The 115,343-nt window shown below is 45.0% G+C and carries 96 protein-coding genes, 5 tRNA genes and 1 riboswitch (1 of these 102 running past the window's edge); of the genes, 55 read left to right on the forward strand and 46 right to left on the reverse strand.

The window, feature by feature from the left end; all coding sequences use genetic code 11:
* Positions 1 to 65 precede the first annotated feature (65 nt).
* The 6 genes from WKT12_RS07175 to tilS form a co-directional block, all read right to left on the reverse strand.
* A complete protein-coding gene (locus tag WKT12_RS07175) occupies positions 66 to 680 on the reverse strand; it encodes a LutC/YkgG family protein (RefSeq protein WP_021970601.1) in 615 nt (204 codons plus the stop codon).
* Positions 681 to 682: 2 nt separating this feature from the next.
* The gene (locus tag WKT12_RS07180) at positions 683 to 2,050 is read right to left on the reverse strand and encodes a lactate utilization protein B (RefSeq protein ID WP_340319259.1); all 1,368 of its coding nucleotides are present in this window, start codon (positions 2,048 to 2,050) and stop codon (positions 683 to 685) included.
* Positions 2,047 to 2,787, reverse strand: coding sequence for a (Fe-S)-binding protein (locus WKT12_RS07185; protein WP_021970603.1), 741 nt, complete (start codon positions 2,785 to 2,787; stop codon positions 2,047 to 2,049). Before WKT12_RS07185 ends, WKT12_RS07180 begins: the two co-directional genes overlap by 4 nt.
* Before the next feature lie 331 nt (positions 2,788 to 3,118).
* A complete protein-coding gene (locus tag WKT12_RS07190) occupies positions 3,119 to 3,727 on the reverse strand; it encodes a response regulator transcription factor (RefSeq protein WP_340319260.1) in 609 nt (202 codons plus the stop codon).
* Positions 3,724 to 4,419: a hemerythrin domain-containing protein gene (locus WKT12_RS07195; RefSeq protein ID WP_418585819.1), complete on the reverse strand. Its 696-nt coding sequence runs from the start codon at positions 4,417 to 4,419 to the stop codon at positions 3,724 to 3,726. Before WKT12_RS07195 ends, WKT12_RS07190 begins: the two co-directional genes overlap by 4 nt.
* A gap of 104 nt (positions 4,420 to 4,523) precedes the next feature.
* The gene (gene tilS / locus WKT12_RS07200; RefSeq protein ID WP_340319261.1) at positions 4,524 to 5,804 is read right to left on the reverse strand and encodes a tRNA lysidine(34) synthetase TilS; all 1,281 of its coding nucleotides are present in this window, start codon (positions 5,802 to 5,804) and stop codon (positions 4,524 to 4,526) included.
* Positions 5,805 to 6,225: 421 nt separating this feature from the next.
* Here tilS and gltB point away from each other — a divergent pair, with 421 nt between their 5' ends.
* From gltB to WKT12_RS07240, 8 genes are all read left to right on the forward strand, one after another.
* Entirely contained in the window at positions 6,226 to 10,767 is a 4,542-nt protein-coding gene (gltB, locus tag WKT12_RS07205; RefSeq protein WP_340319262.1) for a glutamate synthase large subunit, read from the forward strand.
* 29 nt (positions 10,768 to 10,796) lie between these two features.
* A complete protein-coding gene (locus WKT12_RS07210) occupies positions 10,797 to 12,149 on the forward strand; it encodes a glutamate synthase subunit beta (RefSeq protein ID WP_340319263.1) in 1,353 nt (450 codons plus the stop codon).
* A gap of 22 nt (positions 12,150 to 12,171) precedes the next feature.
* Positions 12,172 to 13,866, forward strand: a complete 1,695-nt coding sequence (asnB, locus tag WKT12_RS07215; protein WP_340319264.1) for an asparagine synthase B — start codon at positions 12,172 to 12,174, stop codon at positions 13,864 to 13,866.
* A gap of 20 nt (positions 13,867 to 13,886) precedes the next feature.
* Positions 13,887 to 14,687 carry a diaminopimelate epimerase gene (dapF, locus tag WKT12_RS07220; protein ID WP_021970610.1) on the forward strand — a complete coding sequence of 267 codons (801 nt, stop codon included), beginning with the start codon at positions 13,887 to 13,889 and terminating at the stop codon, positions 14,685 to 14,687.
* 16 nt (positions 14,688 to 14,703) lie between these two features.
* Entirely contained in the window at positions 14,704 to 15,933 is a 1,230-nt protein-coding gene (locus WKT12_RS07225; RefSeq protein ID WP_021970611.1) for an LL-diaminopimelate aminotransferase, read from the forward strand.
* A gap of 778 nt (positions 15,934 to 16,711) precedes the next feature.
* Positions 16,712 to 17,068 (forward strand): P-II family nitrogen regulator, encoded by a 357-nt coding sequence (locus WKT12_RS07230; RefSeq protein ID WP_021970612.1) that lies wholly within the window; start codon positions 16,712 to 16,714, stop codon positions 17,066 to 17,068.
* 31 nt (positions 17,069 to 17,099) lie between these two features.
* Positions 17,100 to 18,362, forward strand: coding sequence for an ammonium transporter (locus WKT12_RS07235; RefSeq protein ID WP_340319265.1), 1,263 nt, complete (start codon positions 17,100 to 17,102; stop codon positions 18,360 to 18,362).
* Positions 18,363 to 18,411: 49 nt separating this feature from the next.
* Complete coding sequence (locus WKT12_RS07240; protein ID WP_021970614.1) at positions 18,412 to 20,601, forward strand: glutamine synthetase III family protein; 2,190 nt, start codon at positions 18,412 to 18,414, stop codon at positions 20,599 to 20,601.
* Positions 20,602 to 20,944: 343 nt separating this feature from the next.
* Here the strand turns inward: WKT12_RS07240 and WKT12_RS07245 are convergent, their stop codons facing one another.
* From WKT12_RS07245 to WKT12_RS07265, 5 genes are all read right to left on the reverse strand, one after another.
* Positions 20,945 to 22,501 (reverse strand): sulfatase, encoded by a 1,557-nt coding sequence (locus WKT12_RS07245; protein ID WP_340319266.1) that lies wholly within the window; start codon positions 22,499 to 22,501, stop codon positions 20,945 to 20,947.
* 222 nt (positions 22,502 to 22,723) lie between these two features.
* Entirely contained in the window at positions 22,724 to 23,563 is an 840-nt protein-coding gene (gene coaW, locus WKT12_RS07250; protein WP_021970616.1) for a type II pantothenate kinase, read from the reverse strand.
* A gap of 384 nt (positions 23,564 to 23,947) precedes the next feature.
* On the reverse strand, positions 23,948 to 24,823 hold the full coding sequence (locus tag WKT12_RS07255; protein ID WP_340319267.1) for a radical SAM mobile pair protein B: 876 nt from the start codon (positions 24,821 to 24,823) through the stop codon (positions 23,948 to 23,950).
* On the reverse strand, positions 24,808 to 25,485 hold the full coding sequence (locus tag WKT12_RS07260) for a radical SAM mobile pair protein A (RefSeq protein ID WP_340319268.1): 678 nt from the start codon (positions 25,483 to 25,485) through the stop codon (positions 24,808 to 24,810). Before WKT12_RS07260 ends, WKT12_RS07255 begins: the two co-directional genes overlap by 16 nt.
* Entirely contained in the window at positions 25,482 to 26,258 is a 777-nt protein-coding gene (locus tag WKT12_RS07265; protein ID WP_340319269.1) for an MBL fold metallo-hydrolase, read from the reverse strand. The genes WKT12_RS07260 and WKT12_RS07265 overlap by 4 nt, the downstream gene beginning before the upstream one ends.
* Before the next feature lie 126 nt (positions 26,259 to 26,384).
* Here WKT12_RS07265 and WKT12_RS07270 point away from each other — a divergent pair, with 126 nt between their 5' ends.
* Positions 26,385 to 27,284, forward strand: a complete 900-nt coding sequence (locus WKT12_RS07270; RefSeq protein ID WP_340319270.1) for a helix-turn-helix domain-containing protein — start codon at positions 26,385 to 26,387, stop codon at positions 27,282 to 27,284.
* A 129-nt stretch (positions 27,285 to 27,413) separates the two neighbouring features.
* On the opposite strand, the gene WKT12_RS07275 is transcribed toward WKT12_RS07270, so the two are convergent.
* The 10 genes from WKT12_RS07275 to WKT12_RS07320 form a co-directional block, all read right to left on the reverse strand.
* The gene (locus WKT12_RS07275; protein ID WP_340319271.1) at positions 27,414 to 27,806 is read right to left on the reverse strand and encodes a hypothetical protein; all 393 of its coding nucleotides are present in this window, start codon (positions 27,804 to 27,806) and stop codon (positions 27,414 to 27,416) included.
* A gap of 91 nt (positions 27,807 to 27,897) precedes the next feature.
* Positions 27,898 to 28,134 carry an ATP-binding protein gene (locus tag WKT12_RS07280; RefSeq protein ID WP_021970624.1) on the reverse strand — a complete coding sequence of 79 codons (237 nt, stop codon included), beginning with the start codon at positions 28,132 to 28,134 and terminating at the stop codon, positions 27,898 to 27,900.
* A gap of 98 nt (positions 28,135 to 28,232) precedes the next feature.
* Positions 28,233 to 28,688 carry an arsenate reductase ArsC gene (locus WKT12_RS07285; protein WP_340319272.1) on the reverse strand — a complete coding sequence of 152 codons (456 nt, stop codon included), beginning with the start codon at positions 28,686 to 28,688 and terminating at the stop codon, positions 28,233 to 28,235.
* 33 nt (positions 28,689 to 28,721) lie between these two features.
* On the reverse strand, positions 28,722 to 29,180 hold the full coding sequence (locus WKT12_RS07290; protein WP_340319273.1) for a TlpA family protein disulfide reductase: 459 nt from the start codon (positions 29,178 to 29,180) through the stop codon (positions 28,722 to 28,724).
* A gap of 16 nt (positions 29,181 to 29,196) precedes the next feature.
* Positions 29,197 to 30,207 carry a hypothetical protein gene (locus WKT12_RS07295; protein ID WP_340319274.1) on the reverse strand — a complete coding sequence of 337 codons (1,011 nt, stop codon included), beginning with the start codon at positions 30,205 to 30,207 and terminating at the stop codon, positions 29,197 to 29,199.
* A gap of 10 nt (positions 30,208 to 30,217) precedes the next feature.
* Entirely contained in the window at positions 30,218 to 31,186 is a 969-nt protein-coding gene (locus WKT12_RS07300) for a permease (RefSeq protein WP_340319275.1), read from the reverse strand.
* A gap of 108 nt (positions 31,187 to 31,294) precedes the next feature.
* On the reverse strand, positions 31,295 to 31,528 hold the full coding sequence (locus WKT12_RS07305; RefSeq protein ID WP_021970629.1) for a thioredoxin family protein: 234 nt from the start codon (positions 31,526 to 31,528) through the stop codon (positions 31,295 to 31,297).
* A gap of 34 nt (positions 31,529 to 31,562) precedes the next feature.
* Complete coding sequence (locus WKT12_RS07310; protein WP_340319276.1) at positions 31,563 to 32,270, reverse strand: aromatic aminobenezylarsenical efflux permease ArsG family transporter; 708 nt, start codon at positions 32,268 to 32,270, stop codon at positions 31,563 to 31,565.
* An 11-nt stretch (positions 32,271 to 32,281) separates the two neighbouring features.
* Positions 32,282 to 32,722 carry a nitrophenyl compound nitroreductase subunit ArsF family protein gene (locus WKT12_RS07315; RefSeq protein WP_021970631.1) on the reverse strand — a complete coding sequence of 147 codons (441 nt, stop codon included), beginning with the start codon at positions 32,720 to 32,722 and terminating at the stop codon, positions 32,282 to 32,284.
* Positions 32,723 to 32,786: 64 nt separating this feature from the next.
* Positions 32,787 to 33,113 carry an ArsR/SmtB family transcription factor gene (locus tag WKT12_RS07320; RefSeq protein WP_340319277.1) on the reverse strand — a complete coding sequence of 109 codons (327 nt, stop codon included), beginning with the start codon at positions 33,111 to 33,113 and terminating at the stop codon, positions 32,787 to 32,789.
* Positions 33,114 to 33,237: 124 nt separating this feature from the next.
* Here WKT12_RS07320 and WKT12_RS16525 point away from each other — a divergent pair, with 124 nt between their 5' ends.
* Positions 33,238 to 33,327 (forward strand): hypothetical protein, encoded by a 90-nt coding sequence (locus WKT12_RS16525; RefSeq protein WP_445323126.1) that lies wholly within the window; start codon positions 33,238 to 33,240, stop codon positions 33,325 to 33,327.
* A 476-nt stretch (positions 33,328 to 33,803) separates the two neighbouring features.
* On the opposite strand, the gene WKT12_RS07330 is transcribed toward WKT12_RS16525, so the two are convergent.
* The 5 genes from WKT12_RS07330 to feoB form a co-directional block, all read right to left on the reverse strand.
* Positions 33,804 to 33,876 (reverse strand) — tRNA-Lys (locus tag WKT12_RS07330).
* A gap of 6 nt (positions 33,877 to 33,882) precedes the next feature.
* Positions 33,883 to 33,954: transfer RNA gene (locus WKT12_RS07335), tRNA-Cys, on the reverse strand.
* Positions 33,955 to 34,257: 303 nt separating this feature from the next.
* Complete coding sequence (locus tag WKT12_RS07340; protein ID WP_340319278.1) at positions 34,258 to 35,508, reverse strand: glycoside hydrolase family 88/105 protein; 1,251 nt, start codon at positions 35,506 to 35,508, stop codon at positions 34,258 to 34,260.
* A 78-nt stretch (positions 35,509 to 35,586) separates the two neighbouring features.
* A tRNA-Cys gene (locus tag WKT12_RS07345) sits at positions 35,587 to 35,658 on the reverse strand.
* A gap of 271 nt (positions 35,659 to 35,929) precedes the next feature.
* Positions 35,930 to 38,410, reverse strand: coding sequence for a ferrous iron transport protein B (gene feoB, locus WKT12_RS07350; protein ID WP_021970636.1), 2,481 nt, complete (start codon positions 38,408 to 38,410; stop codon positions 35,930 to 35,932).
* A 315-nt stretch (positions 38,411 to 38,725) separates the two neighbouring features.
* On the opposite strand from feoB, the gene WKT12_RS07355 reads away from it, so the two are divergent.
* From WKT12_RS07355 to WKT12_RS07395, 9 genes are all read left to right on the forward strand, one after another.
* Positions 38,726 to 40,225, forward strand: coding sequence for a 4Fe-4S binding protein (locus WKT12_RS07355; RefSeq protein ID WP_340319279.1), 1,500 nt, complete (start codon positions 38,726 to 38,728; stop codon positions 40,223 to 40,225).
* 41 nt (positions 40,226 to 40,266) lie between these two features.
* Positions 40,267 to 41,640, forward strand: a complete 1,374-nt coding sequence (locus WKT12_RS07360) for an aldo/keto reductase (RefSeq protein ID WP_340319280.1) — start codon at positions 40,267 to 40,269, stop codon at positions 41,638 to 41,640.
* 4 nt (positions 41,641 to 41,644) lie between these two features.
* Positions 41,645 to 42,070 (forward strand): DUF1893 domain-containing protein, encoded by a 426-nt coding sequence (locus WKT12_RS07365; protein WP_340319281.1) that lies wholly within the window; start codon positions 41,645 to 41,647, stop codon positions 42,068 to 42,070.
* Between the two features lie 14 nt (positions 42,071 to 42,084).
* A complete protein-coding gene (locus tag WKT12_RS07370) occupies positions 42,085 to 42,594 on the forward strand; it encodes an ECF transporter S component (RefSeq protein WP_340319282.1) in 510 nt (169 codons plus the stop codon).
* Between the two features lie 224 nt (positions 42,595 to 42,818).
* Positions 42,819 to 44,108, forward strand: coding sequence for a histidine-type phosphatase (locus tag WKT12_RS07375; RefSeq protein WP_340319283.1), 1,290 nt, complete (start codon positions 42,819 to 42,821; stop codon positions 44,106 to 44,108).
* 288 nt (positions 44,109 to 44,396) lie between these two features.
* Positions 44,397 to 47,051 (forward strand): TonB-dependent receptor domain-containing protein, encoded by a 2,655-nt coding sequence (locus WKT12_RS07380; protein ID WP_021970049.1) that lies wholly within the window; start codon positions 44,397 to 44,399, stop codon positions 47,049 to 47,051.
* A gap of 43 nt (positions 47,052 to 47,094) precedes the next feature.
* Complete coding sequence (locus WKT12_RS07385; RefSeq protein WP_340319284.1) at positions 47,095 to 48,489, forward strand: right-handed parallel beta-helix repeat-containing protein; 1,395 nt, start codon at positions 47,095 to 47,097, stop codon at positions 48,487 to 48,489.
* Positions 48,490 to 48,655: 166 nt separating this feature from the next.
* On the forward strand, positions 48,656 to 49,600 hold the full coding sequence (locus tag WKT12_RS07390; RefSeq protein ID WP_340319285.1) for a metallophosphoesterase: 945 nt from the start codon (positions 48,656 to 48,658) through the stop codon (positions 49,598 to 49,600).
* Positions 49,601 to 49,832: 232 nt separating this feature from the next.
* Positions 49,833 to 51,413 (forward strand): fimbrillin family protein, encoded by a 1,581-nt coding sequence (locus WKT12_RS07395; protein WP_340319286.1) that lies wholly within the window; start codon positions 49,833 to 49,835, stop codon positions 51,411 to 51,413.
* Between the two features lie 94 nt (positions 51,414 to 51,507).
* Here WKT12_RS07395 and WKT12_RS07400 read toward each other — a convergent pair whose 3' ends face one another.
* On the reverse strand, positions 51,508 to 53,265 hold the full coding sequence (locus tag WKT12_RS07400) for a 1-deoxy-D-xylulose-5-phosphate synthase (protein WP_340319287.1): 1,758 nt from the start codon (positions 53,263 to 53,265) through the stop codon (positions 51,508 to 51,510).
* Between the two features lie 180 nt (positions 53,266 to 53,445).
* A riboswitch (TPP riboswitch) is annotated at positions 53,446 to 53,542 on the forward strand.
* Between the two features lie 59 nt (positions 53,543 to 53,601).
* Here WKT12_RS07400 and thiS point away from each other — a divergent pair.
* The 12 genes from thiS to WKT12_RS07460 all read left to right on the forward strand — a co-directional run bounded on the left by thiS (position 53,602) and on the right by WKT12_RS07460 (position 65,050).
* The gene (gene thiS / locus WKT12_RS07405) at positions 53,602 to 53,802 is read left to right on the forward strand and encodes a sulfur carrier protein ThiS (protein WP_021970053.1); all 201 of its coding nucleotides are present in this window, start codon (positions 53,602 to 53,604) and stop codon (positions 53,800 to 53,802) included.
* Between the two features lie 4 nt (positions 53,803 to 53,806).
* Positions 53,807 to 54,448, forward strand: a complete 642-nt coding sequence (locus WKT12_RS07410) for a thiamine phosphate synthase (RefSeq protein WP_340319288.1) — start codon at positions 53,807 to 53,809, stop codon at positions 54,446 to 54,448.
* A gap of 36 nt (positions 54,449 to 54,484) precedes the next feature.
* On the forward strand, positions 54,485 to 55,261 hold the full coding sequence (locus WKT12_RS07415) for a thiazole synthase (RefSeq protein WP_021970055.1): 777 nt from the start codon (positions 54,485 to 54,487) through the stop codon (positions 55,259 to 55,261).
* 12 nt (positions 55,262 to 55,273) lie between these two features.
* The gene (gene thiC / locus WKT12_RS07420; protein ID WP_340319289.1) at positions 55,274 to 56,968 is read left to right on the forward strand and encodes a phosphomethylpyrimidine synthase ThiC; all 1,695 of its coding nucleotides are present in this window, start codon (positions 55,274 to 55,276) and stop codon (positions 56,966 to 56,968) included.
* Positions 56,969 to 57,048: 80 nt separating this feature from the next.
* The gene (gene thiH / locus WKT12_RS07425; RefSeq protein WP_021970057.1) at positions 57,049 to 58,200 is read left to right on the forward strand and encodes a 2-iminoacetate synthase ThiH; all 1,152 of its coding nucleotides are present in this window, start codon (positions 57,049 to 57,051) and stop codon (positions 58,198 to 58,200) included.
* 89 nt (positions 58,201 to 58,289) lie between these two features.
* On the forward strand, positions 58,290 to 59,003 hold the full coding sequence (locus tag WKT12_RS07430; protein ID WP_340319338.1) for a HesA/MoeB/ThiF family protein: 714 nt from the start codon (positions 58,290 to 58,292) through the stop codon (positions 59,001 to 59,003).
* 56 nt (positions 59,004 to 59,059) lie between these two features.
* Complete coding sequence (locus tag WKT12_RS07435) at positions 59,060 to 59,668, forward strand: thiamine phosphate synthase (protein ID WP_021970059.1); 609 nt, start codon at positions 59,060 to 59,062, stop codon at positions 59,666 to 59,668.
* 82 nt (positions 59,669 to 59,750) lie between these two features.
* Positions 59,751 to 60,689 (forward strand): ribose-phosphate pyrophosphokinase, encoded by a 939-nt coding sequence (locus WKT12_RS07440; RefSeq protein ID WP_021970060.1) that lies wholly within the window; start codon positions 59,751 to 59,753, stop codon positions 60,687 to 60,689.
* Positions 60,690 to 60,785: 96 nt separating this feature from the next.
* On the forward strand, positions 60,786 to 62,432 hold the full coding sequence (locus WKT12_RS07445; RefSeq protein ID WP_340319290.1) for a B12-binding domain-containing radical SAM protein: 1,647 nt from the start codon (positions 60,786 to 60,788) through the stop codon (positions 62,430 to 62,432).
* A 49-nt stretch (positions 62,433 to 62,481) separates the two neighbouring features.
* Positions 62,482 to 63,432, forward strand: coding sequence for an NAD(P)H-dependent flavin oxidoreductase (locus tag WKT12_RS07450; protein WP_340319291.1), 951 nt, complete (start codon positions 62,482 to 62,484; stop codon positions 63,430 to 63,432).
* A gap of 25 nt (positions 63,433 to 63,457) precedes the next feature.
* The gene (locus WKT12_RS07455; protein ID WP_021970594.1) at positions 63,458 to 63,592 is read left to right on the forward strand and encodes a hypothetical protein; all 135 of its coding nucleotides are present in this window, start codon (positions 63,458 to 63,460) and stop codon (positions 63,590 to 63,592) included.
* A 96-nt stretch (positions 63,593 to 63,688) separates the two neighbouring features.
* The gene (locus tag WKT12_RS07460) at positions 63,689 to 65,050 is read left to right on the forward strand and encodes an MATE family efflux transporter (protein WP_340319292.1); all 1,362 of its coding nucleotides are present in this window, start codon (positions 63,689 to 63,691) and stop codon (positions 65,048 to 65,050) included.
* Between the two features lie 8 nt (positions 65,051 to 65,058).
* On the opposite strand, the gene WKT12_RS07465 is transcribed toward WKT12_RS07460, so the two are convergent.
* The gene (locus WKT12_RS07465; protein WP_340319293.1) at positions 65,059 to 68,037 is read right to left on the reverse strand and encodes an AsmA-like C-terminal region-containing protein; all 2,979 of its coding nucleotides are present in this window, start codon (positions 68,035 to 68,037) and stop codon (positions 65,059 to 65,061) included.
* Positions 68,038 to 68,335: 298 nt separating this feature from the next.
* On the opposite strand from WKT12_RS07465, the gene WKT12_RS07470 reads away from it, so the two are divergent.
* From WKT12_RS07470 to WKT12_RS07505, 8 genes are all read left to right on the forward strand, one after another.
* Positions 68,336 to 68,548: a hypothetical protein gene (locus WKT12_RS07470; RefSeq protein ID WP_340319294.1), complete on the forward strand. Its 213-nt coding sequence runs from the start codon at positions 68,336 to 68,338 to the stop codon at positions 68,546 to 68,548.
* 19 nt (positions 68,549 to 68,567) lie between these two features.
* On the forward strand, positions 68,568 to 68,795 hold the full coding sequence (locus tag WKT12_RS07475; protein WP_340319296.1) for a hypothetical protein: 228 nt from the start codon (positions 68,568 to 68,570) through the stop codon (positions 68,793 to 68,795).
* A 216-nt stretch (positions 68,796 to 69,011) separates the two neighbouring features.
* Positions 69,012 to 70,244: a hypothetical protein gene (locus tag WKT12_RS07480; protein ID WP_340319297.1), complete on the forward strand. Its 1,233-nt coding sequence runs from the start codon at positions 69,012 to 69,014 to the stop codon at positions 70,242 to 70,244.
* An 85-nt stretch (positions 70,245 to 70,329) separates the two neighbouring features.
* On the forward strand, positions 70,330 to 70,914 hold the full coding sequence (locus WKT12_RS07485; protein ID WP_021970411.1) for a condensin complex protein MksE: 585 nt from the start codon (positions 70,330 to 70,332) through the stop codon (positions 70,912 to 70,914).
* Positions 70,898 to 74,557 (forward strand): ATP-binding protein, encoded by a 3,660-nt coding sequence (locus tag WKT12_RS07490; protein ID WP_340319298.1) that lies wholly within the window; start codon positions 70,898 to 70,900, stop codon positions 74,555 to 74,557. Before WKT12_RS07485 ends, WKT12_RS07490 begins: the two co-directional genes overlap by 17 nt.
* A gap of 49 nt (positions 74,558 to 74,606) precedes the next feature.
* Positions 74,607 to 75,008, forward strand: coding sequence for a hypothetical protein (locus WKT12_RS07495; protein ID WP_021970413.1), 402 nt, complete (start codon positions 74,607 to 74,609; stop codon positions 75,006 to 75,008).
* Positions 75,005 to 76,306, forward strand: coding sequence for a DUF3440 domain-containing protein (locus tag WKT12_RS07500; protein WP_340319299.1), 1,302 nt, complete (start codon positions 75,005 to 75,007; stop codon positions 76,304 to 76,306). Before WKT12_RS07495 ends, WKT12_RS07500 begins: the two co-directional genes overlap by 4 nt.
* Positions 76,303 to 76,869 carry an IbrB-like domain-containing protein gene (locus tag WKT12_RS07505; RefSeq protein WP_021970415.1) on the forward strand — a complete coding sequence of 189 codons (567 nt, stop codon included), beginning with the start codon at positions 76,303 to 76,305 and terminating at the stop codon, positions 76,867 to 76,869. The genes WKT12_RS07500 and WKT12_RS07505 overlap by 4 nt, the downstream gene beginning before the upstream one ends.
* 239 nt (positions 76,870 to 77,108) lie before the next feature.
* Here WKT12_RS07505 and WKT12_RS07510 read toward each other — a convergent pair whose 3' ends face one another.
* Together WKT12_RS07510 and tamL are read right to left on the reverse strand one after the other, a co-directional pair.
* Positions 77,109 to 77,336 (reverse strand): DUF6965 family protein, encoded by a 228-nt coding sequence (locus tag WKT12_RS07510; RefSeq protein ID WP_021970416.1) that lies wholly within the window; start codon positions 77,334 to 77,336, stop codon positions 77,109 to 77,111.
* Between the two features lie 10 nt (positions 77,337 to 77,346).
* Entirely contained in the window at positions 77,347 to 79,659 is a 2,313-nt protein-coding gene (gene tamL / locus WKT12_RS07515) for a translocation and assembly module lipoprotein TamL (RefSeq protein WP_340319300.1), read from the reverse strand.
* Between the two features lie 107 nt (positions 79,660 to 79,766).
* Between tamL and WKT12_RS07520 the strand changes: the two genes are divergently transcribed.
* Positions 79,767 to 80,540 carry a TrmH family RNA methyltransferase gene (locus WKT12_RS07520; RefSeq protein ID WP_340319301.1) on the forward strand — a complete coding sequence of 258 codons (774 nt, stop codon included), beginning with the start codon at positions 79,767 to 79,769 and terminating at the stop codon, positions 80,538 to 80,540.
* Here the strand turns inward: WKT12_RS07520 and WKT12_RS07525 are convergent.
* The 5 genes from WKT12_RS07525 to ileS form a co-directional block, all read right to left on the reverse strand.
* The gene (locus WKT12_RS07525; RefSeq protein ID WP_340319302.1) at positions 80,532 to 80,858 is read right to left on the reverse strand and encodes a hypothetical protein; all 327 of its coding nucleotides are present in this window, start codon (positions 80,856 to 80,858) and stop codon (positions 80,532 to 80,534) included. The genes WKT12_RS07520 and WKT12_RS07525 overlap by 9 nt on opposite strands.
* Complete coding sequence (locus tag WKT12_RS07530) at positions 80,855 to 81,766, reverse strand: DUF4296 domain-containing protein (RefSeq protein WP_340319303.1); 912 nt, start codon at positions 81,764 to 81,766, stop codon at positions 80,855 to 80,857. Before WKT12_RS07530 ends, WKT12_RS07525 begins: the two co-directional genes overlap by 4 nt.
* Positions 81,766 to 82,410 (reverse strand): lipoprotein signal peptidase, encoded by a 645-nt coding sequence (locus tag WKT12_RS07535; protein ID WP_021970421.1) that lies wholly within the window; start codon positions 82,408 to 82,410, stop codon positions 81,766 to 81,768. The genes WKT12_RS07530 and WKT12_RS07535 overlap by 1 nt, the downstream gene beginning before the upstream one ends.
* Positions 82,411 to 82,509: 99 nt before the next feature.
* A complete protein-coding gene (locus tag WKT12_RS07540; protein WP_021970422.1) occupies positions 82,510 to 82,890 on the reverse strand; it encodes a TraR/DksA family transcriptional regulator in 381 nt (126 codons plus the stop codon).
* Between the two features lie 122 nt (positions 82,891 to 83,012).
* Positions 83,013 to 86,501 (reverse strand): isoleucine--tRNA ligase, encoded by a 3,489-nt coding sequence (ileS, locus tag WKT12_RS07545; protein WP_340319304.1) that lies wholly within the window; start codon positions 86,499 to 86,501, stop codon positions 83,013 to 83,015.
* A 260-nt stretch (positions 86,502 to 86,761) separates the two neighbouring features.
* Here ileS and WKT12_RS07550 point away from each other — a divergent pair, with 260 nt between their 5' ends.
* Positions 86,762 to 87,670, forward strand: coding sequence for an AEC family transporter (locus WKT12_RS07550; protein ID WP_021970424.1), 909 nt, complete (start codon positions 86,762 to 86,764; stop codon positions 87,668 to 87,670).
* A gap of 307 nt (positions 87,671 to 87,977) precedes the next feature.
* Here WKT12_RS07550 and WKT12_RS07555 read toward each other — a convergent pair whose 3' ends face one another.
* Together WKT12_RS07555 and WKT12_RS07560 are read right to left on the reverse strand one after the other, a co-directional pair.
* On the reverse strand, positions 87,978 to 88,646 hold the full coding sequence (locus WKT12_RS07555) for a bifunctional 4-hydroxy-2-oxoglutarate aldolase/2-dehydro-3-deoxy-phosphogluconate aldolase (protein ID WP_340319305.1): 669 nt from the start codon (positions 88,644 to 88,646) through the stop codon (positions 87,978 to 87,980).
* A gap of 39 nt (positions 88,647 to 88,685) precedes the next feature.
* Positions 88,686 to 89,708 carry a sugar kinase gene (locus WKT12_RS07560; RefSeq protein ID WP_021970426.1) on the reverse strand — a complete coding sequence of 341 codons (1,023 nt, stop codon included), beginning with the start codon at positions 89,706 to 89,708 and terminating at the stop codon, positions 88,686 to 88,688.
* 224 nt (positions 89,709 to 89,932) lie between these two features.
* On the opposite strand from WKT12_RS07560, the gene WKT12_RS07565 reads away from it, so the two are divergent.
* The 6 genes from WKT12_RS07565 (at position 89,933) to WKT12_RS07590 (ending at position 94,962) form a co-directional block, all read left to right on the forward strand.
* Positions 89,933 to 91,012, forward strand: coding sequence for a LacI family DNA-binding transcriptional regulator (locus tag WKT12_RS07565; RefSeq protein ID WP_340319306.1), 1,080 nt, complete (start codon positions 89,933 to 89,935; stop codon positions 91,010 to 91,012).
* A 10-nt stretch (positions 91,013 to 91,022) separates the two neighbouring features.
* The gene (locus WKT12_RS07570) at positions 91,023 to 92,513 is read left to right on the forward strand and encodes a UxaA family hydrolase (protein WP_340319307.1); all 1,491 of its coding nucleotides are present in this window, start codon (positions 91,023 to 91,025) and stop codon (positions 92,511 to 92,513) included.
* A 139-nt stretch (positions 92,514 to 92,652) separates the two neighbouring features.
* Positions 92,653 to 93,957: a Na+/H+ antiporter NhaC family protein gene (locus WKT12_RS07575; RefSeq protein WP_021971508.1), complete on the forward strand. Its 1,305-nt coding sequence runs from the start codon at positions 92,653 to 92,655 to the stop codon at positions 93,955 to 93,957.
* Between the two features lie 121 nt (positions 93,958 to 94,078).
* Positions 94,079 to 94,152 (forward strand) — tRNA-Asp (locus WKT12_RS07580).
* Between the two features lie 14 nt (positions 94,153 to 94,166).
* Positions 94,167 to 94,240: transfer RNA gene (locus tag WKT12_RS07585), tRNA-Arg, on the forward strand.
* A 131-nt stretch (positions 94,241 to 94,371) separates the two neighbouring features.
* Entirely contained in the window at positions 94,372 to 94,962 is a 591-nt protein-coding gene (locus WKT12_RS07590) for a YqgE/AlgH family protein (protein ID WP_021971507.1), read from the forward strand.
* On the opposite strand, the gene WKT12_RS07595 is transcribed toward WKT12_RS07590, so the two are convergent.
* The 3 genes from WKT12_RS07595 to recR are packed head-to-tail and all read right to left on the reverse strand — an operon-like array spanning position 94,951 to position 96,578.
* Complete coding sequence (locus tag WKT12_RS07595) at positions 94,951 to 95,490, reverse strand: GNAT family N-acetyltransferase (RefSeq protein WP_445323125.1); 540 nt, start codon at positions 95,488 to 95,490, stop codon at positions 94,951 to 94,953. The genes WKT12_RS07590 and WKT12_RS07595 overlap by 12 nt on opposite strands.
* Entirely contained in the window at positions 95,487 to 95,948 is a 462-nt protein-coding gene (locus WKT12_RS07600; RefSeq protein ID WP_021971505.1) for a hypothetical protein, read from the reverse strand. Before WKT12_RS07600 ends, WKT12_RS07595 begins: the two co-directional genes overlap by 4 nt.
* Positions 95,949 to 95,960: 12 nt before the next feature.
* The gene (gene recR, locus WKT12_RS07605; RefSeq protein WP_021971504.1) at positions 95,961 to 96,578 is read right to left on the reverse strand and encodes a recombination mediator RecR; all 618 of its coding nucleotides are present in this window, start codon (positions 96,576 to 96,578) and stop codon (positions 95,961 to 95,963) included.
* A 320-nt stretch (positions 96,579 to 96,898) separates the two neighbouring features.
* Here recR and WKT12_RS07610 point away from each other — a divergent pair, with 320 nt between their 5' ends.
* From WKT12_RS07610 to WKT12_RS07620, 3 genes are all read left to right on the forward strand, one after another.
* Complete coding sequence (locus WKT12_RS07610) at positions 96,899 to 97,501, forward strand: tetratricopeptide repeat protein (RefSeq protein ID WP_340319308.1); 603 nt, start codon at positions 96,899 to 96,901, stop codon at positions 97,499 to 97,501.
* 348 nt (positions 97,502 to 97,849) lie between these two features.
* Entirely contained in the window at positions 97,850 to 99,394 is a 1,545-nt protein-coding gene (locus WKT12_RS07615; protein WP_340319309.1) for a peptide MFS transporter, read from the forward strand.
* 426 nt (positions 99,395 to 99,820) lie between these two features.
* Positions 99,821 to 100,141, forward strand: coding sequence for an HNH endonuclease family protein (locus tag WKT12_RS07620; protein WP_340319310.1), 321 nt, complete (start codon positions 99,821 to 99,823; stop codon positions 100,139 to 100,141).
* A gap of 259 nt (positions 100,142 to 100,400) precedes the next feature.
* Here the strand turns inward: WKT12_RS07620 and WKT12_RS07625 are convergent, their stop codons facing one another.
* The 3 genes from WKT12_RS07625 to uvrA all read right to left on the reverse strand — a co-directional run bounded on the left by WKT12_RS07625 (position 100,401) and on the right by uvrA (position 105,477).
* Positions 100,401 to 101,957 carry a peptide MFS transporter gene (locus WKT12_RS07625; protein WP_340319311.1) on the reverse strand — a complete coding sequence of 519 codons (1,557 nt, stop codon included), beginning with the start codon at positions 101,955 to 101,957 and terminating at the stop codon, positions 100,401 to 100,403.
* A 174-nt stretch (positions 101,958 to 102,131) separates the two neighbouring features.
* Entirely contained in the window at positions 102,132 to 102,620 is a 489-nt protein-coding gene (gene ybaK / locus WKT12_RS07630) for a Cys-tRNA(Pro) deacylase (protein ID WP_021971604.1), read from the reverse strand.
* A 25-nt stretch (positions 102,621 to 102,645) separates the two neighbouring features.
* Complete coding sequence (gene uvrA, locus WKT12_RS07635; RefSeq protein WP_340319340.1) at positions 102,646 to 105,477, reverse strand: excinuclease ABC subunit UvrA; 2,832 nt, start codon at positions 105,475 to 105,477, stop codon at positions 102,646 to 102,648.
* Positions 105,478 to 105,554: 77 nt separating this feature from the next.
* On the opposite strand from uvrA, the gene WKT12_RS07640 reads away from it, so the two are divergent.
* From WKT12_RS07640 to WKT12_RS07660, 5 genes are all read left to right on the forward strand, one after another.
* Positions 105,555 to 107,333 carry an amino acid ABC transporter substrate-binding protein gene (locus tag WKT12_RS07640; RefSeq protein WP_340319312.1) on the forward strand — a complete coding sequence of 593 codons (1,779 nt, stop codon included), beginning with the start codon at positions 105,555 to 105,557 and terminating at the stop codon, positions 107,331 to 107,333.
* Between the two features lie 7 nt (positions 107,334 to 107,340).
* The gene (locus WKT12_RS07645) at positions 107,341 to 108,042 is read left to right on the forward strand and encodes a porin family protein (RefSeq protein WP_021970398.1); all 702 of its coding nucleotides are present in this window, start codon (positions 107,341 to 107,343) and stop codon (positions 108,040 to 108,042) included.
* Between the two features lie 62 nt (positions 108,043 to 108,104).
* Positions 108,105 to 108,863 carry an exodeoxyribonuclease III gene (locus WKT12_RS07650; RefSeq protein ID WP_340319341.1) on the forward strand — a complete coding sequence of 253 codons (759 nt, stop codon included), beginning with the start codon at positions 108,105 to 108,107 and terminating at the stop codon, positions 108,861 to 108,863.
* A 12-nt stretch (positions 108,864 to 108,875) separates the two neighbouring features.
* Positions 108,876 to 109,253 carry a diacylglycerol kinase gene (locus WKT12_RS07655; RefSeq protein WP_021970396.1) on the forward strand — a complete coding sequence of 126 codons (378 nt, stop codon included), beginning with the start codon at positions 108,876 to 108,878 and terminating at the stop codon, positions 109,251 to 109,253.
* Complete coding sequence (locus tag WKT12_RS07660) at positions 109,250 to 109,807, forward strand: phosphatase PAP2 family protein (protein ID WP_021970395.1); 558 nt, start codon at positions 109,250 to 109,252, stop codon at positions 109,805 to 109,807. The genes WKT12_RS07655 and WKT12_RS07660 overlap by 4 nt, the downstream gene beginning before the upstream one ends.
* 77 nt (positions 109,808 to 109,884) lie before the next feature.
* Here the strand turns inward: WKT12_RS07660 and WKT12_RS07665 are convergent, their stop codons facing one another.
* The 3 genes from WKT12_RS07665 to WKT12_RS07675 all read right to left on the reverse strand — a co-directional run.
* A complete protein-coding gene (locus WKT12_RS07665) occupies positions 109,885 to 110,778 on the reverse strand; it encodes an AraC family transcriptional regulator (RefSeq protein WP_340319313.1) in 894 nt (297 codons plus the stop codon).
* A 230-nt stretch (positions 110,779 to 111,008) separates the two neighbouring features.
* Positions 111,009 to 114,827, reverse strand: a complete 3,819-nt coding sequence (locus tag WKT12_RS07670) for an AAA family ATPase (RefSeq protein WP_340319314.1) — start codon at positions 114,825 to 114,827, stop codon at positions 111,009 to 111,011.
* A protein-coding gene (locus WKT12_RS07675) for an exonuclease SbcCD subunit D (protein ID WP_340319315.1) crosses the window boundary here: on the reverse strand, positions 114,824 to 115,343 show its end. Its footprint extends 737 nt past the window's final position; only the last 520 of its 1,257 coding nucleotides appear in the window; its start codon lies off the right edge, out of view; it ends in the stop codon at positions 114,824 to 114,826. Before WKT12_RS07675 ends, WKT12_RS07670 begins: the two co-directional genes overlap by 4 nt.

Here is a 115,343-nt window from a genome sequence, read left to right on the forward strand (position 1 = left end):
TGAAAAAAGCTTGCCCTATGTGAATAGAGCAAGCTTTTATTCTTTTATCGCTTACCGGATACCTGTCAGAGCAGAATAACCGTTACACTGCGTGCACCGTGTGCACCCATAACAAGTGCCTGTTCGATATCGGCCGTCTTCGACGGACCTGAAATGAATACGCCATATCCATATTCACCGGTATCGATGCGCTTGTAAGCCTCGTGCATGTTGTTTACCAGATTCTTCCGGTCGAGCAGGATAACCAGTGCTTCCGAAATGAAATATACGGCACGCTGTTCAACATCTTGCTGCAACCACACGGCACCATTCTCACAAACACCTATGCGTCCGTCGACAATGGCAAGATCTGTTCCGTCGAGATCTCCCGATTTCTCCACATCGTCGGGATGAAAGGTTCCGCAGGTAACGGACTGTATGCCGTCTTCCGTCTTCACTTCACGTACAACCGAAGCTATACGGCGGGCATCGGGATAAGCTTTCTTTATTGCTTCGTTTACATCTTCTCCTTTCTGCAATACAACAGCCTGCCCTCCAACTACTTTCATGATGTTGCAGAACTGTGCGACTTTATCTTCATAAGTCAGTGCTTCATGCTCCAAATCAGACAAGTCCGGCTTCTCATAGCGCATTCTTGTATTGCGGCGTATGCTTTGTAATATATCTTCTCTGCTACTCATACTCATTTCACTTTATTCTTTTTCCACATTTCGTTGAAGCTCTCCTTGGCAAACTTCGGTATTTCACGTTCTTTTCCCCAGTCGTCCAAGTCATTGTATACCACACCGCGAGGCAAAGAATTGACAATCGGCGCATTCTTCAACGCAAAATTAAACAGAGCCGGACGCGACATGAGGAATTTCATGCCACCCGACATGAGCTTCTTCGACGAACTGGCTACGCCCAATGTATGCAATCTCTGACGCCAGTCATAAATCTGGTCTGCCAGATCGACTTTTGCCGGACATACATTCTGGCACGAATGACACAACGAGCATGCCGAAACATTATCATAGTAATGCAACGGTGCTTTCAGCATTCCCAGATTGATGCCGATAGGTCCCGGAATAAAATAAGTGTATGAGTAACCTCCCGAACGACGATAAACGGGACAAGTGTTCATGCAGGCTCCGCAACGCAAGCAGTTCAGCGTCTTGACATGATGCTGATCGGCCAGAATACGGCTGCGTCCGTTATCTACGATAATGATATGCAATTCTCCGCCTTTGCGCGGTTTGCGATAATGTGAGGTATAAGTGGTGATAGGTTGTCCGGTTCCCGAACGGGCAAGCAGACGGGTAAATACTCCCAAGGCATCGCGGTCGGGCACAATCTTTTCCATTCCGAACGCTGTTATCTGAAGTTTTGGCTGGGAAGTTCCCATATCAGCGTTACCTTCGTTGGTACATACCACACATTCTCCTGTAGAAGCTACGGCAAAGTTGGCTCCCGTCATGGCGGCTTCGGCTTCGATAAACTTCCGGCGCAAGTTCTTGCGGGCTGCATGAGTCAGATACGTCTGGTCATTATTGCCGGGCTCTGTTCCCATTTCACGAACGAACAATTCTCCGATTTCTTCTTTCTTTACATGGATGGCAGGCAGGACAATGTGGCTCGGACGCTTGTGCATCAGTTGCAGAATACGCTCTCCCAAGTCGCTTTCCACCACTTCGATACCTTTCTTTTCCAGAAATTCATTCAGTCCGCACTCTTCTGCCAGCATCGACTTACTCTTGATGAAATGCTTTACCTGATGCCCCTGTAAGATATTGTATACAATGGAACAATATTCATCGGCATCTTTTGCCCAATAGACACAGGCACCGTTTGCCAAAGCATTCTTTTCAAATTCCTGAAGCAACTGGTCCAGATGACTGTTGCTGTACATCTTTATGGCACACGCCATATCACGCAAGTGTTCCCATTCGGGCACCTGTTTGCTCATTTTATCACGTTTGGCACGAACCATCCACAATGTTTCATCGTGCCATGCTGCCAGTTCCTGATTCTCCAGAAATTTTCCGGCAGCCTTTGCATGTTTCGTACTCATAATCCAGCAGCTAATATTTGAACGATATGAATGGTCTTGATAGGAAGCTTTTCACGCTCTATGATTCCTCGCTGGTGCATCAGGCATGAACTGTCGGCTCCTACGATATATTCGGCTCCGGTCGCCATATGACGCTTAACCTTGTCACGCCCCATCTGGCCGGAAACATCGTGCTCTTCTACCGCAAACATTCCTCCGAAGCCACAGCATTCGTCCGGACGCTCAGGCTCTACGATTTCTATACCCTTTACCAGCGACAGCAGATCGCGCAGCTTATTATAATAAGGAATATTCAACTCACTGGGAGAAGAAAGTTTCATCAGACGCACTCCGTGACAACTGTTCTGAATACTGACCTTGTGAGGGAATGAAGCCTGAAGGGAGGTTGGCTTTACTACATCGTGAATAAACTCACAGATGTCATATATCTTACCTTCACTGGCACAACGATGTTTCTCCTCCGCCAGCAGATTGCCGTAATGGTCGCGCACAAATACCACGCAACTGGCCGAAGGACCAACTATATAATCATAACTCTCGAATAATTTGTCGAATCGCTTTGCTAATTCTTTCGATTCATTTTCGAACCCTGCATTCGCCATAGGCTGTCCGCAACAGGTCTGGTCTAACGGATAGTCTACATCTACACCCAAACTTTTCAGAAGCTTATAAGAGGCAACTCCTACTTCGGGATAGACAGCATTGATATAGCAGGGAATAAATAATCCTACTTTCATCATTTTACCTATTTTGTTTCTGCACAAACAAAGGTATGGCTTATTGATGAATTAACAAAAAAAGAAAAATGAAAAAAAAGTCAGAAATTTATACTTACCGGCAAAATCGAACAAATAATGCAGGTATTACTGGCATTTGTTTACAAAATAGACACCACAAAGCGCGAGCCCCCCGCGAATCACTTCGCAGGGGGCACCCAACTAATAACTAACTTTTTACTTGTGGTTTACGTAATTTCATATGACTAACACTGCAAAGATACGGGTGTCTGCCCGTCCCTGCAATACCTAAATGTAGGTATTTTAGAAACATTCCAGATAAGGAAGCATGTTACAGTTTCATTTTTACCTCGCTCAGTTCGACCAATTTATTTACGATGGCATAAATGGTAAGTCCGGCTGCCGAATGAATCTGCAGCTTGCGGGTAATGTTGCGCCGGTGGGTAATGACGGTATGTACCGAAATAAACAGTTTTTCTGCAATCTCCTTATTGGTCATGCCTCGTACCACGCAGCCAATAATTTCTTTTTCTCGCTGGCTCAGAGTATCCAGATCAGCATCTTCCTCTTCGGAAAGATTCATAAGTACGGAAATCTTCTTTCCGAGCGATTCCGTATCGTCGAAAAGATTTATGCTGTCATCGTAACCTTTCAGTTGGTTGGCATCGACAAACGTACAAAGCAAAGACACGATTTTGGTTTCCGGATGCTGATAATGTTTCTTAAAGGCATCGACATCGAACCAGCCCTCAAACTGAGGATTAACGATCAATATATTAGGAATATGTGCCTCCATACAATGCTGAAGCCCTCCCTTCGAGGTGACCTCTATGGTCTGTATGTTCATGTCGGGCAAACGCTTGAGAACGGCAACCAACCCGCTTCGCACAATAACCGAAGTTTCGGCCACAGCTACTAAAATCAATTCCTGCGATTTCATTTCTCCCCCTTTTCCAGTTCCATAATGGCAGGGACAAACAAGTAATCTTCTACCCGGTTATGCGATGCCAGATCTTCTTCACAACTAAAAATATCGAATAATGTTGCATTCAGCAACTGATTATCGCCATTGGCCGGATAGTACTTGATGATAATATTTTTCAATTCGGTCAGTTTGGCATTTACTTGATCGTGGTGACGTGCAAATACACCTATATTATATTGTGTAGAGCGCTCACCGTTCAACAAGCCACGTACATAAGTGAAAACCTTTTCGTTCTCATACTCCATGTGCTTTCTTACCTCGCCCACATAATCGTCGAAAAACTGAAGTATCAGAAAGGATACCTCGTTATGGGAAGAAAAGTCGATGGCTTTTATCAGTTTCCTGCGAATAGTAGGCAACTGGAAATCCAGGAAATAGGAATGAGCACGTTGCAGATAATCCATCAAAGCCGGCACAGAAAGCCCGGTTATATGGTCTTGCATGCGGTTACTCTCTTCGGTAAGAAAGTTCACTACGGCAAGGAAGGTAGTACAATCGACTCCGTTCATGCTGCATACTTCCTGTACTGACTTGTCACCGAAGCCCAATGGTACGCCAAAACGGCTCAAGACCTGCAGCAAAGCGTAGTTCTCACAAATCAGATCACTCATTTTATCGGTCGGTTTATATATTTTGGTTCCACCCATAGCAAAAATAGAATTCATATTATTTTCGTTTACAAAGTAAGATAATTCATACAGGGTATACAATCCCTATTTTTAGGTATTTAGGCAAACAGTTATTCGTCCTGTCATTCTACCCAAAGCAACATTACGCGACGTGTATTTTCCGTTACCCGAAAGCGATTGTCAGTCCGTTCATTAACCAACCATACAATATCGTTTCCCGAACATACCACACATTGGTTGTCTTTTTCGAATAAGGTGAATTTACGGTCACGCAGGTAATCACGTACTTTTTTGAAGCCGTTCATGCCAAAGGGAATAAACTTATCTCCCGACTGCCATCGGCGTAATGTCAAAGGTTCTACCAATTTATCAGCATCCAGGCAGGCAATCTTCGGGTCACGGGAAACTTTAAATCCGGTTTCTATCTCACGAACTTCGTGATGCAATATCTTATGCGAAACATCTGGCAACGACTCACGTTTTTTTAAAAGCAGACAGTCACGGTCGCGCAACAGCACATAGTTCTCAGAATAAAAAAGGCGTCCTGACTCAGCCTCCAGACTTCTGTATATATCCTTCAACTGAGCTGCATTGAATCCATACGGGTGAAAAAGCTCAAACAGTACAGCAAGAGGAGATACTTCCTTTACAATCCGGGGAATACTGAACCGCCCCTCCTCCTCTGTAACCCGGGCACAAGCAACCTTCATCGCTTCACGATATACGGCTTCCACATCAGATAATCGGCGTGCTGTCTCGGCTATCGACTCACAAACTGACGGATTGATTTCCCTCAACATAGGAATTACATTTAACCGGAGCTTGTTTCGTGTATATTCATCTTGCAGGTTCGTACTATCGGTCACGTAATCCTGATGAAGATTCTTCAGGAACTCCAGTATTTCCTCACGGCTGACATCCAGTAACGGACGGACGATTACCCCATTAATAGCGGTAATACCCTTCAAACCATTAATTCCCGTTCCTCTGACCAGATTCAACAGAAATGTTTCTACACTGTCATCACGATGATGAGCTACTGCTATCACCTTTGCTCCAACCTCGGTACGTACTTGCTCAAACCATGCATATCTCAACTCACGAGCTGCCATTTCTATAGATATTCCTTTCTGTGAGGCATATCCGGTTGTATCAAAATGTACGACCTGCAACGGAACATGCAGATTGCTGCATAATGTCCGTACAAAATTCTCATCACGGTCCGACTCTTCACCCCGAAGATGAAAATTACAATGTGCTGCAACACATGTATACCCTTCCAGCAGTAATACACGCAATAAAGCGACGGAATCTGCTCCACCACTCAAGGCAACCAATATCTTATCATCAGGAGCAAACAAACGTTTCTCGCTGATACTCTGATTAATTTTCTGTCTAAACATATCACAAAGGTAAAAAATGTTCTGCAAATGTGCCGGACAATCCTTAGAAAGATACAAAATTCATCTGTAAAATATCAAAATGTTTATCAAAGGCCAATTTCTTTATCCTTCCCAAAAAGGAGATTTTACCAAAGAATTCTTCTCCAGCCTTATTACATTCCCGCTAAAAAAGGCAGATCAGAGATTTCGTCAATTTCTTTTTTTCTCCGCAATTATCACAGATTATAACCTATAAAAACTAAATTGATTACAATTCGTAATAATAAAAACTCATAATCAAACAAATTATAAGCAAAGTCGTTTAAGAACATATTTTTTGTTTACTCTCATCACGCTTTACTTTGTTTTTCGAAAGCATATTTGTATTTTTGCAATCACACCGAAACAACTAAACAAGCATATCAATAAAAATTGAAAGCAAATGAGAGAAAAAGGTTACATTTTATCAGATGAAAACAAAGATTTACCGCAATATCGGCATGGTCTTTACAGCCCGGATAACGAGCACGATGCCTGCGGTGTAGGTATGATAGTCAACCTACATGGCACAAAATCACACGATTTAATTGACTCCGCCCTCAGAGTGCTGGAAAACATGAAGCACCGTGGAGCAGAAGGCGCCGACAGCAAAACCGGCGACGGTGCAGGTATTATGATACAAATACCCCATGAGTTCATTCTTCTGCAAGGAATCCCTGTTCCCGAAAAAGGGAAATATGGTACCGGACTGGTATTTATGCCCAAAGACAAAGAAGCGCAGCATGCCATAATGAGCATTATGATAGAAGAAATAGAGCGAGAAGGCATGACGCTAATGCATGTAAGAAGTGTTCCTGTGAACTCGAATGTGCTTGGAAAAGACGCACTGGCTACAGAACCAGATGTGAAACAGATATTTATTACAGCTGAAGCTGACGAACAGAATCTCGAAAAGAAACTATATATAATAAGGAAAAAGATAGAGAACAGAGTCGAGCATAAAGACTTTTATATAGTTTCTCTCTCAAGTCGGAATATGGTGTACAAAGGTATGCTTACATCTACCCAGTTGAGAGAGTATTATGCCGACCTTACACAACCTTACTTTACCAGCGCACTTGCTTTGGTACACTCACGTTTCAGTACCAATACGTTCCCGACGTGGAGCCTTGCACAGCCGTTCCGAATGATGGCTCACAATGGTGAAATCAACACCATACGAGGTAACCGCGCATGGATGGAGGCAAGAGAAAGCGTATTGTCATCAAAAGAGCTGGGTGATATTTCTCAGATACGCCCGATCATACAACCAGGAATGAGTGATAGTGCATCAATGGACAATGTCCTGGAATTTTTTGTCATGTCGGGCTTGAGCCTGCCGCATGCACTGGCCATGATGGTTCCTGAATCTACCAATGAAAAGAACCCGATCAGTCCGGCACTGAAGGCTTTCTATGAATACCATTCTATCCTGATGGAACCATGGGACGGACCGGCGGCCTTGTTATTCAGCGACGGACGTTACGCAGGAGGTATGCTCGACCGTAACGGATTGCGCCCGGCACGCTGGCTGGTTACAAAGAGCGGTACCATGGTTGTTGCAAGTGAAACTGGTACAATCAGCTTCAATCCGGATGAAATAGAAGCTAAAGGCAGATTACAACCCGGTAAGATTTTGCTGGTTGACACGCAGGAAGGCAAGATATATTACGATAACGAAGTAAAGGAAAACTTGGCTTCGGCACTTCCCTACACAGAATGGCTTTCTGCCAACCGCATTGAACTCGACACACTTCGCAGTGGTCGTAAGGTTGAAAATGCAGTAAAAAATGCAGGACGCCGCCTGCGTATATTCGGATTTACCCGTGAAGATGTGGAACGGACCCTGACTCCGATGTGTAAGACCGGAGCAGAACCGACTGCCTCAATGGGTAACGATACCCCGCTTGCCGTCTTGTCGGAAAAGCCTCAACTGCTATTCAACTATTTCAGACAGCAGTTTGCTCAGGTTACTAACCCGGCCATCGACCCGATTCGTGAGGAACTGGTAATGTCACTTACCGAATATATCGGTGCTGTGGGGAAAAATATTCTGACCCCAGACCCTATGCATTGCAAAATGGTACGCTTGCCACATCCTATACTGACCAACACGCAACTCGACATTCTGTGCAATATCAGATATAAGGGATTCAGTACTGTCAAACTGAAAATGATATTCGATATCAAAGAAGGTGAAGAAGGCTTGCGTTCTGCCATCGAAGACTTATGCAAGAAAGCAGAAGAAGCTGTCGATGCGGGAGCTAATTACATTGTACTTTCCGACCGTGACATCGATGCGACCCATGCACCTGTTCCTTCCCTGCTTGCCGTAAGTGCTGTACACCATCACCTGATTTCGGTACAAAAACGTGTACAAACGGCATTGATAGTAGAGAGCGGTGAAGCACGTGAAGTAATGCATGCTGCATTGTTGTTAGGATATGGTGCCAGTGCCATCTGCCCGTACATGGCATTTGCCGTAATAGACGAATTGGTAAAGAAAGGCGATGTCCAACTGGACTACAACACAGCCGAAAAAAACTATATCAAAGCATTGTGCAAAGGCCTCTATAAAGTAATGAGCAAAATGGGTATCAGTACCATCCGTTCATATCGCGGAGCCAAACTTTTTGAAGCTGTAGGACTGAACGCCGAAACGATGAAACGGTATTTCGGTACCGAAATTTCTACCATCGGCGGTGCCGGACTGAAAGACATAGCCAACGACTATCTGAAATTTCATCAGTCGGGAGCCTGCATCAGCGATGATGAAGCAGCTTCCATGCTCGATCATATCGGATTGTTCTCCTTCCGCAAAGATGGAGAAAAGCATGCGTGGAATCCGGAAACCATCAGTTTACTGCAACTGGCCACACGTACAGGAAGCTATAAGAAGTTCAAGGAATTCACACAAAAGGCAAACGAAAAAGCATCACCCATGTTCTTGCGCGACTTTTTCCGCTTCCGCAATAATCCCATAGACATCAACACCGTAGAACCTGTGGAAAGCATCGTCAAGCACTTTGTAACCGGTGCCATGTCATTCGGCGCCATCAGCAAAGAAGCTCACGAAGCCATGGCACTTGCCATGAACAAACTCGGTGCACGCAGCAACACGGGTGAAGGAGGTGAAGACAGTGAACGATTCAAAGCTGTTTATCATTCCGACAGCGACAACGAAGATATCAGCCTTTGCAGTAAGACCAAACAGATTGCTTCGGGACGTTTCGGCGTAACAACCGAGTACCTGGTCAATGCTGAAGAAATACAGATTAAAGTGGCACAAGGAGCAAAACCGGGTGAAGGTGGTCAGTTGCCGGGCTTTAAGGTAGACGAAGTCATCGCACGTACCCGCCACTCTATTCCGGGCATTTCGCTGATTTCTCCTCCACCTCATCACGATATCTACAGTATCGAAGACTTGGCTCAGCTTATCTTCGACCTGAAGAATGTCAATCCGCGAGCAGCCATCAGCGTAAAGCTGGTAGCAGAAAGCGGTGTAGGAACAATCGCTGCCGGCGTAGCAAAAGCCAAGGCTGATCTGATTGTAATATCAGGAGCCGAAGGAGGAACCGGAGCATCACCGGCATCTTCGATGAGATACGCAGGTATTCCGCCTGAAATCGGCTTGAGCGAAACCCAACAGACACTGGTACTCAACGGACTGCGCGGACAGGTTCGCCTGCAAACAGACGGTCAGTTGAAGACAGGTCGTGACATCATCAGCATGGCATTGCTGGGAGCAGATGAATATGCTTTCGGAACAGCCGCACTGATTGTTTTAGGATGTGTAATGATGCGTAAATGCCATACCAACTTATGTCCGGTAGGTGTTGCTACACAAGATGAAAGATTGCGCGAACATTTCCGCGGACATTACAAATACCTGATCAATTACTTTGAATTCCTGGCTCAGGAAGTACGAGAATATCTGGCTGCCATGGGATTCACCCGCCTGCAAGACATTATCGGCAGAACCGACCTTATTGAGATAGCTCCACATGATAATACAGGAAAAATAGGTGGATTGGACTTCAGCCGTATTCTACATCAGGTAGACAATGGAGCAGACATCCACTACACAATGAATCGTCCGCTCGACCTTTCGGAAGTAAAGGATAAATCAATCATCGCTGCAGCACATGAAGCGTTGGACAACAAGCGCCCGGTGGAACTGGAATATACCATCTCGAACACAGACCGTTCTGTAGGAGCTATGCTTGCGGGAGAAGTGGCAACCCGATACGGACACGAAGGATTGCCCGACGGAACTATCAGCGTCAAGTTCAAAGGCTCGGCAGGTCAGAGCTTCGGTGCCTTCCTTACTCCGGGAATCAGCTTCCGTCTGGAGGGCGAAGCAAACGATTATGTCGCAAAAGGACTGAGTGGCGGACGAATAGCTGTTCTCCCCCCGATGGGTTCCTGCTTCGATGCTTCCAAGAATACAATCGCCGGAAATACACTGATGTATGGTGCAACCAGCGGTGAAGTCTACATCAACGGATGTGTGGGTGAACGTTTTGCCGTAAGAAATTCGGGAGCAATCGCTGTAGTAGAAGGTGTAGGCGACCATTGTTGCGAATACATGACAGGAGGACGAGTTGTTGTTTTAGGACATACCGGACGTAACTTTGCTGCCGGAATGAGCGGCGGTATCGCTTACGTATGGGATCGTGAACGTACATTCGATTATTTCTGTAACATGGAAATGGTAGAACTTAGTCTGCTGGAAGACTCTGCCGCACGCAAAGAACTGCGTGAACTGATAGAACGGCACTGGAAATATACCGGTTCAAAGCTGGCACGTACGCTGCTCGACAACTGGCAGCAACACGTAGACGAGTTCATTCAAGTTACTCCAATCGAATATAAACGTGTACTGGCAGAAGAACAGATGAAGAAACTCCAGCAGAAAATAGCTGAAGTGCAGAGAGATTACTAAAACATCGAACAACTAATAAAATTATTGTTATGGGAGATCCTAAAGCATTTCTAAATATACCCCGGCAAGAGGCTGGCTATCGTCCTATCCACGAACGCATAGCCGATTTTGGAGAAGTGGAACAAACACTGAATACCAGCGAACGTAAACTGCAAGCATCCCGATGTATGGATTGCGGCGTGCCCTTCTGTCACTGGGCATGCCCGCTGGGCAACCGTCCTCCTGAATTTCAGGATGCACTAAGTAAAGGTAAATGGCAGGAAGCCTACGAGATATTAACACGGACAAATGACTTCCCCGAATTTACGGGAAGAGTATGTCCGGCACTCTGCGAGAAGTCGTGTGTACTGAAACTAAGCATCGACTCTCCGGTCACAATCCGAGAAGATGAAGCTGCCATCATCGAGACAGCCTTCCGCGAAGGTTATGTCACGACCAAACATTACGCGAGAAATGGACATAAAGTTGCCGTCATCGGTTCAGGACCTGCCGGGCTGGCTGCTGCCAATCAGCTAAACCGGAGAGGATACGAAGTTACGGTTTTCGAGAAATCCGAATACATAGGTGGACTGTTACGCTTCGGTATTCCTAACTTCAAACTACACAAGCCGATTATCGACCGCCGCTTGAAAATCATGGAAGACGAAGGTATCTGCTTCAAGACTAATGCAGAAATCGATCTGGCGCCCTTGCCCGAAGGATTCGATGCTTACGCCATCTGTACCGGAACACCGGAAGCCCGCAACCTGAACATACCGGGACGCGAACTGAAAGGCATACATTTCGCTATGGAAATGCTGGCACAGCAGAACAGAGTACTGGCCGGACAGACATTCAGCGACGAAGAACGCATCACTGCAAAAGGCAAGAAAGTACTTGTCATCGGCGGTGGAGATACGGGAAGCGACTGTATCGGAACAGCCAATCGTCAGGGAGCCGTCAGCGTATGCCAGATAGAAATCATGCCCAAGCCGCCTGTTGGTCATAATCCGGCAACACCGTGGCCGCAGTGGCCTATCGTCCTGAAGACCAGCTCGAGCCACGAAGAAGGATGTACACGCCGATGGAGTCTGACTTCGAACCGCTTCTTAGGAACCGAAGACGGACGTGTATGCGGTGTGGAAGTAGAGGAAGTAGAATGGATTCCGGCAGCCGACGGCGGACGCCCTCAAATGCGTCCTACCGGAAAGAAGGAAATCATTGAAGCCGACCTCGTCTTGCTTGCCATGGGATTCTTGAAACCCCAACTGCCAGAGCTTCCGGAAAACGCCGTCGTTGCAGGCGACGCTGCTACCGGACCAAGTCTTGTAGTAAAATGTATTGCGGCAGGACGCCGGGCGGCAGCCGACATTGATGCCATGCTGCAGAAGAGTCATCGTTGAATTTATAAAAAACAAAAATACTATGTGTGGAATAGCCTGCATTTTCAATATCAAAAAACAAACGCCGGAGCTAAGGCAGAAAGCCTTGGCAATGGCAAAAAAGATACGTCATCGCGGCCCGGACTGGAGTGGCATTTACTGCGGTGGAAGTGCCATACTGGCACACGAACGTCTTTCCATTGTAGATCCTCAGTCGGGAGGCCAGCCTCTTTACTCCAGCGACGGGAAAAAAGTGCTTGCCGTAAATGGTGAAATTTACAATCATCGTGACATCCGTGCACAGTATGCCGGCCGGTACGACTTCAAGACAGGCAGCGACTGCGAAGTAATTCTGGCACTTTATCAGGAGAAAGGCATTCACTTTCTGGAAGACCTGAGCGGTATTTTCGCTTTCGCTCTTTACGACGAAGAACGCGACGAGTTCCTGATAGCCCGCGACCCGATAGGCGTTATACCTTTATATATAGGTCGTGATGCAGACGGAACTGTATATTGCGCCAGTGAACTGAAGGCCCTGGAAGGATTCTGTGAGGAATACGAACCTTTCCTGCCCGGACACTACTACTGGAGCCGTGAAGGAAAAATGAAACGCTGGTACAAACGCGACTGGATGGAATACGATGCCGTAAAAGACCGTTACACGTCATTGCCCGAAGCCGAAGCATATACTGCTCAGGTAAACGACGTGCGTACAGCCCTCGAAGCTGCCGTACGCCGCCAGTTGATGAGTGATGTGCCTTACGGTGTCCTGTTGTCCGGAGGTCTGGACTCTTCGGTTATCTCTGCCATTGCAAAGATTTATGCCGACAAGCGTATCGAAGCCGACGGAAAAGCACCTGCATGGTGGCCTCAGTTGCACTCGTTCGCTGTAGGACTGAAGGGAGCGCCCGATCTGGAAAAGGCCCGTATCGTTGCCGAACATATCGGAACCGTGCATCACGAAATCAACTATACCATCCAGGAAGGTCTGGATGCCATACGCGACGTAATCTATTACATCGAGACCTACGACGTAACAACAGTCCGTGCCTCTACCCCGATGTACCTGCTGGCACGCGTCATCAAGTCGATGGGTATCAAGATGGTGCTCAGCGGAGAAGGTGCCGACGAAGTATTCGGAGGTTATCTTTACTTCCACAAAGCTCCTACACCGGAGGCTTTCCACGAAGAAACTGTCCGCAAGCTTTCCAAACTCTATTTGTACGACTGCCTGCGCGCCAACAAGTCGCTTGCCGCATGGGGCGTAGAAGGACGTGTTCCGTTCCTCGACAAAGAGTTTCTGGATGTAGCCATGCGCCTGAACCCGGCAGTAAAGATGTGCCCGGGACACACCATCGAAAAACGTGTCGTACGCGACGCCTTTGCATCTCTCCTGCCGGAAAGCATAGCATGGCGCCAGAAAGAACAGTTCTCCGATGGAGTTGGCTACTCATGGATAGACACCCTGAAGGAAATTACAGCCGCAGCCGTCAGCGACGAGGAAATGAAGCACGCAGCAGAACGATTCCCGATCAACCCGCCCCAGAACAAGGAAGAATATTACTACCGCAGCATTTTCGAAGAACATTTCCCCAGCGACTCGGCTGCCCGTAGCGTACCAAGTGTACCAAGTGTGGCATGTTCTACGGCAGAAGCACTGGCATGGGATGCAAGTTTCAAGAACTTAAACGACCCAAGCGGCCGTGCCGTAGCCGGAATACACGAGGCTGCATACTAGACTTTTTAAATAAAAACAAAATGAAAATTAAATTTACAAAGATGCACGGCGCAGGCAATGACTACATTTACGTCAATACACTGCGTTATCCAATAGACGAACCGGAAAAGTTGTCCATCGAATGGAGCCGTCCCCATACAGGTATCGGCTCCGACGGACTGGTACTTATCTGCCCTTCCACTCAAGCCGACTTTAAGATGCGCATATTCAATGCCGACGGCTCGGAAGCACGCATGTGCGGCAATGCCAGCCGTTGCATCGGAAAATACTTATACGAAGAAGGGATGACCGACAAGACGGATATACGGCTCGAAACATTATCGGGCATCAAGATCTTGCATCTGCACGTCGGCGACAAGAATACGGTAGAAACAGTCACCGTAGACATGGGCATACCTTCAGACATCCATGAAGTAACCTTGGGAGAAGGTTATGCATTCGAAAAGGGTATTGCCGTATCAATGGGCAACCCTCATCTGGTTATTTTTGTCGATGACATCAATCAAATCAAACTCGAAGAAGTGGGACCTGTACTGGAACGTCATCCGTTGTTCCCCGACCGCGTGAATGTGGAATTTGCCCAGATTCTGTCGGATAACAAAGTCCGCATGAGAGTATGGGAACGCGGTTCGGGCATTACCATGGCTTGTGGCACGGGTGCCTGCGCCACGGCTGTTGCTTCGGCATTTACCAACCGGTGCGGAAGAAAGAGCTCCATCGTAATGGACGGAGGAACTCTCGACATCGAATGGGCTGCCGACAACCATATCTACATGACCGGTCCGGCAACCAAGGTTTTCGACGGTGAAATTAACATATAATCATAAGACATAATATATGGCATTAGTAAACGAACATTTTCTCAAATTACCGGGAAGTTACTTATTCTCGGACATAGCAAAAAAAGTAAACGCATTTAAAATTACACACCCCGGAAAGAAACTGATCCGACTGGGCATAGGCGATGTAACCCGCCCTCTTCCTGCCGTAAGCATCGAAGCCATGCATCGTGCGGTAGACGAAATGGCAGATGCCAAGACATTCCACGGATATGGTCCCGAACAAGGTTACGATTTTCTGATAGAGGCAATCATCAAGCATGATTTTGCACCACGAGGTATCAGCCTCAGCCCTTCCGAAGTATTCATCAGCGACGGAGCCAAGAGTGATACCGGAAACATCGGCGAACTGCTCCGCTGGGACAACAGTATGGGAATCACCGATCCGGTTTATCCTGTGTATGTAGACAGCAACATCATGTGCGGACGCTCGGGTACACTGGACGAGAATGGAAAATGGAGCAACGTGACTTATTTCCCATGCACCGAAGAAAACAACTTCATCCCCGAACTACCCAAGCACAGAGTCGACCTGATCTATCTGTGTTATCCTAATAACCCGACAGGTACTACCCTTACGCACGACCAACTGAAGAAGTGGGTAGACTATGCGCTTGCCAATGATACACTGATTATCTTCGACGCCGCATACGAGGCTTTCATCCAAGAACCCGACGTCCCCCACTCTATCTACGAGATCCGAGGCGCCAAGAAAGTAGCTATCGAAATCCGCAGTTTCTCGAAAACGGCCGGATTTACCGGCGTTCGTTGCGGATACACTGTCATCCCGAAAGAAGTGACAGCAGCCAGCCTCGACGGACAACGTATTCCACTGAATCCGTTATGGAACCGCCGCCAATGTACCAAATTCAACGGAACAAGCTATATCACCCAGCGCGGTGCGGAAGCAATCTATACGCCCGACGGACAGAAACAAATAAAAGAAACCATCAATTATTACATGGAAAATGCCCGCATCATGCGCGAAAGCCTGAAGAAAGTCGGCCTCAGCGTATATGGAGGTGTAAATGCTCCGTACATCTGGCTGAAAGTGCCGGAAGGTACAACCTCATGGAAGTTCTTCGACCAGTTGTTATACGAAGTCAACATCGTAAGTACTCCGGGAGTGGGCTTCGGTCCCAGCGGTGAAGGCTATCTGCGACTCACGGCATTCGGCGAACGCGAAGACTGTCTGGAAGCCATGCAGCGCATCCAAAACTGGATTTAAAAGAACACAAGCAATATACAATATCTGAAAGAAGCCGTTGTTACTTCCTGCTGCATGCAGGGTAACAACGGCTTTCGTTTTTTATCCGTGGAAACGTTTCGGCAAAGACATGCCGGCATCTTCCGGAAAACGTCGAGACGTTTCAAAATCTTTTGTACAAATTTTCTAAGTTTTTGTACAAAAAATAAAAGGACTTTCGGCAGGTCTTTCTTTTCTCTTCACGACAACAAATAATATTGTCTGCATACAAATTTCAATTCAATAAGTCACCTAAAATCATTTTTGACCGACATTACGGTCAGACTTCCGGCGTTTTTTCAATACAAAAAGATTCATTATTTATGCACGCGGTAACAATTTGAAATACAAATAAAGTAATATGATTACAATCAAGAAGAAATTAACCACATAAACTTATAATATGAAACAAATATAAATTAGTGAGAAACAATTAACCGCTTAGGCTTTACTATAAAATCAAAAAGACATAATTTTGCAATACAGAAAAACAAAAAGAAACTAAATAAGAGATTTAAATAAATCAATAGTATTTATATGAAGAAAATACTTTCATATAGGCACATATAAAAACTATTTTAAGACGAAAAGCAATGAAAAGGGAAATACAACTAAAGAGAACGCAGACCTGTATCAAAGCTACATGGTAACAGCAAACTTATTTCAGGAATGTTTTAAAGAAAGTCAACGGGTATAGTTTTCTTAAGGACAAAAAGACAGGATAACATTTATAACACTACAAAATACAAATACAAGAATTATGAAAAAAATTGAAGCCATTATCCGCAGAACACGGTTCGAAGATGTCAAAGAAGCCCTGCTGGCAGCCGACATCGAGTGGTTTTCTTACTACGACGTAAGAGGAGTAGGAAAAACTCGTGAAGGCCGTATCTATCGAGGAATCGTATACGATACCAGTTCGATAGAAAGAATACTTATATCAATCGTTGTGCGCGACAAGAATGTGGAGAAAACAATTCAGGCTGTCATGAAAGCAGCCCGAACAGGTGAGATTGGAGATGGCCGCATTTTCGTCATTCCGGTGGAAGATTCCATCCGTATCCGTACAGGAGAAAGAGGCGACATCTCACTTTACAACGCAGAACAGGAAAAATAACAATACAATATACAACTAAACAAGAAGAACTATGGATACAAACATGATACTCGACACAGGAAACACAGCGTGGATGATTGTAGCCACGCTACTTGTACTGCTAATGACAATTCCAGGTATCGCCCTGTTTTACGGAGGACTGGTACGGCAGAAAAACGTACTGAGCATCATCATGCAGTGTATGCTTATTGTTTGTGCGGTGACCGTTATCTGGATTGCTTTCGGCTACAGTTTCGTTTTCGGAACCAGCCTGATGGACAGCGGTAGCACGTGGTCGTTCCTGATAGGCGGATTCGACAAAGTCCTGCTGAGGGGAATTACAACTTCCAGCCTTTCTGCCGGCAACATTCCGGAACTGATTTTCGTCTTATTCCAGTGTATGTTTGCCATCATTACTCCAGCTTTGATTCTGGGAGCGTTTGCCGAACGACTAAAATTCTCCGGCTTCCTGATATTTACCGTATTGTGGAGCATATTGGTTTATATTCCTATGGCACACTGGGTATGGGGAGGAGGATTCCTCCAGCAGATGGGTGCGATAGACTTTGCAGGAGGAACCGTAGTACACATCAATGCAGGTATTTCGGCTCTCGTAATGGCTATTATGGCAGGAAAGAGAAGTGATTATAAAATCGGTCATCCTATTACTCCACACAACATCACATTTGTATTTCTGGGTACAGCTTTCTTGTGGCTGGGATGGTTCGGATTCAATGCCGGAAGCGGCTTGCAGGCCGACGGAATAGCAGCCAATGCTTTTCTGGTGACTCATCTGGCTACCTGCGTAGCAGCACTGACATGGATGGCAATCGACTGGATCCATAACAAGAAACCTACGACTGTAGGTGCATGTACAGGCGCTGTTTCAGGTCTGGTAGCCATAACTCCGGCTGCAGGAACGGTAGATATTTTCGGAGCCTTCTGCATCGGACTGATTACTCCGATCATCTGCTTCTACATGGTAGCCGTCATCAAGCCGAAATTCAAATACGACGATACGCTGGATGCATTCGGAGTTCATGGCATAGGCGGCATCGTAGGTTCTATCCTGACAGGTGTATTCGCTACACAGTTCATCTCCGGCGAAGGTGGTGTAAAGGGAGCTTTATATGGCGACTGGCATCAGTTGGGTGTACAGATTCTGGCAACCGTCATATCCATCGTATTCAGTGCCGTGATGACTTACATCCTATTCAAGATAACAGACAGGCTGGTCGGCATCCGTGTTGACAAGCGAGTAGAAGAAGAAGGTCTGGATATCTACGAACATGGAGAATCAGCATACAATCATTAAAAAAACATATCAAACATCTTATTAAATAATCAATCAAAATCAAGGTATTATGTCAAAGTTAAGATTTAGAGTGGTAGAAAAAGCTTTTCAGACAAAACCCTTAGAAGTGCCTGTTCCGGCAGAGCGCCCGAGCGAATATTTCGCCAAGTACGTATTCAACCGTGAAAAAATGTTCAAGTATCTTCCTACACCAGTGTACAGCAAACTGGTAGATGCTATGGACAATGGAGTTGCACTCGACCGTGAAATAGCCGATAAAGTAGCAGAAGGCATGAAACGATGGGCTATGGAATTAGGAGCAACACATTATACTCACTGGTTCCAGCCGCTGACAGAAGGAACAGCCGAAAAGCACGATGCTTTTGTTGAGCACGATGGCAAGGGCGGTATGATGGAAGAGTTTTCAGGAAAACTGCTCGTACAGCAGGAACCGGATGCATCTTCATTCCCTAACGGAGGTATCCGAAATACTTTCGAAGCCCGTGGTTACAGTGCATGGGACCCGTCTTCTCCAGTATTTGTTGTAGACGACACATTGTGCATCCCGACCATATTCATCGCTTACACCGGAGAATCGCTCGACTACAAGACTCCATTACTGAAGGCTTTGCGTGCCGTCAACAAAGCAGCCGTCGACGTTTGTCATTACTTTAATCCGGATGTCAAGAAAGTTGTTGCTTATCTGGGATGGGAACAGGAATATTTTCTGGTAGACGAAGGCCTTTATGCAGCACGCCCCGACCTGCTTCTTACCGGACGTACCCTGATGGGACACGAAGCATCGAAGAACCAGCAGTTGGAAGATCATTACTTTGGTGCCATTCCTACTCGTGTAGCAGCCTTCATGAAGGATTTGGAAATTCAGGCTCTGGAGCTTGGCATTCCGGTAAAGACAAGACATAATGAAGTAGCTCCTAACCAGTTTGAGCTTGCTCCTATCTTCGAAGAATGTAATCTGGCAGTAGACCACAATATGCTCATCATGTCGCTGATGAGAAAAGTTGCACGTACTCATGGTTTCCGTGTCCTGCTTCATGAAAAACCTTTCAAGGGAGTCAACGGCTCGGGCAAGCACAACAACTGGTCACTGGGTACAGATACCGGCATCTTGCTGATGGCTCCGGGAAAAACAGCAGAAGAAAACCTGCGCTTCATTACCTTCGTGGTAAATACCTTGATGGCAGTATATCGTCATAACGGACTGCTTAAAGCGTCTATCATGAGCGCAACCAATGCACACCGTCTGGGTGCCAACGAAGCACCTCCCGCAATTATCTCTTCTTTCCTGGGAAGACAGTTGAGCAAGGTACTCGACCACATGGAAGACAGTTCTACAGACGAACTGATTTCATTGGGCGGCAAACATGGTATGAAACTCGACATTCCGCAGATTCCGGAACTGCTGATCGATAATACAGACCGTAACCGTACCTCTCCTTTCGCCTTCACCGGAAACAGATTTGAGTTCCGTGCCGTTGGTTCGGAAGCCAACTGTGCCAGCGCCATGATCGCACTGAATACCGCAGTTGCCGAACAGCTTGTCGAATTCAAGAAAGACGTAGACGAACTGATGGAGAAAGGCGAGCCGAAAGTATCTGCTATTATTCAGGTAATCCGCAAATACATCAAGTTGTCTAAACCTATCCGCTTCGACGGAAACGGTTATAGCGATGAATGGAAGGAAGAAGCTGCCCGCCGCGGACTGGATTGCGAAACCAGTTGCCCGCTTATCTTCGACCGTTATCTTACTCCGGAAAGCATCAAGATGTTTGAATCGACCGGAGTCATGACTCAGAAAGAACTAGAAGCGCGTAACGAGGTAAAATGGGAAACTTACACCAAAAAGATTCAGATAGAGGCACGTGTCTTGGGAGATTTGGTCATGAACCATATTGTACCTATCGCTACCGACTATCAGACAAAACTGCTGGATAATGTATATAAGATGAAAGGACTTTTCCCTGCCGAAGAAGCCGATCACCTGTCATCAGAAAATCTGGCTATCATCCGGAAGATTTCAGAACATACTATCTACATCAAAGAACATGTAGATGCAATGGTTGAAGCCCGCAAGGTTGCCAACAAGATTACGGACGAACGTGAAAAAGCAATTGCTTATCACGACAATATTTCTCCGATGCTGGAACAGATTCGTTACCACATCGACAAGCTGGAGTTGATTGTTGACGACCAGATGTGGACACTTCCTAAATATAGAGAGCTGTTATTCATAAGATAAAAATAACCAAAAGACAAACTCTAATTTTTTTTATTGGATGTTTGATGGGAGTCGGGCTGTTGGGAAAACAGCTCGGCTTTATCATTTTTTTAAAGCGTCGCAAAAAGACATCTGCGACTGATCATGGTTATCTCCATAAAACTGAAGCAAATCAGCTTTGGGAACTACAAGTTTTGTTCCTCTATCCTTACCTTCTCCCCGATGAAGAAAGCAAAAATAGAGGAATTTCTGATGAGAACTTATTACAAATAATAAAGTTACATTTTCCACAGTGCAAGAACTCTGAGAGCAGTCGAATCAATAATCCTCTTCCTGTTTCAACAAACTTTAGCAATTTCTGCCATTATTTTCCGTCAGGGAATGGAATAACTTCGCCGGTAGCTTTCAACGACGGTCTTTGTGCATCCCTTTCTCTTAAATAATCAGACAGTTCGGCAGCCAGCTCTTTCACCTTGTCCGGCATAGCCTGTGCCAGGTCATGCTGTTCGCCTATATCCTCCTTTACATTATAAAGCCGGAGCTGACGTGTTTCCCATGTATAAATAAGATGATAATCTCCTTTCATTATAGCCGAATAGGCACCGTATCCTTCTTCCAAATTCTGCGATTCCCCCCACAAGTTTGGGAAATGCCATACCAGTACACGGTCTTTTCTCTTCTCCGGATTCATAAGCACATCGGTAAAGCTGACGCCGTCTACCACCTGATGAGTTTTATATTTCTTCACTCCTGCCATCTCGAGTATCGTAGGATAAAAGTCTTCAATAATAACCCGCTGGTCACATTCCGTATCGGGCTTGGTCACTCCCGGCCAGTAAACCATCATCGGCTCCCGAACTCCTCCCATAAATGCAGAACCTTTTCCTCCACGGGCCGGATAGTTCTGGTCGCGATTGGCAACTCCCTGACGCACGTTACTTAAACCTTGTCCTCCATTATCCGACATGAAAAGCAGAATCGTATTTTTGGCAACCTCCGGATTTCTCTGCAGATAATCGAGAATATCTCCCAAACTTTTATCCATTCCTTCTACCAAAGCGGCATACTTGGCTTCATTCTCATTCAATCCGGTCTTCAGTTGTTCATCGTATTTTCCCCGATACTTGTCGCTGAAGCGTTTGTCATCATCGTAAGGTGTATGAACGGCATAGTGCGACATATACAAATAAAAAGGCTTGTTCATCTTTACAGCCTTTTCCATTTCTGTCAATGCCTCCCGCGTCAACGCTTCTGTTATAAAGATGTCCTGTCCGTAATACTTTTCCAGTCCCTGTACGGCAAAGCGGGAACCTTCGCCAAAGTTCTTTGTTCCCAGATAACTTCCCGGAGCACCGTTTGCCCCGCCTGCTATATTTACATCGAATCCCATGTTTATCGGATTTGCTCCCGGCGTAGTTCTTGCACCAAAATGAGCCTTTCCACAATGAATGGTCCAATAACCATTTTCCCTAAGAATTTGCGGAAGTGAAGTAATAGCCGTAGAATTGTTTATCTTGCCTTCTGTAGAATCGGGCTGAATGCCATTATAATTCCATTCAGGAAGAGTTATCATGTCACTGGGTTCGTCGGTCTTTTCATTTAATTCCAGTGTCCAGTTCGTCACTCTGTGCCTTGAAGCATTCATACCAGACATCAGACTGCACCGCGTAGGAGAAGAAACAGCACAAGCATATGCTTCGGTAAAGCGAACTCCCATCTGCGCCATCCGCTCCATGTTAGGCGTAACAAATCGTTTGTTAAGCGGTGTCAGTTCATCATTATAAAAAGGAACAGACGTATCTTGCCAGCCCATATCATCGACCAGAAACATAATAATATTAGGATGAGCTGTCGTTTGTGACCACACAGATACAGAAGCTATAGCACTGCATGCGACTAATGAGGCAATGTGTTTTTGCATAAGGATAACATTTTATAATTAATTCTTTTAAAGACAAAAGTAAGTATTATAAAATAAAAAGCATACAGACCATCAGTTTTTTAAATATTCTTATAAACTTAATCTTCACTTATCAATACAAACTCTTTACCACCACCATCGGATTGCAGCTACATCCGCAAAGATATTGCTGATACAAAGTCAGGTTCGGAAGCAAACGGACATAAAATAATCCGATAAGGTTTATCCCCTTACCGGATTTGTTTCTATCTTTTTAATATAAGCCAGAGCTGCTCCTATAGCTGTCTGATATTCTGCATTATCAGGAATGATAAAACGGACATCGTACATTTGTCCAATCGTATCGAAAACCGGACGGCACTGAGGCAATTGAGTTAGATTTCCGATCAGAACAAAATTACGAATTTCTGTTTCCAGAGCAGACAAAACGGCCGCCTGACCAATAGATTGCAATACCATGTGTATTAAGCCTAATGCCAAATCTTCGGGTGAGGCATTGTTATCCAGCTTCCCTAACAAGGATGCTGTTGCATCCAACGGAAGTCCGGGCAGTGACGTGCGACAAATATCCTGTATCTGCAAATCCACATTTTTCAGTTCACCTCTTCCTGCCAGCTCTGATACCCATAATATATCTTGTGTATGGAGCAGCAAACGAGACAAGCCTATCAGCGTTCCTCCTCCGATGCCAATTCCCCCCACGTGGCGGATTGTTTCATTCTCAACCCGGACAAACGAAGTTCCGGTTCCCATACTTACAACCATCAACTTATCCAATCCGGTAGCATATTGTGCACTGAGTCCATTCGCAATAAATTCATCTGTGCGGGCTGTAGGCAAACCATACAAAGGTTGTTGTATATATGAGCTGCCAACTCCCGTTAACATGACCTGCTCCACATCCGAAAGCTGAATAGAATGATCGTATATATATTTTCCAAAAGCGCCAAACAGCGAAGTAACAGGATCTGCTGCGGTTACAAACATCGGATGACAAATACATCCTTTCTCCATTCCTACAATTTTAGTGGTACTTCCACCTACATCTATTCCTATAATCATACCATCAAATTCATGTTATCTAAATATGGGTGCAAGTCTACAAACTTTTTTTCGTGAAAGAAAATATCCCAGACTTATTTTTACTAAAGATTCAATTGAATTTATACAGAATAAGCCTTCTATTTACATGACTTTTTCATTATTCCTTCTTATGCTGGCACTACAGAATCGTTAAAGACATTATTTGGAACAATGGACACCACAAGAATCTAAAACATTCCGAAACAATGTATGCAGACTGATATATCATCTAAAAAAAGTGATGGCTATCTCACAAACTAAATGTCCCCCATACCCTGATAAAGGGCCGTACGGCTACGACCAGATCCCGTAGCTGTACGACTTAGCATTACCGTAATTTTTCTCCAGCCAAGTCAGATGAATTTATTTTTTCAGCCTGATTTTTTCATGATAGAAATAGTTAACTATAACAGGTTTCCCCTTTAAAGAACGTCCGTATGGCAAATCATTTATGCGATAAGGATAACTCCCCGCTTGAGCAAATGAAGAGATTTCCTGCTCTAAAGCCTGCCAGTAATCTTGCCTTTTCTTGTTATATATTTCATCGTACAAGGTTTCAAGTTCCGGATGTTTTTCCCGTATATAATCCATGATCTCTCTCTTAAATTGTCCACGAAGATTCAGATTTTCCAGCCATATCAAATCTGCGAAATCTTTTACCCGGTTAATGATAGCTTTCACATCCGTAATTTCCGGAAAAATCGGTGAAATAAAACATACGGTACGTATACCAGCATTATAGAACTGCTTCATGGCTTCAAGCCTGCGCTCAATGCTTACGGCACGATCCATATCACATCTAAACTGTTCATCAAGTGTGTTGACCGACCAAGATACCGTCACTTTCGGGAAATCTTTCAGTAAATCAAGATCACGCAAAACCAAATCTGACTTGGTACAGATCACGATTTCAGCATTAGTGTCTCTTAATTCTTCCAGCAGTTTACGGGTTCTGCAAAACTCTTCTTCATACGGATTGTATCCGTCTGTTACAGAACCTATAACAATTCGTTGCCCGTCGAACTTGTGCGGATTGTCAATCGGTTTCCAATGTTTAACATCAAGAAATGTACCCCAAGGCTCTGTATGTCCCGTAAAGCGTTTCATGAATGAAGCATAACAGTACTTGCAGGCATGCGGGCAACCCACGTAAGGATTGACCGAAAAACCACCTACGGGCAATGATGACTTGGTCATGACATTCTGCACATCTATTTCTCTGATTATTTCCTTCTCCATATTTTTTCTATAAATTGTTCTGGTAGTTCCTGAATCATTCGTTCTTCTCCCATGATAGGCAGAAGATCTTCTTTCATAAAAACCGGAATGTGATTTCTTTTCGCCTGTTCCACAATATGAAGTACCCATTCAGGTTTGGCATCCACTCTCCCTTTTCTTTTACCAGTTTCTGTTCCAATAACAATCCATTCGTAACCTTCCAGATCTATTTCACCCACATCCTCGAAGAGAGGTTCAAAAGTGGCATGATAATGTTTGGAGCGAACGTGGTCTTTTAATGCCTTCAACCGTTTCTCCTCGGAAGCTCTGGTCACAGTAACTCCCATCCATACGTTTTCATCGTCTGTTTGAAAGTTAATTCGTTCAGGACGCTTCGTCAGAAAGATATATGCATGCTGTGGATTCATGGCTATACGTTTGAATATTTCTTCTCTCCAAGCTGTTTCCCAATCGGAGAAATCACTCATACCGGTAAGTAGCCAAACGTGTGATTCAGGATTGTCCATCAGATGCAATTTTCGGCTCATATATTGAGGAACAGAGAAGTCGTCAGTCATGTGAAACCGCTTGCAGTTATTTCTTGCATAACAATAGTTGCATCCAATGGTACAACCTATCACAAGATTCATGTTTTTTATAAGGGATTTTATGCAGACACTCATAATACAATTGTTTCTCCATCTTCAGGAATAATCAAGCGGTTCATATCTATTCCGTGATGTATGGCTTCGTTACGCAGAATTGCCCGTGTAGTCTGCCCATGATCGGTAGCTTCCATGTGGACGGCTATTAGTTTGATGTGTGTGGGAAGTTCATCAAGCATTGTCATAACTTCTTGCTCGTCGGGAATAATGGAACCTTCTGTCCGAGAAAATTCAGGGAATATGGCGCCTCCACTATTCACTATGATGTAATCGGGAAAAAATTGTTCAATGGCCTGACGGATACACTCCTCCCACTTGCAATCACTCATTATATAAATAGTAGGGAAACCATGCGCGGTAAGTACATAGCCAGATACCGGGCCCATCATTTCTCCAATCTGTCCGAATCCATGGTGTCCTTGGATACGATGAATGGTTAAAACTCCAATCGTTTTGTCTGTTTCAATACTCTCTACATTTGTAAAACCATCCTGCATAATGTTTCCTTTATCCTGCGGTTGTGTCAGAAACAAGATATCCTGCGGTAAATGCTGTTTCACTGTCGGATCATAATGGTCAATATGGTTATGCGTCAGCAACACCATATCCACACCATTCGTAATCTCATTCATCGGCATCGTAAGGTGTACTCTTGGTGTCTTATACACACCGAGAGCTGACTGCAAGGTACCTTTTTCGGCAAGCATGGGGTCAAGAAGAATCTCTTTCCCAGCATAACGGATTCTCAATGTAGCATTGCGGATCAATCGAATTGTAACTTTTTCTTCCATATAATTTGTTGTATTAATCTCAGTCGCAAAGTTCGGTAAAACAAATCGGATGAATTATGCCTTAAAAACTGGAATATATGCCATTTTGATAAATGGAAATAGTATATTTGCTCAAAAACGAAATCTATGGATAAAATCGTCAATCCTGAACGTTTAGTCAGCGTTCCTTTTAGCAAGACACGTTGTGGTGTGGATTTTTATATCAACTCAGGTCACAGTAACGATATATGTGGTGTCCTGACAGAAAATCGGGTGTTTAAAACAGACTTTTTTAGCTTTTATTTTTTTCGTAAGGCCAATGGGTATCTGCTACTGAATTTCCGAAAATTTGAATTGCATGCCAATATGGTACTACTCCTCTCACCGCATCAGCAGCAGGAATGGCATGTGGATGAAGCAGCACTGGATTACTCTTTTCTCATATTCCGCGAGGATTTTATGCGTACATTCATAGCGGACAAGTTTTTTGTGTATCGCTTGTTGTATTATTATCAGACCGACACTCCTCCCTATCTGTTTGCTTCGCCGGAAAGCATGGCGGAATATATTCGTCTTTTAGGAATCATAAAGCAGGAGCTTCTACATCCTGTTTCCGATACTTATAATCTCATTGTATCTGTACTTTACTATTTATTAGTAATTATCAACCGGGCATATGCTGCCACTTACCGGTTACCGATTGACATTCCTAAAAACAATTATGCATTCCAGTTTAAAGACTTGCTGGAAAAGAATATCCGTACGAAGCAGCGGGTACAGGAATATGCGGATATGCTTCGTGTGAGCCGTATTACGTTAAACAGTTCCGTGATGAGTCAATTCGGCGTATCAGCCAATCATCTGCTCAAGCAACGTCTATTGGAAGAATTGAAAAATGAGTTACTATTTTCTAACCGCAATGTGAATCAGCTGGCCGAAGAATTTCATTTCTCCGATCCTAGTCATCTGATGCGTTTCTTTAAACGTGAAACGGGGAAGACTTTTATGCAATATTTACGCGACTACCAAAATGGAATATACGAATGAAAACTGACAGATTGGAAAGCTTACAGATTGGTCATTCCCATACCAAAGATGGAGATTTTAAAATTAAATGTGAAGTTATAAAGGATAAAATGTAGAAGTTTCATTTTCACATCGTCATCCTTTTCAATCTTACCATAATTGCCCTTGGTGATCTGATAACGCTTCTGAATTATGTAAGATACAGAAGGGGTTAGTCTGTGGTCCCAAATATTGTTCGTAGAAACTCAGAACTAACAGCTTCAGGGTTGAATACAGATTGACGCTGCATTCTCCTTTACATGATTCTGTTACGGTACATGATTTTACCTGCAAAATAACACTGTAACCGTCTAAACAGTCTAAATCACCTGTTCGATTGCGATAGAAGGATATGTACAGAACATAGTCCCAACATTTCTGTTCTGCTTCCGTCAGATCTATGTCGTTTTCTGTATATACTTCCAAATTGTTTCCAAGATTCCGAAGTATGTCCGCAGCTATATCAGCCATATTTTCCCTGTCGGAAATAATAAAAATCTTCATATCATGTGTCTTTAATATTATTAAAGCAACATCCGACAGTCAGCATATACGCCAACGGCCGGATGTCTTTCTTTTTTCCGGTAGTAACGTCTTAGTCACTACAACCGCAACTGCATTTGATGTGTTCCTTATATTCACCCGAATAGATAATTGCACCTTCCGGGCATAAGTTTCCGCAACCATGACACCCGTCAATACATCCTTCACGGTACACAACCACCGGACGGCCGTTCTCAACATCATAAACGCCATGCTCGCATTTGTTGTAGCAGGCAAGGCAGCCGATACATTTATCCTCATCAATAAGAGGGAACCATTCTTTACTCATATAACCCGATTTTTCTAATTATCCGATTAAAACTTTATCTTGTCCGAAGTCACTCAAAAAGAAACTATTCTTTTTTTCTTTCTCCATATTCTTATTTCTTAGCAGTTACCGCTACAAGAGCATTTCGGCAGTTCTTTCTTTCTGATTTCTGTGATGTAGAAACGGGCAAAGGCATTTCTGATTTCGTCACGTACACGACGGAACTCCGAATCGATGAACTCCGGTGTACCTGTAGCATGTGACGGATCGTCAAAGCCGATGTGCATACGTTTACCAACCTTTCCTGTAAAGGCAGGACAGCTTTCATTGGCACCACCGCAAACGGTTATTACATAATCCCATTCCTGATCGAGATAAGTGTTTACGTGTATAGGCACATGAGAACTGATGTCTATTCCTGCTTCCTTCATCACTTCCACAGCCTTGGCATTTACCTGGGCTGCCGGTTCAGTACCCCCTGAATATACTTCTAATTTTTTGTCGAACGACTGTAAGAAGCCGTGAGCCATCTGGCTGCGGCAGCTGTTTCCTGTACAAAGAATCAATACTTTCATTTATTCCGTTTTTTATTGGTTTTACTTAAAATATTACTTGAATACCTTTTTCAATTCGTCAGCCGGTATATATCCGACATGCCTGTATATTTCCTTTCCCTGACTATCGAGAATGACCTGTGTCGGTATAGTTTGTATCTCAAAATAATCCGCCCAGTCTTTGTTCCATTTCTTTGAAAGGTTGATGAAACGTACATTTACCTTTCCTTCGAAATCTTTCCGGATGGTTTCCATTTCTTTTTCCATCTTCTTACAGGGCGCACATCCTATAGCTCCAAACTCCAGGAATGTATAACCGTATTCCGTTCCGTCAGGCAGAGGATAGGTGAAATAAAGCCGTATGCTGTCTGCTATGTTGGCCACAAAATCATTCTTTATTTCCTGACCTGCCCTTGTCATGTCCGTTTCACAGACCTCTTCCCGATTCTTGCCACTATCAGGTTTACATCCGGCAACAAGCAGCATTGCTACGGACATCAACAAATATTTCATAAGCGTTTCCATTTTATCATATCTTACATTCCACACTCAGGAGAAGATAATTCTCGCGTCTTCCGTTCCTGGCTTTCCAGCTCTGATAGTTCGGTGAAATTCTTACCTGTCTGATGGGAGAATATTCAAAACCGCCGATAATCGTGTGTCCTTCACTGACATTATTTGTGTTTTCACCTGCCGCATCCAGAAGGTCAAAACGTCCGAACAGATGCATTTTGCGTGCTATATTTACGGTCGTGTAAACTGAATAACCGTTCACGTCTGTTCCGGATGAGAACTTATAGTTGAATGCCCGGTTATATTCAGCTCCAAGTGAAAACCGGCTATTGCTGTATCCGGCAAAAGCCGCTACCGAATACTGGTCTTTCTGACCGTCTGCATCCGTTTTCAGATACTCCGATGTGTTGTATATGTCACCGTATATCCTGAACATGAACCCTTTTGCCGGTTTCAATGTGATGCCGGCACCGTACTTATACTTGTTGTCCATATTCTTGAACTTTCGTCCTTCACCATTTGTCAATGCCAGATCAGCCGATATAAGCGGCGAGAACTCATAGCCTGCCACAACACCTATATCTTCACAGAAGACTATACCGTATTCTTCCTGAAAGGACTTGAATATATATCTGTGTCCCCAAAAGTTCTCCTGCTCTGAAAATTGCTTTAGGTTTACCAGTCCGGCAGACACGAAAAATCCGTTTCCTTTCCAGTCTATCTGTGCGTTCTTCAGATATCCGTTGAACTTTGTATTCCCGTTTTCATCGGCCACCGTTTCCACATTCATGAGAATCTTTGCGGAAAAACCTTTGGCAAAGAACCCTTCATAACCGACAAACGCACGGTCAAGGTTGAATCCGCTGTTTTCATTCTTGTGTCCAAGCCCGGCCTTGTAGTTGGAGAAAAGCGTAAGCACAGGTTTCCCTGAAAATGCCTTTTCACCATCCTGTGCTACTGCGGGCTGGAGAGAAATGGCAGTCAGCATAACCGCAGGCAACCATTTCTTTAATTGATATCCAATCATCATCAGTCCTTTACAGTATATAATTAAACAGATAGCCGGACAAAATGATGAAGAATGCAACCGTTCCGAAGAATATGCCGATAAGCCTCCATGTCATTACTTTCTTCAGCAGGGTGGCTTCCGGCAAGGAAAGGCCAACGACCGCCATCATGAAGGCTATCGCGGTTCCCATAGGAATACCTTTCGCCACAAACACCTCGATGACAGGCACGATACCTGCGGCATTAGCATACATCGGTACGGCAAGTATGACAGAAAGAGGAACCGCATACCAGTTGTCTTTCGACATGTATTGCTGGAAGAAGCCTTCCGGCACAAAACCATGCATAAAAGCACCGATACCGATACCAATCAGGATGTATATAAGCACACCGCTGACAATCTTCCAGGCATCACGGACAATAGTTGGGAGTCGTTTGATAAAGGTGGTACGGTTCTTTTCCCATTCATCGGCCTGGGCAGACGAATTGGCCTGTATCTGCTTTACCCAGTCACTCAGATAAGGAGCCAGACGCATACGTCCGAGGACGAAACCTCCTATTACTCCCAACAGAATCCCGCTGATGACGTAAATCAGTGTCACTTTCAGACCGAATGAACCGAGAAACATGGCTACAGCTACCTCATTCACCAAAGGCGATGTAATCAGAAAGGCGAAAGTGACACCCAAAGGAATGCCGCCTTTGACAAATCCTATGAACAAAGGTATGGATGAACATGAGCAGAACGGGGTGATGGCTCCGAAAAGTGATGCCAGCAAGTACTGCAAGCCGTACATCCTGTGTGTAACCAGATAGTTTCTCAGACGCTCTATCGGGAAATAAGCGTTGACGATACCCATCAATACACTGATAAAGAACAAAAGTATGAGAATTTTAATTGTATCATAAAAGAAGAAGTTTACGGCAACTCCTACCGGAGTGTCGGCACTCAGTCCGAAAAGACCGTAAACAAACCAGTCAGCAAATTTCTGTATCATAAATGTATATTTTATCTATTCGTCTAAATACGAACATTATTCCTGCTAAAAAAGCGGCAGATTCTATAACGGTTATCTCTGCCGCTTATGATTAAATAATTCTGTTTATCAGATACCCAAAAGTTTCTTTACTTCACTTTCTGTCGGTACCTGCCCTTTCATTTTCACTACTTCGTCAATGACAACAGCAGGTGTAGTCATAATGTTGTAATTCATCATTTCCATGATGTCGTCCACCTTGGTCAGTTTTGCATCGATATTGTTTTCTTTCAATACTTTCTCAATTACATTATAGGTTGATTTACATTTGGCACAACCCGGACCTAATACTTTAATTTCCATTTTCGTAATTATTTTATTTGTTATCAGATTTGTTTTATAAATACATTATCCAGCTATAATAGATACCGATGATGATGAATACCACACCAACAATAAGGTTCATCCATTTCTGCACTTTCTGCATCTTGCCGTAAAAACTTCCTATCTGTTGAACACTGAAAGCAAGAATCCATGCAACGGCAAATACAGGCAGAGCTGTGGCAATGGCGAATACCACCGGTAGCAGATAACCGGCTGTAGCCGTTGCTGACATCGGTATCAGCATACCGAAATAGAACACACCGCTTGTCGGACAGAAAGCCAAAGCAAACAATATTCCAATCAGCAGGGCACCCCATCCGCCTTTTCTGGCGAGACCTTCCGCATTTCCGTTAAACCCAAATTTCGGAAGATTAAGTTTGTCACCAAAGAGCATGAACAGACCTATCACGAGCAGAAGCGGACCCAACACAAGTTCCCCCCATGTTCCGATAGTCTTCTGAATACCAAACATGCTGGAGCCTTCTTTCAGAATCATAATCAGTACCACTCCGAGCAGGGTGTATGAAAGGACACGTCCCAACGTATAAAGCAGACCGTTCCGGAAAATGCGTTTTCTGTTTTCTATGTCTTTTCCGATAAATCCGATGGCCGCTATATTTGTTGCAAGCGGACAAGGTGATAGTGCGGTCAGCAGTCCGAGTAAGAATGCCGTAAGAACGGGAGTAGAGCTGTTATCCAGCAATGTCTGTAACCAATCCATAGCCCTCTATATTATTTCAACATTTCATTTACAGATTTCACTACACCTGCCTTGAATACATCCGGTGACTTACGGGCGTTTCCGAAAGCAAATTCTGTCATATTCTCAGATGTTTCCTGTCCGTTCTTATATTTAACGACAAACAGTGATGACCAGGTTACCTCATACTTTTCAGCTATCTTTTCATTTTCTTTCTTGCTGATGTCTATTACTTTAAAAACCACTTCACCTTTTTTCATTTGTTCAGCAAAACTTTCTTCCATTGCTGCTTTTGTATTGCTTTCGATAGCCATACAGGTTGCGCAACGCTGCTTTCCATGAAAATACAATACTTCTACATGGTCTTTTACTGTTACTTCTTTCTGAGCCTGTACTTCAGTTCCGTTCTTTGCATTCATGTTGCAAGAGATAAAGGCGAAACATACAGCAATTAAGAATAAAATCTTTTTCATGTCTTTCTATTTCTATTGTTAGTTATTCGCAAAATCACGAACTTCCCTTCCTAAAAAAAAGAGCTTACTTGCAGCAGCTCTCTTTCTTACATATAGGTTGACCAAGAAAATCTGCAAACATCTTTTTTGCCGTTTCCCAGTTTTCCTTATTGATACAGTATTTTACTTTCGGTGTTTCTATTTCCCCTTGGATAAGTCCAGCTTCTTTCAACTCTTTCAGATGTTGAGATACCGTAGCTTTTGCTATAGGAAGCTCCTCATGAATATCACCAAAAAAGCAAGATTCCTGAGATGCCAGGAACTGGAGTATAGCTATACGTGCCGGATGCCCCATCGCTTTTGCAAAACGGGCTAACTTCTCCTGCTCTTCTGTATACTTCTTTTTTACCATTTCTATTCCTCTTTCTGTTTGTCGTTCGCAAAAATACGAATAGTCATTTAATTAATCAAATGAATTATCATATTTTAATCTTTAAAACACTTGTTATACCATCCCGACTAAAGTTTACGACCATCTGCTTCCGGCACAGAGAAGAACAAACCTTCAGGATGGTAAGTCCATTTTTGCAACGGACATGAAAAGGTCCCAATGGGAAACAGTTTGATTCATACATAAAAGTCAATGCCAATAGCGGACAGATTCAGCTCTTTCAGGAAAGCCCGGAGATACGCCGCAATACCTCACAGCATGCTTCCCAAACAGACAATACCCAGCGACAGAAGCAAAAGAAAGGGCAAAGCAGGCTGTCTGACCTGAACGGAATTCAAACAAATAAATCATCAACTACTAAAAGAAGAAAAAACATGAATGAGACCAATTATCATATCTACAAGGCAAAACAAATTTCTTTTGTTGCTACAAATCTAATTTATTTACCACAAGATGAATCTATGCAAAACACTGATAAATAATGAAATAGAATCATATTCGTGGGACTTTTTTAGGGGATAAAAAAAGTCCCACGAATAAGTCCTTTCTGTCTTTCCGAAAACTACCTTACTCTGCATAGTAAAAAACAAAAAAAGTTCTGAAAACCAATTGATTTCCAGAACTTTTCTACCTCTTTGCATTAATGTGTTGTACACCCTCAGGGATTCGAACCCTGGACCCACTGATTAAGAGTCAGTTGCTCTACCAACTGAGCTAAGAGTGCATTGAGAGGTTCCTGGCGGATTCGAACCGCCGTACACGGTTTTGCAGACCGCTGACTAAGCCACTCATCCAAGGAACCATTGTTTCTCGCAACCGTTATTCTCAATTGCGATGCAAAGGTACAACATTTTTTGAAACAAACAATACCTTACGACAAAAAAATATAAAAAAAGCCAACCTTTTTTCTTCAAATATTTGCTTTATAAACAACCTCAATGTTCTTTTGATACCCTGATATTACAGATAAGAGTATAAATATCAACCAAATAAACATCCCTCCCTATCACACCATGCGTGCAATAAGGAGGGATGAAAAAAAATAGAGGGGGAATAAAATAATTCTCGATTTTCAAGAAATTATGTAAACAGAATCTTTATGAAACTATTTTTTTCGTTCATATTCCAAGCTGGCCATGATAAAAGGCCCTATTGCCTTTCCTTCATTATTTACAATAGTTACATCACTTCCACATAAATAATAACTTGCAGACCCGTCTCGAGATGGATCCTTTGCCGGTCCCAAGCCTGCAGAACGGCAGCTTTGATTCAGATTAATCGTTCCATCAGAATTTTGAGTCACGAAAGTTTTCAGAAGTCCCTGATATGCCTTTTCCGCAACATCTTTGTAAGTTTCCGGAAGAATTCCTAAACGAATACCTTTCAAATAAGCATAAGTAAACATGCTCGAAGCAGAAGACTCCAGATAATTGGCTATACCACACTCTCCCACATACGAATTATCATATTGAAGAAGCTGATACCATACACCACTGTCTTTATCCTGCCAACGCTTCAATCCCTTTGCCACAGTATTAGTCAAAGCGACCAACTCTTTATAATCAGGATGATTTTTCGGCATAATCTCCAAGACATCTACCAAAGCTGCAAAATACCATCCCATACCACGCCCCCAGAACTCTTTCGAACATCCCTTATAAGGTTCCGATTTATTTGCCCAGAAAGAATTGACATCTTCCGGATTGGCAGACCAGGCATGATAGAAAAGCTGTTTGTCTGCATCGTATGTATGACGGGCAACCGTCTTGAACTGGTGAGCGATATCAGCCCACGCCTGTACATTATCAGGATCAAAATTAGCCTGCCATTCAGCATAAAACGCAGCTCCCATATAAATACCGTCCAGCCACATCTGATCCGGATAGATATCTTTGTGGAAGAAACATCCTTTCGCATCTCCCGACTGAATACGTGAATAATCATTTACCAGATAGTCGTGCAGAAAGTCTGCCGCTTTTTTATAACGGTCGGCATTATGAGTACCATTCTTTTTATCTAAGGTCATTTCATGCTTATATAAAGCAAAAAGCACCTTTCCTGAATTTATATTATCGATATTTCCTTTTTTGAAATTCTTAAAGGTACCGTCCGGATTAATTGCATTGTCGGCATATTCCTTTGCCCACTGATAATAATTGCCGGTCCAGTCGGCATACTGATACTGCTCGCATAAATTAAGAAGAGATTTTGCCACAAGACCATTGACATAATCCCACGATTTTCCATGCGTCCACTGCTTGCCTTGCGACTGTGCCATTTCCTGCGAATAACGTGTTTGTGCTTCTCCCGTTAATGATGCCATAAACAGACATACGGATAAAAATAGTGTTTTCATGTTTTATTGATTTTGGAATAAATAATAGTTTTCCCGTTATGAAAAAAGGTCGGCTGAATAATCAGTCGACCTTTTGCGAGGTTCCTGGCGGATTCGAACCGCCGTACACGGTTTTGCAGACCGCTGACTAAGCCACTCATCCAAGGAACCATTTTCTAAAAGCAATCGTTTTGTCCCGATTGCGATGCAAAGGTATAACTAATTTTCGATTCTGCAATACCCAAAGCTCATTTTTTTGAATTTTCATAACCTCGGCAATACTGCTTCTTTGCAATGGGACAACCCGAACATCCACAGCTGCAACCACTTGACACAGCTTTTCCTCTTCTGAAAAATTTCAGAAAATGTTTCCCTGTATATAACACACAGAGAAACATAATCACATAAATTATTACATCTTGTACATTCATATTACCTTAATTTATATAAACAGACTTCCGACCTGATGCACCAAAAAAGCCACAACCCAAGCCAGCAGAGTTGTATAACATATCGTAAACGCGGCCCATTTCCAACTACCCGATTCATTTTTAATGGCAGCAACTGTAGCTACACAAGGGAAGTAAATCAGGATGAACAGCATATAACCGTATGCTACTAACGGTGTAATCGGAATACGGTCTGAAAGATCTACCGAATTAATATCATCATCATTCGTATAAAGGACTCCGAGCGAACTTACAATAAGCTCTTTGGCACCAATACCGGACAGAAGACCAATCCCCATCTTCCAGTCGAATCCCAAAGGCTCAATAGCCGGCTCAATAGCCTTTCCTATCTGACCGATATAAGAGTTCTCCTGTTGTTCTGCTGTCGTAGAATAGGCATTATGATTCGGATAATATCCCAAGAACCAGATAATAATAGAGGCCACCATAATAACTCCCCCCATCTTCTTTAAGTACTGTGCACCTTTTTCCCACGTATGACGAAGTACAGACTTGAGAGTCGGCATACGATAAGGAGGAAGTTCCATCACAAACGGAGCATCATCACCTTTTACAATAAAACGACTGAAAATACGTGCCATCAGCACTGCCAGCAGAATACCTATTACATAAATAGACAATAATACCAGACTTGCTTTCGATGGGAAGAAAGCTCCGATCATAACCAGATAAATAGGCAATCGGGCACTACATGAGATAAGCGGATTAATCAATATCGTTACCAGGCGAGATTTACGGCTTTCAATAATGCGCGATGCCATGATGGCAGGTACATTACAGCCAAATCCCATAATTAACGGAATGAACGACTTACCGTGCAGTCCCATCTTATGCATGATCTTATCCATGATAAATGCCGCACGTGCCATATATCCTGAGTCTTCCATAAACGAAATGAAGATATACAGCAGCAAGATATTAGGTAGGAACACGATAACGCCCCCTACTCCTCCGATTATACCGTCCACAATCAAGTCCTTAACAGGCCCTGCCGGCATGAAGTTCTCGGCCAATGAAGCAATCTGTGCAACAATCCATTCTATCCATCCCTTCGGATACTCCCCGAAGACAAAGGTGCATTCAAACATCAGATAAAGAAAGACGAAAAAAATAGGGAACCCCCAAATTTTGTGCGTCACTATACTGTCGACGATACGAGTAAACATCTCCGTATCCTGATTCTTTTCCGTAAAAGTTTCTTTCAGCGCTCCGGTGATAAATCCATATTTGGCATCGGCAATGGCCTGCTCACTATCCTCATTCATCGACAGGCGTATCCTTTCTGCCTCCTTATCACGAATTCTCATCACTTCCTTCCCGTTGGGCAAAGTCGATATTACACGCTGTTCGATGTCCTTATCATTTTCCAGCAATTTAATCGCGAGGAAACGAGTAGAATACTTGTAACGTATATTTTCATCCTTACAAATTTCCTCTTTCACCGCATCAATGCTACGTTCCAGTTCCGGACCATGATTAATATGTATATGGCGGATATAACTCTTTCCATCGAATTCCTGCGTTTCCTCATCATGACTTCCATATTTATGGTCGGGAACATATTTGTCATGCCACTCCCGATATTCACGCATTGCTTCGTTTTGTATCTCCTCTTTCTGCCCCATAAAATCGGCACCTTCATACAGCCCGATTATTACATGAAACAAATTGTCGATACCCATACCCGTACGGCTGATGGTAGGAACGATAGGAACACCAAACAACTGACCGAGTTTTTTATAATCAAGCGTATTTCCACTATGCTGAAGCGCATCATACATGTTCAATGCCACAACCATCCGAACGTTCATGTCTATCAACTGAGCAGTCAAATACAGGTTGCGTTCCAAGTTACCCGCATCGACCACATTAATTATCACATCCGGAGTTTCATCGATGATATGCTTACGAACATACAATTCCTCAGGGCTATAAGCCGAAAGCGAATAAGTTCCCGGCAAATCAACCAGACGGAAATGATAACCCTGAAAGTCGAAATGTCCCTCCTTAGCGTCCACCGTCACGCCACTGTAATTACCAACATGCTCGTGTGAGCCGGAAGCAACATTAAAGAGTGATGTTTTTCCACAATTCGGATTGCCGACCAGTGCTACGTTTATCGTACGGCGCTTTCCACTTGCTATTTCTTTCAGTTTTGCTTCAGATACGGGAATATCTTCAGCTATCGGATTATGGAAATGCGTTTCCTGCATAGATTCGCGTGCTTCTTCTTCACTTACCACTTCAATCATAGCAGCCTCTTGCCGGCGAAGTGATATTTCGTACCCCATAATCTTATATTTGATAGGGTCTTTTAAGGGAGCATTTAAAAGGACTTCTACTGTTTTACCTTTAACAAATCCCATCTCGATAATACGACGACGAAAGCCTCCATGTCCCATTACCTTGATGATTACGCCCTTTTCTCCAGTTTGTAGTTCAGATAACCTCATGTTTGTTTTTATTTTCCGCAAAGATATATCATTGAAACATGCTATGCAAGTTATTTAGATTGTTTTTAAATAGAAGACATAAAAGCATGTTTTCGCAGCCCGTCTGCACATCAGTCCAAATGCAGAAGAGCACTTTCTACGCCTTTTCCTTTTATCCGCCACTGCCACAGAGTTATATTTTTACGGTATTTTCAACATTTCCATGAATATATGATATATTTTTTAATTTCTTTGTGACAAATATTCGCCCATACAAGATTTTTCGTACTTTTGCTATCAAACAGTTTTGGCAAGTAAATCTTAAAAATCAAAATCATGCTACGGAAAATCAGAAGGATACTGGCAGCGATTTGTTTCCTGCTCATTACGCTACTCTTCGTAGACTTTACAGGCATCTTGCATCTTTGGTTCGGCTGGCTGGCCAAGATACAGTTTCTACCTGCGGTACTGGCACTCAACGCCGGAGTCATTTTATTCTTGGTTTTGCTTACATTGGTAGGCGGTCGTATTTATTGTTCGGTCATCTGTCCGTTGGGAGTCTTTCAGGACATTGTGGCGCGCATAGGCAAAGGGAAGAAAAAAATGCCCTACACCTATTCCAAGCCCAAGAGCTGGCTGCGGTATGTCATGCTTATTTTGCTGGTAGTCGCTTTCATTGCCGGCATACATGCCTTTGTTGCACTGCTCGACCCGTATGGTATTTACGGACGAATGGCCAATAATGTTTTCCAGCCTGTATGGATCTGGGGCAACAACCTGCTGGCAGCCATTGCGGAACGGATAGACAGTTATACGTTTTACCGCACAGATGTATGGCTCAAAAGCCTGCCTACCTTTATTATAGCCATAGCAATGGCAGTGCTCGTCATTGTTCTGGCATGGAGAAACGGCCGCACTTACTGCAACACCATTTGTCCGGTAGGTACAATCTTGGGATTCCTCTCACGCTTCTCCTTGTTCCGCATCAGTATCGACAAGGAGAAATGCAACAAGTGTACGCTGTGTGCCCGCAACTGCAAGGCATCGTGCATCGATACTGACAATTATCAGGTAGACCACAGCCGGTGTGTGGCTTGTATGAACTGTATCGGAAAATGCAAGAAAGATGCTATCCACTACCGGTTTGCTTACTCTAAAAAGGCCGAAAGTCAACCGGCTGCCCAGCCGAAAGGCGAGAACAGACGAGAGTTTCTTGCCAGCTCCCTGCTTCTGCTGACCTCTTCCATTCAGGCACAAGTTGCCGAAAAAGCTGAAAAGATCAAGATGGACGGCGGACTGGCAGACATCATCGAGAAGAAAGCGCCGAAGCGCCAGACACCGATTACTCCTCCGGGATCACAAAGCGCGCGCAACATGCAGCAGCATTGTACTGCCTGCCAGTTGTGTGTGTCGGCATGTCCCAACGAAGTCTTGCGTCCATCGCAGTCGCTCGATACTTTTATGCAACCTACCATGTCTTACGAACGCGGTTACTGCCGCCCGGAATGTACCAAATGTTCGGAAGTCTGTCCCGCAGGAGCTATTCTTAAAATAGACAAAGCCGAGAAATCATCCATTCAAATCGGACATGCCGTATGGGTAAAAGACTACTGCATTCCACTTACCGACAAGCAGGAATGCGGCAACTGTGCACGCCACTGTCCGGTAAATGCCATCTCCATGATTCCATCGGAAGCCGGAAATCCGGAATCGCTCAAGATTCCCGCCGTCAACACCGAGCGCTGTATCGGTTGCGGAGCCTGCGAAAACCTCTGTCCGGCACGTCCATTCAGCGCCATTTATGTGGAAGGGCACGAACATCATCGTGTGATTTAATTTATTTTTCAGGCTAACTCTTTTCAAAAATTTATAGGAAAATGGACAAACAACACAATATTAACCGCAGGGATTTTCTGAAGATTGTAGGCATCAGTACACTGGGAGCAACTGCCTCGCTTTACGGATGTTCGCCTAAAAAAGACACGGAAAAAGAAGGAAATACTCCGGTACCAATCGGTAAAATGACATACCGCAACTTTCCTCCATATAAAGATAAGGTATCTCTGTTAGGATATGGATGCATGCGCTGGCCGACACTCCCTGCCCCCGACGGCACAGGTAATGTCATCGATCAGGAAGAAGTGAACCGGCTGGTGGATTATGCCATCGAACACGGGGTGAATTATTTCGATACGGCCCCTGTATATGTGCAAGGATGGTCGGAAACATCGACGGGTATTGCCCTGAAACGTCATCCGAGGGAAAAGTTCTTTGTTGCGACGAAGATGTCTAACTTCTCGAACTCTGACTATGACTTTGGAGTAAAGATGTACCATAATTCACTGGAGAAACTACAAGTAGATTACATCGACTACTACTTGCTTCACATGCTGGGTGCACCGGGTAAGAAAGGTCTGGAAGGACGTTTTCTCGACAACGGGCTGCTGGATTTTCTGCTGAAAGAGCGCGAAGCCGGAAGAATCAGACACTTGGGATGGTCGTTTCACGGCGTCAAGGAGGAATTCGACAAGGCACTTGCCTTGCACGACAAGGTACACTGGGATTTTGTACAGATACAGCTCAACTATTCCGACTGGAAACATGCGTCGGGCAACAACATCAATGCCGACTATCTGTACAGCGAAGTCAGCAAACGAAACATTCCGGTAGTCGTTATGAAACCGTTGCTGGGCGGACGACTCTCGAATATTCCGGAACACGTGTTCACACGTTTGAAAGAACGCAATCCTGAAGGCAGTGTAGCTTCGTGGGCTTTCCGTTTTGCCGGCTCACCCGAAAAGGTGCTGACGGTATTGAGCGGTATGACTTACATGGAACATCTGCAAGACAACATACGTACTTATTCGCCGCTTGTACCGCTGACACAGGAAGAAAAAGACTTCCTCGAAGAAACAGTCCAGCTAATGCTACGCTACCCTACCGTTCCGTGCAACGACTGCAAGTATTGTATGCCCTGCCCCTACGGCATCGATATACCTGCCATCCTCGTTCATTATAATAAATGTGTGAACGAAGGGTATATGCCAAAGAGCAAGCTCGACGAGAATTACGCCGAGGCACGGCGCGCCTTCCTGGTAGGTTACGACCGAAGTGTTCCGAAGTTGCGTCAGGCAAGCCACTGCATCGGGTGCAGCCAGTGCGTACCTCACTGCCCGCAGTCCATCGACATACCGAAAGAACTGCACCGCATCGACCAGTATGTAGAACAGCTCAAGCAAGAAACGTTGTAACCCGATGGAAGAACTGATTGAAACATTACATACGGGAGGCTATTCGTGCGTAATAGAAAAGGAAGGAAAAATCCGTACCTTTACCCGTCGCGGAGTAGCCGACCTGTACGATTTGTACGAAAACGAGAAAGCGTTCATGCAAGGTGCCCGCATAGCCGACAAGGTTATCGGGAAAGGGGCTGCCGCCCTCATCGTGCTGGGAAAGATGAAAGAGGTATATGCCGATGTCATCAGCTCTTCAGCTCTTTCCGTATTGCGCGCAGCCGGCATCCCGACAGACTTTAAGGAAGAAACACCCTTCATCGTCAACCGTGACAAAACCGGAAGATGTCCGCTGGAAACAGCCTGCAAGGATCTGAATACTCCCGAAGAAATGTTTCCTGCCATCAAAGCGTTTGTCGCACAACTCAGAAACAAGAATCATATTTAAAACAAAGACATATCATGAAATCGACCGTAAAACTTTATTCATTGGATTACAATGAGATACAGACTTACCTGACTGCGCTGATGTTCGTAGCCGGAAATGTCGTACTGCCTCAGTTGTTCCACCTCTTCCCCGCAGGAGGAACCACGTGGCTGCCCATTTATTTCTTCACGCTCATCGGTGCCTACAAATATGGATGGAAAGCCGGACTGCTGACAGCCATAGCCTCTCCGCTGGTCAACTCCTGGCTGTTCGGAATGCCCGCTCCCGCCGTGCTCCCTGCCATCTTGATGAAATCTGTACTCCTTGCCGCCGGAGCCGGATACATTGCACACCGCAGCAAACAGGTTTCCGTGCTTCTTCTGTTGCTGGTAGTAGCATTCTATCAGGTAACTGGCACGCTGGGAGAATGGCTGTTGAGCGGCAGTCTTCATACAGCACTGCAAGATTTCCGAATCGGACTGCCGGGCATGGCCTTACAGGTGTTCGGAGGTTACCTTTTTATCAAATACCTTATATATAAATAAGGAGTACAATCGATTATCGGTACAAAATCTGTTTACACAAACATCGCCCATATAAAGCCGTTTCAAACAGGGAATTCCTTGTTTGAAACGGCTTCCTTCATTATTACATTCATATTACACCTCTGTTTCATTCATCGCCAAGACAACAATCTCTTCCGGACAAATATATGGTTATGGGAGGAAAGCCCTTATTTTTGCATGCTGAACCAATCGAAAAAAATCAAATGAAACAAACAGTTATTTCTATGTTACTGGCCGGATTCATATCTATTCCGGCAATAGCCCAAAGCGCTTTCGAGGAAATCAATGCCAATCCAGCACTTGCTGCCGGCAAATATTATGCCTATCAGGCACCGGAAACATCGCTCACTCCCGCCCCCGAAGGCTATACACCTTTTTATATTTCCACCTTTGCCCGCCACGGTTCACGCTACCTCACCAAAAAGAAAAAATACGACGTACCCCTGAGTATTCTGAGAGAAGCGGCACAGCGGAATCAACTTACAGCCGACGGCAAGCGTGCCCTGAGCATTATCGAAAAGCTGGCTGCGGAAGCCGAAGGCAGATACGGTGAACTGACTCCCAAAGGTGCACAGCAGCACCGAGAACTGATACAGCGTATGTACGCCAACTACCCGCAAGTATTTTCGAACGGTACGCATGTCGATGCACGGTCTACGTATAAGACACGCGCATTTCTCTCGATGGCTGCCGCATGCGTGGAACTGAAAGGACTGAATCCGCAGCTGACCATTACAACGGATGCCAGCGAACACGACGCTTATTATATAAAATATAAGAATCCGACATACGAAGAAATGCATCTGGCCAACGCCGACAGTGTATACCGTGCTGCCGACAGTGTGTATGTTCATCCGCAACGCCTGATGAAACAACTGTTTGTAGAACCAGACAGCGTAAAGAATCCCGTACAACTGATGCAGGATTTATTCGAACTCGACGGTATCAGCCAGAGCAGCTACCAGCAGAAAGACCTTTCTTTCCTGTTTACTCCTCGTGAACGTTACGACCTGTGGCAACGCAACAACTTTGAGTGGTATTACGAAAAAGGAGCTTCTCCGCTGAGCGGCTCGTGCATGTACAAGCTGGAACGTAACCTGCTGAAGAATTTCATCGAGACAGCCGATACAGTCATCGCCTCGAAGAAAAACTGCGTGACCTTACGCTACGGACACGATACGAACCTTGCCCCGCTGGCTGCCCTGATGGGTATCAACAAGCTGACTTGCGCCACGACCGACTGGCAGAAAATAGCCGATACTTACCGCACCTACCGGATTATTCCGATGTGTGGAAACATCCAGCTTATCTTCTTCCGCAAGCCCGGTAATAACGATATTCTGGTTAAAATCCTGCTCAACGAACGTGAAGTCACACTGCCGGTAGATACAGACATAGCGCCTTACTACCATTGGAAAGATGTATACAACTACTGGATGCAGGTAGAAAAAAACATACAACTGCCCGTAGCCGTATCCAAATCCGACGACTAAGCCGGAACAGCCCTACAGCCTGTTCTGAAGGCGTTTTCAGCTCTAAAAAAAAAGATGCTGACGTTTCACTTATTTTTTGTACAAATTAAAAAAAAACATGCCGAGGTTTTCCCTAAAACGTGCCCACGTTTTTCCGAAAACGTCGGCATGTTTTTTTCGCCCTCTTCAGACATCAATAAAAACGTACAAAACTCCCCAAACTCCATTTTGTATTATTTTTGAAATATCGCCGAAACCACCATGAAAAACACAAGGCATACATTTGCAGCGTCAAAATAAAAAAAACAGATGAAATCAAGTTTGGTATTAGGTTTACTACTTCTTGCGACTACAAACATCCATGCAAGAGACATAAAAGGTAAAGTAACAGACGCACAGACAGGCGAGGAAATTATCGGAGCTTCCATTCTTATTAAAGAAGAGCCCGGTAAAGGTGCAGTATCGGGAATGGACGGAAGCTTTAACCTGTCGGTAGCACGTCCCAAGTATACACTGGTATGTTCCTACGTGGGATATAAGAAATGTGAAATAGAGATTGGAAGTAAGGATACAGAAATCGTCATTCCCCTGAAAAGCGACGACGTCGTACTGGAAGGTGTTACGGTGGTAGCAAGCAATCCCGGACGTACGGAAGCCGGAGCACGCGGTATCGAGCGCTCGGCCATGAACGTGGTAAACGTGATGAGTGCCAAGGCTATCGAACTTTCACCGGATATTACAGTAGCAAACGTAATACAGCGTATGTCGGGTGTAACCATCGAACGTAACAGCAGCGGCGAAGGTCAGTATGCTATTCTTCGCGGTATGGACAAGCGTTACAACTATACACTGATAAACGGAGTAAAGATTCCGAGTCCGGACAACAAGAACCGTTTTGTTCCGCTGGACATTTTCCCGTCGGAAATGCTGGACCGACTGGAAGTAACCAAGTCGCTTACTGCCAACATGGAAGGTGACGGAATCGGCGGTGCCGTGAATCTGATTATGAAGGATGCCCCTTCCGAAAGACAGTTTACAGCAAATGTTTCAACCGGATACAACGCCATGTATTTCGACCGCGACTTCCAGTCGTTCAATCATGGAGCAATCGTCAAGCAGTCACCCTACGAACAGATGGGAAAACCGGAAGACAACCGGGTGACAATGGATAATTTCACAACCGACAATCTGCACATGACATGGAAAAAGCCATTGCCCGACCTGACAGCCGGACTGTCTTACGGCGACCGTTTCTTTCAGGACAAACTGGGTGTAATGCTTGCAGGAAGTTTCCTGAACACCTATCGAGGCAAGGAAAGTCAGTTGTATTACCAGCCGGGAACCACACACAATGGCATCGAATACCGTAACTATTCTTCCCAGCAGACACGAATCGGGGCACATGCCAAACTGGACTATCAAATCAGTGCCAACCATAAACTGACATGGTACAACGGTTACATGGACATGCGCGAGGCCGAAGTTCGTGACAGTCACGACGACGAGGAAGGCTCGGTACGTATGAAATGGAACCACCAGTACATCATCAATTCTACCCTGAAGGGAGAACATGCTTTTCTGGACGACGGAGCTCTCCGCCTGAACTGGTCGGCCGTCATTTCGAAAGCTTACAGCGAAACCCCTGACAATACAGAAATCTTTATGCAAGGAAGCCATGTCCAGACCTCGGGAGCTGCTACCCGTCGGTGGGAACATAATTCCGACAAGGATAAAACGGGCTATGTAGACCTGATGTACAAACTGAAACTGGACAACGGTTCTGTATTCGACTTCTCGGCAGGAGGTATGTACCGCGACAAAAAGCGCAACAGCTTCTTCAATGAATATACGTTCAACTCTGCTACAGGAGCGAAAGATCCACAGTATCAGGGCGAGGACTGGAACAACTACGATGAAATTCTGTTTACTCCACAAAAATACGGAAACATCACCGATCCGCTGAACTATGATGCGACGGAAAAAATCGGTGCAGCCTACGGAATGGCAAAATATACTTACCGCAACTGGGAGTTCATTGCAGGAGTACGTATGGAACACACCAATCAGGGATATGTACTGGAGTTTCCTACCGATAATGCGGATCCGGAAGGCAACCAGAAATATACCGATGTACTGCCAAGTTTTCACGTAAAATACGGAGTACACAAAAATGCCAACCTGCGTTTCTCATACGCACGTTCCATCAACCGCCCGAGTTTCTTCGAAATTGTACCTTACAGCATCATCAACGAAGACTATAAGGAAAAAGGTAATCCCGACCTGAAACATACAGTAGCCGACAACATCGACTTGCGTTATGAATTCTTTCCCAAAACATCCGAACAGTTCATGGTGGGCATGTTCTATAAAAGATTGAAGAACCCGATTGAATATGGTTTGCTGAACGAGGGACAAGATACTTACTACAAACCGATGAACTTTGGTAATGCTACCAACCTGGGCGTGGAAGTAGATATCATGAAATACTTCAACTGGTTCGGAATCAAGGCAAACTATACTTACACACATTCTTCCATCACCACAAACAAGCGTATCATGGAAGGCAATGACGTAAAGAGTATTTCACAGACCCGCCCGCTGTTCGGACAGGCTGCCCACGTAGCCAATCTGTCCCTGCTCTTCAAGAGTACCAAATACGGCTGGGAAGGACAAATCGCCGGAAGCTATACAGGAAAACGCCTGAGCGATATTTCCAACTGGTACAACGATGATATCTGGGAAGACGGTTACATGCAGTTGGATGCTTCCGTTGAAAAGAGTTTCAAGAATGGCATCAGCATCTTTGCCAAAGCGTCCAACTTACTGGATACCCCTTTGCTTCGATTCATCCAAAACAGTCCGCAAACAGAAACTGTAAAGTCAGAACGTAAAGACGGCAACGTAATCGAACGTAAGGAATGGCACGGACAATCAATCATGATAGGAATCAGATACAAATTATAACTAACTAAAGATTAAACACTAATAACAAAATTATTATTACAACATGAAACTGAAGAATTATTTATTGGCTGGAACAGCCTTGGTTGCACTGTCTTTCATGGCAGCTTGTTCGGAAGACGATACCGTTTCGAATGGAAATGACACAGAAACCCCGGAAGGAAACGGCAACGAAAGTAATGACGATGTCATTGTCTGGCCTGCTGATACAGTCGTAACGCTAACCAATCACTATACAGTTCCCGAAGGCAAGAGTCTTATCATCAAAGAAGGAGCACAGATTATCGTAAGCACAGACGGAGTTGGTGCCAACCATGCTCCTGTTGAATTCACAGTAAACGGTAACCTTTATTGCGAAGGAACAGCCGAAAAACCGATTTTATTCTCTGTTCCACAAGATGAACGTACAGAAGCAAATGCCCTGGCCGGATTGTGGGGAGGTATCGTAGCTACTTCAACCTGTGCGGAAATGCTGATAGACCATACCATTATTGAATATACGGGTGGTCAGGTTATCAGTGGCTCTCCTGCTGCCAATGCAAATATCTATACAGCCGGTGACGATGCTTATCCGCAAATTACAACAGACAATATCAACGGTCACTATGTCATTACAAATTCTATTCTGCGTAACGGCTGGTCGGATGGTATCTACCTGATGGGAGGTAACGCCATCATTGCTAACAATATTTTCGCAGCCAACGGATATGATGGTGCCGAAGCAGTAAATGTTAAAGCAGGTTGTGTAGTCGATGTCGCAGGAAACGTAATGTTCAGCCCGAATACCAACGGCTTGAAGCTGTCAAGTTCTGGTCAGAGTGAAGACCGCAATATGGCAAAGATTCAGGCTTATAACAATACAATCATCAATGCCGGATGGCGCCGTGACGGAGGAAAAGGCGGATGTGTCTATGCTGAAAAGAATGCATTGGTCAATGTATTCAACAACTTGATGGTAAACTGTAAGTTCAGAGCCATGACTCCTAACTATGATCAGCCAAACAATCCGGATGAAGGATATTGCAGCCAGTCGGTTATCGACTATAATTACTATGCTTCAGGAACTCAGAAAAGTGATATTGTATTCGAAGACGAATCGGGTGTAGCTTACTCATGGGAAGGATATGCTTACAAGCACAAGAACTATTATGAAGGTGTAGTAGATGCACACAGCATTATTACCAAGAGCGAAGCAGAATGTGCAGTCAATGATCCGAAATTTGTCAACTTCCCTATCAACGATGTAGCGCTGACCGATTATATCTATCAGGATGCATGGGACTTCCATGTACAAGCTGATTCTCCAGTCCTGACAGGTGCTTACGATGGAAACGATGAAGCAATGGCTCCTTATTTCGGAACAGAAGGTTTGAAAGTCAACGGACAGACTTATACTTCTCCTGCTGTTGAAGCTCGTTATGGTGCTTACGGAACGAAATAATCATTTCTAATTTATAAATTAAACTTTGTCAAATAAGAAAGGTTCGGGGCTATTCCAAAGTTTCGGACCTTTTCTTTTCTAAAAAAAATCATCTTTTAGGATGCATAATTCATATTTTTTTCAGAATCTGCATCGAACTTTGCATGGTATAAAAAAACAACTTATTATGACTTCAATTAAGAAAACATTTATCACACTGTGTGTGGCTCTCGCCGCTATAAGCGGATTTGCTCAAAATGCAACAGAATGGAAAAAGCTGGAAAAGCCTGTCAATTTTATCCTGGCCAACGACTTGGGACGAAATGGTTACTATGACCAGAAACCGATAGCCGAACTGATGGGCAAAATGGCAGAAAATGTCGACATCGAATTTGTGGTAGCTGCCGGCGATGTTCACCACTTTGAAGGTGTACGCAGCGTAAACGATCCGTTATGGATGACGAACTACGAGCTTATCTACAGCCATCCGGACCTGATGATTCCCTGGTATCCTGTATTGGGCAACCATGAATATCGTGGTAACACACAAGCTGTCATCGACTACAGCAATGTCAGTGCACGCTGGAGAATGCCCGACCGCTACTATACACGCGTAGAGGAAAATGACGGCGTGACAGTCCGCCTGGTCATGGTAGATACAGCACCCTTACTGGATAAGTACCGCAAAGATACGGAAAAATATCCTGATGCCTGCAAACAGGACATGAACAAAGAACTGGCATGGATAGACTCAGTGCTTACAACGGCCAAGGAAGACTGGGTACTGGTAGTGGGCCATCACCCTATTTATGCAGATACAGACAAAAGTACATCCGAACGTACCGACTTGCAGAAACGTCTGGACACAGTGCTCCGCAAGCATAAAAATGTAGATATGTACTTATGCGGACACATACATAACTTCCAGCATGTCCGCCAGCCGAACAGTTCTATCGACTATGTTGTAAACACTTCCGGTTCACTGGGCCGTGAGGTTAAACCAATCGACGGTACAAAGTTCTGTAGCAGTGAAACCGGATTCTCACTGATAACAGCCGACAAGAAGGTACTGAACCTGCACATGATAAACAAAGACGGTAAAGTACTCTATACAGTCACAAGAAATAAATAGGCAGACGCCAGAAGCAGAAGCGGAAATTCATAATTAATATTAAAACCACAACAAAGAAAAACCCTTTTCAAGCCATCTTTTGTTCCATCTTCATAAAGGCAACATAACTTATACATACCAAGGAACAGTTTTAATGATGAATAGGGTTTTACGCTTAACTGCTTTTCTAAAAATCTGCTTGCTGAGTTTTTGCATTGCTTCGTGTAACAGAAATTTTCCAGAAAACGAAGCAATGCAAACTTCCGGCAGTCAGGTAGAATGGAATATATCGCTACAAGGCTCACGAGCCGTTATACATACTGATGGCAGCGGCCATTTCGAAGAAGGTGACACCATACTGGTATACGCACAAGATATCACCAGCGGACATTCTCAACACTATACACTGCATCTGGAAAACGGGACATGGAAACCCGATATATACTGGAAAGAGTTGGGAGAGCAGGTGGAGTTCACAGCATGGCACGTTGCTTCCATGCATCGGCTTTATGAGGCAAGCCAGATTTCATCCAATTATGTTCATACACTCGAAGCTGACCAGCAGGAAGAAGGTTACCGCCATTCCGATTTACTGGTTGCAAAAACCCGTGCCCAATCGGGAGAAAAAGTACAACTGAATTTTACTCATGCGCTAAACCGGCTGCACATCGTACTGGAAAGTAAGGATGATTCCTATCCAACGGAACAATTACAGCAAGCCGAAATTCAGATACATGCTCCTCGCCTGTTACCATTCGACTTATCAGACGGCACGCTGAATGCCCCGTCCGACTATCAGTGGATTACACCTGCCCAGCAAGCGGACAATGCAAGATGGACGGCATTGCTATGTCCACAGGCGACAAATGAGTTGCGTCCGGAAGGCTGGATACGTATCCGCATAGCAGGAAAAGAAACAATTGTGCCGGTACCCGAAACACTGGAAGGAAAGCCTTTTGAGGCTTTGGAAGCTGGTAAAGAAATAACTTACCGTATCAATGTACAAAAGGGAGGTACAACCGACAACTTTGCCGGAAAGACTCAATGGATATATGGGATAAAAGAGCCTGCTCCCGAACAATGGAACATAGACCATACGCAACTGAAATGGGTAAAAGACTGCGGATGGTTCGACTGCAACAAAATCGATCCATCGGACGTAACAGCCGGAGGCGACGGACTGATGTGCTGGGCTGCCGCAACATCCAACCTGATTCACTGGTGGCTGCAACAGAACCGTGAAACAGAAGCTGTCAAGGCATACAAGGGACCACGGGCTATGCCGGTCGATATGCTGCATAGTGAGATTTTCCAACTATACAAGAATCATTTCCCCAATCAGGGAAATTATCCGCTAAAGGCTATAAACTGGTTCTTCAACGGGGTATTTCACAACCGGATATATGATACTGATCCTACAGATCCGGCAGCAGGATTTTTCCGCGAACAATTGGGAACTCATTCACTGGGCAAAGAATATGTAGGAAACGCCCTGACACGCGAAGGTTTCAACGCAATTATAAAGCAGGCGTTATCATCGCAACAAGGTATCTTGTTCATCATTAATTTAGGGAAAAGATGGTCGACACACGCTGTTACGCTATGGGGAGTCACCTTTGACGATGCAGGATTCGTTGATACATTATATATGGTGGACAATAACGACGGACGTTACGATACACAAGGTACTATCCGGGTTATCAAGGTGCAATACCTGCCCTACTCTGATTCGAACCCGCAACTTTATCCTTATATTCCCAACAGTCTTGGTGATTTCACTATCCGTATAGAATCACTCTGTACACTCAGTCTGGGAAAAGAATGGATAAAATAGGAAAAAACGCTGAAACCTGTTGTTAGATAAAAGACTATGCCGACATCAGACGTGTGGCATAGTCTTTTCTTTATATTGCCTGTCCGGACAGACTTCAGCAAAGTTTACAGATATCTTCTACTATCTGAACGTCAGTCAACCGGTTTTCCTTCAGCAGTTCCTCTGTAATGTAACGGTCGGCAAACTCTTTACGCACACCGTAAGTCAAGACCTTCATGTCCGAATCACCATAGAAACGAGCAATCTTTTCACCAAATCCACCGTCTATCTCGCCGTCTTCCAAGGTTACAACCAACGAATGGGACTGTTTCAGGTCTTCCAGCATTGCAACATCCAGCCCGGTAATATAACGTGGATTTATCAATGTTGCTTCTATTCCAGATTCCTCTTTCAGACGTTTGGCAACAGCTTCTCCCAGCGAATAGAATGCTCCCAATCCTAAAATGGCGACTTTCTCTCCTTTCCGAACCAGCTTATAGTGATTCAAATCGCTGTAATCGGTATCGTATTCCTGATTGCCGGAAACGACAGATGCTCCCGGAACACGAATGGCAACCGGATATTTGTTCTGATAAATAGACCATTTCAGCATAGCGAAATACTCTTCCTTACAAGTCGGCGCCAAGTAAACCATGTTGGGAATATTGCAAATCAACGGAATATCGAAGAAACCCAGATGAGTTTCATCGTTCATTCCTGCTATGGTTCCCATAAAGACAACAATCGTAGCCGGATTATTATTGATGCACAAATCCTGAGAAAGTTGGTCGTAAGTGCGCTGGATAAACGAACTGTATACTCCATAGACGGGCTTTCCGCCACCGGCCGCAATACCGGAAGCCAGCGCAACAGCATGTTCTTCGGCGATACCCACATCGACAAACTGACGTCCTGCCTGCTGTCTGCGTTCAGGAGTAAACCCGATAACAGAAGGAGTACCGGATGTTATAGCTACCACCGACTTGTCTTTCTTCATCTCATCGAGCAAAAACTTCGCAGTCAGGTCGGAATAATCCTCCACTCCTGAAAAATCAAACTTAGGAGCTCCTGTCTTCAAATCGAAAGGCATTCCCCAATGCCATTGTTCCTTGTGGGTTTCAGCCGGTAAATATCCCTTTCCTTTCAAGGTGTGAATGTGAACCACAACCGGACGTGGTGTATCTTTTACTGCCTTAAAGGCTGTAATCAGCGAAGCAATATCATTTCCGTCTTTCACAAACATGTAATCCAATCCCAGTGAGCGGAAGAAATTACATTCCGCTTTACCTTCTGTTTCACGCAACAAACGCAGGTTCTGATACAATCCTCCATGATTTTCGGCAATGGACATCTCGTTATCGTTTACCACAATAATCATGTTTGTCCCGTTCTCTCCCGCATTGCTCAATCCCTCATAAGCCTCTCCTCCGCTCAAAGAGCCGTCACCAATTACGGCAATAATATTTTCGCTATCCCCCTTCAGGTCACGCGCCTTCACCAGTCCGCAAGCCAAGCTGACAGACGTCGAAGTATGTCCGATAGTGAAGAAATCGTGTTCGCTTTCCTGCGGATTCGTATAACCGGACACCTTATCATAATCGGCGGCATTCAGAAAGGCTTCCTTTCTTCCGGTCAATATTTTGTGCGTATAGCTCTGGTGTGACACATCGTATACAATCTTGTCGTATGGAGAATTGAATACATAATGTAAAGCAATGGTTGCTTCTACCATGCCCAGATTAGGGCCGATATGACCTCCATGTTCACTCAGTTTATGCAACAAAGCCTGACGCACCTCAGTGGCCAGCACTTCCATTTGCTCTACAGACAGTACCTTTACATCGGCAGGAGAATTGATTTTTTCAATATACATAATATTCTATTTTTAATGACGATGCAAAAATAAAACTTCTGTTTCAATTGCCTTCTAACCATTTTGCGGGAAATATAACCCGAATTACAGATATACGGATTTCAGCAGTCGCAAAAAAATAAAAGAAAAACAATGTAAAAATGATAAAGATATACATCAAAAAGTGTATCTTTGTCCACAAGTAAAACAAAGGGGTGCCCTTTTTCGACGGGCTGAGATTATACCCTAAGCACCTGATGCGGTTAGTACCGCCGAAGGGATTGTTATTCGTCTATATATCTTCTCCGGCTTCCGGGACAACTCTTTGTTATTACTTTCACTAACACATCAACATTTATGAAAGTACAAGTCAACAACAAAGAGGTGGAACTTACCACAGGAAATACTATTTCAGCTTTGGCCGTGCAATTGGATTTACCGTCGCAGGGCGTTGCCATTGCATTGAACAATCGCATGATACCTCGCAGCCAGTGGGCAGAACAGGTAATACAGGAAGGCGACAGTCTGGTTATCATTAAAGCTGCATGCGGAGGATAAGGCAATGGATTTACAGTTTATCACACATTTTACCGACCGGTATTCTTATTATGATTCAGCACGCATGGCGCTCGAGGGCGGATGCCGCTGGATTCAATTGCGAATGAAAGATGCCACTCCCGAAGAAGTCCGTACGGAAGCTGTCTGTGTACAGGCGTTATGTAAGGAATACGGAGCCACCTTCATTATCGACGATCAGGTGGAACTGGTAAAAGAGCTGCATGCCGACGGGGTTCATCTGGGGAAAAAGGATATGCCCATTGCCGAAGCAAGACAAATTCTGGGCAAAGACTTTATCATCGGAGGAACAGCAAACACTTTCGAAGACGTACAGATGCACTATCAGGCAGGAGCCGATTACATCGGGTGCGGTCCGTTCCGCTTTACAACAACCAAGAAGAATCTCAGCCCAATTCTTGGACTGGAAGGATATGCTTCCATCGTATCACAGATGAAAGCTGCCGGCATCAATCTGCCAATTGTTGCTATCGGAGGTATTACCTACGATGATATTCCTGCTATCATGCAAACCGGAGTTACAGGCATTGCCCTGAGTGGAACAATTCTACGGGCAGACAATCCGGCAGATGAAACGCATCGCATACTCGAAGCTATCCGGCTATCCAAGCAGACGGCTCAACAATAAATGTCTATTTTTTAAAACTCAAACAAAATAAATACAATGGAAAAACTTATTATTGCCGGAAAAGAATTTGAATCCCGCTTGTTTCTGGGAACCGGCAAGTTCAATTCAAATCAACTCATGGAAGATGCCATTCTGGCATCAGGTACTGAAATGGTAACAGTTGCCATGAAACGTATCGAACTCGAAAACAAGGAAGACGACATGCTGCGCCATATTATTCATCCGCATATACAGCTATTGCCTAACACTTCAGGCGTACGTACTGCCGAAGAAGCAGTTTTTGCCGCACAAATGGCACGTGAGGCTTTCGGAACCAACTGGCTGAAACTGGAAATTCATCCGGATCCGCGTTACTTGTTGCCTGATTCTACTGAAACGCTGAAGGCAACAGAACAACTGGTGAAACTGGGATTCGTGGTATTGCCTTACTGTCAGGCTGACCCGACTTTATGTAAACGCCTGGAAGAAGCCGGAGCAGCCACTGTCATGCCGCTTGCCGCTCCTATCGGAACCAACAAAGGATTGCAGACACGCGACTTCTTGCGCATTATCATTGAGCAGAGTAATGTACCGGTTGTTGTCGATGCAGGTATCGGTGCTCCAAGCCATGCTGCAGAAGCAATGGAAATGGGTGCATCAGCATGTCTGGTCAATACAGCTATCGCCGTAGCAGGCAATCCGGTAGAAATGGCAAAAGCTTTCAAGGAAGCAGTCATTGCCGGAAGACGCGCCTACGAAGCAGGATTAGGTATCCAGTCGGAAAACCTCGTAGCTTCTGCTTCTTCTCCACTAACATCATTTTTAAATGAATAAATACATATCTTCATGGATAAAGAAAAAGACAAAAGAGCATATGCACATGCCGAAAAGGCTTACATGCAAGGAACGCTTTTCCCATTCATTAAAGTAGGAATGCAGAAGGTAAACCTCACTCCTACCGTAACAATCGTTAATGGAGAAAAGGTTACCACTCCTAATGCGCCGGTTTATGTTTACGACACAAGTGGTCCGTTCAGTGACCCGAACATTGAAATCGACCTGAAGAAAGGTCTTCCCCGTATGCGTGAAAGCTGGATTCTGGAACGTGGCGATGTAGAGCAATTGCCTTCCATTACTTCAGGATATGGCAAGATGCGCCGCGACGACCATTCGCTCGACCATCTACGTTTCGAGCATATCGCTTTGCCTTACCGTGCAAAAGCCGGAAAATGCTGCACGCAGATGTACTACGCCAAACAGGGTATCATTACTCCGGAAATGGAATATGTAGCTATCCGCGAGAACATGAACTGCAAAGAGCTGGGCATTGATACATATATCACTCCCGAATTTGTACGCGACGAGATAGCAGCCGGACGTGCCGTATTGCCGGCAAACATCAATCATCCGGAGTCGGAACCGATGATTATCGGACGTAACTTCTTGGTAAAAATCAATACCAACATCGGTAATTCGGCAACAACTTCCAGCATCGATGAAGAAGTGGACAAGGCTGTATGGAGCTGTAAATGGGGAGGTGACACACTGATGGATCTTTCTACCGGCGACAACATTCACGAAACTCGTGAATGGATTGTACGCAACTGCCCGGTTCCGGTGGGTACCGTGCCTATCTATCAGGCACTGGAAAAGGTAAATGGCAAAGTAGAAGACCTGACGTGGGAAATCTATCGCGATACACTGATCGAACAGTGCGAACAGGGAGTCGACTATTTCACCATCCATGCCGGTATACGCCGCCACAATGTACATCTTGCCGACAAGCGTCTGTGCGGTATTGTATCACGCGGAGGTAGTATCATGAGCAAATGGTGTCTGGTACACGATCAGGAATCATTCCTTTATGAGCATTTCGACGATATTTGTGATATACTTGCCCAATACGACGTTGCCGTATCATTGGGCGACGGTCTGCGTCCGGGATGCATTGCTGATGCGAATGATGAGGCCCAGTTTGCAGAACTTGATACAATGGGCGAACTGGTTGTACGCGCATGGGCAAAGAATGTACAGGCATTCATCGAAGGTCCGGGACATGTGCCTTTGCACAAAATCAAAGAAAACATGGAACGCCAGATCAGCCATTGCCATAACGCACCGTTCTATACCCTCGGTCCGTTGGTAACTGACATCGCCCCTGGCTACGACCACATCACATCTGCTATCGGAGCCGCTCAGATTGGCTGGCTCGGTACAGCCATGTTGTGCTACGTTACTCCGAAAGAGCATCTGGGATTGCCTAACCGCGAAGACGTACGTACCGGAGTTATCACATACAAGATTGCAGCTCATGCAGCCGATCTGGCCAAAGGTCACCCGGGTGCGCAGATACGCGACAATGCCTTGAGTAAGGCACGCTACGAGTTCCGCTGGCGCGACCAGTTCCACCTGAGTCTTGATCCGGACCGTGCGCTGGAATATTTTAACGAAGGTCGTCACACAGATGGTGAATACTGTACCATGTGTGGGCCTAACTTCTGTGCAATGAAGTTATCGCGCGACTTGTCGAATCTTAAGTAATCATTTAATTAACCAACCATTCCGCTATTTTGAAAAATAGCGGAATGTATACAAGAAATTGAAAACTAGCCATAAATATCATGTTTAGTGACGAATTAGAAAAAATAAGCTGGGAAGAAACCACCAAAGCCATCTACTCAAAAACCGAAGCCGACGTTATACGTGCTTTGGGAAAGTCACACTGCGACGTAGACGACTTTATGGCACTGATTTCACCTGCTGCCGAGAAATTTCTCGAGCCGATGGCACATTTGAGTCGTAAATACACCGAAGAACGTTTCGGAAAGACTATATCTATGTTTATCCCGCTATACATTACCAACTCGTGTACCAACTCGTGTGTGTACTGCGGCTTTCATATTAGTAATCCGATGGCACGTACCATCCTTACGCCGGAAGAAATAGAGAACGAATACCGCGCCATTAAGAAACTCGGTCCTTTTGAAAATCTGTTGATTGTAACAGGAGAAAATCCGGCAAAGGCAGGAGTACCTTACATCGCAAAGGCTCTCGATCTGGCAAAGCCGTATTTTTCAAATCTGAAGATAGAGGTCATGCCGCTTAAGGCCGAAGAATATGCCGAACTGGTAAACCACGGTCTGAACGGGGTTATCTGCTTTCAGGAAACATACAACAAGGCACGCTACAACATCTATCACCCGCGTGGCATGAAATCGAAATTCGAATGGCGTGTAAACGGCTTTGACCGTATGGGACAGGCCGGCGTTCACTCTATCGGCATGGGCGTTCTTATCGGACTGGAAGACTGGCGTACAGATGTAACAATGATGGCTTATCACCTGCGCTATCTGCAAAAGCACTATTGGAAAACAAAATATAGTGTCAACTTTCCACGTATGCGTCCGGCTGAGAATGAAGGATTCCAGCCTAATGTCATCATGAGCGACAAAGAACTGGCTCAGGTAACATTTGCCATGCGTATATTCGATCACGATGTAGATATCTCTTATTCTACCCGTGAACCTGCCAATATCCGTGACCACATGGCAACACTTGGGGTAACGACCATGAGTGCTGAAAGCAAAACCGAGCCGGGAGGTTACTATACTTACCCGCAAGCACTGGAACAGTTCCACGTCAGCGACGAACGTACAGCCGTAGAAGTTGAAAAAGCCCTCAAGGCTATCGGACGTGAACCGGTATGGAAAGACTGGGATGCCTCATTCGACCACATCGCACAATTGCATCGTACGGTTGCCGCCAACCAATAATCAAAAGGAAATGAAATAACAAGATGAAAGGTATCCGGAAAAAGTATCATGAGTCTATCCGGATGCCTTTCTTTTTCTACGAAACAGCTATGCAACTAACTGAGAAAGAAAAAGAAAGATATAATCGTCAGATTTTACTGGAAGAGATAGGAGAAAACGGACAAGTCCTATTAAGTCAAGCCAAAGTACTCATTGTTGGCGTAGGAGGACTGGGGTCCCCCATAGCTACTTACCTCACCGGTGCAGGAGTCGGTACCATCGGACTGATGGATGACGACAACGTGAGCGAAACCAATCTGCAACGGCAGATTTTATACAACGAAACAGAAGTTGGAATGCCTAAGGCTCTTTGTGCCAAGCAACGGCTGGAAAAGCTGAACGGCCATATCACATTCAAGGCCTATCCCACACGCCTGACCAAAGAAAATGCTCAGGAAATCATCAGCCAGTACGATATCGTTGTCGATGGATGCGACAACTTTCAGACACGCTACCTGATAAATGATACCTGTGTCCTATTAAATAAGGTGTATGTCTATGGAGCCATCCGAGCTTTCGACGGACAAGTATCTGTATTCAATTACCAAGGAGGAAAAAACTACCGTGACCTTTTCCCCGACGAAGAAGAAATGTTATCCATGCCATCCCCTCCCAAAGGCGTATTAGGAGTAACTCCCGGCTTGATTGGCTGCGCACAAGCCAACGAAGTTTTAAAGGTTATTACCGGTTACGGCGAGGTTTTAAGCAGCAAATTATGGCATATTGACCTCAAAACAATGGTTACGCACACGATTTTGCTTTAAACCATTAGGAATATTACAAACATGTTACTACCTTTGCGCCACAATTATGTTTTCACATGAAACTGATATTGATAACCAAACCTACATATTTCGTAGAGGAAGATAAGATTATAACTACGCTTTTCGACGAAGGACTCGACTATCTTCACCTGCGCAAGCCCGATACCGCCCCGGTTTATGCAGAACGCCTGCTGACCCTCATTCCGGAAAAGTACCGGAAACGTATCGTAGTACATGGACATTTTTATTTGAAAGAAGAATATAATCTCAAAGGAATTCACCTAAATCATCGTAATCCGGTTGCACCCGACAATTATTCCGGGCAGATAAGTACCTCCTGCCACTCGCTGGAAGAGGTAAAAGAAAAGAAAGCAAATTTCGATTATGTATTTCTCAGTCCTGTGTTCGACAGCATCTCCAAACAAGGATATGCAGCCGAATATACTCCTGAACAGATTCGTCAGGCAGCAAAGGAGGGCATAATCGACAAACGTGTCATTGCGCTGGGAGGCATCGATGAAGACAATATCCTGCAAGTGAAAGATTACGGTTTTGGAGGAGCGGCCATTCTGGGAGGACTTTGGAACAAGTTCGACCTCAACCACGACTATAATTACCAGAACCTTATCGAACATTTCAGGAAGCTGAAACGACTTGCAGATTAAAGTTTTTTTATTTCATTTGCCATGCTTAAAGAAATGGCGTAACTTTGCACTTAAATATTAGGCAATATATCAAAATATTACAATGAGCGAAACATCATCATTCAAAGTGTTCTCGGGTACAAACTCGAGATACCTTGCAGAAAAAATCTGTAACAGTTTAGGATGCCCACTGGGTAACATGAACATTACTCATTTCGCCGACGGCGAATTTGCAGTATCTTACGAAGAATCTATTCGCGGACAGCACGTATTCCTCGTACAGTCTACTTTCCCGAATTCAGACAATTTAATGGAGCTTTTGCTGATGATCGATGCAGCAAAGCGTGCTTCAGCTAAGAGTATCATCGCCGTAGTTCCGTATTTCGGATGGGCACGTCAGGACCGTAAGGACAAGCCGCGTGTTTCTATCGGTGCAAAACTGGTAGCCAACCTGATGAGTGTTGCCGGTATCGACCGTCTGATTACAATGGACTTGCACGCTGACCAGATTCAGGGATTCTTCGATATTCCGGTAGACCACCTCTACGGCTCTACTATTTTTGCTCCTTACATCCAGTCTTTGAACTTGGAGAACCTGGTTATCGCAACCCCGGACGTAGGTGGTTCTAAGCGTGCCAGCACGTATGCCAAATATTTAGATGTGCCTTTGGTTCTGTGCCACAAGACACGTGAAAAAGCAAACGTAGTAGCTTCTATGCAAATTATCGGTGATGTAAAGGGCAAGAATGTCATCCTTATCGACGATATGGTAGATACAGCCGGTACTATTACCAAGGCTGCCGACATTATGAAAGAAGCTGGTGCTACATCTGTACGCGCTATTGCTACACACTGTGTAATGTCTGGTCCTGCTTCTGAACGTGTTCAGAACTCACAGTTGGAAGAACTTGTATTTACCGACAGTATTCCTTACTCAAACCGTTGCGCAAAAGTTAAACAGCTTTCTATCGCTGATATGTTTGCTGAAACAATTCGCCGCGTGATGACTAACGAATCTATCAGCTCACAATACTTGCTGTAATTAAAGTTTTATTATCATAATCAATGTCATCCTGAGCGTTTCTGTGAATATAGAAAACGTTTGGGATGACATTTCTTTTATACTTACGCTTAACTTATGAAGATAGTCTGGCTCGACTTGAACAGTTCTTATGCACATTCTTCCTTAGCTCTCCCTGCCATACACGCACAGCTCTCTGAAGAAACATCCTATGAATGGGATATCGTATCGGCAACAGTCAACGAAAATCCGGGCATGATTGCCGGAGAAATCTATCGGCGCCGACCCGATATTATTGCAGCAACCTGCTGGTTGTTCAATCACGAAATGTTACTTCATGTGCTTTCACGTGCCAAGGCGTTACTGCCTGATTGCTGCATCACTCTGGGAGGGCCTGAATTTCTGGGAGAGAACCAGACCTTCCTAAGGTGTCACCCTTTCGTAGACTGCGTATTCAGGGGAGAAGGAGAAGAAGCCGTCAGCCAGTGGCTGAAGTGCTGGAATACTCCCGACAACTGGACAGACATTACCGGATTATGTTATATTGACAGAACCGACGGAAGTTATCACGACAACGGCATCGCACGTGTACTCGATTTCGACCAACTGGTTCCTCCCGAAACAAGCCGTTTTTTTAACTGGAGCAAGCCTTTCGTGCAACTGGAAACAACACGAGGATGCTTCAATACTTGTGCTTTCTGCGTAAGCGGAGGAGAAAAGCCTGTCCGGACCTTACCAATCGAAACCATTCGCGAACGCATCCACATCATTCATCGTCACGGCATCCGTAATATCCGTGTACTCGACCGGACGTTCAATTACAACAGCCGTAACGCCAAAGCTCTGCTCGATTTGTTTCTGGAATTTCCCGATATTCGCTTTCATCTGGAAATACACCCTGCCCTGCTCTCCGACGAGTTGAAAGCAGAACTGGCACGTATGCCTCAGGGGCTGCTCCATCTGGAAGCCGGAATACAGAGTCTTCGCGAAGAAGTACTTACAACCAGCCGTCGTATGGGCAAGCTGTCCGATGCCTTGGAGGGGCTGAAATACCTCTGCTCGCTGAACAACATGGAAACGCATGCCGACCTGATTGCCGGACTTCCGCTCTACAAGCTGGAAGAGATATTCGAAGATGTCCGTACACTTGCCTCTTACCGAGCCGGAGAGATCCAGCTTGAATCGCTGAAGCTGCTGCCGGGTACAGAGATGCGCCGCCGTGCCGACGAACTGGGCATCAAGTACTCTCCCTTTCCACCCTACGAAGTACTGGAAACAAGAGAGATTACTCCCGATGAACTGCAAACCGCACACCTGTTGTCGCGTCTGCTCGACGGATTCTACAATACCCCAGTCTGGCAAGATATTACGCGCCGCCTGATCGTAGAGCAACCCGATTTCCTGCATCGTTTTTTAGCACATCTTATTGCACTTGGAGTGGCCGACCAGCCCATGAGTCAGGAACGCCGCGGGGTGGTTTTATATGAATTCTGCAAACAGGCGTACCCAGCTTATGAAACAGCCGCAACACTGGCATGGATAGAAGCTGGAATGTCACTCAAGAAACAGCCTGCCGCACGCATACGCACCAAGCATGTTACACCTCCCGACAACTGGAATGTAGTATATGGCAGCTATCACGAACGGTTGAGGCTCTGCCTGCTTCCAGCAACCGAAGACGAAAAAACGAATTACTGGTTCGGTTTCGAAACAGAAAGCCAGCAGACTCGCCCCGTATTCAAGGCAACAAGTTGCGAAATTTAACTTTGCAAAAATCCCGGAAAAGCCTATCTTTGCAAAAAAGCAACAGACTATGAACAGAATATGTCATCTTTTCGGAATAAAATATCCCATTGTACAGGGAGGTATGGTATGGTGTAGTGGCTGGCGACTGGCATCAGCCGTCAGTAATGCAGGCGGACTGGGACTGCTGGGAGCTGGTTCCATGCACCCCGAAACCTTACGCGAGCACATACGCAAGTGCAAGGCAGCCACCGACAAGCCTTTCGGTGTGAACGTACCTCTGATGTATCCGGAAATGGATACGCTGATGCAAATCATTGCCGATGAGGGCGTGAAGATTGTCTTTACCTCTGCGGGAAATCCGAAGACATGGACTGAATGGCTGCACGACAAGGGAATCACCGTAGCACATGTTGTTTCTTCTACACGGTTCGCAGCCAAATGTGAGGAAGCTGGCGTCGACGCCATCGTAGCCGAGGGCTTTGAAGCAGGAGGCCATAACGGCAGGGAAGAAACAACAACCCTATGCCTGATACCTGCCGTAAAGAGAAGCTGTACGCTGCCGCTTATCGCTGCCGGAGGTATTGCCACCGGCGAAGCTATACTGGCCGTAAGGGCACTGGGAGCCGACGGTGTACAAATCGGTACACGCTTCGCACTGACCGAAGAGAGTTCCGCACACTTTACGTTCAAGGACCGCTGTCTGCGCCTGAATGAAGGCGACACCATCCTGACGTTGAAACAGCTTTCTCCTACCCGACTGGTCAAGAATGATTTCTACAAGCACGTGGAAGAAGCCGAACTGCGGGGAGCTTCTGTCGACGAACTGCGGACCCTGCTGGGACACGGACGTGCCAAACTGGGTATCTTCGAAGGAGATTTATTCGAAGGAGAACTGGAAATCGGACAAGCAGCATCGATGATCAAACGTCTGCAAACGGTAGATGAAGTAATGAAAGAACTTATAGAAGACTACAATACTGCGCTTCGCCGGATGCAAGACGAATTAAACTGGAACTGATCTTTTAACCAATAACACATCAATCATGGCAGACAACTATCTGGAACGGCAGCGTGAACAGTACGAGGCACGCAAGGCCGCATGGGAAAAAGCAAAAAAACTGGGCAAAAAGAAAGTGAAACCTACAGTCAAGCCTCAGCAGCCAACGGACAAACCCTGACACATTCCATCATCATAAGCAAACAGCTTTCGGAAGCAAGTGAATCGGTTCTGAAAAAAATCGCTACCTTTGCACGATTTTTTAAAGAAAAGCAAGATGAGAAACGCATACGAAGAAAGACTTGGAACCGACCGCATGCTGCCACTTATATTCAAGATGGCACTTCCCGCTGTCGCCGCACAGTTGGTAAACCTGCTATATAATATCGTCGACCGTATTTATATCGGTCATATTCCCGATATAGGAACAGATGCACTGGCGGGCATTGGAGTGACAAGTGCCGTCATTATCCTGATATCTTCGTTTTCGGCCATCGTAGGAGGCGGAGGAAGTCCGCTCGCAGCCATCGCCCTGGGACAAGGCAACCGTGAACGCGCAGGCAAAATTTTAGGCAACGGATTTATCCTGCTGTTACTTTTCACACTGGTAACCTCGGGTATCACTTACATCTTCATGGAGCCGATACTGCTCTTTACCGGAGCGTCCGAACGTACTATCGGCTACGCAACCGACTATCTTTCCATTTATCTGCTGGGCACCTTGTTCGTAGAATTGTCCGTAGGGCTGAATACGTTTATCAATACGCAGGGACGTCCTGCCATTGCCATGTGCTCGGTACTGATCGGCGCCATCCTGAACATCGGTCTGGACCCTCTGTTCATCTTCACCTTCGGTATGGGAGTAAAGGGAGCCGCACTCGCAACCATTCTGTCGCAGGCATGCAGCGCCATTTGGGTAATATCTTTCCTTATATCGAAAAAAGCCTCGCTCAGGCTGGAATACAAATACATGAAACTGCATAAAGGCATTGTACTCTCCATCTTTGCATTGGGCATCTCACCATTCATCATGTCGAGTACAGAGAGTCTTGTGGGCTTCGTACTGAACAGCAGTCTGGAAAAATTCGGAGATATCTACGTCAGTGCATTGACCATCATGCAGAGCGCCATGCTCATTGTAAGCGTTCCGCTGTCAGGATTTGCTCAAGGTTTTGTCCCCATTGCCAGCTACAACTATGGTCAGCACAACAAAGAACGCCTGAAAGAATGCTTTAAAATAGTACTGACCATTATGTTCTCCTTCAATTTTCTGCTGGTACTGTTCATGATTCTCTTCCCGTCGCTGGTAGCATCTGCCTTTACAAGCGACCAGAAACTGATAGCGACCGTAGAACAAGTCATGCCTGTTTTTCTGGGAGGGATGACCATCTTCGGCTTGCAGCGTGCCTGCCAGAACATGTTCGTCGCACTGGGGCAAGCCAAAGTATCAGTCTTCATAGCCTTGCTACGCAAGGTTCTGCTGCTCATTCCGCTCGCACTTCTCCTGCCCCGCTTCATGGGCATGATTGGTGTTTATGCTGCCGAAGGAATCTCCGATGCAACCGCAGCCATCTGCTGCACGGCTATTTTTGCCATGCAGTTTCCCCGCATTCTACGCAAAATGCAGGATAAAGCCTGAATACATCTTTATTCAGATTCAGGCTTCCGGCTCATTACCCGGTGGAAATCGTTCACAATCTGCTGTCCCATATTGATACGTGTACTGTCCACCTTACGGATTTCTACCGGAGTAACGGCATCCTTATATTTTGCCTTGCCCAGCTTGAATTTCATTTTATCCAGATTTCCCGTAATATTCACGCCCATCTTAAACGGCAGAGGCGATTTCAGGATAGAGATATGGTAACTGAAGTTCATATCCAACCCCTGAGTTCCTCCTACCGCCGCCTTATACCGGTCTATCTGTACAATGAAAGGATAAACCGTTACGTTACCATCTTTCACCGTCATGTTCACGGAAATACTGTCGAACATGTTACGCTTCTTGTTCTTGAACATCAGCATTTTCGAAATCTCGGCAAATGTTTCTCCATCCATCAGCACCAGACTGTCACCCTTGATGTGTACGGCAGAGCGCAACGACGGAATCTTGATATTCAGATTCGAGTCGAGTACCGCTTCGGCAGCCGCATCAAAGTCGACCACTCCCTGAAACGAACGAAGCATCGGGACAATCGTGTCCAGCGACGGAACAAATTCTACCAGCTTGGCAATATTGATTTTATGTAATTTAAAATCGAATCCGGCATATCCGCTCTTCTTTTCACGAGCCCGATAAACCAGTGTAGCATTCATTTGCGCATCCATTCCCCGCATGCTCAAGTCCTTCAGATGAACAGCCTGATTCCGGATGTCGACAGCTCCATGCACATCTTCGAAGACCATATTATCATACTTCACCCGTTTCAGGTTGGTCTGTAACTCGAAATCCAGGTTTTTAGGAATAACGAACAGTTCCAAAGAAGCAGAAGTCGTATCGGCTTCTGCCTGTAACGTATCTTCCGGAAAGTTCAATGAGTTGATAATCTGGTTACAGTCCAGATTACGAGAGGATATTTCCAGTTTCGCACGCAACGGACGATGGCGCTTCATTGTACCATATAAATCGTAGACAACCCCCGTTGCCGTCAAGTCTGAGTGTCCCACCCGGCAGGTAGCATTCTTCAATGTTATCATCCGGTTGCCTACCGTTACCGAAGTTTTCTTCATACGTATAGGCAATGCAAATTCAGGGGTCGACATCTTCATGCGATTAAAACCGATGATACCTTTCGGAATCCAGAGAGAATCACGCAACTTCTCGGCAGTAACTGCAAAGCCAGCCTTATCCATTCCCATCTTTGTCTGTCCTGCACGACAGAACATGGTGTCTGCTTTCAGAGAAAGAGCAACCTGAGGCATCGAAGGATTCTTCTTTCCCGGCTGCAGGCGCACGGTAGCATCCGCTTTCTGGCAGAACAAGGCAAGCGAGTCGCCCATGTTTCCCTTCAGCCGGTTCAGCAAGAATTTACACTCCATATCGGCTATACGGGTAGTATCCTGCGGGTTGGTAGACTTGACCGTCATCGTAAGCTTTTCCACATTCGAATTACCCAGCTTAGAGCGCAAGACAAGCTTATTAATTTCTGCCTGAGCCGCCAGATTATCATTGCCCATAAATTTCAGAGAAGCGTCGCTTGTAAACTCGAAATCCCTGTTCGTATCGCGCAACGAAAGATTTTTCAGTTCCAGTTTTCCCGCCATACGGATACGTCCCAAGTCCTGCTTCTTGATGGAAGACAGCCGGCACTTCAGATGCAGGTCGGCATCCAGATTTCCGCCAATCGTCACTCCATCCTGCAAAGGAAACGTCTTTGCCAGTGCAGTCAGGTCTGCTTTCGATTTCGTATTAAACGTAATATCGGGATCCCCCAGCAGGTCGGTCACCTTGGCATCGGCAAGAATATCTGTATGCGCTCCCTGAAAATGGAAAATCTTCAAGTCGGCATACGAAGGCTGCTGGCGCATCAAATCGACAAACGCATGAAAGTCGGCTGTAAAATCATCTATCCCGTACGGAAGTTTGTCGTACTTGGCCGATGCCTTGTCTATCTTGACTTTCAGTGTCACGGCGGGCATCTGTTCTTTTCCATACCATCCTTTCACGTCACCTTCCATCTTCACGCTCCCCTTTGCCGTCATCTCTTCACGCTTCAACACACTCTCAGGAATCATATTCAATACTGTTTCCAGCGAAGGGGCATGTAAACCATAGGCCATATCTATACAGAGAGCACGCTGAACCGTATCGCGTTTCAGGGTTCCCTTCACATCGAAAGTTATACCATTGATAGAAATATTGGCATCCTTCAGCGTCAGAGTACGTGTACGGCGGTCCAGATCGAGCGAGGTCTTCAGCTCTGTAGCAACCTTGTTGACCAGCAACTGACCGTCCTGCCAGAAAAGTACATTATCGTTGGCAAACCGCAGCCCCAGCGTAGAATGTTCCTTATGCAAGGAAGCTGTCAGGTTCAGCGAAGCATTCGTCAGACGGGCATACACCCTCGTATCGCGGTCATCAAAAATCACATTCGCACGTTTCAGTGCAACCCGACGAATATCAATACCTCCCGACAACATTTGCTTATCTGCCGAGGCTGTATCGGCTTCAACCTCAGCCGTATCGGAAGCCACAATATCCCAGTTGGCTATCCCGTCTTTATTCTTAAAAGCATAGACCGATGCATCTTCCAGTCCCAGATAGTTCAACGTAACCTTCCGCTCCATCAGGTAATCCAAAGGATTAATCACGACCACACACTTTCCAAACGAAAGCAGCGAATCGGTCTTTTGCCATGCCGTATCATTCAGCACTTTCGACACCAGATGTCCGTCTACCAGCTTCAGACCGAAACGGGGAAAAGTAGAAAAGAAAGTCAGTTCTACACTTTTCATGTCGAGTTTGGCGTTCAGCGCCTGATTGGCCGTTTTAAACACCACAGGCGTAAGCCTTGCAGGTGTAAATACAAAATTTGTCACAATCACGATGACTATCAAGACAACCGCAATCAGTGAGCCGAAAGAAATTCCGGCTATTTTCAATATCCCTTTTGTACGTTTCTTCATAATTATCACGCTTTCTAAATTTCAGGCAAAGATACAATCTTTACGATTCCGGTGTATGCTGTTTTTCTTTTAATTAAGAACTTACTTTTTTCTGCCCGTCTTCCGGAAAAAACGTCCTGACGTTTTCTGAAAATTTGTACAAATTTTCTAAGTTTTTGTACAAAAACAAATGCCTTTCCGTACAGATCTCAGGAGGAATGTCGTCAGGTTATAAAAATATTTTCACTTTTATCGAATAATATTCCACTTTCCCAAAAACATTTATTACCTTTAATTGTTTATTATAAAGATAAGCCTTATGAAAAAAATCACATTAGGAGCTTTCATGCTCCTGGCAATCACAACCGCATGCAGGGACGATAGCTATAGCCTCCCCGCAAAATCATCAACCAATCTTGTTACTCCAGCACTACATACCCGTGTGAGCGACTCCCAAAGTCCTCTCACCGGTATCGTAGAGGCTTATCCTTGTGTGTGCAAGGTAGTTCCATCTATTTCGGAAACTATGTGAATAATACGTTATCACCGATATGAAAGTACTAATTGGCGGAATTGCAGAAAAGCTGAACTTGTATACGGCCGAACCTGCCAATATGACGAAAACAGTTAAATTTGACCTGGTACGATCGACCGCCAATACACGCCTGACGGCAAACATCGTTATCGGAGATATTTTTGCAGGGGGGAGTTCCGGAAAATTCACAATTGAAAACTGGAACGAAGCCAGTGAAACAATTGAGTTTCCAGTGGTGGATTGAAGAAAAACTAAGTCCTTTCGGGGCTCCCCTGCCCTAAAAGCTTTAGCTATACAAGAATCCGTCCGACTGAAATACAGCATGATATTCTCTTAAAACAGACAAGCTGCAAACCGATTTCCAACTGAAAATTCGACGGAAAAGGGTTCAAACCCATCTTAAAAATTAGGAAAAATCCTCGCCAAGCTATAACTTTGCGAGGATTTTTTTATACGTATTATGTACATATTCCGTTCGATACACGAAATTATAAATACCGTTTCCGCTGCAAGAGGGCTGCTGACGGAAATGTTCGAGAAAAGAAAAATACTCAGCTTCAGATATTCCGACGCACTGGCTTTGCTGAAAGACGACGAAAACCGCCTGAAACTGCTCATAGAAAAAGAGGTCATTCATCAGAACGGCAATTTTGTGGAACTGGACGCGCGGTTCATGGATTTCTTCGAGCTCCTGCTTGAAGCAAACGAAGAAATCAATACGGCTGTCATAGACGAGAACATCGAGTATCTTCACGAGCTTATGGATTATTACCTGAAGGAACGCATTCCTGCACGTAAGGCCAGCTACGTAAGAAACATCAAGATTACGTTTCAGAAAATAGCGCGTACTACTATCCGTAATATCATGAACCTGCAAACCAGCATCGACAATGCCTTCAAGCATGAACCGACCTATCAGATAAAAATTGCCAAGCTGGAAAACCTCGACAAGAAGCGAATCAACATCCAGCAACTGATTGACACGACGGAAAACTTGATATTACACGAAGAACGACTGTTCTTCCAGCAGGCAACCGACGAGGAACTGAATCGCATTCTCCTGGAACTGCGCCGGGAACTGCAGTTGTCGGCCCATAGTCTTATCCGTGCCCAGCAGGATATTATCAATTACCTGAACCAGATTAAGAGCCAGATTATTCTGGTGGAAAAGATACGTCGGGTAAAATACCTGCAAGATCAGTTTGAGCTGCGTGCCAAGAGTAATCTTGCCGAAGTGCTGGAACGTGAGCATTCGGTACTGCTGGAGGGAACAACACCTACATCGTTCAAACTATCTCTCAACTTCCTGAACTCGGACGAGGCACGCCCCATCATTCTGAAAGTAATAAAGAATCTTCAGTACCGGGAAACGATACGCAGCAACGAAGCTGGCGCCTTCAGCGAAGAAGACCTGACTTCACAGGCCATGTATCAGGAAAGTATCAATCTGGAGGAAACGGTGGGCGATTATATTCAGGCACAAACCGAAGCGATATGGAAAGATCCTACGGCAGAGCCGGAGGATTTGTTCTCGTTCCTGATGCGCTATTCATTCCGCAGGGAGGTAAACGAAGAAGAACGTACTACACTGTTTTGCCAAATTGTGTCACTTTATGAATCGCAGTTTCGCATTACAGACGAGTTCGGTGTATACAAGAATTATGAATATGCTCGCATCTACCCGATGCAATAAACACATATCGTGCTGCCAATAAATAAATTGCAACTATTTATTGAAGTACAAATTAAAGCAAGTCTGAAAAGAATAAAACAAAAACATGGAACTAAATATAAGAATTCCCGACCATACGGCTGCCATCTTCGACTATCTGCAGAAAGGACAGTTCATCAGTTCGAACAGTACAAATGAAGATATACGCAACCTCTATGACATGATAGATGATGACTTTGAGGCATTGTCTGTTTATTTTGCCCAGATAGGATATACACTGGAGCGAGGCAATGAATACTTTTATTTTTCACGCACGGAACCACGCATCACACTGGAACAGAAAATCCTGCGTGCCTATTACTGGATTGACGTACTCGACTTGTTCAAGACTTACGATGAAACATTTGGTCCGGGCTATCGTTTCCAGCCGGAACAGATACTGGTAGAGGCAAACATCAACGTCATGCTGCAGAATAAACTGGACGGAATACGAAAGCACTTCTCCGACAAGGATGTACGTAAGGAGGTACTGGAAAATATGATACGCCAGCTTACGCGTGACTCTTTTCTGGAACTGGAAAACGAAAAGACCAACACTTATAAGGTTATGAGCTCCTGGAACTATCTGGAGCGCCTGATTGAAAGTATAAACATTTACGACGATACCCAAGACAATGAGAAATCTGAATAGAATCATCTTTATAAATAGTGCGAACATTCCTTATGCTGACGATATTTATCTGGACGGAAACGTGCATTTTATCGGGACTCAGGGTGTAGGAAAAAGTACCGTGCTTCGCTCTATCCTCTTCTTTTATAATGCTGACACACAAAAGCTGGGCATTCCGGTAGAGAAACAAAGCTATACGGAATATTATTTCCCTTATGCCAACTCGTACATTGTTTACGAAGTAGCTACCGAAAACGGTGCTTTCTGCATACTCAGCTTCAAGTCGATGAACCGTGTCAGTTACCGTTTTATAGACTCTCCTTACCGGAAAGAGTTCTTTATCGATCCGGAAACACGCACGGCGTATTCCGGAGCCGACCGCATACGTATGCAGCTCGACCAGTTGAATGTGGACTATTCCCGCATTATCTATACGTTCGATGAATACAGGAATATTCTTTATGGCAACGGAGTTTCTCCAGACATGAAAAAATATTCGCTGATGGAAAGCAAGCAGTACCAGAACATTCCGCGTACCATCCAGAATGTGTTGCTGAACTCTAAACTTGATGCAGAGTTTATCAAAAAGACAATCATTTCATCCATCAACGAAGATGAAACGGCTATCGACCTGAATAACTACAAGGAACATCTGAAAAACTTTGAAGTCCGCCTGCACGACATCGAAGAGTTCCAGAAGCGGGAAACGCAAAAGCAGGCAAAAGAGATCACGCTGCTTTCGGCACAGGTATCGAAACAGCAGACGGCTTTGGCACAGGGTTGTCGCGAACTGGTTGCTGCCTTTATTAAAACTCAGGAAGCTCTGCCGCAATGGCAGGAAAAGAAAATATATGCCGAAAACGAACGGGGTAAACTGATAGCCCGCCGTCAGGAGTTACAGGAACAGTCGCGCCAACGATGCGACAAGTTACAGGAAACTCTTGCCGTACTGAACAATGAACTGCAAAAGGCACAAAAGAAGGAAAAAGAATACGCCCGCCAGCAGATAGAGCAGGTAATGGAACGCTCTGCCCGAAAGGAAGAATGGAAAAACCGCCGGGACGGACTGGTGGAAGAGCAGCGCATCCTGACTTCTCAGTATACGGAGATATCGACAAAATACAAATCGCTTATCCAAAGCCTCGACGAGCAGTGGAACAAAATTCACGAAGCAAAGCTCAAGCAACTGGATGAATTGAATAACACATACAATACGCGTATCGAGGAAGGACGCCGACGCCATGAAGCTGCTACGGAAGCTTTGTATCAGGAATACGAACAGCTCTCGCAACAATTGCATCCGGAGAAAAGTGAGAAACAGAGTGCACTGACGGCAATCGACTATCAGATGCAGCTTTGCCGCAAGGAAGTTTTCTTCGAAGCCGAACAGGAAGAACTGAAACATCGCATACAGTCATATACGGGTATGCACATGAGCAAAAAGAACCGTATCGACAATGCTCAGCTCATTATCAAGGAAATAACCTTGAAATGGGAAGGCGAACTGCAAAACGGCATGAAAGAAAAAGACGATGCGCTTGTCCGGTTGCAGGCTGAACAGCAGCAATTGAAACCGCGTGTCGACGAACTGGAAACTTTCTTGCAGAACAGCCGCAACACATTGCAGGGCTGGCTGAAGGACAACAAACCGGGCTGGGAAGAGAACATCGGTAAGCTGTGCGATGAATCGATTCTCTGGCAAACAGGATTATCGCCTCAGTTGCACGACAACGGCGAGTCTTTCTATGGTATTTCCATCAATCTGGCTGGAATAGACCGTCATATCAAGTCTATCAACGATTATCAGAAAGAAAAAGAAGCGGGCATACGCCGACTGGAAGAGATTGCATCCGAGATTGCTCACCTGCAAAAGGAAAAAGAAGAACTGGAAGAGGCCTTGAAAGGCAAATATCAGCCAAAGATAAAAGAGCAGAAGGATGTAATCTCACTGCAAGAGTATGAACTGGAAAAGCTGGAAAGACAATATCAGCAGGACATGCTCGACTTAGAAAACTGGAAGAAAAAGGCTCAAGAAGAGAGGGAACGGAAACTGCACGAACTGGAAGCTCAAAAAGTTCAGGCTCAAAATGAACTGAAACTGACAGAAAACAAGTTGAATAACCTGAACAAAGAAAAAACGGATAAACTGAATGGACTGAAGCAGGAATGGAACAGTCTGCAACAGAACCTGACGAATGAAAAGGCAGAGCAGGCAGAAACCATACGGAAAGAGGAGCAAGAGGAGCAGAAGCGTATCGCATCGGTCAAGGCAGACTACGAAAACGAAATGCAGAAAGAGCTTCATACTCAAGGTGCTGATACAGAACGCCTGCAAGACATTGCCAAACAGTTACAGGACATCGAGCAGGAACTGTTGTTTATCAAAGACCATGCTACTCTACTTATCGAGTACCAAAAGGACAAACGCGACTTGATGGATCATATTCCGGAATGGAAACGTGAATATGACGAACAGAAACGTTTGCTCGACAATGAAAAGGAAGTGCTTCGCAAGGAAGCAGGTGCCTTGCAAACGGAAATTGACAAACTTGGTAAAACGCTGCATGAAGCGGAAGAAAACGTGCGCGTATTCTCCAGCAATCTGGAAGCTTACGAAAAGATTCCGGCCTACGACTGGTATAAACCTCATCAGGATATTTTCCGACCGGGAAGCTGTCCGGATACGGACGTCGCCGTACAGAAAAGCTGTATCGAACTGATTGAGGAACTGGGACGCATGGAAAATCAGTATATGCAATTGCAGAGTCGCCTGCGCAAGGAAGTCAATCTCTTTACAGGGCACTTCGACGAGGACAATACCTTCAAGTTTAAGACGAAGTTCAACGAGGACTGGGAGTACATACGTTTTGCCGATGAATTGCACGACTTCGTGGAAGAGAATAAAATCAGTGAATTTGTCCGTCGTATCAACAATGAACATTCCGACATATTCAAGCGTATCAGCATGGATACGTCGATGCTAACTGCCTCGGAAAGCGACATCCACGACCTGATAAACAAGGTCAACAAGGGATTCCAGACCTGCAATTTTGTCGGGGTTATCCAACGGATTGAAATGAAAGTGGAGGAAAGTAGCAACCGAGTGGTCAATTCCTTGCGAGCTATACAGAAGTATTACAACGAACATGCTTACGACCTTACTCCGGGCACGAACCTGTTTTCGAGTGAAAATGAGCAACTGGTCAAGCAGGAAGCAATTGCTTTGCTGCGCGATTTCATCAAGGAAATGCATGCTTACCGGTACGATAAAATCCGGTTGTATGACTCATTTGAGCTACGTTTCCGCATCGTAGAAAACAACAACGATACCGGATTCGTGGAAAAGTTGTCGAATGTGGGTTCGGAAGGTACGGATATTCTGGTAAAAGCCATGATTAATATCATGCTGCTGAACGTATTCAAGGAAAGTGCTTCGCAGAAATTCAAGGATTTCAAACTGCACTGTATGATGGACGAAATCGGTAAGTTGCATCCTAACAACGTAAACGGAATCCTGAAATTTGCCAACGACCGTAATATCATTCTGATAAACGGTTCGCCTACGGAGCTGAACCGCGATGCATACAAACATGTTTATCTCCTGACAAAGGGAGCACAAAGCAAGACACGTATTGCCCGGCTGATTTCTGATCAGAAATTGTAAGTCTGACCTTTTTTAAGTATCTTTGCTAAGTACGCATAAATAATTAGCAATGATTCAAATACTTAAATTACAAGGAACCGACAAACGACTATATCAACTGGTAGGACCGCTGGTGATGAATCCTAAAGTTCTGCAATACAACAACGGATATCCATTTAAAACAGGAGAACAGTTTGTATGGTATATTGCAGTAGAAAAGCGTAAAGTGGCAGGATTTATTCCACTGGATTTACGCAAGAAGGGACATATCATCAACAACTATTATGCAGGACCTGAAGGTCATAACGAAACAATAGGGACACTGCTTGATGCAATTGTTGCAGACGAGGGAGAAAGTACGCTGCCATTACTGGCTGTTGTACAAACTCCTCATCAGCATTTGTTTGCCCAAAAGGGATTTGAAGTGATAAAGAGTTGGAAACTATACATCAAAATGCAGAAGATACAATGAAAGAAATAGCTCAGAAGCCTAAAAATGTCTACGAACTAACTCAGGAACGCCTGCGCGTAATCTTCAATGAATTCGACAACATTTATGTATCTTTCTCCGGAGGGAAAGACAGCGGCGTGTTGCTGAACCTATGTATCGATTACATACGGCGAAACAATCTGAAGCGTAAGATCGGTGTATTTCACATGGATTACGAAATACAATATAAAATGACAATCGACTTTGTGGACCAGATTCTGGAAAAAAACAAAGACATACTCGATGTTTATCGTATCTGCCTACCATTCCGTGTAGCGACTTCCACCTCCATGTATCAGTCGTACTGGCGGCCGTGGGATGAAGAAATGAAAGATTTATGGGTCCGGAAGATGCCTAAAAATGCCATGACCATTAAAGACTTCCCGGAATTGAAGCCGGAAACATGGGATTATGACTTCCAGCTTTATTTCGCACAGTGGCTTCATAAAAAGAAAAAAGCAACACGTACTTGCTGTCTGGTGGGAATACGTACGCAAGAAAGCTTCAGTCGCTGGCGCTGTATCTTCCAAGTCCCCAAAAATATTTTATACCACAAGTATATATGGACCTCCAAGATTGGAAATGATATCTATAATGCTTATCCAATATACGACTGGCGGACAACAGATATATGGACAGCCAATGGTAAATTTAAATGGGATTATAATCCGCTATACGACCTGTATTACAAGGCAGGAGTCAGTCTGGACCGGCAGCGGGTGGCAAGTCCTTTCATCAGCGAAGCGATAGAAAGTCTGGCACTCTACAAGGCTATCGATCCTGATACGTGGGGAAAAATGGTAGGACGTGTAAACGGTGTTAACTTTTCGGCCATTTATGGTAGTACACATGCTACGGCACGACAAAAAATACGACTGCCCGAAGGATATACATGGAAATCGTTTATGTATTTTTTACTTTCCACACTACCGGAAAAAACGCGAAACGGTTATTTACGACGCCTGGATGTGAGCATCAAATTCTGGCGGACGAAAGGAGGATGCCTCAGCGATGATGTCATCCAGAAACTGATTGACGCAAAAATTCCAATTGAGGTTGTAGACAAAAGTAACTATCATACGCGGAAGCATCCTGTCAAAATGGAGTATCAGGAAGATGTCGACATTCCAGAATTCAGAGAAATTCCAACCTATAAAAGAATGTGTATCTGTATACTTCGCAATGACCATGCCTGCAAATATATGGGTTTCTCTCCTACCAAAGAGGAAATCAGTAAGAAAAATCAAATTATGGAAAATTACAAAAACATTTGGCGATGACAAACAATGATTATAAAAGTCCGGTATATAATGTGAAGGCTATCCCTGTAGAAAAAGTCGTAGCAAACGATTACAATCCTAATGTAGTAGCTCCTCCCGAAATGAAATTGCTGGAATTGTCTATTTGGGAAGATGGATTTACCATGCCTTGTGTATGCTATTACGACAAAACGGAAGATAAATATATCCTGGTCGACGGATTTCACCGGTATACCGTTTTAAAGACATCGAAGCGTATTTATGAACGCGAAAAGGGATTACTTCCTGTGGTAGTGATCGACAAGGACTTATCTAACCGCATCGGATCTACTATTCGCCATAATCGTGCGCGAGGCACACATAACATTGAACTCATGTCGAATATTGTTGCCGAACTGGATAAAGCGGGAATGTCCGACCAATGGATTATGAAAAATATAGGAATGGACCGTGATGAACTGCTTCGCCTGAAGCAGATTTCCGGTCTTGCCGAACTTTTTGCAGATGCCAGCTTCAGTATTCCTCAACCCAAGCCGGCTTATACTCCAACAACCGGCAATGACGAGGAGGTTAAATCTGTATAAGTAGCCGACACCTGCTTGCTTTATGGATCAAATAATACAACCAGCGAGAGAGAATCTGGCAAAAATGTTTCTATTCTTAAAGGAAACAGCAAGATTATGTGTACTCATTTTTACAAATCGCTGTCAAAAGAGATGCATAAGTTCAATAAAAAATGAGGGCTGATTCCGTTTGTGAAATCAGCCCTCTTAAACGATATAATTCTTCTCAAAGCGTTAGTTCAGGAACTTGTTCCCATTATTCAGCTTATGAGCTTAGCCTTAATATTCTCCAGCAATATCAGACAACCTTGCATTTTTGGGTTTTCAAAACACACTTCCGCCTGATTAAACAAACGTTCCACTGTTTCTTTCAGATTGGGAATATAGGTTGCTTTATCTACCTGTAAAGACTGAGGCAGATTCTGACTGGCAAACCAATCACGTAAAGCCTTCAATTCTTCTTTCTTATAAATTTTTCTTTCTTCCATATTATAATTATTAAAACGGATATCCAACAGCAAAATGAAAGGCAAAATCACGTTTAAAGTTGGGTGATATGATAGGAAAATGGTCACGACCCGTGTACATCGGATTAATCGCCTTCATACCTCCATCAAAACGCAGTATCAGGAAATCAAGATCGAAGCGAATTCCTAAGCCATACGATACCGCAAGCTGCTTGTAAAAGCGGTTGAATTTAAACACGCCTTCTGTCTGAATACCCTGATTGCGTATGTTCCATATATTTCCGGCATCGATAAATGCAGCGCCGTTCAGCTTCCAAAATAAGAAAGTACGATATTCCAGATTCAGATCGAGTTTAATATCTCCCGTATGGTTCACGTAATCTATCGTATTTCCGTCTCCACGATAAGAGCCAGGTCCTAATGAACGTACACGCCATCCACGCACACTGTTGGCTCCTCCCGAAAAATATAACTTTTCGAAGGGTAAACTTTTGGAATTTCCATAAGGAACGGCGACTCCCAGTCCGGCATGAAAGACAAGTGAATTCCGTTCATCAATTACAAAATTCTTTGCATAATCGATATCAGCCTTTACGTACTGTGCAAAATCAATATTCGCCAACTTATACGCCTCTCCGTATCGGGGATTTTTATTTATCAGACGAGAAAATGCATACAACAGGTTTCCGGCTTCTTCTATATTGAAACGTATGGAGTAGGAATTCCGGTTTCCCGCAGAAAGACGACCGCCAGCCGCACTGTTATAGGTATATGTATATCCCATGCGCACAATAAACAGGTCTTCGTAACTATGACGTAATAACGGATTGACTTCATCCATTCGGTTCAAATAATCATCGAATGTGGGCGATGTATAAGGCATGTAGATATAGTTTATATCCAATAAGTCAAAGCGATGAGTAGATTTTCCCCGACGTGTCCAGCGATAACTCCATCCTGCCGAAGCCAGCGTACGTTCAAACTCCGGACGAATCTGCCAGTTGTACTTCATGCTGACTTCAGATGTGGCCTTAATACGCTTTTTAAAATCAGACGAAAGGAATGGAAACATGAATTCCGGAAAATTCAAACTGCTTTCCACTGCATATTCCATGTAGTTACTATTGGTATAACCTTCCAAGCCAGTCACTGCCTCGTATGCACCTCTCAGCTTTATCGTAAACGTTTCGGAACCTTTAAACAAGTTACGATGTGTATATGAAACAGATGCTGCAGCTCCAAGGTCCCCGGCCGAGTTAGTTCCTTCCACCTCAAACGAAAGAGATTTATTCTTGTTTCTCGAAAGCAATACATAAGCATCCAGATAAGCCGAGTCGTTATCCAAAACTTCATCGAAGCGAATATTGGAATATTTCAGAATAGAAAGACGACTCAAAGCCGAGTAAGTATTCTGCACGTCCCTGCTTCGGTACAACTTACCGGGAGTAAGAAAGTTATAATCGGATAATACTCTCGGACGCAAGAACAGCTTGTCTTTATAATACAGATTGACATCTCCGGAACGGATAGAATCAAACTCCTGAAGAGCTTCGGCCGAAAGTGCTGAAAAATCAGCATCCAGCATATAATTTACGTTACGGATCTTATACTGACGATGCTCCCCCGGCTGGTCTTCCTTGCGAGAACGAAACGGAGCCAGTTCCAGCGTGAGCCCTACTTTATGCGTATTCAGCATAGTATCTGCCTGAAACGTGATATAATCTTTATTGAAACGATAATATCCTCTATTCTGCAAATACTGAGTAATGCGCTGACGTTCTTCGTCGAGTGTATTGACATCGAAACGCATTCCCTCGTGCAATAATGTTCTGGCCGAATCTGATTCCAGAAAATCACGTATTTTATAATCAGAAATATCGTAAGCAATGTGATCTATAATATAAGGTGAACCGGAATGAATCTGATACGAAACCTTCATACGTTTGCCCTTGGTTTCTTCCTCCAAGTCGACAACGGCTCCCATATATCCCATATTACGTACGGCCTTTTCTATTTCCTCCTGCGTTTCACGGGCCGCATCCCGGCTATAAACAACTGGAGCATCTCCCAGCTTACGCCAGAACTTATTAATCCACTTCGTAGAATCCAGTCCCGAAGCACTGTATATATACATCGGAAAGCGGAACAGACTAAACCATTTGGCATTCGGAGTCTGACGCACATACAGGTTCATCTGAGATGACTTAATCTCCTTATTATCCGATTCAATCTTCACATCGTCCAACAAATAGCTTCCTTCGGGAATAAATTTATTGACAGAACATCCTGCCAGCAGCAAGACAATACCCATAAGACTGATATGTAAAAGAGTCGTTTTCTTCATTTTAAAACAAACCGGAATAAGCAGATTTATCTGCAAAGATAGGCAATAATTAAAAATATCTTCTTAGCTTTGTCAGTGAATATTTGTTATTTTATACACAAAAGCCCATGCTAAGCAAAAACAAGATTAAATATATCCGTTCGCTGGAGTTGAAAAAGAACCGGAAGGAAGAGCAAGTCTTTCTGGCAGAAGGAAACAAGTTGGTCAATGATCTAATCGGTCATTTCTCATGCCGCCTCATATTAGCAACGGAACAATGGCTGCAAAGCCATCCTCGCCTGCTGGCTACCGAAACAATAGAAGTCACTCACGAAGAGCTTTCACGGGCAAGCCTGTTGAAAACACCGCAAGAAGTACTTGCTGTTTTCGATCAGCCTCACTACAAATTCGATGCAGATGTAGCCAATAATTCTCTCTGTCTGGCGCTGGACGATGTACAAGATCCGGGAAATCTGGGAACGATTGTACGTATTGCCGACTGGTTTGGCATCGAACATATATTCTGCTCGAACGGTACTGCCGACATTTACAATCCCAAAACCGTACAGGCAACAATGGGAGCCATCGCCCGCGTCAAGCTGCATTACTGCAATTTATCCGACTTCATCGGAAAGGCTTCTGAAAAAAACATTCCTATTTTCGGTACATTCCTCAACGGAGAGAATATCTATACCCAGCCACTTCCTAAAAATGGAATCATTATCATGGGAAATGAGGGAAACGGTATCAGCGAACAGATTGCGCAAAAGGTCAGTCATCGTCTGCTGATTCCCAATTATCCGCAAGGATGTGAAACAAGCGAATCGCTGAATGTAGCTGTAGCTACCGCCATCGTCTGTGCCGAATTCCGAAGAAGAGTTGCTTTTGAGCCATCACTTTAACAGGACAATGCGGCTGTTTTCTACAAACTCCATAGCCGAAACATTAAACGGATGTATCCAATATGCCCGCACGGCAGAATGAGGAAATAGATTACCCTCCATCCGTTTGATGAAATCGGCAAAGCATTCTCCTGGACATACCGCTACAGGAAACGGAGAAAGAAGAACAAGTCCGGGAAGCCACTCGGTAGCACATATTTCTTCCGTCAACGGATAAAGCTCACTCACCCCCCCCTCTTCATCGAGTTCCAGTACTTGAGAAGATTTTAGCTCTGCCGTGAGCAAGCTGTATACTCTGTGCGTCGCAAACCGTTTCATTTGCGGTTTTCCATTTTTCGCATAGGCTGAACCTGCACCTTTTCATCCATTTTAGCCTTCTGTTCCAATGGCTTAGGCAATTCTTTCGGCTGTTCCACAGGAGGCTCTATATGCGGAATCGTATCCATTTCTGCCTTTTCCTCTTCCAGATTATGGTAGCGAGTAAGACGAATATTGTCAACCAGCACACTGGTTTCCGGATTCTTTTCGTCCATGTAATACACAAAACCGCTGATACTGCGAATCGTAAAAGCCGAATCGGCACGCACATACAAGCGCTGTCTGCCCGAACTGGTTATCATACGAGTAAGCCCCTGTACACTGTCATTGTCAAAATAGAAGTTAAGTGCCATAATCGCCTTACCCGAAGCACGGCCCGTTTTCGGCATAAAATGGAAGTTGGCAGTCAGTTCCATAGCATCGTGAGGCTTGAACGTTGTATCAGCTTTCAAATCGAACACCAGCTTATTGGTCAGATTAGAAGACGAAAGCCAGTACAATGTACGGTCCTGCCATACATCGACCGTATCACCCGACATGGAAACGTCTATCTGATTATCGCGTTTGGCCACCTGTACTTTCATGTGATTCTCCTCACTTTCCAGACGCCTCTGCAAGTTCTGATAGATAGTTGCCAACTGATCGCTGTTACGTGTATACCACACCATTGACGAATCGAACTCTTCTTCAGTGACATGATGCTTCTCGAAGACATACTTATAGTAAGCATCCTTCTTATAATTCTCTGTATACGACAAAGAGTTACTCATGGTAGAAGCCAGATGATAATCGTACAACAGACTTTCCATAGCATCCGGCTGAATAATATCATCCGGAATCTTCTTGCCGCAACCAGCCATTCCAGCCAGAAGCACAACAGTACATAACCAACCAGTCCGCTTTTTCATCATTTTACTTCTTTGACATCTTTCGAATGCATATTCTTACCCAGGTAACTGCTATAAAAGAGAAGCAAGCAGATAATGCCGCAACTGATTGACGCATCGGCAAAATTAAAAATAGGGCTGAAGAAGATAAAGCGTTCACCTCCCCACAGGGGCATCCACTCCGGCCAGTGTGTATCAATAATCGGGAAGTAAAACATATCCACTACCCTACCATGAAGCCAGTCGGCATAGCCCTGACCTACCGGAACCCACGATGCAATCTGATAGTGCGTGCTCTCACTGAATATCTCTCCATAGCACACACAGTCGATAATATTACCTATTGCTCCGGCAAGAATAAACGCCAGACACACGACATATCCGGTTTTCAACTTTTCCTTCTGCGTAGTAATTTTATGCAGATACCAGGTAATCAGCACTACAGCTACGATACGGAACAAAGTCAGAAACAGTTTCGGCAATACTTCCATACCAAAAGCCATTCCGTTATTCTCCGTAAAATAGATGTAAAACCAGTCGGTTATATGGATATTTTCATGCAAATACATATGCGTCTTTATCCATATCTTTATTACCTGATCAATCAGCAATACTGCAACAACAATCAAAGCCGCCAGACGTCCTTGTGTCAAAAATTTCTTCATAAATACCTATATTCATTAACATATTTGTCATTCAGGCAGGCATAAATGGAGCCCTATTTTCCCCACTTCGCCTATCTGAATGACAAATCTATCATCAAATTATTTCTTGCCATGCTGTTTAGCCTCGATACTCAGAGTAGCATGAGGTACGGCACGGAGCCTTTCTGCAGGAATAAGTTTTCCTGTTTCACGGCAAATGCCATAAGTCTTGTTCTCGATACGCACCAATGCTGCACGCAAGTTTTGAATAAACTTCAGTTGTCGAGCTGCCAGACGAGTTGTTTCCTCTTTTGATAACGTATTGGCACCTTCTTCCAAAACCTTGTAAGTAGGTGATGTATCATCAGTGTCATTACCGTCGGCATTCATTATACTGCTCTTCAATTTCTCATAGTCGCGCTCAGCGAGCTGAAGTTTTTCCATGATAATGGCACGGAACTCCTCGAGTTCAGCGTCAGAATATCTTGTTTTTTCAGCCATAAGATTTAGTGTTTAAAAGTTAATAATAGTCTAAGGTCTGAAATCCGCCGCGCAGCTTCTTTTCCGAAAGAGAGCTTTCTTGCAGGAGCAACGCAGCGCATTACATCCTTATGGGTTCAATATCACAATTTGGTAACCTTCACATAAAGCGAGAAGTCATCAAAATTTAATTCTGTTCCGTCAGCAACTTCATCAGCCAATGTCAGTGAGTTTGCCAAAACTTGGTTACAAATATAAGTATTATATTCGTTCACTGCATCATCCGTATTCGGATTTTTCGACAAGACAATATTTATCTTGTCAGTGATTTCGAAGCCACTGCTCTTACGAAGATTCTGGATTCGGTTCACCAGTTCACGGGCGATACCCTCACGCTTCAGCTCTTCCGTAACGGTTACTTCCAAAGCTACAGTCAGCTTACCCTCATTGGCAACCAGCCATCCCGGTATATCTTCGCTGAAGATTTCTACATCGGAAGCTTCTACTACGGCTTCTCCACCGTCGAGCTGGAACGTATATTTGCCATTCTTTTCCAGTTCGGCAATAGCTTCCTGGCTCATGCCTGCTACAGCAGCAGCTACAGCCTTCATCTGCTTGCCGAATTTCGGGCCAAGTTTCTTGAAGTCGCATTTTACCTTCTTCACGAGTACGCCGGAAGCTCCTTCTACAAAACGGACTTCCTTCACGTTTACTTCGGTCATGATAAGGTCTTTTACCGCATCGATATGACGTTTCTGTTCTTCATCCACTACCGGAATCATGATACACTGCAGCGGCTGGCGAACCTTGATGTTTACCTTACGACGCAATGCCAGTACCATGGAAGTTACATCCTGTGCCATCTGCATACGTGCCTCAAGCTCTGTATCGATCAGGCTTTCGTCGGCAACCGGGAAGTTAGCCAGATGAACAGATACCACGCTGTCACGTCCGGTTACGCTTATCAGATCCATATACAGACGATCTGCATAGAACGGAGCAATCGGAGCCATCAGTTTGGCAACCGTTTCCAAGCAAGTATAAAGAGTCTGATAAGCAGAAAGCTTGTCGGTCGACATGTTGCTTCCCCAGAAACGCTTACGGTTCAGACGAACGTACCAGTTACTCAGGTTGTCGTTTACGAAGTCTGTAATCAGACGTCCAGCCTTTGTCGGTTCGTAATCATTGAGGCAAGCATCCACATTCTTGATCAGCGAGTTGAGCAAAGACAATATCCAGCGGTCGATTTCCGGACGTTCTGCTACCGGAACATCAGCTTCTGCATATGTAAATCCGTCGACATTTGCATACAGTGCAAAGAACGAATAAGTATTATACAGTGTACCGAAGAATTTACGGCGTACTTCGTCTACCCCATCGGTATCGAATTTCAGGTTGTCCCACGGCGATGAGTTGGTTATCATATACCAGCGCAACGGGTCGGAACCGAATTTTTCGATAGCACCGAACGGATCGACAGCATTGCCCAAGCGTTTTGACATCTTGTTTCCGTTCTTGTCGAGCACAAGACCGTTGGAAATTACATTCTTGTAAGCCACACTGTCGAACACCATTGTAGCGATAGCATGAAGTGTAAAGAACCATCCACGAGTCTGGTCCACACCTTCAGCGATAAAGTCAGCAGGATAATAAGAACGGTTATCTACGATTTCCTTATTCTCGAACGGATAGTGCAACTGAGCATAAGGCATAGCACCCGAATCGAACCAAACATCTATCAGGTCGCTTTCACGCTTCATCGGCTTGCCACTGGCAGAAACCAATATAATGTCGTCTACATACGGACGATGCAAGTCAATCTTATCGTAGTTTTCTTTAGTATATACACCCGGAACAAAGCCAAGCTTCTTATAAGGATTCTCAGTCATGAATCCGGCTGCAACAGATTTTTCAATTTCGTTGTACAGTTCTTCTACCGAACCTACGCAGATTTCTTCTCCTTCTTCGCTGCGCCAGATAGGAAGCGGAGTACCCCAGTAACGCGAACGGCTCAAGTTCCAGTCGTTCAGGTTTTCCAGCCATTTGCCGAAACGTCCGCTACCCGTAGATTCCGGCTTCCAGTTGATCGTCTTGTTCAATTCAATCATACGGTCCTTACAAGCCGTAGAGCGGATAAACCAACTGTCGAGCGGATAGTAAAGCACCGGCTTGTCTGTACGCCAGCAGTGCGGATAATTATGTACATGCTTCTCCATCTTGAATGCCAGACCTGCCTGTTTCAGCATCATGCAGATGTATACATCGAGCGATTCGGCAGCCTGAGCAGCCTTCTCATCGTATTTTCCATCAATCGTAAACTGAGGATCGTATGCATTCTTTACCCAGCGTCCCTGATATTCTTTATACTTTTCTACGTCAACACATTCTTTTACGAATGTTTCATCCAGTTCATCCAGCAAATAGAATTTACCGGTCAGGTCTACCATCGGACGTGTTTCGCCTTTCTTGTTAATCATAAACAGCGACGGAATGCCTGCTGCACGTGCTACGTTCGCATCGTCCGCACCAAAAGTAGGAGCAATATGTACGATACCTGTACCATCTTCGGTAGTTACATAGTCACCCGGGATGACACGGAACGCCTTAGCCGAAGCCTCTTTCCAGCTTCCGTCTTCAGCTGTTTCAACAGGTTTTACCCATGGGATAAGCTGTTCGTACTCCATGCCTACCAGATCAGTACCCTTATATTCGCCTACAACCTTGAAAGGTATCAGTTTGTCGCCCTGCTTGTAATCTTCCAGAGCCAGACCTTCAGCCTTCTTGTTGAAGTGAGCATACAGCAACGGTTTGGCAAGAACTACAGTCATCTTATCGCCAGTATATCCGTTGTAAGTCTGAACGGCTACATAATCAATCTTCGGACCTACACAAAGAGCAGTATTCGAAGGCAAAGTCCACGGAGTTGTTGTCCACGCAATAAAATAAGGTGTACCCCATTCAGCCATTTCCGGTTTCGGGTTCTTCATCTTAAACTGAGCCACTACCGTAAGATCCTTCACGTCGCGGTAACATCCCGGCTGGTTCAGCTCGTGCGAACTCAGTCCTGTACCGGCAGCCGGCGAATACGGCTGGATAGTATAGCCTTTATAAAGCAGACCTTTGCCGTAAAGCTGCTTGAGCAGCCACCACAAAGTTTCAATATAACGGTTGTCGTATGTAATATAAGGATTTTCCAAGTCTACCCAATACCCCATCTTATGAGTCAGATCGGTCCATTCTTTGGTAAACTTCATGACGTCTGTACGGCAATGTCTGTTGTACTCTGCAACAGAAATAGTCTTACCGATATCCTCTTTCGTAATGCCCAGCGCTTTTTCTACGCCCAGTTCCACCGGCAGTCCGTGTGTGTCCCAGCCTGCCTTACGCTTAACCTGGAAGCCTTTCATCGTCTTGAAGCGGCAGAATGTATCTTTAATTGTACGAGCCATCACGTGGTGAATACCCGGCATGCCGTTTGCCGAAGGAGGACCTTCATAAAATACGAAAGACGGATGTCCCTCACGTTCTGTCATACTGCGGGAGAAAACATCGTTTTCATCCCATTTCTTCAGCACTTCCTTGTTCACCTCAGAAAGGTTGAGCTGCGAATATTCAGTAAATTTTTTACTCATAATTATGTTGTTTTTATCTTACTTCTCTTATCATCCGGGTATAACCGCCCCAAAATTAGGTTGCAAATTTATAAGAAAAATGGATATATGGAAAACTTTTTAAACTAATATTCACACAAACAGGATTCCAGCCTCATTTCGGTTTCCTCTGGATTTAATTTTTTGAAACAAAGGAAACAGGCGGAACAACGAGCTGAAATAATCCTTAACTTTGCCCGGCTTCCCGTGAAACCAGCTAAACACAAAAATCGAACAAGCATATGAACGCAATCGTAACGCAAATGATTATCCTCTTCATACTGGTAGTTGTGGGATACATCATAAGCAAGAAAAAAATGATGGATGCGGATTTCGACCGCAAGTTGTCTGTCTTTGTCATCAACGTAGCATGTCCCAGCCTGATTCTTTCGTCAGTAATGGGCGACACACTGCCCGACAAGCACCTGATACTTCCTCTGCTCATCGTCGGATTTGCCACCTATGTGGTACTGATCGGTGCCGGATTCCTGCTTCCACGCTATCTTCCCGTAAAAGTAACCGACCGGGGCATCTACAGTTTCATGCTGGCTTTCGGCAATGTAGGATTTATCGGATATCCTATCGTGGCTTCTATTTTCGGGGCCAGCGCCGTCTTCTACGCCAGCATACTCAATTTTCCCAGTACCTTACTGATATTTGTCTTCGGTACACTTTTCATCTCGGGCGACCAGGGAAAAATGAAATTCAAATGGGACACGCTGTATTGTCCGGCCATGATAGCTTCTTATCTTTCTATCTTAATAGTGGCAACCGGATGGGTGCCGCCCAAAGTCATCAGCACACCGTTCACTCTGCTGGGCAACATGACCGTTCCTTCTGCCCTGCTCATTATCGGTTCTTCCATTGCACAAATACCTATCCGGCGCATGTTGGGCACTTCCAGCATCTATCTCACGGCAGCCTTGCGTTTGTTTATCATTCCTCTTTTCATTCTGTATCTGTCAAGATTATGTCAGGTCGACCCGACCATTGCCAACATCAATGTAGTGCTGGCTGCCATGCCTGTAGCTTCTTATGGCACATTGTTCTGCATACAGTATGAAAAGGGAGAAACCATTATGGCACAAGGCACGTTCATCACAACGCTGTTGTCGGTAGTAACCATTCCGTTGCTTACCCTGTTTTTGTAATTTGCGGCAACAGACAGCTCTCTTTTCTGTCCTTTTTCCGGAGAAGTCCGGCAAGAATGATATTTCAGATAAGCATATATAAAAAAGACATCAGGGAATCGGCACTATTTTTTGTACAAAAAATAAAATCTTTTGTACAGATTTTCAAAAAATGTCGAGAGAAATTCCGAAAAAGCCGCCGACATCCGAATTCGCTTTGCGGCAACCATGAAAAGAAAAATGAGAAGGCATCGTAAAGTATACGCTTACACTTCACGATGCCTCTCGCTTTATACACCTTTAAACAAAATGAACTTTCCGTTCTCTATTATTTGCGAGCTTCTGCGATATAACCCAGAGCTTCTTTACATTTTTCTGTCACATAAACCCAGTCTTCGGCTGCGACTTTATCTTTCGGGAAGAGTTTAGAGCCCATACCTACGCAGAATACCCCTGCCTTAATCCATGCAGTCAGATTTTCCTGAGTCGGTTCCACTCCACCTGTCACCATCAGTTTAGACCAAGGCATCGGAGCAAGCATTCCTTTTACCAGTTTCGGACCCAGCACATCGCCCGGGAAAATCTTACAAAGATCGCATCCCAGTTCCTGAGCAAAGCCAACTTCCGATACGCTTCCGCAGCCCGGAGTATAAGGAACCAAACGACGGTTGCATACTTTTGCAATCTCGGGATTGAACAACGGACCAACTACAAAGTTAGCTCCCAACTGAATGTACAAAGCAGCAGTGGCAGGATCGACAACAGAACCTACACCCATTGCCATTTCGGGACATTCTTTGGCTGCAAATTTCACAACTTCGGCAAATACTTCGTGAGCGAAATCACCACGGTTTGTAAATTCAAATGCACGCACTCCGCCGTCGTAACAAGCCTTAACTACTTTCTTTGCGATTTCTACATCCTTGTGATAGAATACGGGGACCATACCGGTTGAACCGATTTTGTTCAACACGGCGATTTTATCAAATTTTGCCATCTTTTATTTTATAACCAACTATTATTATTCTATGCTAATTTATCTCTGAACACGTCCGCTTGCATCACCTCCGGCCAGTGCTTCAACTTCTTCTACCGAAACCATATTAAAGTCGCCGTTAATAGTATGCTTCAAAGCAGAAGCCGCTACAGCGAATTCCAGTGCTTCACCTTGGTTCGACTTAGTCAGCAAACCGTGAATAATACCACCTGAGAATGAGTCACCACCACCTACACGGTCGATAATCGGATCAATATCATAATGTTTGGAAGTATAGAATTCCTTTCCATTGTAAATCATTGCTTTCCATCCATTGTGAGTAGCCGAGTATGATTCACGCAAAGTAGAAACGACATATTTGAAGCCAAACTCCTTAGCCATTGCCGTAAAGATACCTTTATAGCCTTCAGCATCTGTCTTACCTCCTTCTACATCAGCCTCGGGTTTGAAGCCCAGACAGAGTTCTGCATCCTCTTCATTGCCGATACAAACGTCTACATACTGCATCAACGGACGCATGATAGACTGAGCTTTTTCCTTAGTCCAAAGTTTCTTACGGAAGTTCAAGTCTACAGAAATTGTTACTCCATGACGTTTTGCAGCTTCACAAGCAAGCTTAGTCAGTTCGGCAGCCTTGTCAGAAATAGCCGGAGTAATGCCCGACCAGTGGAACCAGTCAGCCCCTTCCATAATGGCGTCGAAATCGAAATCAGAAGGATCGGCTTCGGCAATTGCAGAATGAGCGCGGTCGTAAATCACCTTGCTGGGACGCATGGAAGCTCCTGTTTCCAAATAATAAATACCCACGCGATCACCACCACGAGCAATATAGTCTGTCTTAACGCCATACTTACGCAGTGCATTTACAGCCGACTGGCCGATTTCATGCTTCGGCAGCTTTGTTACGAAGTATGCATCGTGACCATAGTTGGCACAGCTCACAGCAACATTTGCTTCGCCGCCACCATATACAACATCAAAGCTATCAGACTGCACGAAACGGGTATTTCCCGGAGTTGACAATCTCAACATGATCTCACCTAAAGTAACAATTTTTCCCATTGTAGATAATTTTTATACTATTTATAATAAGTTTGATAATCTTTCTGCCAAAACGGATACTATTTTCTTGAAATACGAACGATTTAATAGACAACATCCACTTTGTGTACGCACACAAAGGTACGAGTTATTTTTAAAATAACAAAAAAAGTTATATATTTGTATCGAAATATTTTTTTCATAAAAAAGGAAGACCTGTACATATAAATTAAGGTGTAAAGAATATGGACAAACAAACAGAACGTATTCGCATAAAAGATATTGCCCAAATGGCGGAAGTTTCCGTCGGTACGGTAGACAGAGTCCTGCACGGACGGACGGGAGTTTCGGAAGCAAGCCGCAAAAAAGTGGAAAACATTCTGAAGCAACTCGATTATCAGCCCAATATGTATGCCAGCGCACTGGCATCGAACAAAAAGTATGTATTTGCCTGCCTGCTGCCCATGCACGCAGAAGGGGATTATTGGGTAGATGTTGAAAAAGGCATGAAGCAGGCAACAAAAGCTTTTTCCGATTTCAACATATCCTTGCATATCGATTATTATGACCAGTATGAATTCGGCTCGTTTGTGGCTGCAGGAAATCGTTTGCTGGCTATGGAGCCGGACGGCATGGTTCTCTCTCCTACTATTGAAACCGAGACCGAACAAATAGCCCAAAAGCTTCAGCAACGTGATATACCTTATATATTTATAGATTCAAATATTCCACGACTGAATCCGCTGGCATTCTATGGGCAACACGCCAATCAGAGTGGCTACTTCGCAGCCCGAATGATGAAAATGCTGATGCAAAACAATAAGGAACTTATTATTTTCCGGCAGATAAACGAAGGACGATTGGGCTCGAACCAGCAGTTGCACCGGGAAGAAGGTTTCTATGCCTACATGAAGGAACATCATCCCGACCTGAAAATGCGCGAACTGAATCTTTATGCCAAGCAGCCGGGAGAGGACGAATCTATTCTGGATGATTTCTTCCAAAAGAATCCCGATATATCGTACGGCATCACATTTAACTCAAAATCGTATATCATAGGTGAATATATGATGAAGCACCAGCGACATGATTTTCACCTGATAGGATATGACTTGTTAAATAGAAACATTGCATGCATGCGCGCAGGAACTATCGACTTCCTTATTTCGCAACAACCTACACTGCAAGGATATTATAGCATAGAAAGCCTTTGCAACCACCTCATTCTGAAGAAAAAGGTAAAAGAGTGCAACTATATGCCTATCAATCTGCTGACAATAGAAAACATCGACTTCTACTTAAATGCACATAGCAACAATAACTAACATATAATTTATGGAAACAACTTATCTAAAAATCAACCCGGCAGACAACGTTGCTGTTGCCATTACTCCTCTGAAAGCTGGCGAAACAATCCAGGTAGACGGACAGGAGATAACCTTAAAGACAGATATTCCCGCCGGACACAAAGTAACACTGCAAGACTTCAACGAGGGTGACAACATTATCAAATACGGTTATCCGATAGGACATGCTATTAAAAATGTACCTCAAGGTAGCTGGATTTGTGAAAAAGAAATAAAGACCAATCTGGCTGGATTGCTGGATTACACATACAACCCGGTAGAGGTTTCGCTGGATATTCCACAGGAAAACCTTACTTTCAAAGGCTATCGCCGTAAAAACGGTGATGTGGGTATCCGCAATGAAATATGGATTATACCGACAGTCGGCTGCGTAAACGGTATCGTAAATCAGCTGGCCGATGCACTTCGTCGCGAAACCAAAGAGGAAGGAATTGATGCTATCATGGCGTTTCCGCACAACTATGGATGCTCTCAGCTGGGCGATGACCACGAAAACACAAAGAAGATTCTGCGCGACATGGTGCTTCACCCCAATGCAGGTGCCGTACTGGTCGTAGGTTTGGGATGCGAAAACAACCAGCCCGACATCTTCCGTGAATTTATCGGCAAGTACGATGAAGATAGAATCAAATTCCTGGTAGCCCAAAAGGTGGACGATGAATTCGAAGAAGGCATGAAAATCTTACGCGACTTGTATGCGAAATGCAAACAGGACGTACGTACCGACATACCTTTGTCGGAACTTCGTGTAGGATTGAAATGTGGTGGTTCGGACGGATTCTCGGGCATTACAGCAAATCCTTTGCTGGGAATGTTCTCCGATTTCCTGATTGCTCAGGGAGGTACTTCGGTACTGACCGAGGTTCCTGAAATGTTCGGTGCAGAAACAATCCTGATGAACCGTTGCAAGACTCCGGAACTGTTTGAAAAGACTGTACATCTTATCAACGATTTCAAGGAATATTTTCTTTCACACGGAGAGCCTGTAGGTGAAAATCCGTCACCGGGTAATAAGGCAGGAGGTATCTCTACACTGGAAGAAAAAGCATTGGGATGTACACAGAAATGTGGAAAGAGTTATGTTTCGGGCGTGATGCCTTACGGAGAGCGCCTGCAGACCAAAGGCTTAAACCTGCTTTCTGCTCCGGGAAATGACCTGGTTGCCGCTACAGCACTGGCCTCTTGCGGTTGCCATATGATATTGTTCACAACCGGACGCGGCACACCGTTCGGAACTTATGTCCCGACAATGAAAATATCCACGAACTCTCGTCTGGCAGTACACAAGCCGGGATGGATCGATTTCAATGCGGGAGTTATTGTAGAAAATGAACCAATGGCAGTAACCTGCAAACGTTTCATAGACTATGTCATTAAAGTAGCAAGCGGAGAATGGGTAAACAATGAAAAGAAAGGTTACCGCGAAATTGCTATCTTCAAGACTGGTGTAACGCTATAACCCAACAAGAATTCTCGGAAGCCGACGACGGTATTATACCACACAGCCGGTTTTCTGAGGAAAAACAAGGAATCTCTGAGAAACACGCTAAATGATTTTCAGAGATTCCTTTATATAATATTATAAGTAAAACTATCACATGGACTTTAACAAACTAACTCCCATCGTCAACAAGCCTAACGGCTGGGCCTTGATGCCATTAGTAGTATTTCTTTGCCTCTATCTGGTAACGTCATTAATCGTCAACGATTTTTATAAAGTTCCCATCACGGTGGCATTTCTGGTAGCTTCTATCTATGCTGTAGCTACAACAAAAGGATTAAGCCTCAATGACCGAGTCCTGCAATACTCGTCAGGCGCAGCCAATAAAAACATCATGCTGATGCTTTGGATTTTCATTCTGGCCGGAGCCTTTGCCCAGTCTGCAAAAGCCATGGGAGCAATAGATGCCACTGTGAACTTGACACTTATGCTACTTCCCGACAATCTGCTGCTGGCAGGAGTCTTTCTTGCGTCCTGCTTCATCTCACTATCTATCGGAACATCGGTCGGAACAATCGTAGCTCTTGTACCCGTAGCAGCAGGTATTGCAGCCAAAACAGATGTCAACCTGGCTTTTATGACCGCACTCGTCATCGGAGGATCATTTTTCGGCGACAACCTTTCCTTCATTTCCGATACCACAATAGCCGCTACCCGTACACAAGGATGTGTCATGCGCGACAAATTCCGGGTAAACTTTATGATTGCTGTACCTGCCGCCTTACTTGTTTTCATATACTATATCATTTATGGTGCACAAGTCGAATCGGCAAGTAATGCCTATTCCATAGAATGGGGCAAGGTAATCCCCTACCTCATTGTTTTGGGAACAGCCATTGCCGGCATGAATGTTACGCTGGTACTGCTGCTCGGCTTGCTTTCTACCGGCATCATCGGCTTTATATACGGCAGCTTCGACCTGTTCGGCTGGTTTGCTTCAATGGGGGAAGGTATCACCGGAATGGGAGAACTTATCATCATTACCCTGATGGCAGGAGGTATGCTCGAGCTGATTCGCTTCAACGGCGGAGTAGACTATATCCTACATCGCCTGACACAACACGTAAAAAATAAAAGAGGTGCCGAACTGAGCATTGCGGCTTTAGTCAGCCTTGCCAACTTCTGTACGGCAAACAATACAATAGCTATCATAACAGTAGGACCGCTGGCAAGCAACATTGCCGAACAATTCAAGGTAGATAAGCGGAAAAGCGCCAGCATACTCGATATATTCTCCTGCGTCGTACAAGGAATCATTCCCTACGGAGCACAAATGCTGATAGCAGCGGAACTGACAAAATTATCTCCTATCAGCATTATCGGTTATTTATACTATCCCATAACCTTAGGTATCATAGCCCTTTTAAGCATTCTTTTCCGCTATCCTAAGAGATATTCATAATGAGCATCTTAGAGAAAAAAGGCTACTTTTGTTGCAAAAAAACGGTCAAGATATTTGCAGGAATAAAAAAAAGTAGTACCTTTGCACTCGCAATCGAGAGAGATAGCGAACAAAGAAATTTGGTGCGTTAGTTCAGTTGGTTAGAATACATGCCTGTCACGCATGGGGTCACGGGTTCGAGTCCCGTACGCACCGCTTCCATTAAGGATGGTTCCGTAGCTCAGCTGGATAGAGCAACGCCCTTCTAAGGCGTGGGTCCTGCGTTCGAATCGCAGCGGAATCACAGAAAAGCGATTACTTCGGTAATCGCTTTTTTTGTTGCCTGTCCGTATATAAATTTCTAATAAAAAAGACAATATTTCTTTTCGTTTCAACAATTATTCACTACATTAGTAGTGATTAAACGTTATAACTATGGATATGCGCATTTTTCAAGTAAAATCAAATAAGGCGCTTCCGCATACGGGAAGTATTCTTATTGCTTCCCCTCTATTATATGATTATCATTTCGCCCGTTCAGTCGTCCTGATGGTAACACATAATTCGGAAGGAAGTATGGGCATCGTAATGAATAAAGACTTCAGATATCATATTTCGCTGAATCAGCTCGTTCCAAATTTAGAATCAGCCCCCTCTATCCCTGTATACAAAGGTGGTCCCGTAGGACGTAACACAATCTTTTTCATCCATACATTACCCGAACTGGAAGGATCCTTCGACTTAGGAAACGGATTATATTTAAACGGAGATTTTGAGGCCATCCAACAATATATTCTGGCAGGCAACCCCATAGAAGGACGTATCCGTTTCTTTGCCGGATATGCAGGATGGAACAATGAACAGCTCCAGAGGGAAATAAATGAAGATTCTTGGATAATAGGCGAAACCAGCAAACAGCACCTGCTGGACGAAAATTACAGAGGTCTATGGCAGACCAGCATGAACGAACTGGGCAACCCCTATCAGCTATGGGCTAAATACCCGCAATATCCTTCATGCAATTAAAGTGTTCAACTTCTGCAACAGGCATACATCCCGATAACCGTCACTCGTATACAGCCAGTCTTTCAGTACTCCCGTCGTATCATAGCCCGAAGAATGAAAAAGGTTCAGGCAGGCTGTGTTTTCTTTCTGAATATACGCATACAACTGATGTATACCCAGAAACCGGAAGCAATAACGCTCCATAAGCGATAATGCCACCCGACCTATCCCCCTGCGGCGGAACTCTTTGAGCACAACAATGCCCAGTTCCGCACGGCGATGACGAGGGTCGAAAGAAAAGACATCGATAGCTCCTGCCGTTTCCCCGTCACGAAGTTCGATAATCAGCCGAAGCTGACCGTCGGTATAAATATCGTTTGAATTTTCGGCAATGTATCTTTCCAACTGAAAGCGGGAATATGGACATGTCACATTTCCATGCTGCCACAGCGATTCATCATTTTCCATTCTGTCCAGCAGTCCCAGATCTTCCGGCTCCACAGCCCGGAGCCTGACTTCTTCGGTATGTAAAAAAGCTGTTTCCATCATACACGCTCCTCGTTATTATGCAGGTCCAGTTCCGACATCATGCGTTCACGTCCCGGTACGCAAAACAAGGAAGCCACCAGTACCATTCCGGCACACAGCAGACCTGTCGTATCCATCGTCCAGTAATAAACAGACAGATTGACCAGCGCCGCAACCAGCAGCAGGCAGACGCGCACTTCATTCCAGCGACGATAACTCTTCAAAGCCTCCAGCAGCGGCAGAACACGCACATATTTGGTCAGCGACAAACTAAACAGACGCAATGAAAGAGGTATCAGTCCCACGGCAAGCAGAATACCCAACACCTGCAACATATATCCAGTACGCACATCGTCAGCCAGCACACCTTGCGGAAGGATATCACATTCATACAGTCCGATCAATATGATACACAGCACCCACAACAAAGCAAACTCTATTTTCAGGCATCTCAACAATCGTATAATTTCTTTTTCCATCCTTTAAAATATTTACATGGTTCCGGTAAATACCGTACGGTTTACAATAGAACGCCCCAAGGTAACCTCATCCGTATACTCCAGCTCATCGCCTATCGATATACCTCTGGCAATCATTGTCAGTTTCACATCGTAAGGAGCCAACTTGCGGAAGATGTAAAAGTTGGTTGTATCTCCCTCCATGGTCGAACTCAGTGCAAGGATCACCTCCTTCACCGTGCCCGATTTCACACGATCCACCAAACTGTCTATCTGCAAATCAGAAGGTCCGATACCATCCATCGGCGAAATAACTCCTCCCAACACATGATACAAGCCCTTGTATTGCTGGGTATTCTCCACAGCCATCACATCGCGGATATTTTCCACCACACAGACCGTCGAAGCATCCCGCGAAGGATTCGAACAAATCTGACAGATATCCGTATCGGATATATTATGACAGACCTTACAATATTTCACTTCACGCTTCAACTTGATGACAGCGTTGCCAAATGCTTCTACAGTCTGTAAATCCTGACGAAGCAGATGCAGCACCAGCCTCATGGCAGTCTTTCTTCCGATGCCGGGAAGCTTGGCAAACTCCCCTACTGCTTTTTCCAATAAAACAGACGGATATTGTTGATTCATTTATTCATTCAATTTGCCGACAAAAATACAAAAAAAATCCAACTCTTTTTACGACCGGCAGGAAACCTCACCTATTTCGGGACTCCATTCCACCTTACTGCCATTCCTGATTACCTCTTTCCCGTTCAACAACGCAGCAAGTTTAACGACAAAACGCCCGCAGGCATATCTTCAATGCATCATAAGCCCAAAGAATGAAAGCTATAGAATGTTAAAAAACTGATTTAAAACATAAAAAAATCTTCTCACGAAGTATTCGCTGTTTCAAGAAAACTCTCTATTTTTGCGTCCGAACATAAAAACACTTACTAATCAATACAATGAAAACACTAATACTCATCGCAGCATGTTGCCTGATGGCAATCGGCCAAATACAAGGAAAAGATTTCAGCCGTCCTGAAAGTTCCAATTATATAAAAGGAGTAGAAGCCCTGAATGCAGGCAACGCAGAGCAGGCTTACCAATATCTGAATGATGAAATCAACCAGAATCCCGATAATGGATATGCACACTGCTACATGGCACTGGTATGCAATTTCTATGGCGACATGAAACTGGCACTGTACGCAGCCAACGAAAGCCTGAAACTGATTCCGGAAGAAGATACCGAATACCGTTCGTTTGCATACTATACCCGCGGTACACTTTACATGAATGCTCAGGCGTACGATCTGGCAGAAAAAGATTTGGATGAAGCTATCCGTCTGACCCCTTCGGATGTAGAGAACTATAAGACTCGCGCCGAGATTCATCTGGACAAAGGCGACTACGATGATTCACTTGCCGACCTTCAGACTGCTATCAAGCTCGACAGCCACGCTGACGTATACGACCTGATGATGCAACTGCTGGAAGCAAATCCGGATCCGTCTTTCTTCGACAAAGTAACTTCCTGCTATGAGGGAGTGACTGCCAACAGATAAGATTTTAGACAAGTCAAATTATTCTTTTCGATAAAGGAAGAGCAGATAATACATATACTGCTCTTCCTTTTATTTTGTCAGGATGCAAACTGTATGTTCACCCGGCAGGCTTCCCAACCTCCCTGTACCCGACACAGCAAGCCCCCCTTCCACAGGTTCTTTCAGAACGAACATACGGCTCCACGGCAAAATTCATAGCCTTTTGCCATGAATCAGGTACAAAAACAGAACAAGGAGTCGGCCAAACAGCAACATTCCATTCCCTTTCGATTTTGAAGCAACCGATTTATTTGCTATTTTTGCAACGTTTTTGGCGTAAATTCTAACATTTTATCAAAATAGAAGCAAATGAATCAGACAAAAGGACATCCGAAAGGACTTTATTTACTCTTTGTAACTGAGATGTGGGAGCGGTTCAGTTACTACGGCATGCGCGCCTTGTTCATGCTTTATATGGTGCAAGCCTTGCTGTTCGACAAAGAAACAGCTTCGCAAGTATACGGAAGTTATACGGGACTGGTATACCTTACTCCGCTGATTGGCGGCTACATTGCCGACCGGTACTGGGGAAACCGCCGTTCCATCGTCGTAGGAGCACTGACCATGGCGGCAGGACAGTTCATGCTTTTTCTAAGTGCCTGCTATTTTCACCAGGCGGAACTGGCCAAATGGCTGATGTTTGTGGGACTGGGCCTGTTGATTTTGGGTAACGGATTCTTCAAGCCAAACATTTCGACCATGGTAGGACGCCTGTACACAGCCGACGACAGACGTAAGGATTCGGCTTTTACCATCTTCTATATGGGAGTAAATGTGGGTTCCACTCTCGCCCCGCTGGTATGCGGACTAGTAGGGAATACCGGACATCCGGAGGATTTCAAATGGGGATTTCTCGCGGCATGTATCGGTATGATACTGGGTGCCACGGTCTTCCAGTTGTTTAAGAACAAATATATCTGCGATCCGGAAGGTAATCCTGTAGGCACGGCTCCTGCCAAAACAGCAAAAGCGGCAGAAACATCACCGGCCGATAAGGAAGGCAACAAGCGTACGGTATGGATGATTGCAGGTACCATTCTGCTTACCATTCTGTTCTCCGTCAACTGGGGAGGCGACGGCGGTATCTTTGCCGGAGCCGACTGGATTGGTTCGCTGATTTATGCCACTACTATCGTGATGCCTGTCATCATCATCACCGACAAAAGCCTGACCCGTACGGAACAAGCCCGAATCGGTGTGATATACATCATCGCCTTTTTCGTAATTTTCTTCTGGGCAGCCTACGAACAGGCCGGAGCTTCACTCACCTTCTTTGCCGACGAACAAACCGACCGTCACATCGGAGGCTGGGAAATGCCTGCCGCCTATTTCCAGTCTTTCAACCCGATTATGATTGTCACGCTGGCACCTGTATTTGCAGCTATCTGGTCATTCCTCGGCAAGCGGGGTATCGAACCCAGCTCACCGCGTAAACAGGCTATCGGTCTGCTGTTACTTTCATTAGGATATCTCTTCATCGCCTTTGGCGTAAAAGATGTGGAACCCGGCGTAAAAGTCAGTATGATCTGGTTGACAGGATTGTATCTCATCCACACCATGGGAGAACTTTGTCTGGCTCCTATCGGACTGTCGCTGGTATACAAACTCTCTCCGGTGCGCTTCTCCTCACTGTTGATGGGCGTATGGTATCTCAGTACCTCGGCAGCCAACAAATTTGCCGGTATGTTGAGCGGCTATTATCCAGAAGGTGGTGTAACCAAAACTTTCTTGGGCTATCATGTAGAAAACCTGTTCGATTTCTTCATGTTGTTTGTCTTCATGAGCGGTACGGCAGCAGTGGTTCTGTTCCTGTTCTCGGGCAAGCTGCAAAAAATGATGAAGGGAGCAGAATAAATCTGCGGCCTTTATGCGAAAATACAATCGCAAAACCGGGATGACTTACGGTTGCCGGTTTTCCAATAAGCCGACAGGCAGATATTAAACAACTACTGCTGGATGCGATATATCACAAGTCCTTTAACCTCTTCCCCTATCTCTCAGTCGCAGGACGAAAAACTTCGGGAAAGGTTAAAGGACTTGTTTGCATATATCCCGGCAACCTCGAAAAAGGCTCCAGCATCTTCGGAAGAAAACGTTTCGATGTTTTTTTATTTTTTGTACAAAAGATTTTTGTTTTTGTACAAAAACAAAACGAATCGTCAGTATTGCTTTATCGGCATAGCATTGGCTTATCCGTAAATTGCCGCAGATTTTCAATAAGCAGTCATCGGATGTCTTGAGAAACAATATTTTTTATAACTTCACGGTCGGACAAATAATGTGCAATGTCATGAAAACGACTCTGTCGAACACGTCTTTCCCCAGCACCATGAATTCAATAAAACCACAATCTCTCCGGCGTGCCTGGACGACTTCGGCAATCTGGCTTTGCTGAACGTAGAGCAAAACTCATCGTACAGCAATCAGGATGTGGCGAAAAAGAAGATTGATTTCTACTCGAAACCTACGTACGATTCACTGAAGCTTAAACTGATTTATGACGAGGAAGTGGCATATTACGACGAGAATATGGTTTACAAACATAGGAAAGCCATGATTGAGAAAATCATGCAGTATTACACCAACAAAGTAAGATGCTAATCAATAGTGACCATCAACTCACGGTGATACAGTAAATATAATCACACAATAGCCGAAAGCATTCCTCCGTTACCTATAATAAAAAACGCCCTACTTACAAGTTACTCGAAACACAGATTACATTTACCAGATAAAAGACAATTATCCAGCCGACAGAAAAATAAAAGAAGAGCTTTTCTTAAATAAAAATCGAGGCGTACAGACCGAGTTCAAGACTCATTCTGTACGCCTCGCAGCTTTATCAGATTTATTTATTCGATTACTTAGCTACACGTTCCAGCCATTTCACCATGAACAGCATTACTCCCATTGAAATAAAGCATACTATCATGAAAATAGCCCAGCAATATCCGATAGGAATAGCGTTATACATCAGAGGACCAATCCACAACAAGAGATTACCTACGGCAGTCGCACCGAGCCATAATCCCTGACAAAGTCCTAAAAGATGCTTTGGAGCCACCTTCGAAACGAATGACAATCCAAGAGGTGAAATAAACAACTCAGCCACAGTAAGCAGGAAGTAAAGAACAATCAGGACCCATGCTCCCGCCTTAACCTGCTGATCGATAGGAAGCTCTCTGTATTCGGCAGCAGAAGGATAACCCATAATGAGTGAATATGCAGAAAGGAAGAGATAAGCCAAACCTGCGATAAGCATACCGATGGCAATCTTACGTGGAGTAGAAATCTCTTTACCTCTTCTTGAAAGAGAACCGAAAATCATCATGATAATCGGAGTCAATGTAATCACAAAGAAAGGATTCACTGCCTGCCATATTTCCGGAGCAATTGTGGATGTATCGACGAAGTCTCTCGCAAAGAGTGAAAGTGAAGTACCGTTCTGGTGGAATGAGAACCAGAAGAAAATAACAACACCCAGCACTGCAAACAATGCGTAAAGACGCTGTTTGATTTCCTTAGCCATAGCAGCCTTTTCTTCAGCTGAATATGTAACAGCAGTTGCAGCTTCTTTCTTTCCCGGATTCGGGAACTGACTCTTCGTTATGAAGAAGATAACCAATGAAATAAGCATTGCCGCAACAGATGCCACAAACGAATAATGAATACCTTCATTAAATATCTGCAGATACTGTGCACAAGAAGCAGCCATATCAGCAGTTTCACCTACGCATTGTGACATCAACTGATTCAAGTTGCCCATAGCCTCAGCCGACATACCGTCTGCACCTTTCGCTATATATTCATGACACAAAGCAGGAAGACCTGCATTATAGACCATATTGTGTGCACTCAGCCACCAGCTTCTCAACAGAGGAGCGATAAACGGAGCTACCAATCCACCGATATTGATAAATACATAAAATATCTGGAATCCGGAATCTCTCTTGCTCTTGGCTTCAATCAGTTCCTTTTCTCCTTTCTTTGCAGCCTCAGCTTCAAGATTATCGTACATCTGACCTACAATAGCCTGAAGGTTTCCCTTGAACAGACCGTTACCAAATGCTATGAAAAACAATGCGATACAAGTAAGTGTAAGCAACCATGATGTATTGCCTGCGTTGGCAGTAATAGGAATAGATAATGCAATATATCCAACAGCCATGACCACAAGACCGGCCATGATTGTACCTTTATAGTTCTGTTTTCTATCGGCAATCAGACCTCCAACAAGACTTAACAGATAGATACCTGCATAAAAGAATGAATAGATAAGTGTACTTTTCTCCTCACTTATACCAAATTTAGAACAAAGGAACAACACCAGCACAGCGTTCATGATGTAGTAGCCAAAACGCTCCCCCATGTTAGAAAGTGCAGCAGGTATCAAACCTTTAGGATGCTTGTTAAACATAAATAATGAAGATTTTAATGATTAATAAATTTATATTACTTGCAAATATATAAAAAAGTAGCAAAAATACGGGTATTTGTCGCGATTTTTCGTTCTTCTCGATATGATATAAAAAAACATGGGCGCAATTCGCAAAAAATCCGCCCATGTTTCAAACAAAACGTCACTACGTTTTCACTCGCCAAACAGCGTACAGACTTCCGCCTGGCTGACTTTTATCAAATCGGCCGGCGCCAGCTTTACCTGTAAGCCGCGTACGCCCGCACTGACATATATATAAGGATAATCATTGCATGTATGATGGATATAAGTAGGAAAATGCTTTTTCATACCAATCGGCGAACATCCTCCACGGATATATCCCGTCAACGGAAGCAATTCCTTTACATGGATGAGGTCACACTTTTTGTTTCCCGAAACCTTGGCTGCCATTTTCAGATCTATTTCATGCTCGCCCGGAATCACACAGACAAAGTAACCCGACTTATCGCCATGTAGTACTAAGGTTTTGAATACCTGTTCGATGTTCTCGCCAAGTGTAGCTGCTACATGTATACAACTTAAGTCGTTTTCGTCTACTTCATAAGGGACAAGTTCATATTTTATTTTATCCTTGTCCAGCAAACGTGCCGCATTTGTTTTTGCAATCTTTTCTTTTGCCATAATTTACCTATTGTTTGATCATTTATCACTGATTAGCCAGTTCTTCGCGCAGGAACTTAGGAGTATATCCTTTGTCCGACTTTGCTACCTCTTCGGGAGTTCCGCACGAAAGCAACTGCCCTCCTCCTTTACCGCCTTCGGGGCCCATGTCGATAATGTAGTCTGCCATCTTGATAACATCCAGGTTATGTTCGATGACAATTACCGTATTACCTTTATCTACCAGCCGGTTCAAGACCGTCATCAGCACGCGGATGTCCTCAAAATGCAAGCCGGTAGTCGGCTCATCCAGAATGTAAACCGTCTTGCCTGTATCGCGCTTCGAGAGTTCGGTTGCCAGTTTCACACGCTGACTCTCACCGCCCGACAAGGTGGTAGAAGGCTGACCTAACTTAATATATCCCAGTCCCACTTCCTGTAAGACTTTAATCTTATTCAGAATCTGGGGCACATTCTCGAAGAACTCTACTGCACGATTGATCGTCATATCGAGCACATCGGCAATAGATTTGCCTTTATAGCGCACCTCCAATGTTTCCCGGTTGTAGCGTTTGCCGTGACAAACCTCGCAAGGTACAAAGACATCGGGCAAGAAATTCATCTCAATCGTCTTATAACCATTCCCGCCGCAAGCCTCACACCGGCCGCCAGACACATTAAAGGAGAAGCGTCCCGGCTTGTATCCGCGTATCTTGGCTTCCGGAAGTCCGACAAACAGATTACGTATATCGGAGAAAACACCTGTATAAGTTGCCGGATTGGAGCGAGGAGTACGCCCGAGCGGTGACTGGTCTACGTTGACTACCTTATCTATATATTCCAGTCCTTCTATCGAATCGTAAGGCAGAGGATCTTGCAGCGAACGGTAGAAATGCTGCGAAAGAATCGGTTGGAGGGTATCGTTTATCAAGGTAGACTTACCACTGCCCGATACTCCGGTCACACAAATCAGCTTACCCAAAGGAAACTCCACGTCTACCCCTTTCAGGTTATTTCCTCGTGCGCCACGAAGCCAAAGCGATTTGCCATTTCCCTTCCGGCGTTCGGCAGGAATTTCTATCTTCATCTTTCCGTTCAGGTACTGCGACGTAAGTGTCGAGGTCTTGAGCATTTCCTCGGGTGTTCCCGCAAAGACAACCTCCCCACCCAGGCGTCCTGCCTTCGGACCCATATCGACTATATAATCGGCAGCCAGCATCATGTCTTTATCATGTTCTACTACGATGACCGTATTGCCTAAATCACGCAGTTCCTTCAGCGAGTTGATCAGCCGGATATTATCGCGCTGGTGCAAGCCAATACTCGGTTCATCGAGGATATACAATACATTCACCAACTGAGAACCTATCTGTGTCGCCAGACGAATACGCTGACTTTCTCCACCTGACAAGCTGACCGAAGAACGGTTCAGTGACAGATAATCCAGCCCCACATCCAGCAAAAACTTCAAACGTGTGCGTATTTCCTTTAATATTTCCGTTGCAATGATACGCTGTTTGTTATCCAAATGCTCTTCTACATGTGCCAGCCATTCGTAGAGTTCACTGATATCCATGGTAGAAAGCTGATAGATATTCTTGTCGTGAATACGGAAATGAAGAGCCTCTTTATTCAAGCGTGCACCTTTACATTCAGGACAGACATCCGTTTTTGCGAACTGGTCGGCCCACTTCTGCGCTGTAGCCGAAGCATCTTTCTCCTGCATCATCTGAATGTATTTCACGATACCTTCGTAAGTAACGAAGTAATCCGACGAAGCATGTATCAGCGAACTCTTGATTTTCAGACGCTCGTCTGCCCCGTACAGGATTTCATTGATAGCATCTTCCGGCAGTTCTGATACCGGAGTCTTGAGAGTCGCTTCATATTTTTCGAGCAACGCTTCTATCTGCCAGAATATCATCACATTCTTATATTTACCAAGTGGTGCAACAGCCCCCTCGTAAATGGAAAGAGAACGATCCGGAATAACCTTGTCAACATCAATCAGATTGACATATCCCAAGCCCTTGCAGCGCGGACAAGCTCCTTGCGGAGAGTTAAAAGAAAAGTTATGCGGAGCAGGTTCCCGGTAAGAGATGCCCGTAACCGGACACATCAGTCGCTTGCTGTAATGGCGGACACTTTCTGTCTGGGCGTCAAGAATCATCAGTAATCCGTCGCCCTGCTGCATGGCAGTCGTCACACTCTGCTTCAGACGCTTCTCCTCTTTCTCAGTAACTACCGTTTTATCAATCACCACTTCAATGTCGTGATTCTTATATCGGTCCAACTTCATGCCGTGAACAATCTCTTTCACTTCGCCATCCACCCGCACATACAGATATCCCTTCTTGCGGATTTGTTCAAAGAGCTCCTTGTAATGTCCTTTACGGGTACGCACCAGAGGTGCCAGAATATAAATACGCTTCCCCTTATAATCCCGATGAATCAAGTCGAGAATCTGTTCTTCCGTATATTTTACCATCTTCTCACCCGAAATATACGAGTAAGCAGTACCGGCACGTGCAAACAGCAAACGCAGATAATCATAAATTTCGGTCGTAGTTCCTACGGTAGATCGAGGATTTTTATTGGTTGTTTTCTGTTCTATGGAGATAACAGGACTCAGACCTGTTATTTTATCCACATCCGGCCGTTCCATTCCTCCCAGAAAATTCCGGGCATAAGCCGAGAATGTTTCAATATACCGTCTTTGTCCTTCGGCAAAAATCGTATCGAAAGCCAATGAGGATTTTCCGCTTCCACTCAATCCGGTTATAACCGTCAGACTGTCACGTGGAATCTCCACATCTATATTTTTCAGATTATGTACACGCGCTCCTTGTATACTAATCGTTTCTTTTCCGTCTTCCATATCCTTAAAATCAATCATATCTTTGCAAAGATAATGCTTTTTTTTGTACTTTTGCCACTCAACAAATACAATCGAAAATGAAGTTTATCCATATCATCTGCCTTTCGCTGGCTCTTTCCGCCAGCTGTCTGGAAGCAACGGTATCGGCACAGACCGGAACCGGATATTTTTTACATACCGTAACCAAAGGACAAAGCTTGTATTCTATTGCCAGCATGTATAATGTTTCCGTCGATGACATCGTGCGTCTGAACCCGGGAAGCCGTGAACAGATACGTGCCGGAGAAGCACTGAAAATACCACAAACGCATTACAGCAACGAAAGTGGACAGCAATTTCATACCATCCAAGCTGGTGAAACACTCTATCAACTGACTGTAAAGTATAAAGTCAGTGCCCAGGCTATCTGTAAAGCTAATCCGGGATTAAGTGCAGCAAACTTCCGTATCGGTCAGGTTATTGTCATCCCTGCTCAAGATAATAGTACAGCCCAGCCGGTACAAACCGTACAGCCGGAACCTTCGACCAAGAAAAATGAGTGGAGAGACATGCACAAAGTTGAAAGAAAAGAAACGATCTTCAGCATCAGCCAGCAATATGGTATCACTCAAGAAGAACTTATCGCCGCTAATCCGGAGTTGAGAAACGGAAAACTGAAGAAAGGAAGTTTCCTTTTCATCCCTTATTCCCAGTCACAAGAAACGGCAAACAACACTCCGTCGGTCCAAACTACTCCCAGCAATGAGGAACTCTTTAAGGAAAGCTCCACCAGCAAAAAGCAAATAAAGACCATAAAAGTAGGAGTTATGCTACCCTTCTCTTCCGGCAATCAGGACGAACAGTCACGTATGGTAGAATTCTATGAGGGATTCCTCATGGCAGTAGACAGCCTGAAACACCAGGGAGTATCTGCTGATATTTATACATACGATACAAAAGGGACAACAATCGGAACAAATGCCATCCTGTCTCAAAGTAAGCTCAAGGACATGGACATCATTTTCGGACCGGCACGGCAGTCATCAATAGCTCCTGTAGCCTCATTTGCCGAGAAGAACAATATCCGTCTGGTCGTTCCTTTCTCCCCCAAAGTTGATCAGGTTTTCAAGAACCCCAATATCTATCAGGTGAACACACCACAATCTTACCTATACTCAAAGGTATACGAACACTTTATCCGCAAGTTTGGAAAGACCAATGTCATCTTCCTTGACGACGGCAGCGGAGATAAAGAAAAAGCTGAGTTCATCAAAGGCATGAAAAACGAGCTGAAAGACAACAATGTCAAGTTTAGTCATATACAACTGGGCAGCGACATTGATCCGGACCGAGTCATTGCAGCTATGGATACGCTACGGGAAAATATATTCATTCCTACCTCAGGACGAAATACAGCACTGACACGCCTGCTGCCTCACCTCATGCTTGTCCGCCGCGAACACCCGGCCTTTAACATGCATCTGTTCGGCTATCCGGAATGGCAGACCTATACACAGGATTTTCTGGCTAACTTTTACGAACTGGATACATACTTCTATTCATCGTTTTACACCAACAACCTGTTCCCTGCCGCCATCAACTTCACTCATGCATACCGACGCTGGTACAGTAAAGATATGTCGAATACATATCCTAAATACGGAATGTTAGGATTCGATATAGGATATTTCTTCCTGAAAGGGCTGGCACAGCAAGGCAACAAGCTGGAAGAAAACCTGGATCGTGTACAAGTTACTCCGATACAAACAGGCTTCTGTTTTGAACGTGTCAACAACTGGGGAGGATTCATCAACCGGAAAGTATTCTTCGTACACTTTACCAAAGATTACGAACTGATAAAACTTGATTTTGAATAACAACTACATGAAAAAGCAATCTATTATTGCATTATTTAGCTTATTATGTTTGTCGGTTGGACTGCCCGTGCACGCCCAGCTGCAAGACCAGCGTCATAATCTGGCCATTGGTGTGAATGGCGGCGTAAATCTTAGTTCAGTCAGTTTTGATCCAAGCATCAAGCAAAAGACATTCCTCACTCCCTCTTTCGGACTTACTGTGAGATATATCTCAGAACGCTATTTTAAAATGTTCTGCGGTATACAGGGAGAAATCAACTTCTCACAGAGAGGATGGAAAGAAAATATTGATGACGGAACAGAAGATACTTATCAACGCACCATGAATTATGTGGAAGTTCCCTTAATGGCACATCTTGCTTTCGGTAAAGACAAGGGACACGGTGCACGATTCGTGCTCAATCTGGGACCGCAATTCGGTTTTCTGCTGAGTGAAAATGAAAAGAAAAGTGAAGCATTTCATCCTAATGAACGCCCTAACGGTGTAATCTGGCAATATGGAAAAATGGCAGAAGTAAAGTTCGATTACGGAATAGTAGGCGGCATAGGTGTAGAAACCCGTACAGGAATCGGTAATTTCCTGATCGAAGCACGATACTATTTCGGTCTGAGCGACTTCTATCATAGCACCAAGAAAGACCCGTTCTCACGTTCGGCCCACTCATATATTGCCGGACGACTGACATATTTATTTGACTTGAAGAAATAACGCTATTCTATTTATTCTTAACTATAAACAGAAAACGGATAAACTCTCCGACTCTTATTATGATTATGAAACTCATCTCATGGAACGTAAACGGGCTGCGTGCCTGCTGCGATAAAGGTTTTCGCGAAACATTCAAGACACTGGATGCAGACTTTTTCTGTCTGCAAGAAACAAAGATGCAGGAAGGACAACTCGATTTGTCTTTCGAAGGCTATACCTCCTATTGGAACTATGCCGAGAAAAAAGGCTACTCAGGTACCGCTATCTTTACCCGCCACCAGCCGATTGCCGTCACTTACGGTCTGGGAATCGACGAGCACGACCATGAAGGACGTGTCATTACGCTGGAAATGGAAAACTTTTATCTGGTGACGGTGTACACTCCGAACTCACAAGACGGTTTGAAACGCCTGGATTACCGTATGACATGGGAGGACGACTTCCGGAAATATCTGCAACAGCTCGACCAGAAGAAACCGGTTCTTGTTTGCGGCGACCTGAATGTGGCACATAAAGAAATCGACCTGAAGAACCCGAAGACCAACCGGATGAACGCAGGTTTCACCGATCAGGAACGCGAAAAGTTCCAGACCTTGCTCGATGCAGGCTTCGTCGATACCTTCCGTCACTTCTATCCTACTCAGGAAAATATCTATTCGTGGTGGTCGTACCGCTTTAAAGCACGCGAAAAGAATGCAGGGTGGCGTATTGACTACTTTCTCGCTTCTGCACGCATTGCCGACAAACTTCAGGGCGCAAAGATACATACTGAGATATTCGGCTCCGACCACTGTCCCGTAGAAGTCACAATCAACTGGTAAATCCGCGGAAAAATGAAAAACGACGGCTTCACCTTGCGCAAGCGCATCCGCAGTTTCAAGTACGCCTTTCACGGCATATTCCTGCTCATCAGCCGGGAACACAATGCATGGATACATTGTTTCGCTGCCGTATGCGCCATCACGGCAGGTATTCTTCTTCATATTTCTCCGATGGAGTGGATTGTCGTTACTCTCTGTATCGGTCTGGTACTTGCTGCAGAGGCCGTCAATTCGGCTATAGAGGCACTTGCCGACCGTGTATCGCCGGAGTATGACGAAGCCATCAAACGCACAAAAGATCTGGCAGCAGGAGCCGTCCTGCTGCTTGCTATTGCAGTTGCCATTACAGGACTGATTATTTTTCTACCCAAACTCATCGCCCTTATATGAAAAGATTGCTATTCACACTGCTGACCTTTGTCTTATCAATTGCACTTTTTGCCCAGGAAATAGAAATCACCGGCGCCCGAAAGGCTGTACGCACTACAGGAGATGTAGGAGCCGTTCTGCTTCCTGTGGCCGGTCTGACGGCCGTTTTACTTCAAAAAGACTGGCAAGGACTGAAACAAGGAGTCTTTTCGGGCGTAACAACCTTAGGAGTGACCTATGCTCTGAAATATATTGTGAAGAAAGAGCGCCCCGACCACAGCGACAATCACTCATTCCCGTCGATGCATACCTCTACATCCTTTGCAGCAGCCGCCTTCATCCAGCGACGTTACGGCTGGCAATGGGGACTGCCGTCTTATATTCTATCCACCTATGTAGGCTGGACTCGCGTCTACGGAAAGAAGCATGACTGGTGGGATGTTGCTGCCGGAGCCGTAATTGGAGCCGGAAGTTCTTATATATTTACCCGCCCCTTTGCCAAAGAACATAACCTGACTATCAGTCCCGTTGCTGGCGACGGACATTACGGGGTCTATGCTTCAATGACATTTTAAGCGTTTTCCCCAATAGAACAAGACGATTCCGGTACATATCGTAGCCGATGAATCAATCAATCCAACTTCGTTTTTTACTATTTCCGCTCCCTCAATTTCTTACGCAACTCAGTAGGCGAAGCCCCCAAATTAATACGTACATATTTAGCAAAGAATGAAAGATTGGGAAAATTCATCATCTCTGAAATTTCCTTAATCGACTTGTCGGAATACTTTAACTGAAAACGAATGTCCATCAGTACATATTCCTTTATCCAGTCGCCGGCAGTACGCCCACTGACCAGCTTACACATTGTAGAAAGATGCTTGGAAGTCACGAAAAGCCGTTCGCTGTACCAGGAAACAGCACGCGGCTTAACTTTACACCCCACCAGCAAATCTATAAAATTCCGGAACAAAACATCCCGCTGCCGTTGTTCATCGTCGGGAGAATAACGATCATCCAACTCATCCAGCAGTTCGCACTGTAAACTCCGGATAATAGACAACACAGCTTCTCTGCCACGTGGACGACGATGTTCCGCACGAGTCTTGAGACAAAGCAGCTCGCCATACAATTTAAGTGCCTTAAAGGCTTCCGGACTGACTTGTACTACAGATTTATCTCTATGCCGGAAAGCCTGCTTCCAAATGCCATCTCCCGGAACACACTCCCGGATTATCTGAGGTGAAAGACAAAGTGCGTACCCCTGAAAGCCGGGAAAGAACACACTTTCATCAATCAAGTCATTGGGCTTGCAAAGCAAAGCATCTCCCTCCGCAACAACAATGGTCGACATATTGACATTTATCTGAAACTTTCCCTCCGTACATACAAACAATATCAAAACATCAACTCGCGCAGGCCCGCTAATCAGCCTCAGTTCTTTTTCACCGCTTAACACAACTATTCCTTCATCCTTATAGAGAGCAGACGATACCTGCTTGAAAGTAGAGATATCCAAGCACTTGATTTCACCATATTGACTCATAAATACCTATTTTTATTTCGTCGGTAAAAATAAATCGTTTTCACGGGAAGAGGAAGTTCCATAAGGCATAAACAATGTTCCATCACTCGCAAGAAAGAATCTTTAAACAAGCCCCGGCAAATCCTCCGAAAAACATCGAGACGTTTTCTGAAAATTTGTACAAACTTTCTGATTTTTTGTACAAAACATCAGAAGCTGCCGCCTACGTTCCATTACAGATACGTCGAGAATCAAACTATTTCGATAGTACTCTTTCCTCCAGAACCCACCTTGACAACCCGGATTTGTGTACGGATTCGTTCACGCATCTCTGCCGTGTGGCTGATGACTCCGACTTTCTTTCCTTGCATCGACTGCAAGCTCGACAGGGCATCTATCACCATGTTCAGGCTGTTGGTATCGAGCGTACCAAAACCTTCGTCCACGAACAAGTTGCACATCGGAATGTTGCGCGACGAAAGCGACGAGAGTCCCAGTGCCAGTGCCAGACTGATCAGGAAAGTTTCTCCGCCCGAAAGCGAACTGATGTTACGAACCTCATCCGCCCGGTCGTGATCGATGACACGGATTCCCAACGAATCCTTCACCTGCTCCAGACTATACCGGTGATTCAACAGACGAAGCTGTTCGTTGGCCTGCCGTATCAGGAAGCGCAGCGTAAAGCATTGCGCCGTTTCGCGGAACTTATCGCCGTTGGCATTTCCCAAAATATCATTCAACTCCTTCCAGTCCTGATACGCCTTCCGCCTGCGTTCAAGCTCCTCGCCGACCGACTGCATCTGTTCCATGCTCCGGCGATGTGCCATCAGCATGCCGCCCACTTGCAGACGCTCCTTGTCGAGCTCCTCCGAAGAAACCTGCACCTGCTGCATCTTTTCCTGCAACATCTCCGCAGGATGACATCCCTCACCCAACAATTCCAGCGGGATAACCTGTAAGGCACGATGAGTTTCCAATGCTTTCCGGCGTGCTTCCATCTGTCCCTGACACCATTTCACATTCTCATCCGCCTGCCGGATCTGCTCACGCTTGCCATTCCAGTCGACCGAAGGCGAGAAACACATATCCAGCCGTTCTTTTGAAAGCACATCCGTATGTTCCGCTGATTCGTTGTAACGTGTGATGAAATCTTCTACACCCGTTTGCGCAATCGTGCCATCCGCCTGCTTCTTCCGATACTGCTCCTCGGCTGCCTTCACGAAACCCGACAACCGGCTGTACGATTCGACGACTTCATTATGAGCCTTATCAGCAAGCTGTACCTGTTTCTCCGCCTCTTCCAACTGTAACTTCAGCGTACGCTCCGTTTCATCCGGATCGGCACCGCCCAAGACCTGCATATACGATTTCTGCTTTGCTTCATAAATCTGTACGGCACCGGCAATTTCTTCCCGGTTTCCCTTTACGGCAGCCTGACACTCGGACAATTGTTTCTCCAACGCCCCGGCAGCCACTTTCCGTTCATTCAGTAATCCCACCGATTCCTGCTGCACACGAGTAGCCTCCCGATACTTGTCGTACATACCCGACAAGCGGTTAAGCAACCCTTCAACGTCTTGTTCGAAAGCCCGCTCCCAGTCGGGTAACGAAACATCCTGCCGCAATGCCCCACGCAGTTCCCCGTTCGTACGTTCAAGCTGCTGCAATTCCGCACGCTTCTGCTCACTCTGTCCCTGCCGTTGCTTCAATTCCGCCGCCCGATGATGCAGTTCTTCCCGCTGACGCGAACACGAAGCTTGCTTCTCATCGTACGCACGACGCATGTCAGTCAGCTCATTTTGTGCCTGCTGATAAGCATTCTGTTCGGCACGCGCCTGCTTTCCCTGAGCCACAATCCGTTCCGTTTCCATCGTCAACAGAGCCGATAAAGTAGAAGCATCTGCCTGTACCACATCAACAGGCAGGACAGGATAAGCTACAACCAACGCCGTCCATTCGCCGACAGCCTCAGCCAGTTCCGCATTCAACCGTCCGGTTCCCTCACGCAAAGCCGACAACTTACCGTTCAGTTCCGAACAGAGCAGGCGCAATCCGCCGGGAGAAGCATCCAGCCGTTCCTCAATTTCCGTCAGCCGCTTGCGACGACGAGCAATTTCTTCCTTCACAGGCTGCAACACTTCCGCTATTCCTTCGGCATACGGATGCTCGCATGCCCCACACACCGGACAAGGTTCTCCCGGTTTCAGCGCGGCACGCATATGCTCGGCACTCCGGCTGCTCGCCAATTGCCACGCCTCTTCCAGTCCGGGCAACAGACGATTTATCTCTTCACGCTCCGTTGTCAGTTCCTTCACCTCACGCGAAGCTTCATCCAACTTAATGGTAATTTTTTCAGACACAATCTGATTTTCAGACAAACACTTTCGTCGCTCCGTGACAACCGCCTGCAACTTTCTCAATCGTTCCAAATCGGTATAACATTTCGTCACGTCCGCCATCCGCTGTTGCAACGCCTCTACATCCACACCAGCCAGTGCCTGTGTTTTCTGCCGGATACTCTCCCTACACAGAACCAGTTCCTCGTCCGATTTCTGCAAACGATTCTCTTCTTCCCGGCATGCCTGCTGCTGATTTTCCAGCTCGATACAATTTTTCTTCCAGTCGGCAGATTCTTTTTGCCAGCGTTTCACCGCTTTATCCAGCGATTCCAACCTATCGGAAACCGCATTCTTGTTTTCCAGCATATCGCGGTGCGGCATCAGCTCCGCCAATATCCGTTCCGCTTCCGCCTGCCGTTTCTGCAACTCCACTACCTGAGCCGCATTTTCTGCCTGCTCCTTTTTCAGCAATTCTTCCTTTTTCGCCAGCGAACTTTCCTCCTCTTTCAGACGAGTCACGGTAGCCTGTTGCGCATCCAGTTCCACCTTCTGCTTACGGGCTGCTGTCACCAGCGGAAGCATCTGCTCCTGCTTCTCACGGAGTACATTGTAATTTTCTTTTACATCCAGTAAAAGTTTCCGCTTCTCAGCCTCTTCCTTTTCCAGCGCACTACACTGCAATTGTTTCCGACCAACTTCCTCTGTCAGCTCTTTCAGTTCACGTTGCAGATTCATGTAAATCTGATATACATCGCGTATAGGATCCACCTCATCGAGCATCCGCAACTCGTCCCGTACCGGCTGCAAGTTCTGTGCCTTTTCCGAAGCCTGTCTCCATTTTGCTTCCTCACCAGCAAAAGCCACCTCCAGCGCACACAAGTCTGCATACCATTTCTGCTGATCCTTCAACTTCTGGAGTTCAGCCTGCAAGGTACGGAAACTGGCGTCCAGCTCCCCCTTACGCGTTTCCACTTCCGCCAGCTTTTCGTCGGACAGCTGATGTACGGCAAAAGCCTTTACCTGATTGAACACCTCATTATAAGCAGCTTCCGCCTCCTTATAAAACTCATAAATCTTACGGGCAACAGCCGTATAAAGTTCCGTTCCGGTCAGCTTTTCCAGCAAGATAGCCTTATCCTTGTCGTCCGCCTTGACAAAATTGGCAAACGAATTCTGCGCCAGCATCACCGTACGGGTAAACTGTCCGTAATCCAGACCGATAATGCGGTCGAGCCCCTCATTGTTGATATTCTTATGTCCCCGCTTCTGACGTCCTCCTCCGGTTATTTCCACTTCCTTCTCGCTGGTTCTTCCCGCCTCGTCCACTGCTATCCGGTACAGCCTGCGCTCCGGACGCGTATAATTGATACGGGCTATGGAACACGACCAGCGGGCACGATAGCGGAAACCGTCGCGAGCCAGAAACACCACTTCGGCAAAACACTCCTTCGTACCCTTACGAAGAATGTTACGCGGGTCGTCAGGATCGAGCACCTGATCGTTGTTCGGACGCTCGGTATGATAATAATCGAAATTATCTGCCCCATAAAAACGAGGAGCAAGCCCGTACAATGCCAGACAGACAGCATCCAGAATGGTCGACTTTCCGCTTCCCGTTTCACCTACGATGGAAAACAAATCGGCACTCCGTAAAGGTTCACTCTCAAAATCAATCACCTGTTCCCCCTCGAGCGAAGCCAGGTTATACATGATTACTTTCAACAACTTCATTCATTGCCTCCTTCCCTGCGAGCCGCTTCCACAGCCCTTCTGGCAAGTTCCACCAGCTCATTGCGCATCTCACAGCGGAACTTGTTCTGATAACTCTTTCTGATCACCTCTATCGGGTCGAGCGTCAGCAAATCGTCGACCGATTCCAATGCCACTTCCCCGTTGTCTGCCGACTGCTGCACCCGATAAGCAGTCACCGTCCGGCACAAACGCACATTTTTCGACTGAAGGACATCCTCTACCTGCTTGTTGATGCCAGCCACAGGAGCGTCGAGCAAGACATTCACCTCCAGATACGGAACAGGCTCTTCTTCGCTCATTTTATCTTTATCGGGCAAAGCACGCAGCAAGTCGAGCACCTCGGCCAGCGGAAGCGGTTTCGACGGAACAGAAACCAGCGGATGCTGCAAAGGATAGTCGAGGAACTCGGACACCCCGTTCAGGCGACCGTCCTCTATCTCATAATAAACAGCTCCGTGACGATAGCCCTTCTCTGCAAACGACATCGGCAGGGCA

Origin of the sequence: Phocaeicola sp. HCN-6420, assembly GCF_037890145.1 — a bacterium.
GTDB lineage: Bacteria > Bacteroidota > Bacteroidia > Bacteroidales > Bacteroidaceae > Phocaeicola.

What these genes read in the sequence shown, in the direction of transcription:
- WKT12_RS07175 (WP_021970601.1), bottom strand. Translation starts at nt 680, where the DNA reads ATGAGTAGCAGAGAAGATATATTACAAAGCATACGCCGCAATACAAGA.
- WKT12_RS07180 (WP_340319259.1), bottom strand. Translation starts at nt 2,050, where the DNA reads ATGAGTACGAAACATGCAAAGGCTGCCGGAAAATTTCTGGAGAATCAG.
- WKT12_RS07185 (WP_021970603.1), bottom strand. Translation starts at nt 2,787, where the DNA reads ATGAAAGTAGGATTATTTATTCCCTGCTATATCAATGCTGTCTATCCC.
- WKT12_RS07190 (WP_340319260.1), bottom strand. Translation starts at nt 3,727, where the DNA reads ATGAAATCGCAGGAATTGATTTTAGTAGCTGTGGCCGAAACTTCGGTT.
- WKT12_RS07195 (WP_418585819.1), bottom strand. Translation starts at nt 4,419, where the DNA reads ATGGGTGGAACCAAAATATATAAACCGACCGATAAAATGAGTGATCTG.
- tilS (WP_340319261.1), bottom strand. Translation starts at nt 5,804, where the DNA reads ATGTTTAGACAGAAAATTAATCAGAGTATCAGCGAGAAACGTTTGTTT.
- gltB (WP_340319262.1), top strand. Translation starts at nt 6,226, where the DNA reads ATGAGAGAAAAAGGTTACATTTTATCAGATGAAAACAAAGATTTACCG.
- WKT12_RS07210 (WP_340319263.1), top strand. Translation starts at nt 10,797, where the DNA reads ATGGGAGATCCTAAAGCATTTCTAAATATACCCCGGCAAGAGGCTGGC.
- asnB (WP_340319264.1), top strand. Translation starts at nt 12,172, where the DNA reads ATGTGTGGAATAGCCTGCATTTTCAATATCAAAAAACAAACGCCGGAG.
- dapF (WP_021970610.1), top strand. Translation starts at nt 13,887, where the DNA reads ATGAAAATTAAATTTACAAAGATGCACGGCGCAGGCAATGACTACATT.
- WKT12_RS07225 (WP_021970611.1), top strand. Translation starts at nt 14,704, where the DNA reads ATGGCATTAGTAAACGAACATTTTCTCAAATTACCGGGAAGTTACTTA.
- WKT12_RS07230 (WP_021970612.1), top strand. Translation starts at nt 16,712, where the DNA reads ATGAAAAAAATTGAAGCCATTATCCGCAGAACACGGTTCGAAGATGTC.
- WKT12_RS07235 (WP_340319265.1), top strand. Translation starts at nt 17,100, where the DNA reads ATGGATACAAACATGATACTCGACACAGGAAACACAGCGTGGATGATT.
- WKT12_RS07240 (WP_021970614.1), top strand. Translation starts at nt 18,412, where the DNA reads ATGTCAAAGTTAAGATTTAGAGTGGTAGAAAAAGCTTTTCAGACAAAA.
- WKT12_RS07245 (WP_340319266.1), bottom strand. Translation starts at nt 22,501, where the DNA reads ATGCAAAAACACATTGCCTCATTAGTCGCATGCAGTGCTATAGCTTCT.
- coaW (WP_021970616.1), bottom strand. Translation starts at nt 23,563, where the DNA reads ATGATTATAGGAATAGATGTAGGTGGAAGTACCACTAAAATTGTAGGA.
- WKT12_RS07255 (WP_340319267.1), bottom strand. Translation starts at nt 24,823, where the DNA reads ATGGAGAAGGAAATAATCAGAGAAATAGATGTGCAGAATGTCATGACC.
- WKT12_RS07260 (WP_340319268.1), bottom strand. Translation starts at nt 25,485, where the DNA reads ATGAGTGTCTGCATAAAATCCCTTATAAAAAACATGAATCTTGTGATA.
- WKT12_RS07265 (WP_340319269.1), bottom strand. Translation starts at nt 26,258, where the DNA reads ATGGAAGAAAAAGTTACAATTCGATTGATCCGCAATGCTACATTGAGA.
- WKT12_RS07270 (WP_340319270.1), top strand. Translation starts at nt 26,385, where the DNA reads ATGGATAAAATCGTCAATCCTGAACGTTTAGTCAGCGTTCCTTTTAGC.
- WKT12_RS07275 (WP_340319271.1), bottom strand. Translation starts at nt 27,806, where the DNA reads ATGAAGATTTTTATTATTTCCGACAGGGAAAATATGGCTGATATAGCT.
- WKT12_RS07280 (WP_021970624.1), bottom strand. Translation starts at nt 28,134, where the DNA reads ATGAGTAAAGAATGGTTCCCTCTTATTGATGAGGATAAATGTATCGGC.
- WKT12_RS07285 (WP_340319272.1), bottom strand. Translation starts at nt 28,688, where the DNA reads ATGAAAGTATTGATTCTTTGTACAGGAAACAGCTGCCGCAGCCAGATG.
- WKT12_RS07290 (WP_340319273.1), bottom strand. Translation starts at nt 29,180, where the DNA reads ATGAAATATTTGTTGATGTCCGTAGCAATGCTGCTTGTTGCCGGATGT.
- WKT12_RS07295 (WP_340319274.1), bottom strand. Translation starts at nt 30,207, where the DNA reads ATGATTGGATATCAATTAAAGAAATGGTTGCCTGCGGTTATGCTGACT.
- WKT12_RS07300 (WP_340319275.1), bottom strand. Translation starts at nt 31,186, where the DNA reads ATGATACAGAAATTTGCTGACTGGTTTGTTTACGGTCTTTTCGGACTG.
- WKT12_RS07305 (WP_021970629.1), bottom strand. Translation starts at nt 31,528, where the DNA reads ATGGAAATTAAAGTATTAGGTCCGGGTTGTGCCAAATGTAAATCAACC.
- WKT12_RS07310 (WP_340319276.1), bottom strand. Translation starts at nt 32,270, where the DNA reads ATGGATTGGTTACAGACATTGCTGGATAACAGCTCTACTCCCGTTCTT.
- WKT12_RS07315 (WP_021970631.1), bottom strand. Translation starts at nt 32,722, where the DNA reads ATGAAAAAGATTTTATTCTTAATTGCTGTATGTTTCGCCTTTATCTCT.
- WKT12_RS07320 (WP_340319277.1), bottom strand. Translation starts at nt 33,113, where the DNA reads ATGGTAAAAAAGAAGTATACAGAAGAGCAGGAGAAGTTAGCCCGTTTT.
- WKT12_RS07340 (WP_340319278.1), bottom strand. Translation starts at nt 35,508, where the DNA reads ATGAAAACACTATTTTTATCCGTATGTCTGTTTATGGCATCATTAACG.
- feoB (WP_021970636.1), bottom strand. Translation starts at nt 38,410, where the DNA reads ATGAGGTTATCTGAACTACAAACTGGAGAAAAGGGCGTAATCATCAAG.
- WKT12_RS07355 (WP_340319279.1), top strand. Translation starts at nt 38,726, where the DNA reads ATGCTACGGAAAATCAGAAGGATACTGGCAGCGATTTGTTTCCTGCTC.
- WKT12_RS07360 (WP_340319280.1), top strand. Translation starts at nt 40,267, where the DNA reads ATGGACAAACAACACAATATTAACCGCAGGGATTTTCTGAAGATTGTA.
- WKT12_RS07365 (WP_340319281.1), top strand. Translation starts at nt 41,645, where the DNA reads ATGGAAGAACTGATTGAAACATTACATACGGGAGGCTATTCGTGCGTA.
- WKT12_RS07370 (WP_340319282.1), top strand. Translation starts at nt 42,085, where the DNA reads ATGAAATCGACCGTAAAACTTTATTCATTGGATTACAATGAGATACAG.
- WKT12_RS07375 (WP_340319283.1), top strand. Translation starts at nt 42,819, where the DNA reads ATGAAACAAACAGTTATTTCTATGTTACTGGCCGGATTCATATCTATT.
- WKT12_RS07380 (WP_021970049.1), top strand. Translation starts at nt 44,397, where the DNA reads ATGAAATCAAGTTTGGTATTAGGTTTACTACTTCTTGCGACTACAAAC.
- WKT12_RS07385 (WP_340319284.1), top strand. Translation starts at nt 47,095, where the DNA reads ATGAAACTGAAGAATTATTTATTGGCTGGAACAGCCTTGGTTGCACTG.
- WKT12_RS07390 (WP_340319285.1), top strand. Translation starts at nt 48,656, where the DNA reads ATGACTTCAATTAAGAAAACATTTATCACACTGTGTGTGGCTCTCGCC.
- WKT12_RS07395 (WP_340319286.1), top strand. Translation starts at nt 49,833, where the DNA reads ATGCAAACTTCCGGCAGTCAGGTAGAATGGAATATATCGCTACAAGGC.
- WKT12_RS07400 (WP_340319287.1), bottom strand. Translation starts at nt 53,265, where the DNA reads ATGTATATTGAAAAAATCAATTCTCCTGCCGATGTAAAGGTACTGTCT.
- thiS (WP_021970053.1), top strand. Translation starts at nt 53,602, where the DNA reads ATGAAAGTACAAGTCAACAACAAAGAGGTGGAACTTACCACAGGAAAT.
- WKT12_RS07410 (WP_340319288.1), top strand. Translation starts at nt 53,807, where the DNA reads ATGGATTTACAGTTTATCACACATTTTACCGACCGGTATTCTTATTAT.
- WKT12_RS07415 (WP_021970055.1), top strand. Translation starts at nt 54,485, where the DNA reads ATGGAAAAACTTATTATTGCCGGAAAAGAATTTGAATCCCGCTTGTTT.
- thiC (WP_340319289.1), top strand. Translation starts at nt 55,274, where the DNA reads ATGGATAAAGAAAAAGACAAAAGAGCATATGCACATGCCGAAAAGGCT.
- thiH (WP_021970057.1), top strand. Translation starts at nt 57,049, where the DNA reads ATGTTTAGTGACGAATTAGAAAAAATAAGCTGGGAAGAAACCACCAAA.
- WKT12_RS07430 (WP_340319338.1), top strand. Translation starts at nt 58,290, where the DNA reads ATGCAACTAACTGAGAAAGAAAAAGAAAGATATAATCGTCAGATTTTA.
- WKT12_RS07435 (WP_021970059.1), top strand. Translation starts at nt 59,060, where the DNA reads ATGAAACTGATATTGATAACCAAACCTACATATTTCGTAGAGGAAGAT.
- WKT12_RS07440 (WP_021970060.1), top strand. Translation starts at nt 59,751, where the DNA reads ATGAGCGAAACATCATCATTCAAAGTGTTCTCGGGTACAAACTCGAGA.
- WKT12_RS07445 (WP_340319290.1), top strand. Translation starts at nt 60,786, where the DNA reads ATGAAGATAGTCTGGCTCGACTTGAACAGTTCTTATGCACATTCTTCC.
- WKT12_RS07450 (WP_340319291.1), top strand. Translation starts at nt 62,482, where the DNA reads ATGAACAGAATATGTCATCTTTTCGGAATAAAATATCCCATTGTACAG.
- WKT12_RS07455 (WP_021970594.1), top strand. Translation starts at nt 63,458, where the DNA reads ATGGCAGACAACTATCTGGAACGGCAGCGTGAACAGTACGAGGCACGC.
- WKT12_RS07460 (WP_340319292.1), top strand. Translation starts at nt 63,689, where the DNA reads ATGAGAAACGCATACGAAGAAAGACTTGGAACCGACCGCATGCTGCCA.
- WKT12_RS07465 (WP_340319293.1), bottom strand. Translation starts at nt 68,037, where the DNA reads ATGAAGAAACGTACAAAAGGGATATTGAAAATAGCCGGAATTTCTTTC.
- WKT12_RS07470 (WP_340319294.1), top strand. Translation starts at nt 68,336, where the DNA reads ATGAAAAAAATCACATTAGGAGCTTTCATGCTCCTGGCAATCACAACC.
- WKT12_RS07475 (WP_340319296.1), top strand. Translation starts at nt 68,568, where the DNA reads ATGAAAGTACTAATTGGCGGAATTGCAGAAAAGCTGAACTTGTATACG.
- WKT12_RS07480 (WP_340319297.1), top strand. Translation starts at nt 69,012, where the DNA reads ATGTACATATTCCGTTCGATACACGAAATTATAAATACCGTTTCCGCT.
- WKT12_RS07485 (WP_021970411.1), top strand. Translation starts at nt 70,330, where the DNA reads ATGGAACTAAATATAAGAATTCCCGACCATACGGCTGCCATCTTCGAC.
- WKT12_RS07490 (WP_340319298.1), top strand. Translation starts at nt 70,898, where the DNA reads ATGAGAAATCTGAATAGAATCATCTTTATAAATAGTGCGAACATTCCT.
- WKT12_RS07495 (WP_021970413.1), top strand. Translation starts at nt 74,607, where the DNA reads ATGATTCAAATACTTAAATTACAAGGAACCGACAAACGACTATATCAA.
- WKT12_RS07500 (WP_340319299.1), top strand. Translation starts at nt 75,005, where the DNA reads ATGAAAGAAATAGCTCAGAAGCCTAAAAATGTCTACGAACTAACTCAG.
- WKT12_RS07505 (WP_021970415.1), top strand. Translation starts at nt 76,303, where the DNA reads ATGACAAACAATGATTATAAAAGTCCGGTATATAATGTGAAGGCTATC.
- WKT12_RS07510 (WP_021970416.1), bottom strand. Translation starts at nt 77,336, where the DNA reads ATGGAAGAAAGAAAAATTTATAAGAAAGAAGAATTGAAGGCTTTACGT.
- tamL (WP_340319300.1), bottom strand. Translation starts at nt 79,659, where the DNA reads ATGAAGAAAACGACTCTTTTACATATCAGTCTTATGGGTATTGTCTTG.
- WKT12_RS07520 (WP_340319301.1), top strand. Translation starts at nt 79,767, where the DNA reads ATGCTAAGCAAAAACAAGATTAAATATATCCGTTCGCTGGAGTTGAAA.
- WKT12_RS07525 (WP_340319302.1), bottom strand. Translation starts at nt 80,858, where the DNA reads ATGAAACGGTTTGCGACGCACAGAGTATACAGCTTGCTCACGGCAGAG.
- WKT12_RS07530 (WP_340319303.1), bottom strand. Translation starts at nt 81,766, where the DNA reads ATGAAAAAGCGGACTGGTTGGTTATGTACTGTTGTGCTTCTGGCTGGA.
- WKT12_RS07535 (WP_021970421.1), bottom strand. Translation starts at nt 82,410, where the DNA reads ATGAAGAAATTTTTGACACAAGGACGTCTGGCGGCTTTGATTGTTGTT.
- WKT12_RS07540 (WP_021970422.1), bottom strand. Translation starts at nt 82,890, where the DNA reads ATGGCTGAAAAAACAAGATATTCTGACGCTGAACTCGAGGAGTTCCGT.
- ileS (WP_340319304.1), bottom strand. Translation starts at nt 86,501, where the DNA reads ATGAGTAAAAAATTTACTGAATATTCGCAGCTCAACCTTTCTGAGGTG.
- WKT12_RS07550 (WP_021970424.1), top strand. Translation starts at nt 86,762, where the DNA reads ATGAACGCAATCGTAACGCAAATGATTATCCTCTTCATACTGGTAGTT.
- WKT12_RS07555 (WP_340319305.1), bottom strand. Translation starts at nt 88,646, where the DNA reads ATGGCAAAATTTGATAAAATCGCCGTGTTGAACAAAATCGGTTCAACC.
- WKT12_RS07560 (WP_021970426.1), bottom strand. Translation starts at nt 89,708, where the DNA reads ATGGGAAAAATTGTTACTTTAGGTGAGATCATGTTGAGATTGTCAACT.
- WKT12_RS07565 (WP_340319306.1), top strand. Translation starts at nt 89,933, where the DNA reads ATGGACAAACAAACAGAACGTATTCGCATAAAAGATATTGCCCAAATG.
- WKT12_RS07570 (WP_340319307.1), top strand. Translation starts at nt 91,023, where the DNA reads ATGGAAACAACTTATCTAAAAATCAACCCGGCAGACAACGTTGCTGTT.
- WKT12_RS07575 (WP_021971508.1), top strand. Translation starts at nt 92,653, where the DNA reads ATGGACTTTAACAAACTAACTCCCATCGTCAACAAGCCTAACGGCTGG.
- WKT12_RS07590 (WP_021971507.1), top strand. Translation starts at nt 94,372, where the DNA reads ATGGATATGCGCATTTTTCAAGTAAAATCAAATAAGGCGCTTCCGCAT.
- WKT12_RS07595 (WP_445323125.1), bottom strand. Translation starts at nt 95,490, where the DNA reads ATGATGGAAACAGCTTTTTTACATACCGAAGAAGTCAGGCTCCGGGCT.
- WKT12_RS07600 (WP_021971505.1), bottom strand. Translation starts at nt 95,948, where the DNA reads ATGGAAAAAGAAATTATACGATTGTTGAGATGCCTGAAAATAGAGTTT.
- recR (WP_021971504.1), bottom strand. Translation starts at nt 96,578, where the DNA reads ATGAATCAACAATATCCGTCTGTTTTATTGGAAAAAGCAGTAGGGGAG.
- WKT12_RS07610 (WP_340319308.1), top strand. Translation starts at nt 96,899, where the DNA reads ATGAAAACACTAATACTCATCGCAGCATGTTGCCTGATGGCAATCGGC.
- WKT12_RS07615 (WP_340319309.1), top strand. Translation starts at nt 97,850, where the DNA reads ATGAATCAGACAAAAGGACATCCGAAAGGACTTTATTTACTCTTTGTA.
- WKT12_RS07625 (WP_340319311.1), bottom strand. Translation starts at nt 101,957, where the DNA reads ATGTTTAACAAGCATCCTAAAGGTTTGATACCTGCTGCACTTTCTAAC.
- ybaK (WP_021971604.1), bottom strand. Translation starts at nt 102,620, where the DNA reads ATGGCAAAAGAAAAGATTGCAAAAACAAATGCGGCACGTTTGCTGGAC.
- uvrA (WP_340319340.1), bottom strand. Translation starts at nt 105,477, where the DNA reads ATGGAAGACGGAAAAGAAACGATTAGTATACAAGGAGCGCGTGTACAT.
- WKT12_RS07640 (WP_340319312.1), top strand. Translation starts at nt 105,555, where the DNA reads ATGAAGTTTATCCATATCATCTGCCTTTCGCTGGCTCTTTCCGCCAGC.
- WKT12_RS07645 (WP_021970398.1), top strand. Translation starts at nt 107,341, where the DNA reads ATGAAAAAGCAATCTATTATTGCATTATTTAGCTTATTATGTTTGTCG.
- WKT12_RS07655 (WP_021970396.1), top strand. Translation starts at nt 108,876, where the DNA reads ATGAAAAACGACGGCTTCACCTTGCGCAAGCGCATCCGCAGTTTCAAG.
- WKT12_RS07660 (WP_021970395.1), top strand. Translation starts at nt 109,250, where the DNA reads ATGAAAAGATTGCTATTCACACTGCTGACCTTTGTCTTATCAATTGCA.
- WKT12_RS07665 (WP_340319313.1), bottom strand. Translation starts at nt 110,778, where the DNA reads ATGAGTCAATATGGTGAAATCAAGTGCTTGGATATCTCTACTTTCAAG.
- WKT12_RS07670 (WP_340319314.1), bottom strand. Translation starts at nt 114,827, where the DNA reads ATGAAGTTGTTGAAAGTAATCATGTATAACCTGGCTTCGCTCGAGGGG.